The 115,343-nt window shown below is 59.8% G+C and carries 99 protein-coding genes, 2 tRNA genes, 1 pseudogene and 1 riboswitch (2 of these 103 cut by a window edge); of the genes and pseudogenes, 63 read left to right on the forward strand and 39 right to left on the reverse strand.

Going from position 1 to position 115,343, the window contains the following annotated elements:
* The 3 genes in view from DJ564_RS03425 to DJ564_RS03435 are tightly spaced (each overlapping or abutting the next) and all read left to right on the forward strand, a layout consistent with a single transcriptional unit that may run on beyond the window.
* Positions 1–753 carry the 3' portion of a DUF6625 family protein gene (locus DJ564_RS03425; protein WP_109627665.1) on the forward strand. Its footprint begins 132 nt before the window's first position, so only the last 753 of its 885 coding nucleotides appear in the window; its start codon lies beyond the left edge, outside the window; its stop codon occupies positions 751–753.
* Positions 750–1,904 (forward strand): glycosyltransferase family 4 protein, encoded by a 1,155-nt coding sequence (locus DJ564_RS03430; protein WP_109627666.1) that lies wholly within the window; start codon positions 750–752, stop codon positions 1,902–1,904. The genes DJ564_RS03425 and DJ564_RS03430 overlap by 4 nt, the downstream gene beginning before the upstream one ends.
* Positions 1,901–2,785 carry a glycosyltransferase gene (locus DJ564_RS03435; protein WP_109627667.1) on the forward strand — a complete coding sequence of 295 codons (885 nt, stop codon included), beginning with the start codon at positions 1,901–1,903 and terminating at the stop codon, positions 2,783–2,785. The genes DJ564_RS03430 and DJ564_RS03435 overlap by 4 nt, the downstream gene beginning before the upstream one ends.
* 66 nt (positions 2,786–2,851) lie before the next feature.
* Here the strand turns inward: DJ564_RS03435 and DJ564_RS03440 are convergent, their stop codons facing one another.
* Both DJ564_RS03440 and DJ564_RS03445 read right to left on the reverse strand, forming a co-directional pair.
* Entirely contained in the window at positions 2,852–4,069 is a 1,218-nt protein-coding gene (locus tag DJ564_RS03440) for an acyltransferase (RefSeq protein ID WP_109627668.1), read from the reverse strand.
* Complete coding sequence (locus tag DJ564_RS03445; RefSeq protein ID WP_109627669.1) at positions 4,069–5,931, reverse strand: bifunctional O-antigen ligase/aminoglycoside phosphotransferase family protein; 1,863 nt, start codon at positions 5,929–5,931, stop codon at positions 4,069–4,071. The genes DJ564_RS03440 and DJ564_RS03445 overlap by 1 nt, the downstream gene beginning before the upstream one ends.
* Positions 5,932–6,087: 156 nt before the next feature.
* Here DJ564_RS03445 and msbA point away from each other — a divergent pair, with 156 nt between their 5' ends.
* Both msbA and hldE read left to right on the forward strand, forming a co-directional pair.
* The gene (gene msbA, locus DJ564_RS03450; RefSeq protein ID WP_109627670.1) at positions 6,088–7,890 is read left to right on the forward strand and encodes a lipid A export permease/ATP-binding protein MsbA; all 1,803 of its coding nucleotides are present in this window, start codon (positions 6,088–6,090) and stop codon (positions 7,888–7,890) included.
* A gap of 173 nt (positions 7,891–8,063) precedes the next feature.
* On the forward strand, positions 8,064–9,485 hold the full coding sequence (hldE, locus tag DJ564_RS03455) for a bifunctional D-glycero-beta-D-manno-heptose-7-phosphate kinase/D-glycero-beta-D-manno-heptose 1-phosphate adenylyltransferase HldE (protein ID WP_010464267.1): 1,422 nt from the start codon (positions 8,064–8,066) through the stop codon (positions 9,483–9,485).
* Between the two features lie 160 nt (positions 9,486–9,645).
* Here the strand turns inward: hldE and DJ564_RS03460 are convergent, their stop codons facing one another.
* The 4 genes from DJ564_RS03460 to DJ564_RS03475 form a co-directional block, all read right to left on the reverse strand.
* On the reverse strand, positions 9,646–10,611 hold the full coding sequence (locus DJ564_RS03460; RefSeq protein ID WP_109627671.1) for a metal ABC transporter ATPase: 966 nt from the start codon (positions 10,609–10,611) through the stop codon (positions 9,646–9,648).
* A 32-nt stretch (positions 10,612–10,643) separates the two neighbouring features.
* Entirely contained in the window at positions 10,644–11,456 is an 813-nt protein-coding gene (locus DJ564_RS03465) for an aldo/keto reductase (RefSeq protein WP_109627672.1), read from the reverse strand.
* A complete protein-coding gene (locus DJ564_RS03470; protein ID WP_109627673.1) occupies positions 11,453–12,628 on the reverse strand; it encodes an FAD-binding oxidoreductase in 1,176 nt (391 codons plus the stop codon). The genes DJ564_RS03465 and DJ564_RS03470 overlap by 4 nt, the downstream gene beginning before the upstream one ends.
* A gap of 242 nt (positions 12,629–12,870) precedes the next feature.
* Entirely contained in the window at positions 12,871–13,203 is a 333-nt protein-coding gene (locus DJ564_RS03475) for a multidrug efflux SMR transporter (RefSeq protein ID WP_008027887.1), read from the reverse strand.
* A gap of 103 nt (positions 13,204–13,306) precedes the next feature.
* Between DJ564_RS03475 and DJ564_RS03480 the strand changes: the two genes are divergently transcribed.
* Positions 13,307–14,227 (forward strand): LysR family transcriptional regulator, encoded by a 921-nt coding sequence (locus DJ564_RS03480; protein ID WP_109627674.1) that lies wholly within the window; start codon positions 13,307–13,309, stop codon positions 14,225–14,227.
* Positions 14,220–15,494, forward strand: coding sequence for a lipid IV(A) 3-deoxy-D-manno-octulosonic acid transferase (gene waaA / locus DJ564_RS03485; RefSeq protein WP_109627675.1), 1,275 nt, complete (start codon positions 14,220–14,222; stop codon positions 15,492–15,494). Before DJ564_RS03480 ends, waaA begins: the two co-directional genes overlap by 8 nt.
* A 48-nt stretch (positions 15,495–15,542) precedes the next feature.
* On the opposite strand, the gene DJ564_RS03490 is transcribed toward waaA, so the two are convergent.
* Entirely contained in the window at positions 15,543–16,982 is a 1,440-nt protein-coding gene (locus DJ564_RS03490; protein ID WP_109627676.1) for a TolC family outer membrane protein, read from the reverse strand.
* A gap of 191 nt (positions 16,983–17,173) precedes the next feature.
* Positions 17,174–17,279, forward strand: a riboswitch (TPP riboswitch).
* Between the two features lie 168 nt (positions 17,280–17,447).
* Here DJ564_RS03490 and thiC point away from each other — a divergent pair.
* Positions 17,448–19,337: a phosphomethylpyrimidine synthase ThiC gene (gene thiC, locus DJ564_RS03495; RefSeq protein ID WP_054053301.1), complete on the forward strand. Its 1,890-nt coding sequence runs from the start codon at positions 17,448–17,450 to the stop codon at positions 19,335–19,337.
* A 151-nt stretch (positions 19,338–19,488) separates the two neighbouring features.
* Positions 19,489–20,781, forward strand: a complete 1,293-nt coding sequence (gene cytX, locus DJ564_RS03500) for a putative hydroxymethylpyrimidine transporter CytX (RefSeq protein ID WP_109627677.1) — start codon at positions 19,489–19,491, stop codon at positions 20,779–20,781.
* Here cytX and DJ564_RS03505 read toward each other — a convergent pair.
* Positions 20,750–21,496 (reverse strand): RsiV family protein, encoded by a 747-nt coding sequence (locus DJ564_RS03505; protein WP_109627678.1) that lies wholly within the window; start codon positions 21,494–21,496, stop codon positions 20,750–20,752. The two genes, cytX and DJ564_RS03505, sit on opposite strands and share 32 nt — an antisense overlap.
* 229 nt (positions 21,497–21,725) lie before the next feature.
* Here DJ564_RS03505 and DJ564_RS03510 point away from each other — a divergent pair, with 229 nt between their 5' ends.
* The 11 genes and pseudogenes from DJ564_RS03510 to DJ564_RS03565 all read left to right on the forward strand — a co-directional run bounded on the left by DJ564_RS03510 (position 21,726) and on the right by DJ564_RS03565 (position 33,647).
* A complete protein-coding gene (locus DJ564_RS03510; RefSeq protein WP_010464243.1) occupies positions 21,726–22,343 on the forward strand; it encodes an NUDIX domain-containing protein in 618 nt (205 codons plus the stop codon).
* Entirely contained in the window at positions 22,334–22,786 is a 453-nt protein-coding gene (locus tag DJ564_RS03515) for a DUF1249 domain-containing protein (protein WP_008153350.1), read from the forward strand. Before DJ564_RS03510 ends, DJ564_RS03515 begins: the two co-directional genes overlap by 10 nt.
* Positions 22,787–22,950: 164 nt before the next feature.
* Positions 22,951–24,213: an FAD-dependent oxidoreductase gene (locus DJ564_RS03520; protein ID WP_109627679.1), complete on the forward strand. Its 1,263-nt coding sequence runs from the start codon at positions 22,951–22,953 to the stop codon at positions 24,211–24,213.
* A gap of 119 nt (positions 24,214–24,332) precedes the next feature.
* Positions 24,333–25,139: a 3',5'-cyclic-AMP phosphodiesterase gene (gene cpdA / locus DJ564_RS03525; RefSeq protein ID WP_109627680.1), complete on the forward strand. Its 807-nt coding sequence runs from the start codon at positions 24,333–24,335 to the stop codon at positions 25,137–25,139.
* 840 nt (positions 25,140–25,979) lie between these two features.
* A pseudogene (locus DJ564_RS03535) lies at positions 25,980–26,198 on the forward strand (DUF6124 family protein); the annotation flags it as partial.
* A gap of 206 nt (positions 26,199–26,404) precedes the next feature.
* A complete protein-coding gene (locus DJ564_RS03540) occupies positions 26,405–27,013 on the forward strand; it encodes a YqiA/YcfP family alpha/beta fold hydrolase (RefSeq protein WP_109627681.1) in 609 nt (202 codons plus the stop codon).
* Between the two features lie 54 nt (positions 27,014–27,067).
* Positions 27,068–28,972, forward strand: coding sequence for a DNA topoisomerase IV subunit B (parE, locus tag DJ564_RS03545; protein WP_109627682.1), 1,905 nt, complete (start codon positions 27,068–27,070; stop codon positions 28,970–28,972).
* Complete coding sequence (locus DJ564_RS03550) at positions 28,972–29,961, forward strand: esterase-like activity of phytase family protein (protein WP_109627683.1); 990 nt, start codon at positions 28,972–28,974, stop codon at positions 29,959–29,961. The genes parE and DJ564_RS03550 overlap by 1 nt, the downstream gene beginning before the upstream one ends.
* Complete coding sequence (locus tag DJ564_RS03555) at positions 29,958–30,482, forward strand: TIGR02281 family clan AA aspartic protease (RefSeq protein ID WP_109627684.1); 525 nt, start codon at positions 29,958–29,960, stop codon at positions 30,480–30,482. The genes DJ564_RS03550 and DJ564_RS03555 overlap by 4 nt, the downstream gene beginning before the upstream one ends.
* Positions 30,483–30,489: 7 nt before the next feature.
* On the forward strand, positions 30,490–32,757 hold the full coding sequence (parC, locus tag DJ564_RS03560; protein ID WP_109627685.1) for a DNA topoisomerase IV subunit A: 2,268 nt from the start codon (positions 30,490–30,492) through the stop codon (positions 32,755–32,757).
* Positions 32,758–32,933: 176 nt separating this feature from the next.
* Positions 32,934–33,647, forward strand: coding sequence for a membrane integrity-associated transporter subunit PqiC (locus DJ564_RS03565; protein WP_109627686.1), 714 nt, complete (start codon positions 32,934–32,936; stop codon positions 33,645–33,647).
* Between the two features lie 183 nt (positions 33,648–33,830).
* On the opposite strand, the gene DJ564_RS03570 is transcribed toward DJ564_RS03565, so the two are convergent.
* Positions 33,831–35,363, reverse strand: coding sequence for an AhpA/YtjB family protein (locus DJ564_RS03570; protein ID WP_109627687.1), 1,533 nt, complete (start codon positions 35,361–35,363; stop codon positions 33,831–33,833).
* Between the two features lie 135 nt (positions 35,364–35,498).
* Between DJ564_RS03570 and serB the strand changes: the two genes are divergently transcribed.
* Complete coding sequence (gene serB / locus DJ564_RS03575) at positions 35,499–36,713, forward strand: phosphoserine phosphatase SerB (protein ID WP_054053330.1); 1,215 nt, start codon at positions 35,499–35,501, stop codon at positions 36,711–36,713.
* A 125-nt stretch (positions 36,714–36,838) separates the two neighbouring features.
* Here the strand turns inward: serB and DJ564_RS03580 are convergent, their stop codons facing one another.
* Entirely contained in the window at positions 36,839–38,614 is a 1,776-nt protein-coding gene (locus tag DJ564_RS03580) for a molecular chaperone (RefSeq protein ID WP_109627688.1), read from the reverse strand.
* A 197-nt stretch (positions 38,615–38,811) separates the two neighbouring features.
* Here DJ564_RS03580 and DJ564_RS03585 point away from each other — a divergent pair, with 197 nt between their 5' ends.
* Positions 38,812–39,213 carry a lectin OAA gene (locus tag DJ564_RS03585; RefSeq protein ID WP_094469425.1) on the forward strand — a complete coding sequence of 134 codons (402 nt, stop codon included), beginning with the start codon at positions 38,812–38,814 and terminating at the stop codon, positions 39,211–39,213.
* A gap of 56 nt (positions 39,214–39,269) precedes the next feature.
* Here the strand turns inward: DJ564_RS03585 and asd are convergent, their stop codons facing one another.
* The 3 genes from asd to DJ564_RS03600 are packed head-to-tail and all read right to left on the reverse strand — an operon-like array spanning position 39,270 to position 42,545.
* On the reverse strand, positions 39,270–40,130 hold the full coding sequence (asd, locus tag DJ564_RS03590) for an archaetidylserine decarboxylase (protein ID WP_109627689.1): 861 nt from the start codon (positions 40,128–40,130) through the stop codon (positions 39,270–39,272).
* Positions 40,131–40,148: 18 nt separating this feature from the next.
* The gene (locus DJ564_RS03595; protein WP_109627690.1) at positions 40,149–40,964 is read right to left on the reverse strand and encodes a rhodanese-like domain-containing protein; all 816 of its coding nucleotides are present in this window, start codon (positions 40,962–40,964) and stop codon (positions 40,149–40,151) included.
* 42 nt (positions 40,965–41,006) lie between these two features.
* Positions 41,007–42,545, reverse strand: coding sequence for an HDOD domain-containing protein (locus DJ564_RS03600; protein ID WP_109627691.1), 1,539 nt, complete (start codon positions 42,543–42,545; stop codon positions 41,007–41,009).
* A gap of 166 nt (positions 42,546–42,711) precedes the next feature.
* Here DJ564_RS03600 and motA point away from each other — a divergent pair, with 166 nt between their 5' ends.
* The 3 genes from motA to DJ564_RS03615 all read left to right on the forward strand — a co-directional run bounded on the left by motA (position 42,712) and on the right by DJ564_RS03615 (position 45,659).
* Complete coding sequence (motA, locus tag DJ564_RS03605) at positions 42,712–43,563, forward strand: flagellar motor stator protein MotA (protein ID WP_109627692.1); 852 nt, start codon at positions 42,712–42,714, stop codon at positions 43,561–43,563.
* Between the two features lie 3 nt (positions 43,564–43,566).
* Positions 43,567–44,595, forward strand: a complete 1,029-nt coding sequence (motB, locus tag DJ564_RS03610) for a flagellar motor protein MotB (RefSeq protein WP_109627693.1) — start codon at positions 43,567–43,569, stop codon at positions 44,593–44,595.
* A 794-nt stretch (positions 44,596–45,389) separates the two neighbouring features.
* Positions 45,390–45,659 carry a hypothetical protein gene (locus DJ564_RS03615; protein WP_109627694.1) on the forward strand — a complete coding sequence of 90 codons (270 nt, stop codon included), beginning with the start codon at positions 45,390–45,392 and terminating at the stop codon, positions 45,657–45,659.
* Between the two features lie 42 nt (positions 45,660–45,701).
* On the opposite strand, the gene DJ564_RS03620 is transcribed toward DJ564_RS03615, so the two are convergent.
* The 4 genes from DJ564_RS03620 to rsgA form a co-directional block, all read right to left on the reverse strand.
* Positions 45,702–46,187 (reverse strand): toll/interleukin-1 receptor domain-containing protein, encoded by a 486-nt coding sequence (locus DJ564_RS03620; protein WP_109627695.1) that lies wholly within the window; start codon positions 46,185–46,187, stop codon positions 45,702–45,704.
* Entirely contained in the window at positions 46,187–47,146 is a 960-nt protein-coding gene (locus tag DJ564_RS03625; protein WP_010464207.1) for a caspase family protein, read from the reverse strand. The genes DJ564_RS03620 and DJ564_RS03625 overlap by 1 nt, the downstream gene beginning before the upstream one ends.
* A gap of 3 nt (positions 47,147–47,149) precedes the next feature.
* Positions 47,150–47,557 carry a TIR domain-containing protein gene (locus DJ564_RS03630; RefSeq protein WP_109627696.1) on the reverse strand — a complete coding sequence of 136 codons (408 nt, stop codon included), beginning with the start codon at positions 47,555–47,557 and terminating at the stop codon, positions 47,150–47,152.
* Between the two features lie 211 nt (positions 47,558–47,768).
* Positions 47,769–48,800, reverse strand: a complete 1,032-nt coding sequence (gene rsgA / locus DJ564_RS03635; RefSeq protein ID WP_010464204.1) for a small ribosomal subunit biogenesis GTPase RsgA — start codon at positions 48,798–48,800, stop codon at positions 47,769–47,771.
* 107 nt (positions 48,801–48,907) lie between these two features.
* Between rsgA and orn the strand changes: the two genes are divergently transcribed.
* A complete protein-coding gene (gene orn / locus DJ564_RS03640) occupies positions 48,908–49,450 on the forward strand; it encodes an oligoribonuclease (RefSeq protein ID WP_056746367.1) in 543 nt (180 codons plus the stop codon).
* 219 nt (positions 49,451–49,669) lie between these two features.
* The gene (locus tag DJ564_RS03645) at positions 49,670–50,281 is read left to right on the forward strand and encodes a trimeric intracellular cation channel family protein (RefSeq protein ID WP_007945604.1); all 612 of its coding nucleotides are present in this window, start codon (positions 49,670–49,672) and stop codon (positions 50,279–50,281) included.
* Here DJ564_RS03645 and queG read toward each other — a convergent pair.
* Positions 50,263–51,342, reverse strand: a complete 1,080-nt coding sequence (gene queG / locus DJ564_RS03650; protein ID WP_109627697.1) for a tRNA epoxyqueuosine(34) reductase QueG — start codon at positions 51,340–51,342, stop codon at positions 50,263–50,265. The two genes, DJ564_RS03645 and queG, sit on opposite strands and share 19 nt — an antisense overlap.
* 63 nt (positions 51,343–51,405) lie before the next feature.
* On the opposite strand from queG, the gene DJ564_RS03655 reads away from it, so the two are divergent.
* The 12 genes from DJ564_RS03655 (at position 51,406) to DJ564_RS03710 (ending at position 66,411) form a co-directional block, all read left to right on the forward strand.
* Complete coding sequence (locus DJ564_RS03655; protein ID WP_109627698.1) at positions 51,406–52,905, forward strand: NAD(P)H-hydrate dehydratase; 1,500 nt, start codon at positions 51,406–51,408, stop codon at positions 52,903–52,905.
* Positions 52,893–53,363 carry a tRNA (adenosine(37)-N6)-threonylcarbamoyltransferase complex ATPase subunit type 1 TsaE gene (gene tsaE / locus DJ564_RS03660; RefSeq protein ID WP_109627699.1) on the forward strand — a complete coding sequence of 157 codons (471 nt, stop codon included), beginning with the start codon at positions 52,893–52,895 and terminating at the stop codon, positions 53,361–53,363. Before DJ564_RS03655 ends, tsaE begins: the two co-directional genes overlap by 13 nt.
* A 48-nt stretch (positions 53,364–53,411) precedes the next feature.
* Entirely contained in the window at positions 53,412–54,791 is a 1,380-nt protein-coding gene (locus DJ564_RS03665) for an N-acetylmuramoyl-L-alanine amidase (RefSeq protein ID WP_371922072.1), read from the forward strand.
* Positions 54,788–56,698: a DNA mismatch repair endonuclease MutL gene (gene mutL, locus DJ564_RS03670; RefSeq protein ID WP_109627701.1), complete on the forward strand. Its 1,911-nt coding sequence runs from the start codon at positions 54,788–54,790 to the stop codon at positions 56,696–56,698. The genes DJ564_RS03665 and mutL overlap by 4 nt, the downstream gene beginning before the upstream one ends.
* The gene (gene miaA, locus DJ564_RS03675; protein ID WP_010464198.1) at positions 56,698–57,669 is read left to right on the forward strand and encodes a tRNA (adenosine(37)-N6)-dimethylallyltransferase MiaA; all 972 of its coding nucleotides are present in this window, start codon (positions 56,698–56,700) and stop codon (positions 57,667–57,669) included. The genes mutL and miaA overlap by 1 nt, the downstream gene beginning before the upstream one ends.
* 94 nt (positions 57,670–57,763) lie before the next feature.
* Positions 57,764–58,024 carry an RNA chaperone Hfq gene (gene hfq / locus DJ564_RS03680; protein WP_007902656.1) on the forward strand — a complete coding sequence of 87 codons (261 nt, stop codon included), beginning with the start codon at positions 57,764–57,766 and terminating at the stop codon, positions 58,022–58,024.
* A 12-nt stretch (positions 58,025–58,036) separates the two neighbouring features.
* Entirely contained in the window at positions 58,037–59,338 is a 1,302-nt protein-coding gene (gene hflX / locus DJ564_RS03685) for a ribosome rescue GTPase HflX (RefSeq protein WP_033055543.1), read from the forward strand.
* Between the two features lie 96 nt (positions 59,339–59,434).
* Complete coding sequence (hflK, locus tag DJ564_RS03690; RefSeq protein WP_109627702.1) at positions 59,435–60,607, forward strand: FtsH protease activity modulator HflK; 1,173 nt, start codon at positions 59,435–59,437, stop codon at positions 60,605–60,607.
* A complete protein-coding gene (gene hflC, locus DJ564_RS03695; RefSeq protein WP_109627703.1) occupies positions 60,607–61,476 on the forward strand; it encodes a protease modulator HflC in 870 nt (289 codons plus the stop codon). The genes hflK and hflC overlap by 1 nt, the downstream gene beginning before the upstream one ends.
* Positions 61,477–61,791: 315 nt before the next feature.
* Entirely contained in the window at positions 61,792–62,979 is a 1,188-nt protein-coding gene (locus DJ564_RS03700) for an ATP phosphoribosyltransferase regulatory subunit (RefSeq protein WP_109627704.1), read from the forward strand.
* 54 nt (positions 62,980–63,033) lie between these two features.
* Positions 63,034–64,326, forward strand: coding sequence for an adenylosuccinate synthase (locus DJ564_RS03705; RefSeq protein WP_010464193.1), 1,293 nt, complete (start codon positions 63,034–63,036; stop codon positions 64,324–64,326).
* A 150-nt stretch (positions 64,327–64,476) separates the two neighbouring features.
* Positions 64,477–66,411, forward strand: a complete 1,935-nt coding sequence (locus DJ564_RS03710) for a methyl-accepting chemotaxis protein (RefSeq protein WP_109627705.1) — start codon at positions 64,477–64,479, stop codon at positions 66,409–66,411.
* A gap of 124 nt (positions 66,412–66,535) precedes the next feature.
* Here DJ564_RS03710 and DJ564_RS03715 read toward each other — a convergent pair whose 3' ends face one another.
* The 4 genes from DJ564_RS03715 to DJ564_RS03730 all read right to left on the reverse strand — a co-directional run bounded on the left by DJ564_RS03715 (position 66,536) and on the right by DJ564_RS03730 (position 69,771).
* Positions 66,536–68,101 (reverse strand): iron ABC transporter permease, encoded by a 1,566-nt coding sequence (locus DJ564_RS03715; RefSeq protein ID WP_109627706.1) that lies wholly within the window; start codon positions 68,099–68,101, stop codon positions 66,536–66,538.
* Positions 68,101–69,111, reverse strand: a complete 1,011-nt coding sequence (locus tag DJ564_RS03720) for an extracellular solute-binding protein (RefSeq protein ID WP_109627707.1) — start codon at positions 69,109–69,111, stop codon at positions 68,101–68,103. The genes DJ564_RS03715 and DJ564_RS03720 overlap by 1 nt, the downstream gene beginning before the upstream one ends.
* A gap of 320 nt (positions 69,112–69,431) precedes the next feature.
* Positions 69,432–69,518 (reverse strand) — tRNA-Leu (locus tag DJ564_RS03725).
* Positions 69,519–69,684: 166 nt separating this feature from the next.
* Positions 69,685–69,771 (reverse strand) — tRNA-Leu (locus DJ564_RS03730).
* Positions 69,772–69,997: 226 nt separating this feature from the next.
* Here DJ564_RS03730 and rnr point away from each other — a divergent pair.
* The 11 genes from rnr (at position 69,998) to DJ564_RS03785 (ending at position 87,008) form a co-directional block, all read left to right on the forward strand.
* The gene (gene rnr, locus DJ564_RS03735; protein ID WP_109627708.1) at positions 69,998–72,643 is read left to right on the forward strand and encodes a ribonuclease R; all 2,646 of its coding nucleotides are present in this window, start codon (positions 69,998–70,000) and stop codon (positions 72,641–72,643) included.
* Entirely contained in the window at positions 72,640–73,407 is a 768-nt protein-coding gene (gene rlmB, locus DJ564_RS03740) for a 23S rRNA (guanosine(2251)-2'-O)-methyltransferase RlmB (protein WP_109627709.1), read from the forward strand. Before rnr ends, rlmB begins: the two co-directional genes overlap by 4 nt.
* Before the next feature lie 314 nt (positions 73,408–73,721).
* Positions 73,722–74,144 (forward strand): 30S ribosomal protein S6, encoded by a 423-nt coding sequence (gene rpsF, locus DJ564_RS03745; RefSeq protein WP_003217491.1) that lies wholly within the window; start codon positions 73,722–73,724, stop codon positions 74,142–74,144.
* Positions 74,145–74,172: 28 nt separating this feature from the next.
* Positions 74,173–74,403: a 30S ribosomal protein S18 gene (gene rpsR, locus DJ564_RS03750; protein ID WP_002551829.1), complete on the forward strand. Its 231-nt coding sequence runs from the start codon at positions 74,173–74,175 to the stop codon at positions 74,401–74,403.
* Between the two features lie 36 nt (positions 74,404–74,439).
* Positions 74,440–75,333, forward strand: coding sequence for a hypothetical protein (locus DJ564_RS03755; protein ID WP_109627710.1), 894 nt, complete (start codon positions 74,440–74,442; stop codon positions 75,331–75,333).
* 19 nt (positions 75,334–75,352) lie between these two features.
* Positions 75,353–75,799 carry a 50S ribosomal protein L9 gene (gene rplI / locus DJ564_RS03760; protein ID WP_003197251.1) on the forward strand — a complete coding sequence of 149 codons (447 nt, stop codon included), beginning with the start codon at positions 75,353–75,355 and terminating at the stop codon, positions 75,797–75,799.
* Positions 75,800–75,919: 120 nt separating this feature from the next.
* Positions 75,920–77,314, forward strand: a complete 1,395-nt coding sequence (dnaB, locus tag DJ564_RS03765) for a replicative DNA helicase (protein WP_109627711.1) — start codon at positions 75,920–75,922, stop codon at positions 77,312–77,314.
* 251 nt (positions 77,315–77,565) lie between these two features.
* Positions 77,566–79,869: a YgiQ family radical SAM protein gene (locus DJ564_RS03770; protein ID WP_109627712.1), complete on the forward strand. Its 2,304-nt coding sequence runs from the start codon at positions 77,566–77,568 to the stop codon at positions 79,867–79,869.
* A 398-nt stretch (positions 79,870–80,267) separates the two neighbouring features.
* On the forward strand, positions 80,268–83,543 hold the full coding sequence (locus tag DJ564_RS03775; protein WP_109627713.1) for a DUF2126 domain-containing protein: 3,276 nt from the start codon (positions 80,268–80,270) through the stop codon (positions 83,541–83,543).
* A gap of 88 nt (positions 83,544–83,631) precedes the next feature.
* Positions 83,632–86,118, forward strand: coding sequence for a circularly permuted type 2 ATP-grasp protein (locus tag DJ564_RS03780; protein ID WP_109627714.1), 2,487 nt, complete (start codon positions 83,632–83,634; stop codon positions 86,116–86,118).
* Positions 86,118–87,008: a transglutaminase family protein gene (locus tag DJ564_RS03785; protein WP_109627715.1), complete on the forward strand. Its 891-nt coding sequence runs from the start codon at positions 86,118–86,120 to the stop codon at positions 87,006–87,008. The genes DJ564_RS03780 and DJ564_RS03785 overlap by 1 nt, the downstream gene beginning before the upstream one ends.
* A gap of 224 nt (positions 87,009–87,232) precedes the next feature.
* Here DJ564_RS03785 and DJ564_RS03790 read toward each other — a convergent pair whose 3' ends face one another.
* Positions 87,233–87,421, reverse strand: coding sequence for a hypothetical protein (locus DJ564_RS03790; protein ID WP_007947526.1), 189 nt, complete (start codon positions 87,419–87,421; stop codon positions 87,233–87,235).
* 68 nt (positions 87,422–87,489) lie between these two features.
* Positions 87,490–88,077, reverse strand: a complete 588-nt coding sequence (locus DJ564_RS03795; protein ID WP_109627716.1) for a TIGR00730 family Rossman fold protein — start codon at positions 88,075–88,077, stop codon at positions 87,490–87,492.
* 343 nt (positions 88,078–88,420) lie between these two features.
* Here DJ564_RS03795 and azu point away from each other — a divergent pair, with 343 nt between their 5' ends.
* Entirely contained in the window at positions 88,421–88,867 is a 447-nt protein-coding gene (gene azu, locus DJ564_RS03800; protein ID WP_109627717.1) for an azurin, read from the forward strand.
* A gap of 192 nt (positions 88,868–89,059) precedes the next feature.
* Here the strand turns inward: azu and nadE are convergent, their stop codons facing one another.
* The 5 genes from nadE to DJ564_RS03820 all read right to left on the reverse strand — a co-directional run bounded on the left by nadE (position 89,060) and on the right by DJ564_RS03820 (position 93,296).
* Entirely contained in the window at positions 89,060–89,887 is an 828-nt protein-coding gene (gene nadE, locus DJ564_RS03805; protein WP_109627718.1) for an ammonia-dependent NAD(+) synthetase, read from the reverse strand.
* A 4-nt stretch (positions 89,888–89,891) separates the two neighbouring features.
* Positions 89,892–91,127: a nicotinate phosphoribosyltransferase gene (pncB, locus tag DJ564_RS03810; RefSeq protein WP_109627719.1), complete on the reverse strand. Its 1,236-nt coding sequence runs from the start codon at positions 91,125–91,127 to the stop codon at positions 89,892–89,894.
* Between the two features lie 159 nt (positions 91,128–91,286).
* Positions 91,287–91,448 (reverse strand): hypothetical protein, encoded by a 162-nt coding sequence (locus tag DJ564_RS31925; protein ID WP_162556165.1) that lies wholly within the window; start codon positions 91,446–91,448, stop codon positions 91,287–91,289.
* Positions 91,449–91,454: 6 nt separating this feature from the next.
* The gene (locus DJ564_RS03815; RefSeq protein ID WP_109627720.1) at positions 91,455–91,709 is read right to left on the reverse strand and encodes a hypothetical protein; all 255 of its coding nucleotides are present in this window, start codon (positions 91,707–91,709) and stop codon (positions 91,455–91,457) included.
* Positions 91,710–91,838: 129 nt separating this feature from the next.
* On the reverse strand, positions 91,839–93,296 hold the full coding sequence (locus tag DJ564_RS03820) for a sodium:alanine symporter family protein (RefSeq protein ID WP_109627721.1): 1,458 nt from the start codon (positions 93,294–93,296) through the stop codon (positions 91,839–91,841).
* Positions 93,297–93,471: 175 nt separating this feature from the next.
* Here DJ564_RS03820 and DJ564_RS03825 point away from each other — a divergent pair, with 175 nt between their 5' ends.
* The gene (locus DJ564_RS03825; protein ID WP_109627722.1) at positions 93,472–94,281 is read left to right on the forward strand and encodes a helix-turn-helix transcriptional regulator; all 810 of its coding nucleotides are present in this window, start codon (positions 93,472–93,474) and stop codon (positions 94,279–94,281) included.
* A 48-nt stretch (positions 94,282–94,329) separates the two neighbouring features.
* Here the strand turns inward: DJ564_RS03825 and DJ564_RS03830 are convergent, their stop codons facing one another.
* Positions 94,330–95,241, reverse strand: coding sequence for a LysR family transcriptional regulator (locus DJ564_RS03830; RefSeq protein ID WP_109627723.1), 912 nt, complete (start codon positions 95,239–95,241; stop codon positions 94,330–94,332).
* Positions 95,242–95,416: 175 nt separating this feature from the next.
* On the opposite strand from DJ564_RS03830, the gene DJ564_RS03835 reads away from it, so the two are divergent.
* The 9 genes from DJ564_RS03835 to DJ564_RS03875 all read left to right on the forward strand — a co-directional run bounded on the left by DJ564_RS03835 (position 95,417) and on the right by DJ564_RS03875 (position 105,372).
* Entirely contained in the window at positions 95,417–96,907 is a 1,491-nt protein-coding gene (locus DJ564_RS03835) for an aldehyde dehydrogenase family protein (RefSeq protein WP_109627724.1), read from the forward strand.
* Positions 96,908–97,023: 116 nt separating this feature from the next.
* Positions 97,024–98,307 (forward strand): FAD-binding oxidoreductase, encoded by a 1,284-nt coding sequence (locus DJ564_RS03840; RefSeq protein ID WP_109627725.1) that lies wholly within the window; start codon positions 97,024–97,026, stop codon positions 98,305–98,307.
* A 365-nt stretch (positions 98,308–98,672) separates the two neighbouring features.
* Entirely contained in the window at positions 98,673–99,806 is a 1,134-nt protein-coding gene (locus DJ564_RS03845) for an ABC transporter substrate-binding protein (protein ID WP_010464151.1), read from the forward strand.
* Positions 99,807–99,977: 171 nt separating this feature from the next.
* Positions 99,978–100,892: a branched-chain amino acid ABC transporter permease gene (locus DJ564_RS03850; RefSeq protein WP_010464150.1), complete on the forward strand. Its 915-nt coding sequence runs from the start codon at positions 99,978–99,980 to the stop codon at positions 100,890–100,892.
* Between the two features lie 3 nt (positions 100,893–100,895).
* Complete coding sequence (gene livM / locus DJ564_RS03855; RefSeq protein ID WP_109627726.1) at positions 100,896–102,179, forward strand: high-affinity branched-chain amino acid ABC transporter permease LivM; 1,284 nt, start codon at positions 100,896–100,898, stop codon at positions 102,177–102,179.
* On the forward strand, positions 102,176–103,051 hold the full coding sequence (locus DJ564_RS03860) for an ABC transporter ATP-binding protein (RefSeq protein WP_109627727.1): 876 nt from the start codon (positions 102,176–102,178) through the stop codon (positions 103,049–103,051). The genes livM and DJ564_RS03860 overlap by 4 nt, the downstream gene beginning before the upstream one ends.
* Entirely contained in the window at positions 103,048–103,764 is a 717-nt protein-coding gene (locus DJ564_RS03865) for an ABC transporter ATP-binding protein (RefSeq protein ID WP_109627728.1), read from the forward strand. The genes DJ564_RS03860 and DJ564_RS03865 overlap by 4 nt, the downstream gene beginning before the upstream one ends.
* 328 nt (positions 103,765–104,092) lie before the next feature.
* Positions 104,093–104,494 (forward strand): hypothetical protein, encoded by a 402-nt coding sequence (locus DJ564_RS32310; protein ID WP_256597468.1) that lies wholly within the window; start codon positions 104,093–104,095, stop codon positions 104,492–104,494.
* Positions 104,495–104,604: 110 nt separating this feature from the next.
* On the forward strand, positions 104,605–105,372 hold the full coding sequence (locus DJ564_RS03875; RefSeq protein ID WP_109627729.1) for an SDR family oxidoreductase: 768 nt from the start codon (positions 104,605–104,607) through the stop codon (positions 105,370–105,372).
* 152 nt (positions 105,373–105,524) lie between these two features.
* On the opposite strand, the gene DJ564_RS03880 is transcribed toward DJ564_RS03875, so the two are convergent.
* The 7 genes from DJ564_RS03880 to DJ564_RS03910 form a co-directional block, all read right to left on the reverse strand.
* A complete protein-coding gene (locus tag DJ564_RS03880; RefSeq protein WP_109627730.1) occupies positions 105,525–106,652 on the reverse strand; it encodes an AGE family epimerase/isomerase in 1,128 nt (375 codons plus the stop codon).
* Between the two features lie 193 nt (positions 106,653–106,845).
* Positions 106,846–107,418, reverse strand: coding sequence for a HupE/UreJ family protein (locus tag DJ564_RS03885; RefSeq protein WP_109627731.1), 573 nt, complete (start codon positions 107,416–107,418; stop codon positions 106,846–106,848).
* A gap of 29 nt (positions 107,419–107,447) precedes the next feature.
* Positions 107,448–108,062 carry an urease accessory protein UreG gene (gene ureG / locus DJ564_RS03890; RefSeq protein WP_109627732.1) on the reverse strand — a complete coding sequence of 205 codons (615 nt, stop codon included), beginning with the start codon at positions 108,060–108,062 and terminating at the stop codon, positions 107,448–107,450.
* A gap of 23 nt (positions 108,063–108,085) precedes the next feature.
* Complete coding sequence (locus DJ564_RS03895; RefSeq protein ID WP_109627733.1) at positions 108,086–108,760, reverse strand: urease accessory protein UreF; 675 nt, start codon at positions 108,758–108,760, stop codon at positions 108,086–108,088.
* Positions 108,757–109,257 (reverse strand): urease accessory protein UreE, encoded by a 501-nt coding sequence (gene ureE / locus DJ564_RS03900; RefSeq protein WP_109627734.1) that lies wholly within the window; start codon positions 109,255–109,257, stop codon positions 108,757–108,759. Before ureE ends, DJ564_RS03895 begins: the two co-directional genes overlap by 4 nt.
* A 269-nt stretch (positions 109,258–109,526) precedes the next feature.
* Positions 109,527–110,159: a TetR family transcriptional regulator gene (locus DJ564_RS03905; protein WP_010464134.1), complete on the reverse strand. Its 633-nt coding sequence runs from the start codon at positions 110,157–110,159 to the stop codon at positions 109,527–109,529.
* Between the two features lie 173 nt (positions 110,160–110,332).
* Positions 110,333–110,719 carry a hypothetical protein gene (locus tag DJ564_RS03910; protein WP_109627735.1) on the reverse strand — a complete coding sequence of 129 codons (387 nt, stop codon included), beginning with the start codon at positions 110,717–110,719 and terminating at the stop codon, positions 110,333–110,335.
* A gap of 386 nt (positions 110,720–111,105) precedes the next feature.
* Here DJ564_RS03910 and DJ564_RS03915 point away from each other — a divergent pair, with 386 nt between their 5' ends.
* Positions 111,106–113,181: an AsmA family protein gene (locus tag DJ564_RS03915; protein ID WP_109627736.1), complete on the forward strand. Its 2,076-nt coding sequence runs from the start codon at positions 111,106–111,108 to the stop codon at positions 113,179–113,181.
* Positions 113,182–113,311: 130 nt separating this feature from the next.
* On the opposite strand, the gene DJ564_RS03920 is transcribed toward DJ564_RS03915, so the two are convergent.
* Positions 113,312–113,842, reverse strand: a complete 531-nt coding sequence (locus DJ564_RS03920; protein ID WP_010464129.1) for a bacterioferritin — start codon at positions 113,840–113,842, stop codon at positions 113,312–113,314.
* 127 nt (positions 113,843–113,969) lie between these two features.
* On the reverse strand, positions 113,970–114,884 hold the full coding sequence (locus tag DJ564_RS03925; RefSeq protein ID WP_162556167.1) for a LysR substrate-binding domain-containing protein: 915 nt from the start codon (positions 114,882–114,884) through the stop codon (positions 113,970–113,972).
* 104 nt (positions 114,885–114,988) lie between these two features.
* Between DJ564_RS03925 and DJ564_RS03930 the strand changes: the two genes are divergently transcribed.
* Positions 114,989–115,343, forward strand: the 5' portion of a protein-coding gene (locus DJ564_RS03930) for an FMN-dependent NADH-azoreductase (protein WP_109627738.1). It continues 284 nt past the right edge of the window; only the first 355 of its 639 coding nucleotides appear in the window; it begins with the start codon at positions 114,989–114,991; its stop codon lies off the right edge, out of view.

Below are 115,343 nucleotides of genomic sequence, written 5' to 3' on the forward strand. Positions count from 1 at the left end.
ACGCCCGAGAATCTGCCCCCCAACGTCACGGTCGAGTGCATGACGTTCAAAGATTACTGCGGGTTGGTCTCACAACGGCTGGATATCGACTTTGCGCCGGATGCGGCTTACAAGCTCTGCGACATCAAGCCGGCGCTGGGGCATATTCATGCCGACCGCTTGCAAGGCTATGATTTCTGGGGGTTCGGCGATATTGATCTGGTGTATGGTGACCTGCGAAGTTATTTCACCCCTGATCGGCTGGCCGGTTATGACCTGTTCTCGACTCACGAGCGACGAGTAGCAGGGCATCTCTGCCTGATGCGCAACAACGCCCGCAAGCGTGAGTTGTTCATGCAGATGAAGAATTGGCGAAAGCGCTTCACCGATCAGGAGCATCATGCGCTGGACGAGGGCGCATTCAGCCGGATCTTCCTCTGGCGCAAGAATTTCCCCGAGCCGTTGTTCACCTTGGTGGGCAAGCTCAATCCGTGGCGTCGGCGCAGCGAGTTCACCGAGGCGTTCAGCACGCCGGGTGGCTGCATCAAGTGGCACGACGGCACGGATGATTTTCCGCATCACTGGTATTGGCGTAATGGCTGTTTGAGTAATGATCGCGATGGCGATCGCCGGTTTCCGTACTTCCACTTCGTTTGCTGGAAACGCAACGAGTGGTCACGGTTGCCTCCACCCGATCCAGCCGAGGTCAGGCGTATCGCCGCCGAACCGGCCTGGGTCATCGATGCGACAGGTTTTCACCGAGGAGCGTTATGAGTCAACGGTCAAAGGTTCTGCAATTGCAGCCTGACTACAATGTCAAAGCCCATGATTTTGCCGACCTCGCGGAGCAGATCGTCAAGGCGCTGCCAAATGATCGCTACGAAGTCACTGCAGCGTTCCTGCGGGGCAAGCCCGGGCCGGGCGAGGCTGTGAGCCAGGCCGACCGTTCGGTGTATTTCGAGTTTTCCGACAAGTCCCTCAAGGGCATGCGCCTGCGCGCGATGTGGACGTTGTACAAGTTTTGCCGTGCGGAAAAGTTCGATGTGGTGATTTGTAATCGCTTCAAGCCAGTGAACATGATGCTGACGCTCAACCGCTGGTTGAAGGTGCCGCTGTGCATCGGCATTTCCCACGGTTTTGGCGAATACGACCGGTTTTACCGGCGCCGCCAGACCCAGCGGCTGATCGATCGTCACTGGCGCTTCGTCGGTGTGTCGCCGGCGGTCAAACAGTACCTGCTGGACTGCGACTGCGGTTTCACTGACCAGAATACCTACGCCATTACCAATGCTATCGACATCGAGCAGGCAGAAGGCTTGCAGCACAGCCGCGAGCGCGCCCGCGAATTGTTGGGCATCGATCCGTCGGTGCGCTTGATCGGGGCGCTGGGTCGCCTGGTGCCGGTCAAGGGTCACACCTATCTGTTGCAGGCGTTTGCCGCCCTCAAGGACAAGTACCCGAACACCCAGTTGGCGATCATTGGTGCCGGCCGCGAAGAGTCGCGCCTGAAAGCCGAAATCGAAAGCCTGGGGCTAACCGGTCGCGCGCACCTGCTGGGCTTCAAGGAAATTGCCTTGCAGTACATTCGCGCGTTCGACGTCTGGACCATGCCGTCCCTGGCTGAAGGTCTGGGGCTGGCATTGCTCGAAGGCATGAGCGGGCACCTGCCGGTGATCGCCTCGAACGTACCGGCCATGCTGCCGCTGATCGAAGGTGCGGGCGGGCTGGCGATTACGCCGAAGGATGTGCCGAGCCTGGTCGCGGCGCTGGATAATTACCTCGGGCTGTCAGATGACGAGCTCAAGGCCAAGGGCGAGCAGTCCTTCCGTTATCTCCAGAAAGAACATGACATCGAGGTGTTCCGTCAGGAATACCTGAATCTGATCGACTCCGGCCTGGAACAGGCCCGCAAGGAACAACCATGAGCGACGCGCAACCTCTCGTCACTGTCATCATCGCGTCGTATAACCACGCACCCTACATTGAGGAAAGCATTCTCAGCGTCCTCGACCAGACCTATCCGAACATCGAGTTGCTGGTGGTCGATGATGGTTCAAAGGACGACAGCGTTGAGCGCATCAAGGCATTGCAGGAGAAGCACGGTTTTGATTTCCGGGTTCAACAGAACCAGGGGCTGACCAATACTCTCAATGCTGCCATTGCCCGTTCAAAGGGCAGCCTGATCGCTCCATTCGGTTCTGACGACATCATGCTGCCGGAGCGCATTGCGACGCAGGTGGCGTACATGGATGGCAAACCCGAGGTCGGTATCTGCGCCGGCAACATCGAGCTGATCGACGCCGACGGCAATCTGTATCCCGAGAAGCGTCAGCGCCGTGAGGTGCCGTTCCGTCGTCTGGATTTCGATGACATGTTCCTGGAGCGCAAACCCTATCCACCCGCGCCAACCCTGATGATCCGCCGGGAAGCGCTGGACAAGGTGGGCGGCTTCGATCCGAACATTCGCCTGGAAGACTTGCTGATCGAGCTGAAGGTGACGCGTGCCGGTTACTTTATCGATGGCCTGAATGTGCTGATGGCGCGCTATCGCAAGCACGCCACCAACTCTTACAAGAACCACCGTTTCATGGTCGATAACATCCTGCGCTCCTACGCGCTGTTCAGCGATCATCCGATGTACGACGAGGTGCGTTACAAGTTCCTCAGTTCGATGTTTCTCAAGACCGCCAATCGTGACCGCAAGCTGGCCCGCGAGCTGCTGGCGCAGATCCCGTTCAAGGCCTGGAACAAAAAGACCTGGCGTGGTCTGGGGCGACTGTACTTCTCGCCGCTGGAAAAAGACTAAGGCCTAACGCGATCGGTGTAGCAGCTGGCGCAGCCAGCTGCTACATAGGGCGTTATCAGCTTCAGTTCAGCGAGCGATCTTCTCCGCCAGGCCCTTGTCGGCCTTTTTGCCTTGGCGCAGCCACTGCAAGACTTTCTGGCCCGCTGCCATGCCCGGCTTCTCTACGTACAAGAACGTCAGGCTGCTGATGACAATCAGCAGGCACGTGCACACGGCAATCAGCGACAGATAGGTCCAGGTGTCACGAGCATCCAGGTGCAGCACCAGCGGCAGGCGTTGCACCATCACCCAAAGCACGAAACCGTGCAGTAAATAGGTGCTGTAGCTGATTTCCCCAAGCCAGCGGATGCTGCGCGGTTTGAGTGCGCCGAACAGGGTGTTTCCGGAGGCCACGATGACAAAAAACAAGGAAAGCAGCAGCAGTGGCAACAGGTTGAACGCGCGGTTGAATGCCGTAAATGCAATCGTCACCGCCAGCAACGCGATAATCCCCGCCAGTCGCGTCTGACCCCAGGTCTTCAAGTGTGGCCGGCGTATCCAGTACGCCGCACCAATGCCGCCCAGGAAGCTCGCCAGAAAGTGCTTCTTCAGCGAGTGTTCCCAGCCGACCAATTGGTACAGAGCGTAAATGCCGATCAGGCACAGCACCACTTGCAGCCAGCTGCCGCGATAGATGAAGACCATGCCGGCCAATGGCAACGCCAGATAGAAAAACACCTCGTAGCCCAATGTCCAGGTGACGTTGGAGATCAGCATGCCGGTCTGGTGGTACTGGTTGACGTCCGGCCGGTCGAAGGTCAGCCATGCCAGAATCTGCCCGGCCAGGCGGATGCCGGGCTCCTTGAGTTCCCAGTCCTGCAGATAGAACACCGTGACAAATACAATCAGCATCAACGGCAAGTACAAAGGATAGAGGCGGAATACCCGGGAAACGGCGAAGGCCAGCCAGTCGTGTTGACGTCCCTGGGTGAGCAATCGGTTCCAGAACAGGAAGCCGGTGATCATGAAAAACAGCGCGACGCTGCCTTGGCCAAGCTGCGAATAGAAGTTGCTCGGCGGAAATTCGATAACGCCGGTGCGCAGGAAGATCCAGGTAATGACCGAATGGTGCACAAACACACCAAACGCCAGATAACCGCGTAATCCATCAATGCTGGCATAGCGGCTTTCGCCGGAATGCTCCAGGTGCCGGGCGATTTTCGGAACGGCGCGCAACAACAGGGCGGCGGTCACGATGGCCAGCAGGTAGGCTGCCAGCGCAATGAACGGGTTGGTTTCAGTCATCAATGAGCCCGTGCCGGGGAACTCCCGGCCAGTACTTGCCTGTGCAGGTTATCGACAGCGGATTTCGACGCCGTCATGGCGTATCCCTGGAGCAGCGCTTCGAAATGGTCTTCGAACAACCAGCGCTTATCCACCGTGTAGCGCTGCATATGGCGCAGATTACGTTTACGCAGGGACAGACTCAGCGAGGAAGGATAGATGCGCAAGTCGGCCACATCGATCAGGCCGAACTCGCCATCCTCCAACACCAGCACGTTACCCAGATGCAGCGAGCGGAAATAGACACCTTGCTCATGCAGTTGAGCCATGAACTTGCCGAAACGCTCCACCAGCGCCTGACGCACTGCTGGCGCGGTAATGCCTTGCAGCACCTGGCGCAGCGTGTTGCCTGGCAGTGGGGAATAGTGCACGGCGCTGCTGCCATCGTCGAGCCGGTACAGGTCAAGAATCTGCGGCGTTGGAATACCCAGGTCGCGCAGTTGAATGCTGTTAGTGGCGAAACGCTCGGAATACGGATTGAAGCTGCCCGAGGTGTACCAGCGACGGCGGCGGAACAGCTTGAGGAAGCTGCCATCGACCAGACGCAGCACTTTGGGGCCCAGGCCATCCTCTTCAATCACCTGCGCATTGGCAGTCATCGTGTGCATGACGGTCGAGTTCAGTGACTTGACCGGCATCGCCAATAAACGTTTGGCACGCTGGTTAATGCTTAGCGCGGCGATCAGCGCCAGCGGAATCCACAGCAGGAACCAGTGTTCCTTCGGTCGGGAAATGATCCCGCCACCTTCAGTCAAACCTGCGCCGATGCCGAATATCAGCCAGGTGGACGCAATGATGAACAGCGGTTGCACGCGATTGCGCCAGCTGCTCAATAATCCCCAAGCCTGGAAAAACAACCACGGCAACAAACCGAAAATACCGACGTAATAGAGCACGCCCAAGGCAAAACTGTGCGGCTCCTGCAAAGAGTAGCCAATGCCGGGGTCGAGGGTCAGATCGGCGTTGTAGCCATGTCCGATCCATGGGTGGTCGGCAATTTTTTGCAGGGCCAACTGCCAGATTTCGATGCGATAGGAATCGCCGCGTTCGATGATCATATGTGAAAACAGTACCGCCACGGCCGCACTGCTGACGATCAGGGCGCCCAACAACACAACGGAGCGGCGGTTCCAGCAGATGAAACCCAGCCATAGCGCAGCCAGTGTCAGGGCAACCAGAGGGGTTCTGGAGCCGGTGGCGATCACGGCAGCGAACATGATGGCCATTGCGGGGATGCTCAGCCAGAGCATCTGCCGGCGCTTGCAGATCATGCTCAGACTCAGCCAGTAAGCACAGAAAAAGCCGTACATGTGGGAGGCAAGCAGCGGGTTATCGAACGCACCGCCGCCGATGAGCCGCAAGTTTGGCTCGTAAATGCGGGCGTACATGAACAGGTTAACGACCGTACCGATCAGCCCGACCATCGCTGCGCTGAACAGCAAAGGCTGGACGATTTCGCTGCGATAACGCACCAGCAAGTAACAGCCGGCGAACAGCAACAGCGTATGAAGCGGTGGTTTGAACTGGGCGGCAATGCGGTCGCTGCCAGGCCCCCAGCACAAACTGAGCAGCGCCCAGGCGGCAAACAGTAGCACCGCAATGAAGATCGGCTCTCGGAGCAACTCCTTGAGCTCGCGAGGGCGCAGGCAAAGTGCAATCAGCGACGGAATGCTGAACAGGCCATAAAAAAGCTTGTGATGCAGACTTCGACCCGGCAGGAAAAACAACGCGCACAGGAGCAAGAGATAGCCGAGTGGAAGAATCCAGAGGCAAATGAAATCGAAGACTCGATTGGACACGCTATTGAAACCGCTGAGTTGCATGCTGAGAGATTCAATCCTGAAGTTGGTCGGCCATTTTGGGGTGATGGCTATTTGATGCTTAATCTGACGCGTAACAATAACAGCCTTTATGCGATTGCCAGAACCCTGAGGAAGCTGTGCTAAAGTCAGCGTCCTTTTTATCGACATTCGCGTGATATGACCGACTCCAGTCTCTCCGCAAGCCCTTCGAGCTTGAAAATCTACTTCCGCCTGCTCGGCTATGTCCGGCCCTACATCAGTCTGTTTCTGATCAGCATCGTCGGATTTCTGATTTTCGCTTCGACGCAGCCAATGCTCGGCTACATCCTCAAGTACTTCGTCGACGGCTTGTCCAACCCCGAGGCGGTGCTGTTTCCAACCGTGCCTTACCTGCGTGACCTGCAACTGCTGCAGGCGGTGCCGCTGCTGATCATCCTGATCGCCGCGTGGCAGGGGCTGGGATCTTATCTGGGCAACTACTTTCTGGCCAAGGTTTCCCTCGGGCTGGTGCATGATTTGCGTGTGCAGTTGTTCAACAACCTGCTGGTTTTGCCCAATCGGTATTTCGACAAGCATAACTCGGGTCATCTGATTTCGCGTATCACCTTCAACGTGACGATGGTCACCGGGGCGGCCACAGATGCGATCAAGGTCGTAATCCGTGAAGGCATGACGGTGATCTTCCTGTTCGCCTCGCTGCTGTTCATGAACTGGAAGCTGACTCTGGTGATGGTTGCGATCCTGCCGTTGATCGCTGTGATGGTGCGTACCGCCAGCAAGAAATTCCGCAAGCAGAGCAAGAAAATCCAGCTGGCCATGGGCGATGTGACGCATGTGGCGTCGGAAACCATCCAGGGTTATCGCGTTGTGCGCAGCTTCGGCGGCGAAGTCTACGAAGAAAAACGCTTCTACGATGCCAGTCAGGGCAACACTGACAAGCAACTGCGCATGACCCGTACCGGCGCCATCTACACGCCGTTGCTGCAACTGGTGATCTACAGCGCCATGGCGGTGCTGATGTTCCTGGTGCTGTACCTGCGCGGCGATGCGTCGGCCGGTGACATGGTCGCCTACATCACCCTGGCCGGTCTGCTGCCCAAGCCAATCCGTCAATTGTCCGAAGTCAGCTCGACCATCCAGAAAGGTGTGGCGGGTGCCGAGAGCATCTTCGAGCAACTGGACGTCGCGCCTGAAATCGATACGGGCACCGTCGAGCGCGATGCCGTCAGTGGTCGTCTGGACGTGCGCAACTTGAGCTTCACTTACCCTGATACCGATCGCCAGGTGCTCGATGACATCAGTTTCTCGGTCGAGCCGGGGCAAATGGTCGCGCTGGTCGGGCGTTCGGGCAGCGGCAAGTCGACGCTGGCCAACCTGATTCCGCGCTTCTATCACCACGATAAGGGCGAGATCCTGATCGATGGCGTTGAAGTGGAGCAGTACAAACTGCTGAACCTGCGCAAGCACATCGCCCAGGTGACCCAGCACGTGACCCTGTTCAGCGACACCGTGGCCAACAACATCGCCTACGGCGACCTGGCTGGCGCACCCCGTGAAGACATCGAAAAAGCGGCGAGAGACGCTTATGCGATGGACTTCATCGAGCAGTTGCCCGAAGGCCTGGACACCCAAGTCGGCGAGAACGGGGTGTTGCTGTCCGGCGGTCAGCGCCAGCGTCTGGCGATTGCACGGGCCCTGTTGAAGAACGCTCCGTTGCTGATTCTCGACGAGGCCACTTCAGCCCTCGATACCGAGTCCGAGCGGCATATTCAGGCCGCACTGGACCAGGTCATGAAAGGCCGGACCACCCTGGTGATCGCTCACCGGTTGTCGACCATCGAGAAGGCGGACCTGATTCTGGTCATGGACCAGGGGCGGATCGTCGAGCGCGGCACCCATGCCGAACTCCTGGCGCACAACGGTTACTACGCCCGGCTGAATGCCATGGGCCTGGACGCCCCGGCGGAAGACATCGCCTGACCTTTGTTCACCGGGCGTGCAATGCGCCCGGTGATGTGTATCGACTATCGGCGTTTCTGCTCAATAAATGACCAGTTTTCATGGCCGAATCATCCCGTTGCAGCCGTCGCACAAGCCAGCGCCAACCCTGTGGTAATATCGCGCCCCTGTTCATTTTGTATGTGGGTTGCTCCATGAAGTTGTCCATGCCGCGATTCGATCAAGCCCCTGTCTTGGTGGTCGGCGATGTCATGCTCGACCGTTACTGGCATGGTGGTACCTCACGGATTTCCCCTGAGGCGCCGGTACCGGTAGTCAAGGTCGAGCAAATCGAGGACCGCCCGGGCGGTGCCGCCAACGTTGCGTTGAACATTGCCGCTCTCGGCGCACCAGCTTCGCTGGTCGGCGTGACGGGCGACGATGAAGCTGCCGACAGCCTGGCCAATAGCCTTAAGGGCGCTGGCGTACGGGCGTTGTTCCAGCGCATCGCGCACCAGCCGACCATCGTCAAGCTGCGGGTCATGAGTCGTCACCAGCAACTGCTGCGTATCGACTTCGAAGAACCCTTTGCCACCGACGCCCTCGCGCTTGGCGAGCAAGTCGACGAACTGCTCGAAGGCATCAAGGTGCTGGTGCTGTCCGACTACGGCAAAGGCGCGCTGAAAAACCATCAGGTGCTGATCCAGGCCGCCCGTGCCCGTGGCATTCCGGTGCTGGCCGATCCAAAAGGCAAGGATTTCTCGATTTATCGTGGTGCAAGCCTGATCACGCCGAACCTCAGCGAGTTCGAAACCATCGTCGGCGGCTGCGCCGATGAGCACGAACTGGTGAGCAAGGGCGCGCAGTTGATGCACGACCTCGACCTCGGCGCGTTGCTGGTGACCCGTGGCGAACACGGCATGACTTTGCTGCGCCCGGATCATCCGGCGCTGCACCTGCCTGCCCGTGCACGTGAAGTGTTCGACGTGACCGGTGCTGGCGACACGGTGATTTCCACCTTGGCGGCGGCGATTGCCGCAGGCGAAGAACTGCCCCACGCGGTAGCCCTGGCGAACCTGGCGGCAGGCATCGTGGTCGGCAAACTCGGTACGGCGGCGATCAGCGCGCCGGAACTGCGTCGTGCCATCCAGCGTGAAGAAGGCTCCGAGCGCGGTGTACTGGGTCTTGAGCAGTTGTTGCTGGCGGTCGACGATGCGCGTGCGCATAAAGAGAAGATCGTGTTCACCAACGGCTGCTTCGACATCCTGCACGCCGGCCATGTGACCTACCTCGAGCAGGCGCGCGCCCAAGGAGATCGATTGATTGTCGCGGTCAACGACGATGCGTCGGTCAGCCGCCTGAAAGGGCCGGGTCGTCCGATCAACAGCGTCGACCGTCGCATGGCTGTATTGGCGGGTCTGGGTGCTGTGGATTGGGTCATCAGCTTCCCTGAAGGCACGCCGGAAAACCTGCTGCGCGAGGTCAAGCCGGACGTGCTGGTCAAGGGCGGGGATTACGGGATAGACCAAGTGGTCGGCGCGGACATCGTCACCGCTTATGGCGGGACCGTGAAAGTGCTGGGGCTGGTGGCAAACAGCTCGACCACCGCAATAGTCGAGAAAATCCGTAATAACTGAAAACGGCGCGGTCACTGTGGCGAGGGAGCTTGCTCCCGCTGGGCTGCGAAGCGGCCCTAAAACCATACACCGCATGATTCTGGGAGCACTCGTTAGCTGGTTGCGGCTACTGCGTAGCCGAGCGGGAGCAAGCTCCCTCGCCACACAAGCCCTCTTGTTCCTATCGCACTGCCTTACGCGGCACAATTTTCTTCAGCAATTGCTTCGCCTTCCCGCGCAACCGCGCTAAACCGGAATCCTTCCCCGGCGGGCTCAACCCCTGCTGCCGCACCCAATCCTTCCAGCGAATCCGTTCATCGCGCACCAGCCAGCCTTCCTGCTGGGAAAAGCTCTCCGCCAGATACAACCCGCGTGTGCTCGCCGGGTACAGCTGATCCTTTTTCAAGGTGTACAACTCGGCCATCGGCTGGCCGTCCTGCAGTGGCATCAAATACAGATCGGGGCGTTTGCGATCGAGCCGGGCCACCAGTTGATCGCCTTCCAGCCGCTCATCGACATGAAACAAGCTCAGGGACTTGGCTTCCTTGGGCACGTCCAGGCGCAAGTCATAGATCAATTGCAGTGACGCCGTTGGCAAATGCACGTAAGCCCGCGGACGTTCGATCAACTGCATCTTGGCGCAACGCACCGGCCGCGCTGAGCCAGACAGCGGCGTCAGGCGAAAGGGCAGCGCCTCGCGATAATGCAGCGCGGACGAGTAGGGCGCCGGCAGCCAAGTGTCATTGAAACGTCCGCCGAGCCAGCCTTCCGGGGTTTCCAGCAGGCACTCTTCGGCAATTTCCTGGATCGCCGTGTGCAGCGGCAGGTTCAGCTCGTGGGCCGGCACGTAACCGGAGATCAGCTTGAGCACCACATCGCCGCGGTCTTGGCGGCGCTGACGCACCAACACCCAGTAATCGCGATTCTGCCAATGCAGGGTCAGGCGCACCGAGACCCCGAGGTTGGCCAGTTCCAGGGCGAAGCGCTCAGTGTCGGGCACCGTCACCGGGCGGCGACGTTGCAGGGTCTGGGAGAAATTGAGCGGCATCCCGACGCTCTGGTAACTCAAGCCTTCGGGAGTCGCTTCGACGTACAACGGCAGGGTCTTGAAGTTGCTCGGGTTCTTTCTTATGAGCGTACGCGGCATGTCGGCTCCTGCTTAAGGCCGCGTGGGCGGCATCAGTTTCTACGTAGGACCTGGGCAACGGTCGCGACGTTATGGGCGAGGTGCAGCGGATTGATGGTCCCGACAATAGCACTGGCAACGCCCGGATGTTCAAACAACAACTCGAAGCTGGCGCGCACCGGGTCCACACCCGGACTCAGGCAGACGTGACCGCTGGCGAGGGCTTTCTTGACCAGAATGGCTTTACCGTGAGCAGCAGCATAGTCAATGACCGGCTTCTCGCTCTGTTCGTTCAGATTGTAGGTGACCATGGCGCAATCACCTTGTTCTAGAGCCTTCAAACCGCCTTCGACGGTTTTCCCGGAAAAACCGAAGCCGCGGATCTTGCCTTCGGCCTTGAGCGCGGCGAGGGTCGCGTAGATATCGCTGTCATTGAGGATCGCCAGGTCGTTGCCGTCGGAGTGCGCCAGCACCAGGTCGATAACATCCGTTTCCAGGCGTTGCAGGCTGCGCTCCACTGAACGTCGGGTGTGGGCGGCGCTGAAATCGTGGCTCGACTGGCCGTCGGCAAATTCTTCGCCGACCTTGCTGACGATCACCCACTCCTGACGCTGCCCTCGCAGCAATGGGCCGAGGCGCTCTTCGCTGCGGCCATAAGCCGGGGCGGTGTCGATCAGGTTGATGCCCATGTCACGTGCGAGTTTGAGCAGCATGCGTGCTTCGTCGTCGCCGGGAATCTGGAAGCCGTTGGGGTATTTCACCCCTTGATCGCGGCCCAGTTTTACCGTGCCCAGGCCCAGAGGCGAAACCAGCAGGCCAGTGCTACCCAGGGGGCGATGCAGGTCGTGCAGGGTCTTTACGCTCATGGCAGCAGTTGCTCCCAGGCTGGAACGCAAATCGGTGGTTTTGGCAGCTCGGGTAACGGCGCCGGATGGCTTGGCTGGATGCCGTCGCGCTGCAAGGACGTGATGACCCGGTCGGCGAAGTCCGGGGCCAGCGCCAGTTTGGTTGGCCAGCCCACCAGCAGCCGGCCTTCTTCGGCAAGGAATGCATTGTCAGGACGGGTCAGTCCCGATTGCAGCGGTTCGGCGCGATCCACGCGCAAAGTCGCCCATTGCGCGGTGCTCAGGTCGATCCATGGCAGCAACTGGCCGAGTTCTTTCTGCGCGGTGGCGATTTGCTCGGCCGGTTCGCGGGCAACCCCTTCGGCTTCGGCGATATCGCCGCCCATGTACCAGACCCATTGGCCATCGGCAGCCGGATGGGTGGTCACGGTCAGACGCGGTTTGGTACCGCCGCCCAGGCAGTGCGCGTACAGCGGTTTGAGACTTGGGCCTTTGGCGATGATCATGTGCAATGGCCGGCGCTGCATGGCCGGCTGGCTCAGCCCCAGTGCGTCGAGCAGCGCCGCCGTGCCGGCACCGGCGCTGAGCACGATGCGCTGGGCGCGGATCTCGCGCTCGTCGACCTTCAGGCCCACCAGCACGCCGCCTTCCAGCAACGGTTCGATCGTCTGACCGGCGAGCAGGCCATCACCGGCCAGATCGGCCAGGCGCTGAATCAGGCTCGGCACGTCGATCACCAATTCTGCCAATCGGTAAACCTTGCCCTTGAAGCGCTTGTCTTGCAGGGCCGGCGGCAGTTGGTCGCCCTTGACCTGATCGACACGGCCGCGCACCGCTTTGCTGGCGAAGAAGCTGGTGAGGTTGCCGGCGATCGTGCCCGGGGACCAGAGGTAATGCGCTTCGGACAGCAGGCGCACGCCGGACAAATCCAGCTCGCCGTCGCCAGCCAACGCTTCACGCCAGCGACGCGGCATGTCGGCGATGGCTTCCGAGGCGCCGGTCAGGGCGCCATGCAGCGCGTACTTGGCGCCGCCGTGGATGATGCCCTGGGACTTCACACTCTGCCCGCCGCCGAGGCTGGCGCTTTCCACCAGCACGGTCGAAAAACCCTGGCGGCGCAGGCGCGCATTCAGCCAGAGGCCGGCGACACCAGCGCCGACAATCAGAACGTCGGTGGAAATAACGGATGGCATGCAGCGACCTCAGTGTTCAAGACGAGGGCGCAGTATACAGACTCGAAGATTGGAGGTTTTATTGCTGATCAACAGAGGCTATACGCAGGACCTGTGGCGAGGGAGCTTGCTCCCGTTGGGTCGCGAAGCGGCCCCAAAATCTAACGATGCGGTTATTCAGATAAACCGCATCAGGCTATTTACGACTGCTTCGCAGCCGAGCGGGAGCAAGCTCCCTCGCCACAGGGGATTGGTGGTGCCAGTTAGTGGCCCGCGGTTTTGGAGAAGAGCTGGATGACGACGACACCCAGCACGATGAGCGCCATTCCGAGCATCGCAGGCACATCCAGTTTCTGCCCATAGATAAACAGCGCCGCGACGCTGACCATCACAATCCCCATGCCCGCCCATACCGCGTAGGCCACGCCCACCGGGACGCTGCGCACCACCAGGGTCAGCATCCAGAAGGCAATCCCGTAACCGACAATCACCAGAATCAGCGGCAGCGGGGTGCTGAAGCCTTTGACGGCTTTCATCGAAACGGTCGCGATCACTTCGGCGCAGATGGCAATGGCCAGGTAGTAGTAAGCGGTCATAGGTGCATCCTCATGTGAAGTGTTGCTCTCTGAGGTCGGCATTTTAGAGATTCTCCAGATGCGGTAAAGTCATTACCTATCTGTTTTGAAGATGGGTTGTCTCATGAGTACGCAATGGAATCTGGAACAGCTGCGCTTGTTTGTCAGCGTAGCGGAGCAGCGTTCGTTTTCTGCCGTGGCGCGGGGTCAACGCAAGGCGCAGTCGGCGGTCAGCAGTTCGATTGCCCTTCTGGAAGAAGACCTCGGTGTCAGCCTGTTCGATCGCAGCAGCGGTCGTCAGCCGAAACTCACCGAGGCCGGCAATGCCTTGCTGGAAGAAGCACGCGAGGTCTTGCGCCAGTGCGAACGCCTGAATGGTCGGGCGCTGGCGATGATGCGCGGGCAGGAAGCGCGTTTGCGCGTGGCTCAGGATGAGGCGATGCCCTATCAGCCGATCATCGAAAGCTTCGAGGCCCTGGCAGAGAAATTTCCCAGCCTCGAAGTGCAGCTGACCAGCGCCGCCCAAGGTGATGTGGCGCGCAAACTGGTGGAGCGTCGGGCTGATCTGGGATTGCTGTTTTACCACGACCAGATTCCCGAAGCGCTTGAGCGCCGGGTGCTGGGCAGCGTCGAGATGGTCACTGTGTGCGGCGTCGGTCATCCGCTGGCGAAACAGGCACAGGTTGATTGTCAGCAACTGGCGCAGCATCGCCAGTTGCTGATGTCCACGCAATCCAGTGTCTACCCCGGCAGCGAGCCGGCCAGCCCGCAGGTCTGGCGGGCCGACAGTTTCTACGTGATGGCTGAATGGCTGGTGCGCGGCCTCGGTTGGGCCTGGCTGCCGCGCCACGTGGTGCAATACCCGGCGTATCAGGATTTGATGATCGAACTGGACAGCGAGTGGACCCCGCCGGCGCTGGTCGTGGAACTGGTCTGGCGCCGCGACGAACCCCTTGGCCCGGCGGCTCGCTGGTTGGCTGAACGTTTTGCCGTGCATTTGCAGGCGATCGGTGAAAAAACCGATAAACTCCGCCGCCATGAATAGAACTCTCTACACCGCGCTGTTTTACCTGGGGCTGCCATTGGTAGCGATTCGGCTGTGGCTGCGTTCGCGCAAGGCGCCGGCGTATGCCAAACGCATTGGCGAACGTTTTTCCCTTGGCTTGCCGGCGATGAAACCGGGCGGCATTTGGGTGCACGCGGTGTCCGTGGGCGAGAGCATTGCCGCGGCGCCGATGATTCGCGCCTTGCTGCAACGTTATCCACAGCTGCCGATTACCGTGACCTGCATGACCCCGACCGGTTCGGAGCGCATCCACGCACTGTTTGCCAACGAGCCGCGCATCCAGCACTGCTATTTGCCTTACGACTTGCCGTGTGCGGCGGCGCGGTTCCTTGATCGGGTCCAGCCGAAACTGGCGGTGATCATGGAGACCGAACTGTGGCCGAACCACATCCATCAGTGCGCCAAACGCGGGATTCCGGTGGCGTTGGCCAATGCACGACTGTCCGAGCGCTCGGCCAAGGGCTATGGCCGCTTCTGCAAACTCACCCAGCCGATGCTGGCCGAGATGAGCCTGTTCGCAGTGCAGACCGAAGCCGAGGCCCAGCGCTTCCGTGACTTGGGTGCGCGTACGGACACTGTCGAAGTGACTGGCTCGATCAAGTTCGACCTGACCATCGACCCTGCATTGCTTCAGCGCGCCACCGAGTTGCGTGTTCAATGGCAGGCGCAGGAACGTCCGGTGTGGATCGCCGCGAGCACTCACGAAGGCGAAGACGAAGTGGTGCTGGCGGCTCATCGTCAGTTGCTGGCCAATCATCCTGATGCCTTGCTGATTCTGGTGCCGCGTCATCCGGAGCGTTTCAACTCGGTATTCGCGTTGTGCCAGCAGCAGGGTTTCGCCACGGTGCGTCGTTCTTCCGGCGAGCCGGTCACGGCAAATACTTCGGTGCTGCTGGGCGACACCATGGGCGAGTTGCTGTTTCTTTACGCCCTGGCGGACAGCGCATTTGTCGGCGGCAGCCTGGTGCCGAACGGCGGGCATAACCTGCTGGAACCGGCGGCGCTGGCCAAACCGGTACTGAGCGGCCCGCACCTGTTCAACTTCCTCGAAATCGCCGCGCAATTGCGCAGCGCCGGGGCGTTGCAGGAAGTGGAAGATGCCGAAGGCCTGGCGCTAGCGGTGCAGCGGCTGTTCGAATTGCCGCGCGATGCGCAGCGGATGGCGGAAGCAGGGTTGAAAGTGATGCGCACCAATCAGGGCGCGTTGCAGCGGTTGCTGGATGGGTTGGGGCGGTTGATCAACTGACTGACTCCTGTGGCGAGGGAGCAAGCTCCCTCGCCACAGAACTGCTGTCTATTGCGTTGGATTAGCCTTCAACTGCGCCGCCGCAGCCTTGGCCAGATCCGGCGGCAGGAAGTCCTTGTCCGGGTTGTAGTCGGCCTTGAGATAACGCGCCAGGTCCTGCAAATCCCCCGGGTTCAACGTGCCGGCGGCCTGCTTCAGGCGCAGGTTGTCGAGGATGTAGTCGTAGCGCGTGTTGTTGTAGTTGCGCACTGAGGTGTACAGCTGGCGCTGGGCGTCCAGCACATCGACGATGTTTCGTGTGCCCACCTGATAACCGATTTCGGTCGCTTCCACCGCGCTCTGGTTGGAGATGATCGACTGCTTGCGCGCCTGCACCTGTTCAACGTCAGTGTTCACCGCGCGATGCAGGTTACGGGTGTTTTCCACCACCTGGCGACGCAGGGATTCACGCTGCTGCTCGGACTGATCCAGCTGTGCATACGATTGGCGCACCTGGGAGTTGATCAGGCCACCGCTGTAGATCGGGATGTTCAGTTGCAGGCCCACCGTCGTTTGCTCGACGTTGCCACCATAAGGTTGGCCAAAGGCATTCGGGTTGCTGAAGCCCAAGGCGTCGTTATCACCTTTCTCGTACTTGGCCACGGCGTCGACGGTGGGCGCGTGTCCAGCCTTGCGCTGCTTGAGCGTTTCCTCGGCAGCACTGACGGCGTAGTTGCTGGCCAGCAGGTTGAGGTTCTGTCTCGCCGCTGTGTCGACCCAGGACTTGGCGTCGTTCGGTGCCGGCGGCAGGATCGGCAGGGTGTGGACGATGCCCTGGATCGAGTTGTACTGACGGTTGGTCAGGGTGATCAGCGCTTCGAACGCGTCATCCACCTGGCGCTGGGCGACGATCCGGTTGGCCCGTGCAGTGTCGTAGCTGGCTTGCGATTGCAGCACATCGGTCTTGTCCGACAAGCCGACATCGAAGCGTTCGTTGGACTGATCGAGCTGGCGTTTGAACGCGGCTTCTTCGGCCTTGGTCGAGGCCAGGTTGTCCTGGCTGCGCAGCACGTTGAAGTAGCTTTCGGCGGTTTGCAGGATCAGGTTCTGTTCAGTTGCCGAGAGTTGCAACGCGGCCTGTTCGTTGACGTCCTTCGCGGCCTGGAACTGGAACCAGCGGTCGGCACGGAACAGCGGTTGAGCCAACGTCGCTTGATAGGAATGAGCGTTACGGTTGGCGGTGGCCGAAGGCTGATCGATCGAGGTGCGCACGTTGGCGAGTTCGGCACCGCCCGAGAGATTGGGCAGCAGCCCGGCGCGGGCCTGGGGCACCACTTCTTTCTGGGCGCCGTATTGGGCGCGGGCGGCAGCCAGGTCGGCGTTGTTGTCCACCGCTTCCTGGTAGACGCTGACCAGATCAGTCTTGGTCGATAAGGGCGCTTCTGCTGCCCAGGCCATTCCATTGGACGCACAAGACACGGCAAGGGCCAGTGAGAGTTTGCGCAGCATGAGGCCATCCCTAAAAATTACGCTGATAATTTGAGCGCCAAGGCTACGGCGCGGCCCATACAGCGTCAAGGCGCAGCATGGCTTGGCGAGTGTAGTTGTCGCCACGCACGGCAACAATCCTGTAATTGCGCCATTCATCATGGTGTTTGCCGCGGTGTTGGCGTTCTTTGCCAGTTGTGTCTAGACTGGCCGGGTTCTTGTCGGGGTGCCTTGCTATGAGGCTGAGATCGAATAATTTCGGATCCCGTTGAACCTGATCAGGTTAGCGCCTGCGTAGGGAACAAGATTTCTCGTCACCCGGCGAGTCCTCTTGTGCTTCGTCCGGGATGTTGTTCGACAATCGAACACCCCTCGAGCACTGAGCACAGCACCAACGGCTTCGTTATGGCTGATTGGTCGCGTCCATTCGTTACAGGTTCGCTCCGACAAAATTCCACTGCCTGGATGCTGTCTGGAGAGCCCGTGATGACGATAAAACTAAAAAACACTACGAACCTGAGTGACTCGGCCCAAGTCGATCAACAATCGGTTCAACCGTTTACCCGCTCGCAAAAAATCTATGTCCAGGGTTCTCGCCCGGACATCCTCGTGCCGATGCGCGAAATCAGCCTCGACGTGACCCCGACCGACTTCGGCGGCGAGATCAACGCGCCTGTCGTCGTGTACGACACCTCGGGCCCGTACACCGACCCCAACGTCATCATCGATGTGCGCAAAGGCTTGGCCGATGTGCGTTCGCCGTGGATCGAATCCCGTGGCGACACCGAGCGCCTGCCCGGCCTGAGCTCGAACTTCGGCCAGGAACGTCTTGCCGATGCCGAGCTGACCAAGCTGCGTTTCGCCCACGTCAACAACCCGCGCCGTGCCAAGGCCGGGGCCAACGTCAGCCAGATGCACTACGCCCGCAAAGGCATCATCACCGCCGAGATGGAATACGTCGCCATCCGCGAAAACATGAAGCTCGAAGTGGCTCGCGCTGCCGGGCTGCTGGACCAGCAACACGCCGGTCACAGCTTCGGTGCCAGCGTGCCGAAAATCATCACCCCTGAATTTGTCCGTGACGAGATCGCTCGTGGTCGCGCGATCATTCCGGCCAACATCAACCACACCGAACTGGAACCGATGATCATCGGCCGTAACTTCCTGGTGAAGATCAACGGCAACATCGGCAACAGCGCTTTGGGTTCGTCCATCGAAGAAGAAGTGGCGAAACTGACCTGGGGCATTCGCTGGGGTTCGGACACGGTCATGGACTTGTCCACCGGCAAGCACATCCACGAAACCCGCGAGTGGATCATCCGCAACTCGCCGGTACCGATCGGTACGGTGCCGATTTATCAGGCCTTGGAAAAAGTCGGCGGCGCGGCCGAAGACCTGACCTGGGAGCTGTTCCGCGACACGCTGATCGAACAGGCCGAGCAGGGCGTCGACTACTTCACCATCCACGCCGGTGTGTTGCTGCGCTACGTGCCGCTGACTGCCAAACGCGTGACCGGCATCGTGTCTCGTGGCGGTTCGATCATGGCCAAGTGGTGCCTGGCGCATCACAAGGAAAACTTCCTCTACACCCATTTCGAAGACATCTGCGAAATCATGAAGGCCTACGACGTCAGCTTCTCGCTGGGCGATGGCCTGCGTCCGGGCTCGATTGCCGATGCCAACGACGCCGCACAATTCGGCGAGCTGGAAACCCTCGGCGAGCTGACCAAGATCGCCTGGAAGCACGATGTGCAATGCATGATCGAAGGCCCGGGCCACGTGCCGATGCAGTTGATCAAAGAGAACATGGACAAGCAGCTCGAGTGCTGTGACGAGGCGCCGTTCTACACCCTCGGTCCGCTGACCACCGACATCGCGCCAGGCTACGATCACATCACTTCGGGTATCGGTGCGGCGATGATCGGCTGGTTCGGTTGCGCCATGCTTTGCTACGTGACGCCGAAGGAACACTTGGGCCTGCCGAACAAGGATGACGTGAAGACCGGGATCATCACCTACAAGATCGCTGCGCATGCCGCCGATCTGGCCAAGGGGCATCCGGGCGCGCAGATTCGCGATAATGCCTTGAGCAAGGCGCGTTTCGAATTCCGTTGGGAAGACCAGTTCAACCTGGGCCTTGATCCGGACACCGCGCGTTCGTATCACGATGAAACCCTGCCAAAAGATTCGGCCAAGGTCGCGCACTTCTGCTCCATGTGCGGGCCGAAATTCTGCTCGATGAAAATCACCCAGGAAGTCCGTGAATACGCGGCCAACCAGCGCATCGAGACCGTCGACGCCGAAGTCGCCCAGGGATTGGCGGACCAGGCCGAGCGGTTCAAGCAGGAAGGCAGTCAGCTGTACAAGAAGGTTTGATCTGATCTGAAAAGGTGGGGCCTGCACAGGCCCCATCGCCAGCAGGCTGGCTCCCACAGGGGACTTGTGAACACCACAAGTCCAATGTGGGAGCCAGCCTGCTGGCGATAGAGATCCAAAAAACAACAAATGTCCCTCTGAGATAACACCCTTGAGCATTCAACCCAGCACTTATTCCCCTGACATTGCGGTGCCGACCGACAAACGTGTCTTCGGCGGTCGCGATCTGTTTTCCCTGTGGTTCTCCCTCGGCATCGGCCTGATGGTGCTGCAGACCGGTGCCTTGCTCGCGCCAGGTCTGGGCCTGTCCGGTTCGTTGCTGGCGATTTTCCTCGGCACGCTGGTCGGCGTTCTGCTGTTGGCCGCTGTCGGCGTGATCGGCAGCGACACCGGCCTGTCGTCGATGGCCGCACTCAAACTCAGCCTCGGCAAACGTGGCGCGAGCCTGCCGGCCGTGCTGAACCTGCTGCAACTGATCGGTTGGGGTTCGTTCGAAATCATCGTGATGCGCGACGCGGCCAGCCTGCTCGGCGCGCGGGCGTTCAGCGAAGGCAGCCTGCTGTCGAATCCGCTGCTCTGGACTGTGTTCTTCGGTGGTTTGGCGACCTTGCTAGCCGTCAGCGGTCCGCTGACATTCGTCCGCCAGATTCTGCGCAAGTGGGGCATCTGGCTGCTGCTGGCCGCGTGCATCTGGCTGACCTGGAACCTGTTCGCCAAAGCCGATCTCGCCGCATTGTGGGCGCAGGCCGGTGACGGTTCGATGCCGTTCGCCGTGGGCTTCGACATTGCCATCGCCATGCCGCTGTCGTGGCTGCCGCTGATTGCCGACTACTCGCGTTTCGGCAAGCGTGCGAAAAACGTCTTCGGCGGTACGGCGATTGGTTTCTTTATCGGTAACTTCTGGCTGATGAGCCTTGGCGTGGCTTACACCTTGGCGTTCGCGCCGAGCGGTGAAGTGAATGCCTTGCTGTTGGCATTGGCCGGTGCCGGCCTGGGGATTCCGCTGCTGCTGATTCTGCTGGACGAGTCGGAAAACGCCTTCGCCGATATTCATTCGGCGGCGGTTTCCAGCGGGATTCTGTTGCGCTTGAAAGTCGAGCATCTGGCATTGGCGATTGGTGTGATCTGCACTCTGATCGCTTGCCTGGCGCCGTTGGCCCAGTACCAGAACTTTCTGCTGTTGATCGGTTCGGTGTTCGCGCCGCTGTTCGGCGTGGTGCTGGTGGATCACTTCATCCTGCGCAAACGCAGTGCTCAGGTGGCGTCAGCCGCATTGCGCTGGCCGGCGCTGCTCGCCTGGTTGGGCGGGGTGAGCACTTATCACTTGCTGGCGAATCTGTATCCGGACATCGGCGCAACCCTGCCGTCGTTGATTCTGGCAGGGTTGCTCCAGCTGGTGCTGGGCCGGGCCTTCAGTTGCGGCCGGGAAACAGCTCGGGCTTGAGAATGCCATTCAGGCGTGGGTAGGGGATCTTCAGTTCGACGTGGCCCAGCGCGTAAGGCGCGATGGTGCTGGTTTCGTACTTGAGGATCACCCCGCCGTAGGTCAGCGCCACGTTCTGGGTTTTCTGGAAATGCCATTCCTTCAGGAACTCCGGTTCCTGATCGAGCTTGGTGCTGATCAGCCAGCTGTTGTGCGCCACTTGCGCGGCTTTCCAGAACGCCTCTTCCTGCCCCGGCACCAACATGTCGGACAAGGTCAGCACTTTATGCTGCTGGCGCGAATAGTTGATGAAACTGCGGCCCGGTGTGCCATGCGCGCCGCCGGTGTCCAGGTAGCTGGAAAATTCGACGATCACCAAGCCGTCATGCTGCTCACGTACCTTGGCTTGCAGGTAGCTGCTGTTGCGTGGGCCGGCGGTACGCAAAAACTCATCGCGATAGGCCGCCAGCGTCGGTGCCGCAGGGGCGTCGGGCGAGGTGCGGGTCATTTGCAGCAGGCGTTTTTCGATAATGCCGTCCAGCTGAGGCTCGTCCGGGAAGCGTAGTGTATCGATATTCACCAGTGGGCATTCAGGTGTCGTGCAACCCGGTTTCAGTGTTTCGGTGGCGTCGCGGGTGGTTTCCAGCGGCGCCCGGTAGTTGGGTTGGAACAAGCTCTGGCAGGCGCCCAGGGTCAGGGCGATTGCGGCCACGGAGGCGATTTTAAAAAGCGACATGGGCGTCCTTCATAAAACAGGGAAAGGCAAAAAGTTATCCGCTTCGACTCTCAACGAAGCAGTCAGTTCGCCACTAAGCTAATTAGAGTTGGTTTCGCCCTCACCGTCTATCTCGCTGACGGAAAGGGGCTGCATCAAACGGCGCGAGCGCGTTAGGATGGCGCGAAGTCGAGGTTGCAAGTGACCCAAAGGAACCTCGTCCACGGATTTGCAGTAAACGAGGATTGTCATGACTGATTTTGCCAACGCCATTCCGACCGCCGTTGATATCGTTCGGCGCGAAAAGTGCTACGAGGGCTTCTACAAGCTCGATCGTGTGCACTTGCGCCACGAGTTGTTTGCCGGTGGCATGAGTCGCGAGATCAATCGTGAAGTGTTTGTTCGCCATGATGCGGTGTGCGTGCTGCCGTACGATCCGCAGCGCGATGAAGTGGTGCTGATCGAGCAGTTTCGCGTCGGCGCCATGGGCAAGACCGACAACCCGTGGCTGATCGAGCTGGTCGCCGGTCTGATCGACAAGGATGAAGTACCGGAAGAAGTTGCTCACCGCGAAGCGCAGGAGGAAGCTGGGCTTGTGTTCGGGGCGCTCTGGCCGATGACCAAATACTTTCCATCGCCGGGCGGCAGCAACGAATTTGTGCACTTGTACCTGGGGCGTTGCGACAGCACCGGAGTCGGCGGCCTGCATGGGCTGGAGGAAGAAGCTGAAGATATCCGCGTCACGGTCTGGGCGTTCGAAGATGCCCTGCAGGCCGTACGCGACGGACGAATTGCCAACGCGCCAAGCATCATTGCCTTGCAATGGTTGGCCTTGAACCGCGCTGAAGTGAGGGGGCTATGGTCGTAAACAAGTTGCGCGATCGGTACAGGGTGGACCTTGTGGGGCTGCAAGCCTCTTGCGAGGCCAACTACGCGCGCCTGATGCGACTGCTGCCGGACATGCGCAACGAACCGGAGGCTCGGCGCATTGCCGTGACCCACGGTGACCAGATGCTTGGCGTACTAGCCCTCGAAGTACTGCAAGTCTGCCCGTACACCACGACCTTGCAAGTGCGCCAGGAACACAGCCTGCCGTGGTTGCCGGTGCCGCAACTGGAAGTGCAGGTCTACCACGATGCGTGCATGGCCGAAGTGGTCAGCGCCGAACATGCACGACGCTTTCGCGGCATCTATCCTTACCCGAATGCCTCAATGCATCAGCCGGATGAAAAGGCCCAGTTGAACATGTTCCTGGGCGAATGGCTGAGCCATTGTCTGGCGTGTGGGCATGAGTACGCCGTCGTCCGTTAACCGTTCATGCCTGACAGTCTTGTTTTTGACTTCTGTAGGAGTATTCCGCATGCATTGTGGGAATGGTCTCCGAGTTTTGTAGCACCTGTAATTAACCCCTGACTCTTTCCTCTAGCGGCTACGTCCATCGCACATCGCGAGGCGCTAGTCAGGGGAATGGGTGTATGAAAATCGGGATTGTCGGGGCTGGCTGGAACGGTTCCCACTGTGCACTGGAATTGATGAGCGCGGGCCATCAAGTCGTATTGCTGGAGAAGCACCCGGACATTTTTCAGGGCGTTTCCGGCGACTTCGGGATCCGCTTGCACAAGGGGCCACATTACCCTCGCTCGAAGACCACAAGGGACAGTTGCCTGGAGGCGTTTGATCGTTTCTGTGCGGCGTATCCCGAGTTGGTGGTCGCTCACGAGTCTGCGATCTATGCGCAAGGCACGACGGATGCGCTGGGTTTTCGCTCCAAGGTGAGCAACGACACCTTTGCCAAGGTGTGCCATGAATCCCCCGAGTGTAGCGAAGTGGACATGAGTGCCAATGGCTTGGAGGCACTGGAAGCCGCGTTCAATCTCGATGAGCCGAGCGTGGTATTGGGCGATCGACTTCGCCGCTTTTTCCGCGACAAACTGGCGGCGGCGGGCGTTCAGGTGCAGACCGGTTTCATTGTCGAGAAAATCATTCGCAGCGCAGGCCAGAGCCTCGTATACAGGGATGACGGGAGTTGCCTGGCGTTTGATCTGGTGATCAACACGACGGGGTTCCAATCGTTGCTTCCTGCCTTCTTTGAACGGGATTTCCCGTTTGATGTGGAGGTGGTTTACCAGCCTTGCCTCGCGCTGTGCTACGAAGACCGACAGCCGAGTGAAAAACCGCTTTCATTTATCGTGATGGACGGATGGTTTCCGTGCCTGATGCCCGCCGTCACGACCCATGAACCTTATCCCGCCGACTACATTCTTACGCATGGCAGCTACACCATCATGGGCTCGTTCTCCACGGCCAGGGAGGCGGATGCGCTGCTTGAAGAACTGACCGACGACTTCATTGAGTCGACGGTCAAGGCATTGACCGAGGCTCAGATGTGTCGATTCTGGCCCGGTTTTCTCCAGCGCTTCCACTACGCCGGCTGGAAGGGGGCAGTGCTGGCGAAACTGAAAACCCGGTCCGAGTTCCGCAGCGCCATTACGTTTGAACAGGAAGGTGTGATTTACGTTTTTCCGGGCAAGGTCAGCAACGTATTCAATGCCGCTGACGAGGTGCTGGCCCTGATTGCCAATCAACGGTGTATCGATCAGAACGGATTCAGGTATGTGGAGGAGGGCGTTCTGGACATCGCGCGTCGGGAAATCCAGCACAAACCCGGAGCCGGCGAGGAGAGCACCTGTAACTTGCAAACGTACTCACTGTTGCGTGGACAGAAAGACGCGTGTTGATGACAGACGGCAAAAAATAAAGTGTCATATGTGTGAACTCTCCCGCGTCTCCGGTTTGCCGATACGCTGGCCTGCCACCATAATCCACCTACTTTTATCTGACGAACATTGTGCCGAGCATGCCTGATCTTCCCGCTGATGCCCCGGTTTTGCTGGTGCAGCTCTCTGACAGCCATCTGTTTGCCGAAGCGGACGGGATGTTGCTGGGCATGAATACCCGGGACAGTCTGCAAAAGGTCATTGAGCTGGTACGCGTTCAGCAGCCGCAGATTGATTTGATCGTTGCCAGCGGGGATCTGTCTCAGGACGGGACGCTGGAGTCTTATCAGTTGTTTCGCGACCTGACCCGACAGCTCGATGCGCCGGCGCGCTGGATTCCCGGTAATCACGATGAGCCGCGGATCATGGCCGAGGCGGCGGTGCAAAGCGCGTTGCTGGAGCCGGTGGTGGATGTCGGTAACTGGCGGGTCACTTTGCTGGATTCGGCGGTGCCGGGGTCGGTGCCGGGGTTTTTGCTGGATGAGCAGTTGCAGTTGCTGGCGCGTTCGTTGAGTGAGGCGCCGGAGCGGCATCATCTGGTGTGTTTTCATCATCATCCGGTGTCGATCGGCTGCTTGTGGATGGAGCCGATCGGGTTGCGTAATCCTGAGGCCTTGTTTGCGGTGCTGGATCGCTTTCCGCAGGTGCGTGCTGTTTTGTGGGGGCATGTGCATCAGGAGGTTGATCGGGATCGCAACGGGGTGCGGTTGATTGCTTCGCCTTCGACTTGTATTCAGTTTGAGCCTGGGAGTGATGATTTCAAGGTTGGGGAGCAGGCGCCCGGCTACCGCTGGCTGCGGCTTTTGCCTGATGGGCGGTTGGAGACTGGCGTGGAGCGTGTTGTCGGGTTCGATTTTCAGGTTGATTACGGCTCCAACGGGTATTGATGGTTGTGGTTGATAGGGTACATATCCATTTCTGCGGTAACGGCCACTTAGGGTTTCGCCCTTACGGCGACTCACTTTTTTTACAAGCGCCTAAAAAAAGTAAGCAAAAAAACGCTCGCCCCGAGCGTCCGGCCCCTCGCCTAGGCTCGGCGTTCCTTCGTTCCGGTATCCATCCGGGGACACTGCCCTCCGGTCTGCTTCGCGACGACCTACATGCAGCGTGTTCGACTGCGTCGAACGGCGCTGCGCGCCACTCCCCGGATGAACACCTCCACTCAGCCTCCCGATGGGGCGGGTGGATCAAGATCAAAAGCTGCAGGCGAGCTAACGCTCGGCCTGATGAGTGGTGAAAAGCGTACGGTGTACACCAACCCCCTGTGGGAGCTGGCTTGCCTGCGATGGCGGCCTGACAGCCGACCAATATCTTGCTGATGTACAAGATTCCCTGTGGGAGCGAGCCTGCTCGCGAAGACGGCCTCACTGACGACGCTGTTTAATGGTCAGCAAAAATTTCAGAACCTTCCCACGAAGTTTTCAGGTTGCCCGTCAGACGTGGCTTCACTAGCCTTTTCCCTGTCGCTGACACATTCAGCGATCGGGCTTCGCGGCCCGTTTTCTCAGGCATAATCGCCCCCGCCTAACGACAGCGCTTTCGGCTGACTGTCGTTTCGTGTCATGGCGGCTGTGCGCGGGATACCTTCGGGTATGCCGAGTTGCCAGAGGATCGGTCCGCGAACCTGCGTACAGCTGCCACCCAAATTGCTTCGCGGTAATTTGCAAGTGGCTCCACTCTTCCTCTGGAGTACTACCATGTTCAAACCAACCCCCAATCCCCCCGCCCGCAAACCCAGCACGATGTACATGATCGTCCCCGACATGGACACGGAAAGCCTATTGGCCCATTCCTGTGAGTCACTGGCTTCGGCGAGTGTCATGGCCAGCGATTTTGCGGCGCGCCTGCTTGGGCCTGACCGGCATGCGGCGATGGCGATTCAGCAGTTGGTCATGCTGGCCGAACTGGCGGTGAATCGGGCGCTGGATAATGTCGATCCGGCGTAATTTTTTCAGATAGACCGCGTTATCGTTCATCGCGAGCAAGCTCGCTCCCACATTGGGCCGCGTCCGTCTGGACAACTCGTTTACCCTGTGGGAGCGAGCTTGCTCGCGATGGCGCTCGTTCGGGCAACCTGATTCCTGCCTATATCCCCGATCCCCCCGACTCCCTGTAAACTCCGCCTTCTTTACCCGACGCACAGGGAGTTCAAATGTCCGGTTCGATCCTTTATATCCACGGTTTTAACAGCGCGCCGGCGTCTAAAAAGGCCACGCAGTTGATGCAAGTGATGGAGCGGCTGGGCTTGAGCGATCAATTGCGTGTCCCGGCCCTGCATCACCATCCGCGCGAGGCCATCGGTCAGCTGGACAAGGCGATTGAGGAGCTGGGGCGGCCACTGCTGGTCGGCAGCTCACTCGGCGGCTACTATGCGACTCACTTGGCCGAGCGCCATGGCCTCAAGGCCCTGTTGATCAACCCTGCCGTCAGTCCGCACCGGATGTTCGACGGGTATCTGGGGACGCAGAAAAACCTGTATACCGATGAGGCCTGGGAATTGACCCACGACCATGTGACGGCCCTGGCCGAGCTGGAAGTGCCGGCGCCCCGGGATCCGCAGCGGTATCAGGTGTGGTTGCAGACCGGCGATGAAACGCTGGACTATCGCCTCGCCCAGCAGTATTACCGCGCCTGTGCCTTGCGTATCCAGGCCGGCGGCGACCATAGTTTCCAGGGTTTTGCCGCACAACTGCCGGCAATGCTGAGTTTTGCCGGTATCGGCGCAGATTTGTACCAGGCGATCGATTTCACAGCACTGTGAATGCTCGCCTCTTTTTCACAGAACACTTTTTATACAGGCGGACGACGAGACCCCATGGCCACTCCCAGCGCTAGCTCTTATAACGCAGACGCCATCGAAGTCCTCTCGGGCCTCGACCCGGTGCGTAAACGCCCCGGCATGTACACCGACACCAGTCGGCCGAACCACCTCGCCCAGGAAGTCATCGACAACAGCGTCGACGAAGCCTTGGCCGGGCACGCGACGTCGGTGCAGGTCATCCTGCACGCCGATCACTCCTTGGAAGTCAGCGATGACGGCCGTGGCATGCCGGTGGACATTCACCCGGAAGAGGGTGTGTCGGGCGTCGAGCTGATCCTCACCAAGCTTCATGCGGGTGGCAAGTTTTCCAACAAGAACTACCAGTTCTCCGGCGGTCTGCACGGGGTGGGTATTTCGGTGGTCAACGCCTTGTCGACCGAAGTCCGGGTGCGCGTAAAGCGTGACGGCAACGAATACCAGATGACGTTCGGTGACGGTTACAAGAAAACCGACCTGGAAGTGATCGGCACAGTTGGCAAGCGCAACACCGGCACCAGCGTGTTCTTCGCGCCGGACCCGAAATACTTCGATTCGCCGAAATTCTCCATCAGCCGCCTCAAGCACGTGCTCAAGGCCAAGGCCGTTCTGTGCCCGGGGCTGCTGGTCAGTTTTGAAGACAAGGCCACCGGCGAGAAAGTCGAATGGCATTACGAAGATGGCCTGCGCTCCTACCTGGTGGACGCGGTCAGCGAATTCGAACGCCTGCCGGACGAGCCGTTCTGCGGCAGCCTGGCCGGTAACAAGGAAGCGGTCGACTGGGCGCTGCTGTGGTTGCCGGAAGGTGGTGACAGCGTGCAGGAAAGCTACGTCAACCTGATCCCGACGGCCCAGGGCGGTACTCACGTCAACGGCTTGCGCCAGGGCTTGCTCGACGCCATGCGCGAATTCTGCGAATTCCGCAGCCTGCTGCCTCGCGGCGTGAAGCTGGCGCCGGAAGACGTCTGGGAACGCATCGCCTTTGTCCTGTCGATGAAAATGCAGGAGCCGCAGTTCTCCGGCCAGACCAAAGAGCGTCTGTCGTCCCGCGAAGCAGCGGCCTTCGTGTCCGGCGTGGTCAAGGACGCGTTCAGCCTGTGGCTCAACGCTCACCCGGAAACCGGCATGCTGCTGGCGGAACTGGCGATCAACAACGCCGGTCGTCGCCTGAAGGCCAGCAAGAAGGTCGAGCGCAAACGCATCACCGCCGGGCCGGCATTGCCGGGCAAACTCGCCGACTGCGCCGGGCAAGACCCGATGCGTTCCGAGCTGTTCCTGGTGGAAGGTGATTCCGCCGGCGGTTCTGCCAAACAAGCACGGGACAAAGAATTCCAGGCAATCCTGCCGTTGCGCGGCAAGATCCTGAACACCTGGGAAGTCGACGGCAGCGAAGTGCTGGCCAGCCAGGAAGTGCACAACATCGCCGTGGCCATCGGTGTCGATCCGGGCGCGGCGGACATGAGCCAGCTGCGCTACGGAAAAATCTGCATCCTCGCCGACGCCGACTCCGACGGTCTGCACATCGCCACCTTGCTCTGCGCTTTGTTCGTCCAGCATTTCCGTCCGCTGGTGGATGCCGGTCACGTCTACGTCGCGATGCCGCCGCTGTACCGCATCGACCTGGGCAAAGAGATTTACTACGCCCTGGACGAAGCCGAGCGCGATGGCATTCTCGATCGCCTGGTGGCCGAGAAGAAACGCGGTAAGCCGCAGGTCACCCGATTCAAAGGCCTGGGTGAAATGAACCCGCCGCAGCTGCGCGAAACCACCATGGACCCGAACACTCGGCGTCTGGTGCAGTTGACGCTGGACGATTTCGAAGCAACCTCGGAAATGATGGACATGCTGCTGGCGAAGAAACGCGCCGGTGACCGCAAATCCTGGCTGGAATCCAAAGGCAACCTCGCCGAGGTCCTTGGCTGATGCGGGTTGGCTTTGCCCTGGCGTGTGCGTTACTCCTGACCTCCGTTTCGGCGCTTGCCGAACCGGCACCGGAGTTGCGCCTGTTGTCCGAGCATCCCGTCGACGGCATGCGCGGCGGCAACCTGTCGGGGCTGGCCCAGTGCGGCAAGGACCTGTGGACGATCTCCGATCGCGATGATGATCAGATCTACCGCCTCGATACCCGCGACACGGTCTGGCAGGCCGAAACCGTGGGCATCGGCGTTCCTCCGGTGCCGGACAGCGGTTTGCCCTGGGGCTTGCGCTCCCGGGCCTGGGTCGCGGCGTTTGTACGGGGCGGCGACCTGGACTTTGAAGGCATCACCTGCGACAGCGCCGGTAATCGCTACATCGTCAGCGAGTCCCATGCAGCGGTCCTGCAAGTGCCGCCTGTTGGGCCTTCGTCCTGGCTGAAAATCTCGCCCATGCTGGTTCGCGAAGCGCGGGCCAGCGGCATGCTGTTGCAATTCAATGGACTCTTTGAGGGCCTGGCAATCAATCCGGCGGGCGATCAAATGTGGCTCGCCGCCGAGCGCCAAAGCCGTGGCTTGCTGCTGATCAAGCGCAAACAGACGGTGTGGGATTGCGACGGTGGCTGCGTGCTGCTGAGCGAGGCGGGGAAAGAAATGCAGCCGGCACAGTTTCCACGGGCCAAAGCCGTTACTCGGGACTTCGCCGATGTATCGCTGTTCAACGGCAAGCTGTTTACCCTTGAGCGCAACGCTTACCAGATCTGCCGCCGCGACCCGGTGACGGCCAAGGTCGAGCGCTGCTGGTCGTTTGCCGATGAAGCCTTGCAGGAACACCGGCGCTATCAAAATCCGTTTGGCCTGACTGAAGCGTTGATTGTCGATGCCGAGGGTGCCTGGGTCGGCACCGACAACAACAACGATGCACGCGCCGATGGCGAGGTTCGCCCGGTGGTCTGGCGCTTCGCCGCGCCTGAAGGTGGCTGGAGTGCCAAGCCGTGAGCCAGCAAACGCCGGGAAAGCGCGCCGGACGGGTGTTCATGGTGCTGGCCTGGTGCGCGGCGCTGTTTCTGGCGACACGGTTTTTCGGGCAGTGGGAAGATCGGCAGCAAAATCCCAATGTGGTCGTCAGCTCGGAACAGGGCGACGGTTTTATTGAAGTGAAACTGGCCAGCAACACCCAGGGGCACTTCGTCGCCAGCGGCCAGATCAACGGCCAGCCGGTGGATTTCATGCTCGATACCGGGGCAACCGATGTGGCCATCCCGGCGGACATGGCCGAACGGCTGAAACTGGAAAAAGGCTTCGGGGTGACCCTGAGCACCGCCAACGGTCGCACCGAGGGTTATCGAACCCGCGTCGACCGGCTGCAACTGGGCGACATTGTGCTGCGTGATGTGCGCGCCATCGTCGTGCCAGGCCTGGATGGCAAGCAAGTGCTGCTCGGTATGAGCGCGCTGAACAAACTTGAATTTACCCAGCGCGGTGGCACCATGCTGCTGCGCCAGACAACGAACCGATGAGGCCCGCATGAGCGACTCCCTTGATCTCAGCCTGGACGGTGTAGAACGCCGGTCATTGGCTGACTTCACCGAAAATGCCTACCTCAACTACTCCATGTACGTGATCATGGACCGTGCCTTGCCGCATATCGGCGACGGCCTGAAACCGGTACAGCGGCGCATCATCTATGCGATGAGCGAGTTGGGGCTGGACGCCGATTCCAAGCACAAGAAATCGGCGCGTACCGTCGGTGACGTGCTCGGTAAGTTCCACCCGCACGGCGACTCGGCGTGCTACGAAGCCATGGTCCTGATGGCCCAGCCGTTCAGCTACCGCTACACGCTGGTCGACGGCCAGGGTAACTGGGGTGCGCCGGACGATCCCAAGTCCTTCGCCGCCATGCGTTACACCGAAGCGCGGCTGTCGCGTTATTCCGAGGTGCTGCTCAGCGAACTGGGGCAGGGCACCGCGGACTGGGGCCCGAACTTCGACGGCACCCTCGACGAACCGCTCGTGTTACCTGCACGTTTGCCGAACATCCTGCTCAACGGCACCACCGGCATCGCCGTGGGCATGGCTACCGACGTACCGCCGCACAACCTGCGCGAAGTCGCGACGGCGTGTGTGCGTTTGCTGGATGAACCGAAAGCCACGGTCGAACAGCTCTGCGAACACATCCAGGGCCCGGATTACCCGACCGAAGCGGAAATCATCACCCCCCGCGCCGATCTGCTGAAAATGTACGAAACCGGCAAGGGTTCGGTGCGCATGCGTGCCGTGTACCACATCGAAGACGGCGACATCATCGTCACCGCGCTGCCGCATCAGGTGTCCGGTGCCAAGGTGCTGGAACAGATCGCCGCGATGATGCAGGCCAAACCGTCCAAGGCTCCGCAGATCGCTGACCTGCGCGACGAGTCCGACCACGAGAACCCGTGCAGGATCGTGATCATTCCGGGCGCGCGGAAGAACTTCGACCACGATGCGCTGATGCAGCACCTGTTCGCCAGCACCGAGCTGGAGTCGAGCTACCGGGTCAACATCAACATCATTGGTCTTGACGGCAAGCCCCAGCTGAAAAACCTGCGTGCGCTGCTGGTCGAGTGGCTGGAATTCCGGGTTCAGACCGTACGTCGTCGTCTGCAATTTCGCCTCGACAAGGTCGAGCGTCGCTTGCACCTGTTGGACGGTTTGTTGATTGCCTACCTCAACCTGGATGAAGTGATCCACATCATCCGCACCGAGGAGCACCCGAAAGCCGCGCTGATCGAGCGTTTCGCCCTGAGCGAAATCCAGGCCGACTACATCCTCGACACCCGTTTGCGTCAGTTGGCGCGACTGGAAGAAATGAAGCTGCGCACCGAGCAGGATGAACTGCTCAAGGAACAAGCCAAGCTGCAAGCCCTGCTGGGCAGCGAAGCCAAGCTGAAAAAACTGGTGCGCACCGAGCTGATCAAGGACGCCGAGACCTATGGCGACGACCGTCGCTCGCCAATCGTCGAGCGCACCGAAGCCAAGGCCTTGACCGAGCACGATCTGCTGCCGAACGAGAAAGTCACCGTCGTGCTGTCGGAAAAAGGTTGGGTCCGTTCCGCCAAAGGCCACGAGATCGACGCCACCGGGCTTTCCTACAAGGCCGGGGACGGATTCAAGGCGCTGGCGCCGGGTCGTTCAAACCAGTTTGCGGTGTTTATCGACTCCACCGGTCGCAGTTATTCGGTGGCCGCGCACACGTTGCCATCGGCCCGTGGCCAGGGCGAGCCGTTGACCGGCCGTCTTACGCCGCCGCCAGGGGCGACTTTTGAATGCGTGCTGATGCCGGAAGACGATTCGCTGTACGTGATCGCCTCCGACGCCGGTTACGGCTTCGTGGTCAAGGGTGAAGACCTGCAAGCCAAGAACAAGGCCGGCAAGGCGCTGTTGAGCTTGCCGAACAACTCGAAGGTCATCCTTCCGCGTCCGGTAACGGATCGCGAGAATAACTGGCTGGCCTCGGTGACCACCGAAGGTCGCCTGCTGATCTTCAAGATCAGTGATCTGCCACAATTAGGTAAGGGCAAAGGCAACAAGATCATCGGGATCAACGGTGAGCGTGTGGCCAGTCGCGAAGAATATGTCACGGACATCGCCGTACTGCCGGATGGCGCCACCTTGGTGCTTCAGGCCGGAAAACGTACGTTGTCGCTGAAAGCGGACGACCTCGAACACTACAAAGGTGAGCGTGGGCGTCGTGGTAACAAACTGCCACGCGGCTTCCAGCGGGTCGATGCGCTGCTCGTCGAAAACCTCAATTAAGCGTCCTAGAGCGCTCGATCTACGATTTAACGCGTAGATCGACGCTTTGGCGCTGGAGTCGGAACGCATATTCACGGATGATATGGCCTTTCAAGCGCCGGCGTGGCCGAGCGTTCTTCATATTTATTGAGTATTTTCACTGTGGTGAGCCTTGTGGCAACCACCTGGATGGGACGATGACTGCTCTGCGCCTTCCTTTTATTTTGATGCTCGCCGGCGTTCTTGGCCTGGCGGGTTGCAGCGTTCACCAACCGGTGTCGCTGTATCAGCTGGACAGCGGAAGTCCGGCTCAGCCTGCGCAAAGTGCGGGTATGGCGGTTTTGCTGGGCCCGGTAACGGTTGCGGATTACCTGCAGCGCGAAACCCTGTTGCAGCGCCAGCCCGATGGCAGCCTTCAAGCATCGACGGACGGTCGTTGGGCGGGGAGCCTGTCTTCCGACATCGATCAGCTGTTGCTGCGTCAGGTAGCGGGCCATCTGGACAGCCAGCGCGTGGTGCTGGCACCGGCAACATTGGGCTTCACACCGGATGTTCAGGTGCTGCTGACGATTACTCGCCTGGACTCGGGCGAATCGCAGCCGGCGATCCTCGATGCGCAATGGCGTCTGATCGATCGTCGTGGTCAAGTTCGCGATAACCGCATCATTCACCTGCAGGAACAGCATGCAGGCGGCACGGCCGCACAGGTTCAGGCTCAGGGCGTTTTGCTCCAGCGTCTGGCCGAGCAGTTGTCGGTGGCGCTCAAGCCGCTGGCTAATCAGCCGCCGATTGCAGAAGCGCCGAAGAAGCCTGCTCCGAAGCCTGTTGCACCCGCGGCCGAGCAAGAGAAGCAGCCGAAAATCCCGATGGCTTCGCCGATCCGGACCGATATGGAAGTGTTCAGGTTCTAAGCCTGGATTGATTCAACACAAAGCCCGCCGTGATGCGGGTTTTGTTGTTTCTGGAGGTTGGAGATCTCTGGTGCTGCTGATGGCCTCTTCGCGGGCTTGCCCGCGAAGAGGCCGGAACAGCAACAAAAAAGCCCGCAGACGAGTGATCATCTGCGGGCTTCTCTTTACATCAAGGGCTAAGGCTTACGCCCGACGCTCATGCATCCGCGCCAGTTGCCGCTCCAGCATCGACGGATAAGGCTCCATCAACCGCTCCACACAACACGCGCCCTCAGGACTCGCAATCGGGCGAATCCGTGCACGCTGACGGATCAGCGCGTCGTCACTGATCTTGCGCTCCACCAGCAGCAGGTTGCGGCTGTGTTGCGAAAGGGCTAAGGCATCCTGAGCGGCTTCGGTCAGCAGCAGGTCGATCTGGCTCAGACCGAACAACTCGTCGCCCAGCGTCAGGCCCAGCTGCAATTGCAGAGTGATGCCGCTGTCCGCGACTTCGATCTGCAACTGATGGCCCAAGGCTCGCAGCAACTCACCGCAGCAGATCGCGTTAGTCAGGTAATCGTCGCCGCTGTCTTCGGTGTGGAACAGCATCAGCGTGCTGCCATCGTTCAGGGTGTGCAGTTCGCTCTGATAGAGCGAAGCCGCCTGATCGAGGCAATCGCGATAGCGTTTCAGCAATTCTTCCAGGCGGGTGCGAGGCAGGCGACGCAGCTGATCCTGAGCGCCCAGTTGCACGGCCAGGACGGCGCTGTGTTGTGGCACGCTCGAGATCACCGGTTTTGCGACCGGTTTAGGCGCAACGTCGGCCGATTCATCGCGCAAGTCGGCAAACGCATCATCGTCATCGTCGTCTTCAACGGTGCTGACACTGCGCCGCGGTGCAGGCTTGAGGCCGGCCACTGGCTTGCTTTCATCGAAACTCGGATCCCGCAGGTTGCGCACTTCGAAGGTCGGCTCGTTGTCGTCGGCGTCTTCGTAGTCGCTTTCGTCGTATTCCGGCTCCGGCACAGGTTCCGGTTCGGCCGGCTCCGGCGCGAAGTTGGCGTGCAGCTGACGGGCCAGGTCGCCGATCTCGTCCTGGCGCTCGGTGGCCGGGGTGTATTCGTCGATATTGCGCAGCCACACCCGCAGTTGCAGCAGCGGCGTGGAGATGTGCCGACCCAGGCGCAGGCTCAAGGCCAGGGACAGGGCTAGCAGGATTGCACTCAAAATGCCCATGCTTTGCAGGCTGATGGTCATCGGCTGCTGGAACTGATCCATGTCCAGACTGATGCGCAGTTGCCCGGCGGTCACGTCCTGGAAGGTGATCTTGCTCTGGTACATGCCCTCGGCTTCGCCCAACAGACTGTGCTTGGGGCGTTGACCGGCTTCGGCGAGGATGCGGTTATCCACGCTGTAGATGGCGGCATGGGCCACCAGCTTGTTTTTGGTCAGGTTGTTGAGCAACACGTTGAGGCTGAGGATGTCGTTGGACACCAACAGCTCCGTGGCGGAGGTGGCGGTCTGCGTGGTCAGGCTTTCGCCCAGCGCATCGGCCTGCTCGTGCATGGCCTGCTTGAACTGCAAACCCATCACACAGGCGTAGATCACCAGGGCCAGAGCGACCAGGATCACGTTATGGCTGGCGATGCGCAATGCAATCGGTACACGGCGGTGGCGCAGTGCACGGAAGATCAGCAGAAAGAAGTTATCGGTTTTTACTGGCGTGGGCCGGTTCACTTGAGCTCGGCTCTTTTGTCCGTGAAGTTGACGCGCAGTATAGCGACAGGCCCTAGACCGGCAAAGCGCTCACGGTGCCCGATGGTCACTGAAAGTGGGTAGAATGCGGTTTTTTTCCACTTGCGGGGGTGCGCCTTGCGCGAAATCGTCCTGATAAACATCACGGGAGTCGACCGACCGGGTCTGACTGCGGCCATTACCGGCGTTCTGGCCCAGGGTGGTGTGAACATTCTCGACATCGGTCAGGCGGTGATCCACGACACCTTGTCGTTCGGCATCCTGGTTGAAATTCCTGATACCGAGCAAGGCAAGTCGGTGCTCAAGGACATCCTGTTCAAGGGTTACGAGCTCGATCAACAAGTGCGGTTCACCCCGGTTTCCGAAGAGGATTACCAGCAGTGGGTGGGCAACCAAGGCAAAAAGCGCCACATCGTGACGCTATTGACCCGCAAAGTGACCGCCGGGCAATTGCAGGCCGTGAGCTCCATTACCGCAAAATATGGCCTGAACATCGATCACATCGATCGTTTGTCCGGGCGCATGCCATTGGACACCCCGGCCGACAAGGGCAAGGGCTGCATCGAGTTTTCCGTGCGCGGCGAAGCGGCTGATCCGCAAGCGTTGCGGGCCGAATTCCTCAGCGTCGCCCAGGAACTGAACGTCGACATCGCCTTCCAGGAAGATTCGCTGTTCCGCCGTAACCGTCGCTTGGCGGTATTCGACATGGACTCGACGCTGATCGAAGCCGAAGTGATCGACGAACTGGCCAAGGCGGCCGGCGTGGGCGATCAGGTGTCGGAAATCACCGAGCGAGCAATGGCTGGGGAACTGGATTTTCGCGCGAGCTTCAAGGAACGCCTGGCCTTGCTCAAGGGGCTGGACGTCAGCGTGCTGGACTCGATCGGTGCTTCGTTGCGTCTGACTGAGGGCGCTGAAACCCTGTTCGCCGAGCTCAAGCGCCTGGGCTACAAGACCGCGATCCTGTCGGGCGGCTTCACCTACTTCGCCAAGCAATTGCAGGCCAAACTGGGTATCGATTACGTGTTTGCCAACGAACTGGAAGTGGTCGACGGCAAGGTCACTGGCGTGGCGGTCGAGCCGATTGTCGATGCGCAACGCAAGGCGGATCTGCTGAAGGAATTGGCGCACAAGGAAGGTTTGCGCCTGGAGCAGACCATTGCGGTCGGTGACGGTGCCAACGATTTGCCGATGCTGGCGATTGCCGGGTTGGGCGTGGCGTTCCGGGCCAAACCGTTGGTGAAGCAATCGGCGAAGCAGGCGATTTCCACCCTCGGGCTGGATGGCGTGCTGTATCTGCTGGGCTTTCGGGATCGTGACGGGCAGCTCTGAAGCCTGACTGGGCCCTTGTGGCGAGGGAGCTTGCTCCCGCTGGGCTGCGAAGCGGCCCCAAAAAAAGGACTGCTACGCAGTCCATACGGGAGCAAGCTCCCTCGCCACAGTTATTGGATTCATCCTCAAAGCGACTTCCACAACGAATCAAAATCCTCCTCAACGCCGCTTCCCGCGGTGTTGTCGTTTCTGCTCTCCAGCGAGCGATAAGCAAATTGATTGAAACTGTTGGTGCTCGCCACCCGCCGATCCAGCCCGGCGCGGCGTTCCTGGCCGTTGGTGTTGATCAGCACTTTGTTGCCTTCCTGAAAGGGCAGGCGCGGGGCGAGCAACGTAGCGGGCAGGTCGATGGCGCTGATTTCCGGCAGCAACAGGCCGCGCAAATACTGACTGTGGTCGTCCCGCGTTCGCACCAGTTGCAGCCCGCAAGGCTCCGCGTACGGCGCGACCTGTTCGATACCCATTTGCGTACCGCCGCCTCTTACCTGACGAATCCAGCGCACCACCGCAATACTCCAGCCCAGATTGACAGAATCCTGGATGCCGACCATCTCGCCCGCCTGCAACTCGGCGGGCACCGTGTTGGGCCACGCCAGGCAATAACCGCCGGGGCTGTGATTGATGACCGGCAACGCGTACGTCGGAAAATGCCGATTGCTATCAGCCGCCTCTTGGCTGTCGTCGTTCTGAAGGTGCGGGTATTCAATTTCTTCGTAGGGCAGCAAGGCATCGGCCGTGCCGTGAGGCGCCGCGTCGAATGCCTGACTCCATTGATCGCTTGCCCGTCCCGCCGGGGACGAGGAGGAGAACTTCGCGAGCCGGGTGCCAGGGTTTTTCAGAATATCGCTGAACGAACGTTCCCCACCCAAATAGAAGTGCAGCGCGCTCATGCCCACGCACAGGGTCAAGGTGCCGTGGCCGACGGTGCGTTGAAAACTGCGCTCGGCCGCCTGGCCCCAGGCGGCATGCAGGTGTTGCAGCGTATCCAGGCTGAGCCCGGACGGCACGGGCAGCGGGGGTGTGCCGACAGTGCCTTGCAAATGCGCTTCGATGGCGGCGACCAGTGGCTGCGGATCAATCCCCAGCAAACAGTCCTGCTGCTCGGCCCTGAACTTCGAACGATAGCGCGGACCGGTATCGAGGTCCGGCGCGACGGCAAACAATCCATCTGCGGGTTGGCCGGGTTGCAACTTGATCCATCGGCTCCAGGGTTCCAGTACCTCGGCGAGCCGGGCGATCTGGTTCTGGCGCAATTGATTGCAGCGGGCGGCGCCCAGCAGCAGGGCGGTCACGTACGTCTGTTCGATGCTGAGGGTTTGCGTCTGGTTGGCCAGTTCATCGCGCAGGCTCAAGTGCTGGAGTTTGTGCGCGCAGGCGATCCGATACAGCTGATGCAGCTCCAGCCACAGGCCTTCCGGCACCGGGCAATACAGCTGGGTCGAGCGAATCAGCGGGCCGTTGAGGCAATGGATCGCCCGCTGCAGCGCTAGAGCCAGCAGCGATGCTCGATCCTTGCTGAAGCGCGGGGTGATGCGTACGACGATCTGTTTGTAGCCAATCGCCAAGTGACTTTGCAGGGCCTGGCAGAGGTTGGCGATCTTGCGCGAACGCTCGTCGAGCACAATCGCCTGATGCAGGAAATGCCGTTCCAGGTGTTTGCAGACGTAATACACCTCGGGTCGCAGCAGTTCGAGCAGTTGCAGGCGATTGTCGCTGGGGGTGAGCAGTTGGTTGAGTTCGCTCAAGCCCTGGTAGAGCAGGCGGGCGGTTTCGCCGATGTTGGCTTTGGGCAGGTTGGCGATCCAGCGCTTGAGGTCGCGTGGCGTCGGCTCACAGAATGTCAGGCGCAGCTGCGTCGGGATCGGCGCACGTAGCAGCAGGTGAGGACTGGTCTCATTCATGCCGTGGAAAACTCCAGCCGGGAAATGGGCAGTGAATGACCTGACTGTAGCACCTACGGATGTCGACCGTTTGTCTGTCAGCCTCGTCCCGCTCGTGCGTACTACTAATCTGACACACGTGCGACTGGATACGCACGGTCGTACGGCCTGCTGCCTGTGCAGGGCAGGTCTCTTGTAACTTCAAGGAGATGAGGTTCATGTCTAGATACGTAGTGGCAAATCAATGGGGCGGTAGTTCGGCACCCTGGCATCCGGGCGGAGACTGGACGTTAGGTGCGCGGGACAACCAGAACGTGGTCGCGATCGAGATCAAATCGGGCGATGGCGGGAAGAGCTTCACCGGCACCATGACTTACGCGGGTGAAGGTCCCATTGGCTTCAAGGCTCAGCGCACGGGCCAGAACCAGTACAACGTGGAAAATCAGTGGGGCGGCAACGACGCTCCATGGCATCCGGGTGGCAAGTGGGTCATCGGCGGCCGTGATAATCAGAACGTTGTCGCGTTGAGCGTCACCTCCAATGATGGAGGGAAAAACCTCAGTGGCACCAATACCTACGCCAACGAAGGGCCGATCGGCTTTCGTGGGCAGATAGAGTAACGGCGCTACCGAAATGTCCGCCCCACGAAGACGTTCGACGGGGCGGATTAGCCAGATCAGGCGTTTGGCAGGCCCAGCGCCTGGCCCATTTGCACCGGCGACAGTGCACCGAGGCCTTCAGCCCATTTCACCTGGTCCGGCCCGAACAGCACGACAGCGGTCGAACCCAGCTTGAAGCGACCCAGTTCCGCACCTTTTTCCAGATGGATCGGCGCGCGGGCGGCTTCGTCGTAACGGAAGGTTTTCAGCTCGCGTTTCGGCGGCGTCACCAGCCCGGCCCACACGGTTTCGATCGACGCCACGATCATCGCGCCCACCAGCACCACGGCCATCGGCCCGCGCTCGGTGTCGAAAATGCACGCCACACGCTCGTTGCGAGCGAACAGTTCCGGCACGTTTTCGGCGGTGGTCTGGTTGACCGAGAAAATCCGGCCCGGGATGTAGACCATCTCGCGCAGGGTGCCGGCCAGCGGCATGTGTACGCGGTGGTAGTCTTTCGGCGACAGGTAAATCGTCGCGAAGTCGCCGCCCATGAACGGTGCGGCGTTGGCCGCGTCACCGCCCAGCAATTCCAGGACGCTGAAGCTGTGGCCCTTGGCCTGGAACACGCGACCGTGTTCGATCGGGCCGAGCTGGCTGACTGCGCCGTCGGCCGGGCTGAGGATCGCGCCCGGGGTTTCATCGAGCGGGCGAGCGCCTTCTTTCAATGCGCGGGTGAAGAACGCGTTGAAGTGCTCGTAAGCCGTCAGGTCTTCGACCAGCGCCTGGGACATGTCCACCTGATAGCGCTTGGCGAACCAGGCGGTAAAGGCGTTCTTGAACCAGCGCACGCGGCATTCGGCAATGCAGCCGGCCAGTCGCGAGAGCAAGTGATGAGGCAGCAGGTATTGGCTGAGGATAAACAGACGCTTATTCATTAACTGTCCTTAAAAACCTTAAATCTCTACGGGCGTGTCGGGGTGGTTGCCCCATTCGCCCCAGGAACCGGCGTAGCCTTTGACCCGCGGATAACCGAGGGATTTGGCCACCAGATAAGTGAAGCCAGAGCGATGGTGAGTCTGGCAGTGGGTAATGATTTCTTTGTCTTGGGTGATACCGAGTTGTTCGAGGATCTGCGGCATGTCCGTGCGGATGCGCAGGTTGCGCGCCTGATCCATGCCGGCCGTCCATTCGAAATTCACCGCGCCGGGAATGTGCCCGGCCTTGGCTGCCAGGACTTTCTCACCGGAGTATTCCAGCGGGCCACGCGCGTCCCAGATCGCCAGGTCAGCGGCGCCGAGACGGCTTTGCAGGTATTCGCGGGTGGCGGTCGGTTCGTCGTGCAGGGTCAACGCAACCGGGCCGCCAACGGGCGCCGGGATCTGGATCGACATGGGCATGCCTTCAGCCAGCCAGGACGTCAGGCCACCGTCGATGTAGTGGTATTTTTTATGGCCGATGACATCCAGCAGCCAGATGAAACGCCCGGCCCAGCCGCCGCCTTCGTCGTCATACACCACATAGACCGCATCGGGGTTGTGGCCCAACTCGCCGAACAACGTTTCGAGTGCCGCTTGCGGCGGCATCAGCCCTGGCGCAGGCGCCTGACCGAGTTGCGTACGCTTGGGGTCGACAAAGCGTGCACCGGGAATATGCCCTTCGGCATAGCGGGCGCTGCTGGTCAGGTCCACCAGAATCAGTTCGCGGGACTCAAGGCGAGGGAGCAAGTCGCTCGGCTCGATGACCAGCGCCAAGCCAGAGAAGTCAGACATGTGAGGTCTCCAGAGCACAAAGGGGAGGATTGTAGCGCAGCCTTATTGGCCGCGCTGGCTAAAGCTGTGGAGTGCCTTTTCAATGCACTGCGCGGTTTTGCCAAAGGCTTGCACGGTAATTTCCGAAAAGGGCCCGCCGCCCTGATCCGCTACAACAACCATGATCACCCGACCATTATTGACCAGTGAGCGCAGCAGCAAGTGTTCACCACGAAACTGCGCGCGCAGGCTGGCAGGTAACAAGGCCGAGAACTGGGCGTTGTTGGCCGGGGTCAGTCGCACCTGGGCCTGTTGCGAGAGCAACCGTTGCAGCACAGTGCTTTGACTGACCACCAGGTTCAACCCCGCCGCTTCCTTCGCCAGTCCGGCGGTTTGATGCGCTCGCAAATTGGCGTGGGTGCGGTCGGCCATCAAAATCATCACTCGCCGCATGCCGCAGGCGACCAGCGCGTCCCGGGCCGAGGTGGTCAAGTGCATCGCATTGGTGAAGCGGCTCGGCTCGACCAGCAGTTCGGCACATTGTTTGCGCCACGCTGTCAGGTCTTCGGTGGTTGGCGCCGGAGCGGGCAGCAACCCGGCGTGAATGCGGTTCATGCCCGATGGCCAGATCAGCGAGACGGCGGGGTGCCAGATGTCCGGCATTGCATGTTGGCGTGCGCTGTTGGCAGCCTGTTGGTGCAATTGCTGCTGCACGTCACTCATCGGCATTTGCAGGTAAAGGCTGGTCAGGTATTGCCAGCGCTCACTGTGCGGACTGTCCCAGGCCTGTTGCGCCGACAGTGCCAGCCCGTTGGCCAGCAGCACGGTATTGGCGGGCTGATTGAGCCAGCGACGCAGGGTCGGATCGTCATCGAGGCGGTTTTGCTGGCGCAGAGGGTGCTCGCTGTCGCGGGCAATGCGCAGGACTTTCACCAGTTCGCGCTGCTCGTTGAGCAGCAGTCGATAACCTTGCTGCACCCAGATCGGCAGGCGCCAGACATCCACCAGCGCCTGGCAGATGTCCAGCAGGCGAACGCCGAACAGATCCTTTTCGACTTTGCGCGCTGACTCGCCTTTATGAATGACCCGCAGCTCCCACTCTTCGAGCAATTGCGGATGAGTCAACGCCATCGGCCACAGCGGCGAGAGAAACAACAGGCTGCCCCAATGGATGTCCTGCCAGAGCCGCGCCAGGCGACCGGCGAAAAAGCCGTTGGCCTGTTGGGTTGCATGCTGGCTGATCAGCTGCAGCTGACGCAGCGCCACGGGTATCTGTGATTGGGGTTCGGCAGGCAGCCGGGCGAGCAATTCTTCGGTGCGTTTCAACCCGAGGCGATTGATCGCCACCTCAAGGTTTTCCGCCGGTTCGGTCATGCTGCCATGGGTATGGCGGTTGGCTTCGCGAATCACACTCAAGGCCAGGGCCGGGCTGTCCTGCAACAATTCGGCGATGTTGCGAAGCGAGCTGCGGTTATCGGCGAGGGCCTTGCAGACACGGTCATGACTGTCTTGCGGAACCGGCAGGCGCACGCCATCGAGAAGCTTTACCCAGCCTTCAAGCGTGGTCGGTTTTGGGGTTGTGAGGTTCGTTTCGTTAGCCATGGTTGGACGTGATCATCGTCTGCATTACCTATGCCCAGAGAGGGCTAAATTAGCTTTTCGCTTGAACTGGCTATAGTCTGGCGCAGTTTTGCCGATAAGTAGAAGAAGAGATTTTTTAACTTCCGAATATGACCTTGAACCCGACTCAGTAAGTGCTCTCCTACCTATGGCTAAAATAATCGGCATCATCGTCGTATTCGCGAGCGTGCTCGGCGGATACGTGCTCTCCCACGGCAAGATTGCCGCCCTGATTCAACCTTTCGAGGTGATGATTATCGGTGGTGCGGCCCTCGGTGCATTCCTGCAGGCCAACCCAGGTCACATGTTCAAACTCGTTCTCAAGAAAGCCCTGGGAATGTTCAGTTCGCGGTTCAACCACACGTTCTATCTGGAAGTGCTGGGCCTGATCTACGAGATCCTCAACAAGAGCCGCCGCGAAGGCATGATGGCGATCGAAGGCGACATCGAAGACGCCGCCGCGAGCCCGATCTTCGCCAAGTACCCGGCGGTCCTGAAAGATGAGCGCATGACCGCGTACATCTGCGATTACCTGCGCATCATGTCCTCCGGCAACATGGCTCCCCACGAGCTCGAAGGCCTGTTCGACATGGAGCTGACCAGCCTCAAGGAAGATCTGGATCATCCTTCCCATGCGGTAAACGGCATCGCCGACGCCATGCCCGGTTTCGGTATCGTCGCGGCCGTATTGGGTATCGTGGTGACCATGGCCTCCCTGGGTGAAAGCGACCAGAAAATGATCGGCCTGCACGTGGGTGCCGCACTGGTGGGTACCTTCTTCGGTATTCTCGCCGCCTACGGTTTCTTTGGCCCGCTGGCCCATGCCCTGGCCCACGATGCCAAGGAAGAGCTGAACGTCTACGAAGCCATCAAGGCCTCGCTGGTGGCTTCGGCTTCCGGCATGCCGCCATCGCTGGCGGTGGAATTCGGCCGCAAGGTTCTGTACCCGGCGCACCGTCCTAGCTTCGCTGAGCTGGAACAAGCGGTTCGCGGTCGCTAAGTCATGGAAAATAACCAGCCGATAATCATCAAGCGCGTAAAAAAATACGCGGCCGGGCATCACGGGGGCTCCTGGAAAATCGCCTTCGCTGACTTCGCGACGGCGATGATGGCGTTCTTCCTGGTGCTGTGGCTGCTGTCCACCGCCACGCCGGAACAGAAGATTGCCATCGCCGGTTATTTCAAGGACCCGGTCGGCTTCACCGAAAGTGGCACACCGTACATCATCGATCTGGGTGGTTCCCCGACCCTGGCGCCGGAGAGCACCCTCAACCCAGAGGTGAAGTCTCAGCCGCAGCCCGACCGTGTCACCGTCGACACCGAGCAGGTCGAAGGCATGGCCGAACAGGTCGAGAAAGAACGCCTGGAACTGTTGCTGCAAGAGTTGCAGAACAAGGTCGATGAAAACCCGCAGCTGCAGAAATTCAAGGACCAGATCCTGTTCGAGATCACTCAGGACGGCTTGCGCATCCAGATCATGGACGCGGAAAACCGGCCGATGTTCGATTCCGGCAGTGCACGCCTGAAACCGTATTTCGAAGATATCCTGCTGGCCATGGCCGACACCATCAAAGCGGTGCCGAACAAGATCAGCATCAGCGGCCATACCGATGCCAAACCGTACTCGGGCACCGGCGATTTCGGCAACTGGGAACTCTCGGCCAACCGTGCCAACGCCGCCCGCCGCGCGCTGGTCGCCGGCAGCTATCCGGATCAGCAAGTGGCGCGGGTGGTCGGTTACGCCTCGTCGGCGCTGTTCGACCGCGATAACCCGTTCAACCCGGTCAACCGCCGGATCGACATCGTGGTGCTGACCAAAAAAGCCCAGCGCGCCATCGAAGGTTCGCAAGGCGCTGAACCGGCACCTGCGCCAACGCAAGGGCAGGGCGGTCCGGGCGAAGTGCCGGCCACGCCGGTTGATCCGAATGCATTGCCGGCGGATAAACAACCGCTGCCGGCCCATGAGCTTCGCGAGCGATTGAACATCTTCGAAGACCCGGCACCGAAACCGGTGGAACCGGCGAAGCAGTGACCTACGACAATTAAGCCGACAGAGATGTCGGCTTTTTTGTGCGGCTTTCACAGGTTTGGACGTCACTGCATTTTTAGCGTGGGCATGGTCCCTGTGGGAGCGAGCCTGCTCGCGAAGGCTTTGTGTCAGGCGACGGGGGGAAGGCGGTGTACATATCCATTTCTGCGGTAACGGCCGCCTATGGTTTCGCTCTTACAGCGAGTCACTTGGAAAAGCCCCAAGTAACCAAGGGCTCTTGCCCCTGACGTTCGGTGCCTCGCTATGGCTCGGCATGCCCTCGCTCCGGTCCTGCTCCGTGGGCCCGCCGCCATCGGCCATCCATGGCCGGGGGCGGCTAACCCGGCATCCATGCCGGGTTGCCCACTGCGCAGAACCTCCACTCGGCCTCTCGAGGGGGCGTGCAACGCAACAGCATCCCGAGGCGGCCTAATAGCCGACCTGACTGTCTGGGGGTGTTCCCCTGTCGGAACCGGTTTGCTGGTGAGATTAGAAGTTGTAGGAACGGTCTGAAATTTTGTGGCGGGGTTCTCAGACTTGCAGGCATCTGCCTATAGTTTCGCTGTCGCCGACAAATCGGTGATCGACTTTAGCCGGTCGTATCAGATGATGCACAAGCGCCCGTATAATCGCGGCGTTTTTGCTGCCTGGCATCTATGTCTATGGTGGCTGTGCGTGGGACACCTCAGGGTGTGCCGGGTTCATCTGTCCGGTCGGCTAACCCGCGCACAGCTACCGCCCCAATTCGTTTAGCCGCGAAAGGGTGGGAGTTTCACCTATCAGATGAGATTCAAGTCATGTCCAAATATCACCCGCTCCAAGGCAATTTCAGCGTCGGCCCGACGCTGTTCATCGACACCGAAGCCAAAGTTTCCGACCTTCTTGAAACCGCTACTCACCGAATCAAAGCCGCCCGTAACCTGCTCAACAGCGTCGTGTGCCTGTGTATAAAAGACGCCGAAGGTCACGACCTGGAGCATTTCGCCAATGCTGCGCACATGTTGATTCAAGACGGCTGTGACGCCTTGGATGCCTTAGGCTGTAAGCTGGAAAAAGCCGTACTCTGAAGAACAGAAAGCCGCGAGATGATCGCGGCTTTTTTGTGCCTGTCAGAAGCCGCGACGAATGCGGTTCTTGAGCTGGTCGTGAAATAGGTCGGCATCACTCTTGTAGGTGCCGCGAACGGATTCGCTGAAGGACTCCATTCCTATTGAACGTTTGGACATGGACTCTTTGCGGTAGGCATCGATGAAAAAGTTGAGGTCGACATCGTTGCTCAGTTTCGGCCATTTATCGAGGTACAGCGGCAGCGCGCTGGCCCCGATCTTGTAGGAGCAGATCCGTCGATCACTGATGGTCGCTTCACCGATTTCGAACGGCACCCACCAGGACATGGCAGTCTCCTGCGAGACCACCGCCAGCAAGTGCGTGCATTCGGTAATGTTGCGGGTGATGACGGCGGTAATGTCGTCGGTCTGCTGGGATTCTGTGTCCAGCACATCGAGATAGGTCTTGATATTCGCCAGTTTCAGGCGCGCATTGATGGCCATCGCCTGGACGCGGTCGGTGTGGCGGTAACTAATAAATACAGGCATCAGAAATGTCCCTTGATCGCGAGTTCGCGGTAATAGGCGCCGAGGGCCGTGAGGCGGCAGCCGGTGGAATGGATGGCGGCGTAGTACATGTGCTCGGCGTCCACCGGTTCGATCAGGCTGTGGCGATTGCACTTTTGCAGCTGGGCGAAGACTTCGCCGTGGTCCGGGTCGAACGATGTTTCGGTGGGTTCGTAGCTGGGGTCGAGCGCAAAGACATGGCTGGGCTCCGGGAACCAGTCCTTGAGTTTGCGCAGGGTCTCTTCGGCGATCAGGGGCGTGACCTCGCGCAAGGGGACAAATTGCGAGACGTTGGTCTTGAACACCGGCCGTTGTTCCCAAGCGCCCAACGCATTGTCGACGAACGAATACACGCTGCCGGGGGTGACCTTGCCTAATACGTTGGCGGCCCCGCCATGCAGCGCTTGCAGCAGCAGATCGGTAAACACGCCGTGGCCGCGACCTTCGAGTGCAACCTGATCTTTTTTGCAGGCGGTGAGAATGGTCATGCCTTCGCCGATCACGCTGCTGCCGCCGCGTAACCCGCGCATCGCGGCGGCTGCGCCGGCCTGGCAGCAGTCGAGGATGATGATTTTGTTCTTGATGTGTGGGGCGTTGTCCGCCCAACTCAATATGTCGCTGATGCGAATGCCGTCGCCACCCGGTGCAAAGTCCTGAGGGATCAGCAGCCCCTCGTCGATGCTGGTATCGAACTGGCCGTGGCCGGCGAAATACAGCAGCGCCACGTCACAATCGCCGGAAAACAGGCTTTGGATGTGCTGCTTCATCGCCGTCAGCGAAAGGTCATCTTCGGCTGAGGTCAGCACCTTGCTGCTGAAGTTCGGCCGCCCGTTGGCGTGACGCTCCAGCACCGAGGCCATGGCCATCGCGTCGTTGTTGCATCCGCTCAATGGGGAAACGTGGGCGTAATGGTTGATCCCGATGAACAATCCCTTGCGCATGGTTCAACCCGCCGCGTGAGTGCGAATGGCACTGATGATGCTGTTGGTGTTCCACGCACATTCGGCGTGCGCCGCATTACGCACCACCGTGGAAATCCGCTCTGCCCCAAACGGTTTGACCGCAATGATCACCTTGTTCATCCGTTTGGCGATCTCGATTTCCTTGTTGATCCACTTGCTGTAGGTGGAATACATCCCCGCCATGATCAGCACCGCCGAGCAGGGGCGGATCTTGTTTTCGATGGCTTCTTCCAGTTGTTTGTCGGTCTGGGCGCCGATGATCGGGTTATGCGGCGGTACGGAGAAATTCTTGAAGGTGAACGTTGGGTGCGCTGTCAGTAGCTTTACCAGATTGTCGTGGGCATCGGAGTAGTTCCACGAATGGCTGATGAACAAATGATAGGTTTGCATGGATATCCCTCGGTATCGCCGGAGTGCGAAGAGGGCTTGAATGTATGCACTTGGATGGCCGCAACAAGGGCTGCGCGGTTAAAGAGACGGGTCCTTCAAACAGGCGCGAAAATGCCCTACAGATCAGTCTGACGTTTAATCGGCGGGGGATTTGCAGGAAGCAACGAACAACCCGCCGCCCCGTCTGCATCGGAGCGGCTGGAGTGTCTGTTTAGTAGCTGGTTTCGGGCAGGCTGGCGATGATCGAGCGGTAGCTGTTCATCCGTTGCTGCTGCACGCGGCCCTCTTCCAGCGCCTTGAGCAATGCACAACCCGGTTCGCGGTCGTGTTTACAGTCGCGGAAGCGGCAGGTGCCAATCAGGTCGTTGAACTCGATGAAACCGGCTTCGACGTCGGCGCGGCTGACGTGGCCAAGGCCGAATTCGCGGATACCCGGGGAGTCGATCAACTCACCGCCACCGGGGAAGTGGAACAACCGCGCGGTCGTGGTGGTGTGGGTGCCCTGGCCGGACAGCTCGGACAACGGACCGACCCGCGCTTCGACTTCCGGCAGCAGGCTGTTGACCAGCGAGGACTTGCCGACGCCGGACTGGCCGACAAAGACGCTGATGCGTCCGTCCAATTGTTTTTGAAGTTGCTCCATGCCGTTGCCGTGGTGCGCCGAGACTTCCAGCACCGGGTAACCCAGCGTGCGGTAAACCGCCAGCAAGGCATTCAGGGCGGGGGCGTTCTGCTCGTCGATCAGGTCGAACTTGTTGAGCAGCAGCAGTGGACGAATCCCTGCGTGCTCGGCGGCGACCAGATAACGGTCGATCAGGTTCGCGTGAGGCTCGGGCAGCGGGGCGAAGACGATGACAATCATGTCGACGTTGGCCGCGACAGGCTTGAGCTGGCCACGGCTGTCCGGACGGCAGAGTTCGGTTTTACGCGGCAGTTGCGCCACGATCACACCGATGCCCTGGTTGCCGGCACGCCAGACGACCTGATCGCCGGTCACCAGCGCAGGCAGGTTGGCGCGCAAGTGACAACGGAACACTTCGCCGGCCAGCTCGCCTTCAAGGGCTTCGACTTCGACCTGCACACCGAAGTGCGCGATCACCAGGCCGGTCTGTTCCGGACCCAGGTCGCCGCCCTCAAGTGCCTCGACAGCCGAGGACTCGCGTTTGGCGGCGCGGGCAGCGCGTTCGCCTTGGATCTTTTCGATGCGCCAGTTTTGACGACGATTGAGTTGGCGTTTGGCCATGGGTGTTCCGTATCAAGAATGCAGCGATTAGGTAAAACGGCCGCGAGTTTAGCACGCCCGGGCGCCGCCCTAGGCTAAACTGCGCAGCATTGCCTAGGAGCCGACACATGCAAAACCCGCAGAATCTGATCTGGATCGACCTGGAAATGACCGGTCTGAACCCGGATACCGACGTCATCATCGAGATGGCCACTATCGTCACCGACAGTGACCTGAACACTTTGGCCGAAGGGCCGGTGATCGCCATTCACCACAGCGACGAGATCCTCGCCGGCATGGACGAGTGGAACACCCGTCAACACGGCGGCTCGGGCCTGACCCAGCGAGTTCGCGACAGCCGTATCAGCATGGCTGAAGCGGAAGCCGAGACCATCGCCTTCCTGGAACAATGGGTGCCGAAGGGCAAGTCGCCGATCTGTGGCAACAGCATCTGCCAGGACCGTCGCTTCCTTTATACCCACATGAAATCCCTGGAGAGCTTCTTCCACTACCGCAACCTCGACGTGTCGACGCTCAAAGAGCTGGCCGCACGCTGGGCGCCGGACGTGCGCGACAGCTTCAAAAAAGGCAGCACCCACTTGGCGCTGGACGACATCCGCGAATCCATCGCCGAGCTGCAGCACTACCGCAAGCATTTCATCAAGTTCTGATGGGGCCAGGCCTTTGTGGCGAGGGAGCTTGCTCCCGCTCGGCTGCGAAGCAGTCGTAAAACCTGCAAATGCGGTGTGACTGGAAGAATGCCGGGGAGCGCTTCGCGCTCCAACGGGAGCAAGCTCCCTCGCCACAGGTTGCGTGTAATGCGTTCTTGCCCTCTTTTGGTGCCGCACCGAAATGGCTAGACTGCGCGCCTTCCTGCAAGGACCGCCACCATGTTGCTGATGCTTTACCTGATCGCCATCACCGCCGAAGCCATGACCGGTGCCCTGTCCGCCGGACGTCGCGGCATGGACTGGTTTGGCGTGGTGCTGATCGCGTGCATCACGGCGCTCGGCGGCGGTTCGGTGCGTGACGTGTTGCTCGGTCACTACCCGCTGACTTGGGTCAAACACCCGGAATACCTGGTGCTGACCTCGATAGCGGCGATGTTCACCGTCTTCGCTGCACGTTGGATGCGCCACCTGCGGTCACTGTTTCTGGTGCTCGACGCCGTGGGTCTGGTGGCGTTTACCCTGATCGGTTGCATGACCGCCCTGGAAATGGGCCACGGCATGTTGGTGGCGTCGGTCAGCGGCGTGATCACCGGGGTGTTCGGCGGCATCCTGCGCGACATCTTCTGCAACGACATCCCGCTGATCTTCCGCCGCGAGCTCTACGCCAGCGTCTCGTTCGCTGCGGCGTGGTGCTACATGCTTTGCATTTATCTGCAATTACCCGGCGAACAGGCGATTCTGATCACCTTGTTTGGCGGTTTCCTGCTGCGGTTACTGGCGATTCGTTTTCACTGGGAAATGCCGAAGTTCGTTTACAACGACGAGGCCTGACGTTCGGCGTGTTGCTTCAACGCCCACTCGACGTGCTCACGCACCAGCTCTGACGGATAGTCGCGGCGCGCCTTCAACGCTTCCAGCACCGGAATGCTCGACGGCGCATTCCCCAATCCCACCGCCAGATTGCGCAACCACCGCTCGTAACCGGCGCGGCGCAGCGGTGAACCTTCGGTGCTGCTGAGGAATTTATCCTCGTCCCACATGAACAGTTCGGCCAACTCGGCGTTGTCCAGGTTATGCCGTGGCTTGAAGTCGCTTTCGCCGGACGGGCGGGCGAAGCGGTTCCATGGGCAGACGATCTGGCAGTCGTCGCAGCCGAACACCCTATTACCGATCAGCGGCCGCAAGTCTTCGGGGATCGCGCTTTTCAGTTCGATGGTCAGGTAAGAGATGCAGCGCCGGGCGTCCAGCACGTACGGGCCGACGAAGGCGTTTGTCGGGCAAATGTCCAGGCACGCTGTGCAGCGGCCGCAATGTTCGGTGCTGTGCGGCGGATCGACAGGCAGCGGCAGATCAACAAAGAGCTCGCTGAGAAAGAAGTAACTGCCGGCCTTGCGATTCAAGACCAGGGTGTTTTTGCCGATCCAGCCCAGGCCGGCCTTTTCCGCAATGGCCTTTTCCAGCACCGGCGCGCTGTCGACGAAGGCGCGGTAACCGAACGGCCCGATGACCGCCTGAATTTTTTCTGCCAGTTGTTGCACACGTTTACGGATCAATTTGTGGTAATCGCGGCCCAAGGCATAACGCGATACGTAGGCTTTTTCCGGTTGGGCCAGCAATTGCGCCATTTGGGTGTCGCCGGGCAGGTAGTCCATGCGCAGGGAAACCACGCGCAGCGTGCCGGGGACAAGCTCTTCGGGATGCGAGCGTTTGCTGCCGTGGGCGCCCATGTACTCCATTTCGCCGTGGTAGCCGGCCGCCAGCCAGCGCTCCAGGTGCTGTTCATGCTCAGCCAGGTCGAGGCCGCTGATGCCGACTTGCTGAAAGCCCAGCTCGCGGCCCCAGTCCTTGATGGATTGGGCGAGGGCGGGCAGGTCTGTGGTAATAGCGGGCATGAGGCGAGAGAAACCGGAGCTGAGGTGCGTATAATTCTGCCAGACATCGGAGCCCGAAGACGCATGCCGCACACTAAAGATGATTTACCCGACGCGCTGTACAGCGCCGCGCACGTGCGAGCCCTCGATGCGAACCTGATCGCGGCCGGCACGCCGGGCTTCGAATTGATGCAGCGCGCAGCGCGGGCGACCTGGCGCGCGTTGGTCCGTCAGTGGCCGTCGGCGAATGAATTGACGGTGGTCGCCGGTCATGGCAACAACGCCGGAGACGGCTATCTGGTGGCGGTATTGGCCCGGCGAGCCGGATGGCATGTGCGGGTGTTGGCGGCGGGTGATCCCCAACATTTGCAGGGCGATGCGGCATTGGCCCATGCCAAGGCCCTTTCTGAAGGCGTTGCCGTTCAGGGTTGGAGCGCGCAGTCCGAGTTGCGTGGAATTGTTCTGGACGCCTTACTGGGCACCGGTTTGACAGGCGAAGTGCGAGAACCTTACGCGAGCGTGATCAAAGCGATCAATGCCAGTGGCCTTCCGGTGGCGGCGGTGGATATCCCGTCGGGTTTGTCTGCCGATACAGGCCGCGTGCTTGGTTCGTCAGTTCGGGCTGATCTGACCGTGACCTTCATTGGTCTGAAGTTGGGTCTGTTCACGGGCGATGCGGCGGATGTGGTCGGCGAGCTGGTGTTCAACGATCTGCAAGCCTCCCCCGAGTCCTTTAACGGGGTCGACATTGATGCTCTCCGTCTGACGGCCGGTAACCTGCCGCGTCTGGCAGGCCGCGCGCCAACGTCTCATAAAGGTAAATTCGGCCACGTCTTGCTGATCGGCGGTGACCGTGGCTTCGGCGGCGCCATTCTGCTGAGTGCACAAAGTGCCCTGCGCAGCGGTGCGGGCATGGTGTCCGTGGCAACCCGCAGTGAACATGTGCCTGCGGCACTGGCGAGAATCCCCGAAGCCATGGTGCTGGGCACTTCCTCGGCCAATCAGTTGATGGAACTGCTGCAAAAGGTTTCCGTACTGGTGGTCGGCCCGGGCCTCGGGCAGGCTGCCTGGGGGCGCAGTCTTTTGTCGGCGGCGGCCAATGCGCCGTTGCCGCAAGTCTGGGACGCCGATGCATTGAATTTGCTGGCTTCCAAGCACGTGAACTTGCCCAGGGACTGCGTGATTACGCCGCATCCGGGGGAAGCGGCGCGGTTGCTGGGGATAAGCACTGCCGAGGTTCAGGCTGATCGCCCGGCGGCCGCTCACGCTTTGAGCAAAAAATATACAGCTGTGGTGATTCTCAAAGGCGCCGGCAGTTTGATCGCAAGCCCCGATGGGCGGTTGTCGTTGTGTCATCAGGGCCATCCGGCCATGGCCACCGCCGGTTTGGGTGATGTGCTGGCCGGTCTGGTCGGCGCATTACTGGCCCAGGGCATGGACGCGTTCGACGCCGCCTGCCTGGCGGTCTGGTTGCACGCCAATGCCGGCGCGCAAGAAGGTAAATCGGGCCGCGGGCTGGCGGCCAGTGATCTGATCCCTGCCATTCGTCAGTTGTTGGAGGAGCAAACACCGTGTCTGAAGTAACCCTGTACCTGGCCGATGAAGAGGCGATGACTGCATTTGGCGCACGCATCGCACAAACCACCCAAGGGCACGGTCTGATTTTTCTGGAAGGTGATCTGGGGGCAGGGAAAACCACGCTGTCGCGGGGCATCATCCGTGGCTTGGGGCATGTCGGGGCAGTGAAAAGTCCGACGTTCACCCTGGTCGAGCCCTACGAGATCGGCGACATCCGGGCCTTCCATTTCGACCTCTATCGACTGGTCGATCCGGAGGAGCTGGAGTTCCTCGGCATCCGCGATTACTTCGAAGACGACGCGTTGTGCCTGATCGAATGGCCCCAGAAGGGTGCAGGCTTTTTGCCAAAGCCCGACCTGACCATTACCATTAGCCCGCAAGACAGCGGGCGTTCGCTGAAAATTTTGTCCCAAGGCTCGCGCGGCGAGTCCTGGTGTGCCGCTTTGGCATTGGAAACCAATTAAATGATGGGGTCAGGTATGCGCTTTCGCGCGATGGTAGCTGCCGTAGGGATGTTGTTTTTGGCGGTGACCGTCGACGCTGTGGCCGAGACTAAGGTCAACAGCGTTCGCCTGTGGCGGGCGCCGGACAACACACGGTTGGTGTTCGACTTGACCGGGCCGGTGCAACACAGTGTTTTCACCCTGACCTCCCCGGATCGGCTGGTGATCGACATCAATGGCGCCACCCTTGGCGCGCCGCTGAACGTCAACAGCGCCAATACCCCGATCACCGCCATGCGCTCGGCTCAACGCACGCCGACCGACCTGCGGGTGGTCATCGACCTGAAAAAAGCCGTCACGCCAAAAAGTTTTACCCTGGCGCCAAACGCCCAATATGGCAATCGCCTGGTGGTCGACTTGTTCGATAACGCCGCCGATGCCGCGCCGATACCGCCGCCGACCAACGTCGCGACGGTGGCCCCGGTGCCGGTGACTCCGGTCGAACCCGCCGTTAAGCTGCCGCCTGCGCCTGCCGGCAAGCGCGACATCATCGTGGTGATCGACGCCGGCCACGGCGGCGAAGACCCGGGTGCCTCCGGCTCTCGCGGTCAGCGTGAAAAAGACGTGGTGCTGGCCATCGCCCGCGAACTGCAACGCCAGGTCAACGGCATGAAAGGCTTCCGCGCCGAACTGACCCGCACCGGCGACTACTTTATTCCGTTGCGCGGCCGTACCGAAATCGCCCGCAAGAAGGGCGCCGACCTGTTCGTCTCGATCCACGCCGATGCCGCGCCTTCGGCGGCTGCGTTCGGTGCGTCGGTGTTTGCCCTGTCTGATCGCGGCGCTACATCGGAGACGGCGCGTTGGCTGGCCGATAGCGAAAACCGCTCCGACTTGATCGGCGGTGCCGGCAATGTCAGCCTCGACGACAAGGACCGCATGCTCGCGGGCGTGCTCCTCGACTTGTCGATGACTGCGTCCCTCACGTCCAGCCTGAACGTTGGCCAGAAAGTCTTGAGCAACATCGGTCGCGTCACGCCGCTGCACAAACAGCGCGTAGAGCAGGCCGGGTTCATGGTGCTGAAGTCGCCGGACATCCCGTCGATCCTGGTGGAAACCGGGTTCATCTCCAACGCCAACGAAGCCTCCAAACTGGCCGCAGCGAACCACCAGCAAGCGCTGGCGCGTTCGATCAGCAGCGGCGTGCGCCAGTTCTTCCAGCAGAACCCGCCACCGGGCACCTACATTGCCTGGCTGCGTGATTCCGGCAAGATCGCCCAGGGTCCACGTGACCATCGGGTGAATCCGGGCGAGACGCTGGCGATGATTGCCGTGCGTTATCAAGTGTCTCCGGCCACCTTGCGCAGCGCCAATAACCTGAAAAGTGACGAGCTGAAGATCGGTCAGACCCTGACCATTCCCGGCACAGAACTGGCGTCCAAAGAATGAACCAGGTGGTGACCCATACGGCTCGCATCGAGCTGCTCAGCCCGCGACTGGCGAACCAGATTGCCGCCGGTGAGGTGGTTGAGCGTCCGGCTTCGGTGATCAAGGAATTGTTGGAGAACAGCCTCGACTCGGGCGCCAAGCGTATTGATGTCGATGTGGAGCAGGGCGGCGTCAAGCTGCTGCGGGTGCGCGATGACGGCAGCGGCATTTCTGCCGATGACCTGCCGCTGGCCCTGGCGCGACACGCTACCAGCAAGATCCGCAACCTCGAAGACCTTGAACAGGTGATGAGCCTCGGGTTTCGTGGTGAAGCCCTCGCCTCGATCAGCTCCGTGGCGCGTCTGACCCTGACGTCCCGCACCAAGGATGCGGATCAGGCCTGGCAGGTCGAGACCGAAGGCCGGGACATGGCGCCTCGCGTCCAGCCCGCGGCCCATCCGGTCGGCACCTCGGTAGAAGTGCGCGACCTGTTCTTCAACACCCCGGCGCGGCGCAAATTCCTCAAGACCGAAAAAACCGAATTCGATCACCTGCAAGAAGTGATCAAGCGTCTGGCGCTGGCACGTTTCGACGTGGCGTTCCATTTGCGCCACAACGGCAAGACCATCCTCAGCCTGCACGAAGCCCATGACGACGCGGCCCGCGCCCGGCGAGTGGCGGCCATCTGCGGTTCGGGTTTCCTCGAGCAGGCCATGCCGATCGAAATCGAGCGCAATGGCCTGCACTTGTGGGGATGGGTCGGGTTGCCGACGTTTAACCGTAGCCAGGCGGACTTGCAGTATTTCTTTGTGAACGGCCGTGCCGTGCGCGACAAACTGGTGGCCCACGCGGTGCGCCAGGCGTATCGCGACGTGCTGTTCAATGGTCGGCACCCGACGTTCGTGCTGTTTTTCGAAGTCGATCCGGCCGGTGTCGACGTCAACGTGCACCCGACCAAGCACGAAGTGCGCTTCCGTGACGGGCGCATGGTTCACGACTTCCTCTACGGCACCTTGCACCGCGCATTGGGCGACGTGCGTCCGGATGATCACCTGGCTGCACCGGTGGCGACGGCGATCGTTCGACCGAGCGGTATCGATGCGGGCGAGTTCGGTCCGCAAGGTGAAATGCGTCTGGCGGCCAACGCGTTGCTGGAGCAGCCGCAGGCGCAACCTTCGTTCAATACGCCGGCAGGCTCAGGCGCCGGCGCCGGTTATCAGTATCAATACACGCCGCGTCCTCAGTCCGGCGTACCGGCGGCTGAGGCTCAGGCTGCGTACAAGGAGTTTTTTGCGCCGCTGCCAGAAGCCAGCGCTGCTGCACTTCCAGCCGGGCAGGACGATATTCCACCACTGGGCTACGCCTTGGCGCAGCTCAAAGGCATCTACATTCTCTCGGAAAACGCCCAAGGGCTGGTGCTGGTGGACATGCACGCCGCTCACGAGCGGATCATGTACGAGCGGCTGAAAGTCGCCATGGCCAGCGAAGGCCTGAGCGGCCAACCGCTGTTGGTGCCGGAATCGTTGGCGGTGAGCGAGCGCGAAGGCGATTGCGCGGAGGAAAACGTCGCGTGGTTCCAGCGTCTGGGCTTTGAGCTGCAGCGACTCGGCCCGGAAACCCTGGCGATCCGGCAGATCCCGGCCTTGCTCAAGCAGGCCGAAGCCAATCGATTGGTGAGTGATGTGCTGGCGGACCTGATGGAATACGGCACCAGTGACCGCATCCAGGCGCACCTGAACGAATTGCTCGGCACCATGGCCTGCCACGGCGCGATTCGGGCGAACCGGCGTCTGGCGCTGCCGGAAATGAACGGTCTGCTGCGTGACATGGAAAACACCGAGCGCAGCGGTCAATGCAACCATGGCCGACCGACCTGGACCCAACTGGGCCTGGACGATCTGGACAAACTGTTCCTGCGCGGTCGTTGATGAGCCAGCTTCCACCTGCGATTTTCCTGATGGGCCCGACCGCAGCGGGCAAGACTGATCTGGCGATCGAGCTGACCAAGGTCCTGCCGTGCGAGCTGATCAGTGTCGATTCGGCACTGGTCTATCGCGGCATGGACATCGGCACCGCCAAGCCTTCGAAAGAGATCCTGGCCGAGTTTCCGCACCGGTTGATCGATATTCTCGACCCGGCGGAGAGCTATTCGGCGGCGGATTTTCGTCGTGATGCACTTGAGGCGATGGCCGAGATCACTTCTCGGGGCAAAATTCCGCTGCTTGTAGGCGGCACGATGCTCTACTACAAGGCTTTGGTCGAAGGACTGGCGGAAATGCCGGCGGCCGATCCCGAGGTTCGCGCGCAGATCGAAGAAGAGGCTGCACGCCTTGGCTGGCAAGCCCTGCACGAACAATTGGCGCTCGTTGATCCAGTATCGGCGGCGCGAATTCATCCGAACGATCCCCAGCGACTCAGTCGAGCACTGGAAGTTTATCGCGTCAGCGGTCAGAGCATGACCGAGCTGCGACTGAGACAAAGTGCGCAAAGTACTGAAGCAGCCGCTTCGGGACTGCAACAATTGCCCTATACTGTCGCGAACTTGGCCATTGCTCCGGCAAATCGCCAAGTACTGCACGAGCGAATTAAACAAAGATTCACAGTTATGTTGGAACAGGGATTCATTGACGAGGTCGTAGCCCTGCGTAAGCGAAGTGACCTGCACTCAGGGTTGCCGTCGATACGTGCGGTAGGCTACCGACAAGTCTGGGACTACCTGGATGGCAAGCTGACACAAGCCGAGATGCAGGAGCGTGGAATCATTGCCACGCGCCAATTGGCAAAGCGTCAGTTCACCTGGCTGCGCAGTTGGGCTGATTTACACTGGCTGGACAGCCTGGATTGCGACAATCTGCCGCGCGCCTTGAAATACCTGGGGACCATCTCCATATTGAGCTGAGTCCTTGCAATTGCCGTCTATCCTTGGGGGTGTGACGGCCACAAGCCATCTGTTTACCTATTTTTTATATTGAATCCTTAAAGGAGTGCGGCACATGTCAAAAGGGCATTCGCTACAAGACCCTTACTTGAATACTTTACGTAAAGAGAAAGTTGGGGTGTCCATCTACCTGGTCAACGGGATCAAACTGCAAGGCACGATCGAGTCTTTCGACCAGTTCGTTATCCTGCTGAAAAACACCGTCAGCCAGATGGTTTACAAACACGCTATCTCTACAGTGGTGCCGGTTCGTCCAATTCGTCTGCCTAGCGCAACCGAATCCGAAGCAGGTGACGCTGAGCCAGGTAACGCCTGATAGGAGTCTCCTTTGTTCTTTGAGCGCCACGGTGGTGGTGAGCGAGTGATCCTCGTTCACTTGGATGGACAGGACCCTGAGGCGCGCGAAGATCCGCAGGAGTTTCAGGAATTGGCTAATTCGGCCGGCGCCGAGACCGTTGCGTTTTTTAACGTGCCGCGTCATCGGCCAACCGCCAAATTCCTGATCGGTAGCGGCAAGGTCGAGGAACTGCGCGACCTGGTCCATGCCGAAAAGGCCGATCTGGTGATCTTCAATCACATCCTCACGCCCAGTCAGGAACGTAACCTCGAACGTGTTTTCGAGTGTCGCGTGATCGACCGCACCGGTCTGATTCTCGATATTTTCGCCCAGCGCGCCCGTACCCATGAAGGCAAGCTCCAGGTCGAACTGGCCCAGCTTGACCACATGAGCACCCGGCTGGTTCGTGGCTGGACTCACCTTGAGCGTCAAGGTGGCGGTATCGGCATGCGTGGCCCGGGTGAAACCCAGCTGGAAACCGACCGCCGCTTGCTGCGGGTTCGCCTGCGACAGATCAAAGGCCGGCTGGAAAAAGTGCGCAGCCAGCGCGAACAGTCGCGACGTGGCCGTATGCGTGCGGATATCCCTACCGTGTCTTTGGTGGGGTATACCAACGCCGGTAAATCCACGCTCTTCAATAACGTGACGAAATCCGACGTTTACGCGGCTGACCAGCTATTTGCCACGCTCGACCCGACCTTGCGCCGTCTGGAACTGGACGACCTGGGGCCGATTGTCCTGGCGGACACGGTGGGCTTCATTCGCCACTTGCCCCACAAGCTGGTCGAGGCATTTCGGTCTACCCTCGAAGAGTCGAGCAACTCCGATCTGTTGTTGCATGTGATTGATGCGGCCGAACCAGATCGGATGTTGCAGATCGAGCAGGTGATGGTGGTGCTGGGCGAGATTGGTGCCCAGGACTTGCCGATCCTCGAGGTCTATAACAAACTCGATTTGCTTGAAGGCGTTGAGCCACAAATCCAGCGCGACGAAAACGGCAAGCCTCAACGGGTCTGGCTGTCGGCGCGTGATGGCAGTGGTCTGGAATTGCTTGAGCAAGCCATTGCCGAGTTGCTGGGCAGTGAGTTGTTTATCGGTACCTTGCGCTTGCCTCAGCGTTTTGCGCGACTGCGTGCACAGTTTTTCGAGCTGGGCGCGGTTCAGAAAGAAGAACACGACGAAGAAGGTGTCAGCTTGCTGGCCGTTAGATTGCCTCGCTCAGAGCTCAATCGACTGGTCAGCCGTGAAGGCGTTGTGCCGACGGAGTTTATCGAGCAACACACTTTGCAATAAAAGCCTGAGAAAGCGGTTGTGCCGCGGTGACAGGCATTCTGTAGCATTGGTCGGCGCGCCGTGGGTGCGTCTTTGCTTTATCAGATGGAGAGCGCTATGGCTTGGAATGAGCCGGGTGGCAACTCGAATAATCAGGATCCTTGGGGTGGCAAGCGCCGCAATAACGGCGACCGCAAGGGACCACCGGATCTCGACGAGGCCTTCCGAAAGCTGCAGGAAAGCCTGAATGGGTTGTTCGGTGGTGGTAAGAAACGTGGTGATGACGGTGGTGGATCGGGCAAGAGTGGCGGCTTCGGCGGCCTGCTCGGCATCGGCCTGGTCGTGTTGGCGGCCGTGTGGCTGTACAGCGCGGTCTATGTAGTCGACGAGCAGGAGCAAGCTGTGGTGCTGCGCTTCGGCAAGTACTACGAAACCGTCGGCCCGGGCCTGAACATCTATTTCCCGCCGATCGATCGAAAGTACCTGGAAAACGTCACGCGTGAGCGTGCGTACACCAAGCAGGGTCAAATGCTCACTGAGGACGAGAACATCGTCGAAGTGCCGCTGACCGTGCAGTACAAGATCAGCAACCTGCAGGACTTCGTGCTGAGCGTCGATCAGCCGGAAATCAGCCTGCAACACGCGACTGAAAGTGCCTTGCGCCATGTGGTGGGTTCCACCGCGATGGACCAGGTGCTGACCGAAGGTCGTGAATTGATGGCCAGCGAAATCAAGGAGCGTCTGCAACGCTTCATGGATACGTATCGCACCGGCATCACCGTCACTCAGGTCAACGTACAGAACGCAGCTGCGCCGCGCGAAGTTCAGGAAGCCTTCGATGACGTGATTCGTGCCCGTGAAGACGAGCAGCGTTCGCGCAACCAGGCTGAAACCTACGCCAACGGTGTCGTGCCGGAAGCCCGTGGCCAGGCCCAGCGTATCCTTGAAGATGCCAATGGTTACCGCGACGAAACGGTATCGCGCGCCAAGGGTGAGGCCGATCGTTTCACCAAGTTGGTGAGCGAGTATCGCAAGGCACCTGAAGTCACCCGCGAGCGTCTGTATCTGGACACGATGCAGGAAGTTTTCAGCAATACCAGCAAGGTGCTCGTGACCGGCAACAAGAATGGCCAGAGCAATCTGCTGTACTTGCCGCTGGACAAGATGGTCGAAAGTGGTCGCAGCACCAGCGCTCCGGTGACCGGTGCGGCAGCCACCAGCAATGAAGCGAATGCGCGTGCGGCAGCTGATCTGCAGCAACAGCCATCTCGTACCAGGGAGAGTCGCTGATGAGCAATAAATCGCTGATCGCCCTTATTGTCGGCGTCGTCGTGGCCATCGCTGCCTGGAACTGCTTCTACATCGTGGCTCAGACCGAGCGTGCGGTGTTGCTGCAGTTCGGTCGCGTGGTTCAGGCCGATGTTCAGCCGGGCCTGCATGTGAAAGTGCCTTACGTTAACCAGGTGCGCAAGTTCGACGCCCGCCTGATGACACTGGATGCGCCAACACAGCGCTTCCTGACGCTGGAAAAGAAGGCCGTCATGGTCGATGCCTACGCCAAGTGGCGCGTGAAAGATGCCGAGCGCTTCTACACCGCGACTTCCGGTCTGAAGCAGATTGCCGATGAGCGTCTTTCCCGTCGTCTGGAATCGGGTCTACGTGACCAATTCGGTAAGCGCACGCTGCACGAGGTGGTTTCTGGTGAACGTGACGCGTTGATGTCCGATATCACTGCTTCGTTAAACTCGATGGCGGAAAAAGAGCTGGGCATCGAAGTTGTCGATGTCCGGGTCAAGGCCATCGATCTGCCGAAGGAAGTGAACCGCAGTGTGTTCGAGCGTATGAGCTCCGAGCGTGAGCGTGAAGCTCGCGAGCACCGCGCCAAGGGTAACGAGCTGGCGGAAGGCATCCGTGCCGACGCCGATCGTCAACGCCGCGTGCTGCTGGCTGAAGCCTATCGTGAATCTGAAGAGGTTCGCGGTGACGGTGATGCCCAGGCTGCTGCGATCTACTCCAAGGCCTACGGCCAGGACCAGGAGTTCTACGGTTTCTACCGTAGCCTGCGTGCCTACCGAGAAAGCTTCGCGAACAAATCCGACGTCATGGTCCTGGACCCAAGCAGCGACTTCTTCCGTTACCTGGAAAAAGCCAAGCCTTGATACTGCGTTGACCTGAATCATCCCCCGCCTGGCGGCTAAAGCCTCGGGCGGGGTGATCCTTTGGGAAAACGTGTGTATGATGCGGCAGCCGGGAAATTCCCGGCTTTTTTGCGTCTGCACGTTTGATTGCTGTTTTTAAGCGGGCGCCCGAGTTGAATGACTCGACAGGTTTTTCGAGGAAAGTGGTTGGCGAAGCCGGTTTCAGGCTTTTCGCCTCGTTGTTTATGCGCGTGGTTTGCACATGAGCCGATCATTTTCTGCTTCACTCAAGGCTCGCCCAACGGCTGGCCGCCCGGATCATAGGGGAATGGCGTAATGGCAACGGTAGACCGCTGGCTGCTGCCAGATGGCATCGAAGAAGTACTGCCACCAGAGGCGGCGCGCATTGAAGTCGCGCGTCGTCAGGTGTTGGATCTGTTCCAGAGCTGGGGTTACGAGTTTGTCGTGACTCCCCATATCGAGTACCTGGAATCCCTGCTGACCGGCGCGGGCTCGGACCTCGATCTGCGTACCTTCAAGGTCATCGACCCGCAATCGGGCCGGCAGATGGGTTTCCGTGCTGACATCACGCCGCAAGTGGCGCGCATTGACGCGCACACCCTGCGTCGCGAAGGCCCGAGCCGCCTGTGCTATGCCGGCAGCGTGCTGCATGCCCAGCCACGTGCCTTGTCGTCCTCGCGCAGCCCGATCCAGTTGGGCGCCGAGTTGTACGGCGATGCCAGCCCGAGCAGCGACGTGGAAGTCATCAGTCTGATGCTGGCCATGCTGCAACTGGCCGATGTGCCGGATGTGCACATGGATCTCGGTCATGTCGGCATCTACCGTGGCCTGGCCCGTGCGGCCGGTTTGTCCGGTGAGGTTGAACAACAGTTGTTCGATGCGTTGCAACGCAAGGCAATCGACGAGGTCATTACCTTGACCGAAGGCTTGCCTGCCGATCTGTCGGGCATGCTGCGAGCGTTGGTCGATTTGTGTGGCGGTCGTGAAGTATTGAGCGCTGCCCGCGAGCGTCTGGCGAATGCGCCGGCGCCGGTTCTGGCGGCGCTGGACGATTTGCTGGCGATTGCCGAGCGTCTGTCAACGCGTTTCCCGGAATTACCGCTTTACTTCGACCTGGGCGAGTTGCGCGGCTACCACTACCACACCGGTGTAGTGTTCGCGGTGTTCGTGCCGGGTGTTGGCCAGTCCATTGCCCAGGGCGGTCGTTACGACGACATCGGCGCCGACTTCGGTCGCGCTCGTCCGGCAACCGGCTTCTCCACCGATTTGAAAACCCTGGTGACCCTGGGGCGTGCTGAGATCGAGCTACCGTCTGGCGGTATCTGGATGCCTGACAGTACGGATGCGGCACTCTGGCAGCAGGTTTGCCAGTTGCGCAGTGAGGGTCAGCGTGTTGTTCAGGCGTTGCCTGGACAACCTTTGGCCGCCGCCCGTGAAGCGGACTGCGACCGGCAATTGATCCAGCAGAACGGGCTTTGGCAAGTATCGCCACTGGCTTCTTGAGTTTTCCTGCCGGCCGCGGCCGGCACCAAGTTTGCGCGAATGAGGACAAGTGTTATGGGTAAGAATGTCGTAGTCCTGGGCACCCAATGGGGTGATGAGGGCAAAGGCAAGATCGTTGATCTGCTGACCGAACATGCTGCCGCCGTAGTGCGCTACCAGGGTGGCCACAACGCTGGTCACACCCTGGTGATCGATGGCGAAAAAACCGTTTTGCACCTGATCCCGTCGGGCGTGCTGCGCGAAGGCGTGCAGTGCCTGATCGGCAACGGCGTGGTGGTTGCACCCGACGCTCTGCTGCGGGAAATCATCAAGCTGGAAGAGAAAGGCGTACCGGTGCGCGAGCGCCTGCGTATCAGCCCGTCCTGCCCGCTGATCCTGTCCTACCACGTAGCGCTGGACCAGGCCCGTGAAAAGGCCCGTGGCGAGCTGAAGATCGGTACCACCGGTCGCGGCATCGGCCCGGCGTACGAAGACAAGGTTGCACGTCGTGGCCTGCGCATCGGTGACCTGTTCCACCGTGAGCGTTTCGCCGCCAAGCTGGGCGAGTTGCTGGACTACCACAACTTCGTCCTGGTCAATTACTACAAAGAACCTGCGATCGACTTCCAGAAGACTCTCGACGAGTGCATGGAATACGCCGAGCTGCTCAAGCCGATGATGCTCGACGTCACCGCCGAGCTGCACGAGCTGCGTCGCGCTGGCAAAGACATCATGTTCGAAGGCGCCCAGGGCTCCCTGCTGGACATCGATCACGGGACCTACCCGTACGTCACCAGCTCCAACACCACCGCGGGCGGCATTGCCACCGGTTCGGGTTTCGGTCCGATGTACCTGGATTACATCCTGGGTATCACCAAGGCCTACACCACTCGCGTCGGTTCGGGTCCGTTCCCGACTGAGCTGTTCGACGACGTTGGTGCATTCCTGGCCAAGCGTGGCCACGAGTTCGGCGCTACCACCGGCCGCGCCCGTCGTTGCGGCTGGTTCGATGCCGTCATCCTGCGTCGCGCTATTGACGTCAACAGCATCTCGGGCCTGTGCCTGACCAAGCTGGACGTGCTGGACGGTCTGGAAACCATCAACATCTGCGTTGGCTACAAGAACCAGGATGGTGCAGTGATTGACGCACCGACTGACGCCGACAGCTACATCGGCCTGGAGCCGGTGTACGAAGAGATGCCAGGCTGGACCGAATCCACCGTCGGCGCCAAGACGCTGGAAGAGCTGCCGCAAGCTGCTCGCAACTACATCAAGCGCGTTGAAGAGTTGGTCGGTGCGCCGATTGACATTATTTCGACGGGCCCGGATCGCAACGAAACCATCGTTTTGCGTCATCCGTTCGCTTAATAAGTCGTTGATGTAAAAAGCAAAGGGTCCTTGATTGGACCCTTTGTCGTTTCTGTCTGCCGGACGGCATGACCTTTGCTGTGATGTTGAATAAAAGCATCGCTTCCAGTGCGCCATCAATTTAATGGCGCCAAAGCAGAGGGATTCCAAGTGTCGGCCGTTCTCTCATTGTTACAAAGCCGTTTGTTGCGGCCTGTGTTCGTTACCCTTGGTATCGCCCTTTTGGTGCAGGTGCTGGTGGCTGTTGCCCTGACTCGGAGCACGGTGACTGCGCTTGAAGCCGATTTGGCTGCTCGCCTGGGTGCTGACAGTCAAAAGCTGTCTGGCGAACTTGAGCAGGCAGGGCGTGAAGTCACGTCAAGCCTGGACAATCTGTCCACCAGTACCCGCCAGCGACTCACTGCTGGCCTGTCTACCCGATTGAAAGACGAGCAGATGCAATTGCGTGCGACGTTGGAGAAGGATCTCAAGGATTCGGCCAACGACATGGCGCAACTGCTGGCGTCGGTCGCCCCGCGTGCCATGTGGGACAGCGACGTTCCAACCCTGTCCGAATTCGCCCGTCGGGCCCAGCGCAATCCCAACGTGTTGTTCGTGGTGTATGACGACGCGACGGGTCAGCACCTGACTCGCTACCTCAATCGCGAAAACCCGATCAACAAGGCGCTCCTCGAGAAAGGCCAGGGCGAGCGTGCGCTGGACAAAGTGCTGGATGCGGCGAAGAACGATCCGTCGGTCTACTACCTCGAAGCCTCGATCAACCCAAACGGCGTGGAAATTGGCAAAGTCTTGATGGGCGTCTCGACCGCCTCGGTGGAAACCGATCTCGCCGCCCTGGATAAACGGTTTGCGGCGCTGATCGCCAGCGGTGATCAGCTAGTCGGCGACAGCCTCAAAGGCGCGGCTGCCGACAGTGCCACCGCAATGCGTGCTCGTCTGACGTCCGCGCAGGCCACGGCTTCTGAAATGAAAGCCAATACCACAAGCACCGTGCAGGAAGCGGCATCGACGTTGCGCTGGCGCATCGGGATGTTCCTGGCGCTGGTTGGTTGCGGTGTGCTGCTGTTGCTCGCTGTTGTGCTGGGCCGTCGAGTGGTCAATCGCTTGAAGATGCTCATCGCTGCAATGGATGATCTGGCTGCGGGCGAGGGCGACCTGACCAAGCGTGTGCAGATCAACAGCAAGGACGAAATCGGCGACATGGCCGCGGCGGTCAATCGCTTTGTGGATAAGTTGCAGCCGATCGTGCGCGAAGCGGGCGATGTGGCCCAGCGCACTGGCGTGGAAATCGGCGCCATGACCCTGCGCAATGCCGGTGCCGACGCGGCGGCGGGCATGCAGCGCGATGAAGTGGCCGAGAGCCTGCGCGCGTTGTCGCAGATGGCGGATGAAGCGCAGTCAGAAAGCCACGCCATGCAGGCGGCCTTGCAGCAGGTGGTGGACATTCGTTCGGCCACCGATGAGAACACCCGGACCTCTGCGAAAGTCGGCAGCCTGATCGAGGCGTTGGCCGGGCAGGTCGATACCGGGTCGAAAGTCATCGAGCGGTTGGCGCAGCAGAGTGAACAGATTGAAGTGGTGCTGACGGTGATTCACGGGATCGCCGAACAAACCAACCTGCTGGCACTGAACGCCGCCATCGAAGCGGCGCGTGCCGGTGAGACCGGTCGCGGCTTTGCCGTGGTGGCGGACGAAGTCCGGGCGTTGGCGAGCAAGACCCAGAGTTCTACCGGCGACATCCAGGCGCACATCGTGGCCCTGCAGCAAGGCGCGCGTGAGGCGGTGGCCGCGATCGGTCAGGCCGGGCGCCAGGCCAATGAAGGGTTGCTGGTGTTGCGCGACAGTGCGCGGTTGCAGCAATCGGTGCAGGCGTCGGTCGAGCAGGTGCATGCGGCGATTGGGCTGGCGACGCAGGCAGCGGCGCATCAGGCGCAAGGCGCGCAGGCGGTGCGCGGTCGGGTTGAGACCATTCATGCGCAGGCCGAGAAAGCGGCTCAGGCGGTGGTAGAGACCACGGCCAGCGGCAAGGTGCTGGATGGGTTGGCAGCGCAGTTGAAGGCGAGCCTGGGGCAGTTCAGGGCTTAGGATTTGTATTGTTCTGGCTGGCCTCTTCGCGAGCAAGCTCGCTCCCACAGTGATTGTTGGTGGACACAAAATGTGTGAACACCTTGGAACTAATGTGGGAGCGGGCTTGCTCGCGCAGGCCATCTCAACGGCTCAAATACATCCGGGTCGTTAGCAGATAAACCGGCAACCCCGACACCAGAATCAACAACGCCGCATATGGCGCCGCCGCCGCAAACTCCACATTCGCGGTATGCGCCCAAACCTCCGTCGCCAACGTATTGAGTCCGGTCGGACTCAACAACAGCGTCGCCGTCAGTTCCTTCATCGCATCCAGAAACACCAGCGCAAACGCTGCACCCAGCGCCGGAAAGATGATCGGTAGCGTCACCCGACAAAACGCACTGAGCGACGACGCCCCCAGCGTGCGTGCAGCCTCTTCCAGTTGCGGTGCCGCCTTGTTCAGTGCCGTGCGAATCGGCGCCTGGGCCAACGGCAAAAACAGCAACGCATAAGCGATCAACAGCAACGCCGAAGTCTGGTAAAGCGCAGGCACGTAGTGCAGGGCGAAATACACCAGCGTCAGCGCAATCACCAGGCCTGGCAGCGCGTGCAGCAGATACGGCAAGCGCTCGGCCCAGATCGCCAGTCGGCCTTTATGGCGCACCACCAGCAAACCCACCGGCACCGCCAAAACCAGGCATAGCGCAGCGCCGCCCAGGGACAACGCCAAGGAAGACAGCAGTGCTTCGCTGATCGCCGCCATCGGAAATGCCGCCGAAGAACCTACCGCCAGCCAGTACGCCAACATCCCCAGCGGAATGCCGCTGCCGATGATCGCCAGTGCCAGACAGTAAACCTGTCCGGCGACCGTCCAGGGCCCCAGTCGAACCTGCTCCGCACGCCGCGCGGCACCCTGGCCGGTGCGCACATGCCGACCTTTGCCGCGTACTCGCAGCTCAAGCCACAACAACACCAGGCACAGCGCCAGAAGCACCGCCGACAGCATCGCCGCATTGGCGTTGCTGAATTCCAGTTCGAATTGCTGATAGATCGCGGTGGTGAAGGTTTGCAAGCCGATGATCGACAGGGCACCGAATTCAACCAGCATGTGCAGGGCGATCAGCAGCGAGCCGGCCAACAATGAAGGCCAGAGCAGTGGCAGGGTGACTCTGAAAAATACACCCCAGCGATTCTGCCCAAGGGTCCGTGCGGACTCCTCTAGGGATGGATCAAGATTGCGCAGGGTTGCCGCGACCGGCAGGAATATCAGTGGATACTTGGACAGGGTCATCACCAGGATCGCCCCACCCAAGCCTTCGAAATGCGCGCTCAGGGACACCCAGGTAAAACTGCTGACGAATGCGGGCACGGCGAACGGCAAACACAGAATTACGCCCCACAAACGCCGGCCCGGCAGATTGCTGCGTTCCAGCAACCAGGCCAGGGATAGGCCGATCACGCCGCACGCAACGGTCACGCCGATCATCAGCGCCAACGTATTGCGCAGCAGCCCGAACACATAAGGCCGCCAAAGCAGATGCAGCGCCTCGGCCCAGCCGGCTTGCCAGGTCTTGAGCGCGACATACGCCAGCGGCAAAAGGCTGAGCACCACCAGCAGCAACACCGGCAGCAGCAGCCAGATAGACGGGCGCTTTCGCCGTGGTACGTAACCCCCGCGCGAGGCGGGGGCGGATAACGATGCGCTCATCAGTTCAAGCCAACGTCACGTTCCAGGTCCAGGGCTTCTTCGGCATTGCCGAGGTCGGCCGGGGTGACTTTCGGCGCTTGCAGTTCGCTGAACGGCTTGAGGCCGCGATCCGATTCCATGCCTTTGTGCAGCGGGTATTCGGCGGTGGTCTGAGTGATCACGCGCTGGCCTTCTTCGCTGGCCATGTAAGCGAGGAATTGCTGGGCTTCTTTTGGATGTTTGCTGGATTTCAGCACGGCGGCGCTGGAAACAGTGATCAGCCCGCCGACGTCGCCGCCGGTGAAGTAATGCAGTTTCGAATCGAGCTGGCCTTTTTCCCGCTGCAAGGCGAACCAGTAGTAGTTGTTCACCAAGACAGTGGCGACTTCGCCATTTTCCACTGCTTTCAGCGCAACCATGTTGTTGCTGTAAGTCTTGCCGAATGCGCGCAGGCCAGTCAGCCATTCTTCAGCCGCGTCCATGCCATGCACTTTGATGATTGCCACGGCCTGTTCCTGGAACGCGCCGCTGGTAGGCACAAAGCCGACCTTTCCTTGCCATTTCGGGTCGGAGAATTCCATCACCGATTTCGGCAGATCTTTTTCATCGATCAGTTTCGGGTTGAACGCGACCACGCGAACCCGGGCGGTGATGCCGATCCAGGTGCCATTGCCGGCAACGTAGTCTTTCGGCAGGACGGCGAGGGTGGCGGCGTCGGTCTGGGCCAGCAGGCCTTGTTCGCCGAGTTTGTTGAGAGGTGGCGATTCTTCGGTGTAGATCACATCGGCAGGGGAGCGATCGCCTTCTTCGACGACCTGGCTGGCGAGCTGGTTGCTGCTGCCTTTGCGCACATTGACGTGAATGCCGGTCTTGGCTTCGAAGGCTTTGGCGACGGCGTCGCCGACTTCCTTGTGTTGGCCGTTGTAGAGGGTCAGGGAAACTGGATCAGCAGCCTGGGTGAGGGGAGTGGCGAGTGCCAGGCCGAGCAGGGTGAAGGTCAGGCCTCGGCGCAGGGTATTTCGAAACATCATTCGCAGGGTTCCTCACTGTCGCATTGCAAAAACTTGAAACAATGATAAACGATATTGTTTCTCAAGTGCGCCTTGCGGGGTGCTGAGGGTTTTGCTAGAGGTTTGTGATCTCTGTGGCGAGGGGATTTATCCCCGTTGGGCTGCGCAGCAGCCCTGAAACGTTTACGACTGCTGCGCAGTCGAGCGGGGATAAATCCCCTCGCCACAAAAGCCCTTTGACTAGGTAACGGGTGTTGGCTTGTTTTTCAGGAGGCCAGAAACGCAAAAACCCGCTTTCGCGGGTTTTTGTGAAATTCAAGATCGTGACCTTGAATTTGAATTGGTGCCCAGAAGAAGACTCGAACTTCCACGACCTTGCGGTCACCAGCACCTGAAGCTGGCGTGTCTACCAATTTCACCATCTGGGCATAATCTTCAGCGTCTCCGCTGTTGATGTGGCGCACTATACGGAGAGCGTTTTGATCTGTAAACCCCTGATTTAGATTTAATAAATCAGATGTTTAGAATGCAAAAAACCCGCTTTCGCGGGTTTTTGTGTGAGCCTTGAAATTGATCTAATCTCAAGCTCGAAATTGGTGCCCAGAAGAAGACTCGAACTTCCACGACCTTGCGGTCACCAGCACCTGAAGCTGGCGTGTCTACCAATTTCACCATCTGGGCAGTATCGGCAACGCTAGTGCGTCGTCGATGGCGCGCACTATACGGAGCGTCTTTTTAACTGTAAACCCCTGGCATCAAAAAAACCTGGAAAATTTTACCGGCGGCATTTAAATCAGCTTTGTGCTGTCGATATAAGGCTTTAGATAGGCTGTCACAGCCTGAAATTTCCCGTTTCATTACGCCTATGCCAAACTAACCCGCATATAGACAAGGTGAAAACTCTCTAATGGCCGATTGGCAGTCCCTCGATCCCGAGGCCGCTCGTGAAGCGGAAAAATATGAAAACCCTATTCCTAGCCGCGAACTGATCCTTCAGCATCTTGCTGATCGGGGTTCGCCTGCTAACCGCGAGCAGTTGGTGGAAGAGTTTGGTCTGACCACAGAAGACCAGATCGAAGCCCTGCGTCGCCGCCTGCGCGCCATGGAGCGCGATGCCCAGCTTATTTACACGCGTCGCGGCACGTATGCGCCGGTGGACAAGCTCGACCTGATCCTCGGCCGCATCAGCGGTCACCGTGACGGCTTCGGCTTCCTGGTCCCGGACGACGGCAGCGACGACCTGTTCATGAGCCCGGCGCAAATGCGTCTGGTGTTCGATGGCGACCGTGCGCTGGCCCGTGTTTCCGGTCTCGACCGTCGCGGTCGCCGCGAAGGCATGATCGTCGAAGTGGTGTCCCGTGCCCACGAGACCATCGTCGGTCGCTACTTCGAAGAGGGCGGTATCGGCTTCGTGGTAGCAGACAATCCGAAGATCCAGCAAGAAGTGCTGGTCACTCCGGGTCGTAATGCCAACGCGCAGATCGGTCAATTCGTCGAAGTGAAGATCACTCACTGGCCGACGCCACGCTTCCAGCCGCAAGGCGACGTGGTCGAAGTCGTGGGCAACTACATGGCGCCGGGCATGGAAATCGATGTCGCCCTCCGCGCGTACGATATCCCGCACGTCTGGCCTGAAGCGGTCTTGAAAGAAGCCGCCAAGCTCAAGCCTGAAGTCGAAGAGAAAGACAAAGAGAAGCGCATCGACCTGCGTCATCTGCCGTTCGTGACCATCGACGGCGAAGACGCGCGCGATTTCGATGACGCTGTTTACTGTGAAGCCAAGCCGGGCAAGCTGCGCCTGTTCTCCGGCGGCTGGAAGTTGTACGTGGCGATCGCCGACGTTTCCAGCTACGTGAAGATTGGTTCGGCCCTGGACAACGAATCCCAGGTTCGCGGCAACTCGGTGTACTTCCCCGAGCGCGTCGTGCCGATGCTGCCTGAGCAACTGTCCAACGGCCTGTGCTCGCTGAACCCGCACGTCGATCGCCTGGCCATGGTTTGCGAGATGACCATCTCCAAATCCGGCGAGATGACCGACTACTGCTTTTACGAAGCGGTGATTCATTCCCACGCCCGCCTGACCTACAACAAAGTCAGCGCGATGCTGGAAACGCCGAAACTCACCGAGGCGCGTCAGCTTCGCGGCGAGTACAACGATGTTCTGCCGCACCTGAAGCAGCTTTACGCTCTGTACAAAGTGCTGCTCGGCGCTCGTCACGTGCGTGGCGCGATCGATTTCGAAACGCAGGAAACCCGGATCATCTTCGGTACCGAGCGCAAGATTGCCGAAATCCGTCCGACCGTTCGTAACGATGCGCACAAGCTGATCGAGGAATGCATGCTGGCGGCCAACGTGGCCACCGCCGAATTCCTGAAAAAGCACGAAATCCCTGCGCTGTATCGCGTCCACAACGGCCCGCCGCCGGAGCGTCTGGAAAAACTGCGCGCCTTCCTCGGCGAGCTCGGCCTGTCACTGCACAAAGGCAAGGACGGCCCGTCGCCGAAGGATTACCAGGCGTTGCTGGCCAGCATCAAGGATCGTCCGGATTTCCACCTGATCCAGACCGTCATGCTGCGTTCGTTGAGCCAGGCTGTGTACAGCGCCGATAACCAGGGCCACTTCGGCCTGAATTACGAAGCCTATACCCACTTCACCTCGCCGATCCGCCGTTACCCGGACTTGCTCACGCACCGGGCGATCCGCAGCGTGATCCATTCGAAACAGGACACCCCGCACGTTCGCCGTGCTGGCGCGATGACCATTCCGAAAGCGCGCATTTATCCGTACGACGAAGCAGCACTGGAGCAGCTCGGCGAGCAATGCTCGATGAGCGAACGCCGTGCCGACGAAGCCACCCGCGACGTCGTGAACTGGCTCAAGTGCGAGTTCATGAAAGACCGCGTGGGCGAATCGTTCCCGGGTGTGATCACCGCCGTGACCGGTTTTGGCCTGTTCGTCGAATTGACCGACATCTACGTCGAAGGCTTGGTGCACGTCACCGCGCTGCCGGGCGATTACTATCACTTCGATCCTGTGCACCACCGTCTCGCCGGTGAGCGCACCGGTCGCAGCTTCCGCCTTGGCGACACCGTCGAAGTGCGCGTCATGCGCGTGGACCTCGACGAACGCAAGATCGACTTCGAGATGGCTGAAAAAACCATCAGCGCGCCGATCGGTCGCAAGAAGCGCGGGACTGAAAAAACTGAACCAGCCGCCAAGACGACGGCTGCTAAAACCTCGGCTAAAACCGCTGTAGAACCCGCTCCGGCGAAAACCGGTCGTCGTCCTGCCAAGGAAAAGGCTGTCGAGGCCTATCGCCCAAGCGATGCGGCGGCGAAAAATGCCGAGCTGCGTAAGAGCCGTGAATTGAAGCAGGCGTTGCTGTCTGAAGCGAAAAGCGGCGGTAAAGCGGCGTCTGGGGGAAAGACCGGACGGTCGGCGCCTGACAAGGCTCCCGGCAGCAAGCCAAGCAAACACCGTAAAGGCCCGCCAAAAGCGGGTTCGGCCCCAGCCAAAAGCGGCGGGGCGCGTAAACCTAAGGCCAAGCCATGAGTCAGTTGGAAAAGATCTACGGCGTGCATGCTGTAGAAGCGTTGCTGCGTCACCACCCGAAACGCGTCAAGCAGATCTGGCTGGCTGAAGGCCGCAGCGATCCGCGGGTTCAGACGCTCATCGAACTGGCTGCGGAAAATCGCGTAGCCGTCGGCAACGCCGAGCGCCGTGAGCTGGATGCCTGGGTTGAGGGCGTACACCAGGGCGTAGTGGCGGACGTGAGTCCGAGCCAGGTCTGGGGCGAGGCGATGCTCGACGAACTGCTCGATCGCACCGAAGGCGCACCGCTGTTGCTGGTGCTCGACGGCGTGACCGATCCGCACAACCTCGGTGCTTGCCTGCGTTCTGCCGATGCGGCGGGCGCGCTGGCAGTGATCGTGCCGAAGGACAAGTCAGCCACCTTGACCCCGACGGTACGGAAGGTTGCTTGTGGCGCGGCGGAAGTGATTCCGTTGGTTGCCGTGACCAACCTGGCGCGTACTCTGGAAAAACTCAAGCAGCGTGGCTTGTGGGTCGTCGGTACGGCGGGCGAGGCTGAGCAGAGTCTGTATCAGCATGACATGACCGGCCCGACCATCCTGATCATGGGGGCGGAAGGCAGTGGCATGCGTCGCCTCACCCGTGATCTGTGCGACTACCTGGTGCACTTGCCGATGGCCGGTAGCGTCAGCAGTCTCAACGTGTCCGTGGCGACTGGCGTTTGCCTGTTTGAAGCCTTGCGCCAGCGCGGCGTCAAAGCCGCCGGAACCGGCAAAAAGTCCTGAGTCAGTTGTAATCCCTGTGGGAGCGAGCTTGCTCGCGATAGCGGAGTAACATTCAGCATCAATGTCGAATGTTACGCCCTCATCGCGAGCAAGCTCGCTCCCACAGTGGTTTGTGGTGGGGCAAAAAATAGTGAGTGAACGAACTGTTCAAATAATCACCAATTGCCTTGCACCTCTCACGCCCCTTCTCTACAATTGCGCCCCTTGCTGTGACGGCAGGCACGCATGTGTCTATCGCAAGCAAGTCCATAAGTGTCATTCACTCCTTGTCTGACCGCTTTTTAGCGGCAGGCTACAACCCGTAAGGAGCATTCATGCGTCATTACGAAATCATCTTTTTGGTCCACCCGGATCAAAGCGAGCAAGTCGGCGGCATGGTTGAGCGTTACACCAAGCTGATCGAAGAAGACGGCGGCAAAATCCACCGTCTGGAAGATTGGGGCCGTCGTCAACTGGCCTACGCAATCAACAATGTTCACAAGGCTCACTACGTGATGCTGAACGTTGAGTGCACTGGCAAGGCCCTGGCCGAGCTGGAAGACAACTTCCGCTACAACGATGCAGTGATCCGTAACCTGGTCATCCGTCGCGAAGAAGCCGTTACCGGCCAATCCGAGATGCTCAAGGCTGAAGAAAACCGCAGTGAGCGCCGTGAGCGTCGCGACCGTCCTGAGCACGAAGGCGCTGAAAGCGCTGATAGTGATGACAGCGACAACAGCGATAACGCTGACGAGTAATCCACGGACCTTTTAAGGAGCCTATCAAATGGCACGTTTCTTCCGTCGTCGTAAATTCTGCCGCTTCACCGCTGAAGACGTGAAAGAGATCGATTACAAAGATCTCAACACTCTGAAAGCCTACGTATCCGAGACCGGCAAAATCGTTCCAAGCCGCATCACCGGTACCAAAGCTCGTTATCAGCGTCAGCTGGCCACCGCTATCAAGCGCGCCCGCTTCCTGGCCCTGCTGGCCTACACCGACAGCCACGGCCGCTGAGACCGGGCAGTCGACACGTAGCAAAGGATTGAATGCATGCGCGCCTTAGCTGAGTTCATCATGCGCGGCCGTATGCAGGCCACTCTGGTAGTGGCTGGATGCGCAATATTGCCGTTGTTGTATTGGTTGGGTGCTGCCGCTGGATGCCTTGTGCTCCTGCGGCGCGGATTGAAGGACGCCCTTGGCGTACTTGCTCTGGGACTGCTGCCGGCGTTGATCTGGTGGCTTTACTCCGATGACCCACGGGCACTTCTGGTGCTGCTGGGGTCTTCGAGCCTTGCGTTGGTTTTGCGCGCAAGCGAGTCCTGGAACCGCGTGCTGCTGGTCAGCATAGCGATGGGGGTGGTGTTTGCAGTGGTGCTGGGGACAGTTTTTGCTCCCCAAATCGAGATGCTGGCGCAGGCTTTGATAAAAGTCATGCCGTCGCTACTCGGTGATGTCTACCAGAAGTTGTCGGTAGACGAGCAAGCGCATTTTGCGTCCCTGATTGCACCGGTCCTGACCGGCCTGATTGCGGCCTTGTTGCAAATCGTCAGTGTGCTGAGCCTGATTGTCGGGCGCTACTGGCAGGCGTTGTTGTACAACCCGGGTGGTTTTGGTCGCGAGTTTCGCGCCATCCGATTCCCGCTTTTACCAGCGATGTTGCTGCTGGCGTTCATGCTTCTGGGGCCGAATATCGGTCCTCAGATGGCCATGTTGACGCCGTTGTGCAGCGTACCGCTGGTGTTCGCCGGGCTGGCCCTGATTCACGGGCTGGTGGCGCAAAAGCGACTGGGCAGATTCTGGCTGGTGGGGTTGTACGTCACGCTGTTGCTGTTCATGCAGCTGATCTATCCGTTGCTGGTGGTCTTGGCCATCGTCGACAGCCTGATTGATTTTCGCGGTCGTTCGACGCCGAAAGACGTCGATAGCGCGAACGGTGAAGGTTAAAAGTTAAGAGGATTTTCACATGCAACTGATCCTTCTGGAAAAAGTCACCAACCTGGGCAACCTGGGTGACAAAGTAAACGTCAAGGCTGGTTACGGTCGTAACTACCTGCTGCCTTACGGCAAAGCTACCGCTGCGACCGCTGCCAACCTGGCTGCGTTCGAAGAGCGTCGCGCTGAGCTGGAAAAAGCCGCAGCAGACCGTAAGACTTCGGCTGAAAGCCGTGCCGCCCAACTGGCTGAGCTGGAAGTGACTATCACTGCCACCGCTGGTGACGAAGGCAAGCTGTTCGGTTCGATCGGTACTCACGACATCGCTGATGCACTGACCGCCTCTGGCGTTGAAGTGGCAAAAAGCGAAGTTCGTCTGCCGAACGGCACCATCCGCAACGTAGGCGAATTCGACGTAGCCGTGCACCTGCACGCCGAAGTTGAAGCCACCGTACGCGTTGTCGTGGTAGCAGCTTAAGCAGCACTTGTCGGCTGGCACCCTCGGGTGCTTGCCGGTAACATCGGGCACGATCCTGTTTACAGGTCGTGCCCTTTGTCTTTCTGAAACCCCTGCTTTTCATAAAATAACCAAGTGGCCATGAACGATATCTCCGCTCCCGAGCAATACGATCTGCAAACCGCTGCCCTGAAGGTGCCGCCGCATTCCATCGAGGCCGAACAGGCTGTGCTCGGTGGTTTGATGCTGGACAACAACGCCTGGGAACGCGTGCTGGATCAAGTCTCCGACGGCGATTTCTATCGACATGACCACCGTTTGATCTTCCGTGCGATCGCCAAGCTCGCCGACCAGAACTCCCCCATCGACGTCGTGACCCTTGCCGAGCAATTGGACAAGGAAGGTCAGACCTCGCAAGTGGGCGGCCTCGGTTACCTCGGTGAGCTGGCGAAAAACACCCCGTCCGTCGCCAACATCAAGGCGTATGCGCAGATCGTCCGCGCGCGGGCGACCTTGCGACAGTTGATCGGCATCGCCACCGAAATTGCCGACAGCGCTTTCAACCCGGAAGGCCGCACGGCTGAAGAGATTCTCGACGAAGCCGAACGGCAGATCTTCCAGATCGCCGAGGCCCGGCCAAAAACCGGCGGCCCGGTGAGCGTGAACGATCTGTTGACCAAGGCCATCGACCGCATCGACACCTTGTTCAACACCGATAACGCCATCACCGGCCTGTCCACCGGCTACACCGACCTCGACGAGAAGACCAGCGGCTTGCAGCCCTCTGACTTGATCATCGTCGCCGGCCGTCCATCCATGGGTAAAACCACCTTTGCGATGAACCTGGTGGAAAACGCCGTGTTGCGCAGCGACAAGTGCGTTCTGGTCTACTCGCTGGAGATGCCAGGTGAATCGCTGATCATGCGTATGTTGTCGTCCCTTGGCCGTATCGACCAGACCAAGGTCCGTGCCGGTCGCCTGGACGACGACGATTGGCCGCGCCTGACCTCGGCGGTCAACCTGCTCAACGATCGCAAGCTGTTCATCGACGATACGGCCGGTATCAGCCCGTCGGAAATGCGTGCTCGGACCCGGCGTCTGGTGCGTGAACACGGCGATGTCGCTTTGATCATGATCGACTACCTGCAATTGATGCAGATCCCGGGTTCTGGCGGCGACAACCGGACCAACGAGATTTCCGAGATCTCCCGTTCCTTGAAAGCCCTGGCCAAGGAATTCAACTGCCCGGTGGTGGCGTTGTCCCAGCTCAACCGCTCCCTGGAGCAACGACCGAACAAACGCCCGATCAACTCCGACCTCCGGGAATCCGGAGCGATCGAGCAGGATGCTGACGTGATCATGTTCGTGTACCGGGATGAGGTGTATCACCCGGAAACCGAGCACAAAGGCATCGCCGAGATCATCATCGGCAAGCAGCGGAACGGCCCGATCGGTACGTCGCGACTGGCGTTCATCGGTAAGTACACCCGCTTCGAAAACCTCGCACCGGGCAGTTACAACTTCGACGACGAGTAACCCAGAAGAAACCTGTGGCGAGGGAGCTTTTGTGGCGAGGGAGCTTGCTCCCGCTTGAGTGCGCAGCGCTCACAAAATTTTGGGGCTGCTTCGCAACCCAGCGGGAGCAAGCTCCCTCGCCACAAGGGTGATGGTTCCTCCAGGTTTTCAAACAGGCGGTGTCGCAATTTCCGACCATAACCGTCGGAATTGGTTGTTTTTTGTGCTATATTCCGCGCCCGCGATTTTTCATCTCAACACCGGTCATCGTCATGCAAACAGCCAAGCCGTTATTTGACTATCCCAAGTACTGGGCCGAATGTTTCGGTCCGGCGCCATTCCTGCCGATGAGCAGGGAGGAGATGGATCAGCTTGGCTGGGATTCCTGCGACATCATCATCGTCACCGGTGATGCTTACGTTGATCACCCGTCTTTCGGCATGGCAATCATTGGCCGGCTGCTGGAGTCCCAAGGCTTCCGCGTCGGGATCATTGCCCAGCCAAACTGGCAGTCCAAAGACGACTTCATGAAGCTCGGCGAGCCGAACCTGTTCTTCGGCGTCGCGGCCGGCAACATGGATTCGATGATCAATCGCTACACCGCCGACAAGAAAATCCGTTCCGATGACGCCTACACCCCCGGTGGCCTGGCGGGCAAACGTCCGGACCGCGCAAGCCTGGTTTACAGCCAGCGCTGCAAGGAAGCCTACAATCACGTGCCAATCGTTCTCGGTGGCATCGAAGCTTCCCTGCGCCGCATCGCCCACTACGATTACTGGCAGGACCGGGTGCGCAACTCGATCCTGATCGACGCCTGCGCCGACATCCTGCTCTACGGCAACGCCGAGCGCGCGATCGTCGAAGTCGCCCAGCGTCTGTCCTACGGTCACAAGATTGAAGACATCACCGACGTGCGTGGCACCGCGTTCATCCGTCGTGATACGCCGAAAGACTGGTACGAAGTCGATTCCACGCGCATCGACCGTCCGGGCAAGGTCGACAAGATCATCAACCCGTACGTCAATACCCAGGACACCCAGGCCTGCGCCATCGAGCAGGAAAAGGGTCCGCTTGAAGATCCGGAAGAAGCCAAGGTCGTGCAGATCCTGGCCAGCCCGAAGATGACCCGCGACAAGACTGTGATCCGTCTGCCGTCGGTTGAAAAAGTCCGTGGCGACGCCGTTCTTTACGCTCACGCCAACCGCGTGCTGCACCTGGAAACCAACCCGGGCAACGCCCGTGCACTGGTTCAGAAGCACGGCGAAGTCGACGTCTGGTTCAACCCGCCGCCGATTCCGATGACCACCGAAGAAATGGACTACGTGTTCGGCATGCCTTACGCGCGCATTCCGCACCCGGCGTACGGCAAGGAAAAAATCCCGGCCTACGACATGATCCGCTTCTCGGTGAACATCATGCGTGGCTGCTTCGGTGGCTGCACGTTCTGCTCGATCACCGAGCACGAAGGCCGGATCATCCAGAACCGTTCCGAAGAGTCGATCATTCGCGAGATCGAAGAGATTCGCGACAAGGTCCCGGGCTTCACCGGCGTCATTTCCGACCTCGGCGGCCCGACCGCGAACATGTACCGCATCGCCTGCAAGAGCCCGGAAATCGAATCCGCGTGCCGCAAGCCGTCGTGCGTGTTCCCCGGCATCTGCCCGAATTTGAATACCGACCACTCGTCGCTGATCCAGCTCTATCGCAGCGCCCGTGCCTTGCCGGGTGTGAAGAAGATCCTGATCGCTTCCGGCCTGCGCTACGACCTCGCGGTCGAGTCGCCGGAATACGTCAAGGAACTGGTCACCCACCACGTCGGTGGTTACCTGAAGATCGCCCCGGAACACACCGAGGAAGGTCCGCTCAACCAGATGATGAAACCGGGCATCGGCAGCTATGACAAGTTCAAGCGCATGTTCGAGAAGTACTCCAAGGAAGCCGGGAAAGAGCAGTACCTGATTCCGTACTTCATCGCCGCCCACCCGGGCACCACCGATGAAGACATGATGAACCTGGCCTTGTGGCTCAAGGGCAACGGCTTCCGTGCCGACCAGGTGCAGGCGTTCTACCCGTCGCCGATGGCCACCGCCACCGCCATGTACCATTCGGGCAAGAACCCGTTGCGTAAGGTCACTTACAAGAGCGACGCCGTGACCATCGTCAAGAGCGAAGAGCAGCGTCGTCTGCACAAGGCGTTCTTGCGTTATCACGACCCGAAAGGCTGGCCGATGCTGCGCGAAGCGCTGACCCGCATGGGCCGCGCCGATCTGATCGGACCGGGCAAGAACCAGTTGATTCCGCTGCACCAGCCGGCGACCGACAGCTACCAGAGCGCCCGTCGCAAGAACTCGACGCCGGCCGGCAGCCACAAGGTTGCAGGGGAAAAGACCACCAAGATCCTGACCCAGCACACCGGCCTGCCACCGCGTGCCAGCGATGGCGGTAATCCGTGGGACAAGCGTGAACAGGCCAAGGCAGCGGCGTTCGCCCGCAACCAGCAGGCGGCCAAGGAGCGCAAGGACGCGGCCAAAGGCAAAGGGCCCAAGCCTGCGCGCAAGCCGGTTGTGCCGCGTTAAACATCGCTTGAACTGAACAGAACGCCAACCTTCGGGTTGGCGTTTTGCGTTTCTGGGCTACGAAAAACAGGGCGCTGGGCAGTAGCTGTATGGGGGCAACTGGCCTCTTCGCGAGCAAGCCCGCTCCCACAGTACTTCGTGGTGTGCCCAAATTCAGTGTTCGCAGCAGAACCCTGTGGGAGCGGGCTTGCCCGCGAAGAGGCCGGCACATCGACAGCAAATTCCGGGCGATGGCCCCCGGTCGCAACATTTGCGTGCAACTCCCTCGAACCAATTTCCCGCATCGCCCGATTTTGGTGCTGTACTGCCTCAAGCAACCAAAGAAAGCGCCGTTGCCGCTGGATGGCATAAGTCTTGCGCGCTTTCCCGATACGCTTAAGGCTCGCAGGAGGCACGCCGTGTCGATTCATGTCGCATTGCACCACGTCACGCATTACCGCTACGACCGCGCCGTCGAGCTCGGTCCGCAGATCGTTCGCCTGCGCCCGGCTGCCCACAGTCGCACGCGGATACTCTCCTATGCGCTGAAAGTCTCTCCCGAGCAGCATTTCATCAACTGGCAGCAGGACCCTCAGGGCAATTACCTGGCGCGGTTGGTGTTCCCGGAGAAAACCAATGAGCTGCGGATCGAGGTCGATCTGCTCGCGGAGATGGCGGTCTTCAACCCGTTCGACTTTTTCCTCGAGCCCTACGCCGAAAAGATCCCGTTCACCTACGCCCCGGACGAGCGCAAGGAACTGGCGCCGTACCTGGAAACCTTGCCCCTGACGCCGAAGTTCAAGGCCTATCTGGATGGCATCGACCGCACACCGCTGCCGAGTGTGGATTTCCTCGTGGCGCTCAATCAGCGCCTGAGCGAAGACATCGGCTACCTGATCCGTATGGAGCCCGGCGTACAAACCCCCGAGCACACCCTCGAACACGCCTCCGGTTCCTGCCGCGACTCGGCATGGTTGCTGGTGCAACTGCTGCGTAACCTCGGACTGGCGGCGCGTTTCGTCTCCGGCTACCTGATTCAACTCACCGCCGACGTCAAAAGCCTCGACGGCCCCTCGGGCACGGAAGTGGATTTCACCGACCTGCACGCCTGGTGCGAGGTCTATTTGCCCGGTGCCGGCTGGATTGGCCTGGACGCGACGTCAGGGCTGTTTGCCGGTGAAGGACATATTCCGTTGGCGTGCAGTCCCGATCCGGGCTCAGCGGCACCGATCAGTGGCCTGGTGGAACCGTGCGAGTGCGAGTTCAGCCACGAAATGTCCGTGGAGCGGATTTGGGAAGCGCCGCGGGTCACCAAGCCTTACACCGAAGACCAGTGGCTGGCGATCCAGGCGCTGGGCCGGCAGATCGATGCCGACCTGCTGGAAGGCGACGTGCGCCTGACCATGGGCGGCGAGCCGACCTTCGTGTCCATTGATGACCCGGACGGCGCCGAATGGAACACCGCCGCGCTCGGGCCGGACAAACGTCGCCTGTCCGCCGAACTGTTTCAGCGCATGCGCAAACACTACGCGCCCAAAGGCCTGGTGCATTTCGGTCAGGGCAAGTGGTACCCCGGCGAGCAACTGCCGCGCTGGTCGCTGAACTGCTACTGGCGCCGCGATGGCGTGCCGATCTGGCACAACAGCGCGCTGATTGCCGATGAACAGGAAGACTACGGCGCCGATGGCGAACTGGCCGGGCGTTTTCTCTCGAGTGTTGCCGAACGCCTGAAAATTCCGACACGCTTTGTGTTCCCGGCCTACGAAGACAATTTCTATTACCTCTGGCGCGAAGGTACGTTGCCGCTGAACGTCAGCGCCGAAGACTCGCGGCTTGAAGAACCGCTGGAACGGGCGCGCCTGCGTAAAGTCTTCAGTCAGGGGCTGGACAAGGTGATCGGCCAGGTCCTGCCGCTGGCGCGCACCGCCAAGGAGGATCAATGGCAAAGCGGCCGCTGGTACCTGCGTGATGAACATTGTCGATTGGTGCCGGGGGACTCACCGCTGGGTTATCGCTTGCCGCTGGCTTCGCAGCCTTGGGTTAAAGCGGCCGAGTATCCGTTTATCTACCCGAACGACCCGAACCAGGAATTCCCCGCGCTTCCGGACACTCAGCAGTTGAACAGCCCGGGTGCAGCGGCCGAAGCGGTCGAGCGGAACCTGGAGGTCGATGAGTCCGCCGATTGGCTGACCCGCACCGCGTTCTGCGCCGAGGCTCGGGAAGGCCGGTTGTACCTGTTCATGCCGCCGCTGGAACGGGTCGAGGATTATCTGGAACTGGTCACCGCAATCGAGGCCACGGCCCAGGAACTGCATTGCCCGGTGTTGCTGGAAGGTTACGAGCCGCCGAGCGATCCGCGCCTGAGCAACTTCCGCATCACCCCGGATCCGGGCGTGATCGAGGTCAACGTGCAGCCGTCCGCCACCTGGGATGAGCTGGTGGAGCGCACCGAGTTTCTCTACGAAGAAGCACGCCAGACCCGACTGACCACCGAGAAATTCATGATCGACGGCCGGCACACCGGCACCGGCGGCGGCAACCATTTCGTCCTGGGTGGCGCGACACCGGCTGACTCACCATTCCTGCGCCGTCCCGACCTGCTGCGCAGCCTGATCAGTTACTGGCATAACCACCCGTCCTTGTCCTACCTGTTTTCCGGATTGTTCATCGGCCCGACGTCCCAGGCGCCGCGCGTCGATGAAGCGCGCAACGATGCGTTGTACGAACTGGAAATCGCTTTTGCGCAGATGCCCGAGCCGGGCGAGGAGTGCGCGCCATGGCTGGTCGATCGATTGCTGCGCAACTTGCTGATCGACGTGACCGGCAACACGCACCGCTCTGAGTTCTGCATCGACAAGCTCTATTCGCCGGATGGCGCCACAGGCCGCCTTGGATTGCTCGAGTTGCGTGCCTTTGAAATGCCACCGCATGCGCGGATGAGCCTGGCGCAACAGCTGTTGCTGCGGGCACTGGTCGCACGGTTCTGGCGCGAGCCTTATGCGCCGCCGAAACTGGCGCGCTGGGGCACTGAGCTGCATGACCGATTCCTGTTGCCACACTTTATCGAGCAGGATTTCGCGGATGTGATCGTCGATCTCAATGCCGCCGGTTATCCCGTGCGGGCGGAGTGGTTTGCCGCGCACCTGGAATTTCGCTTTCCCAAGGTCGGCGATTACGCCGTCAGCGGCATCGAGCTGGAAGTGCGGCAGGCGCTGGAGCCTTGGCATGTTTTGGGTGAAGAGGGCGCTGTCGGCGGCACGGTGCGCTACGTGGATTCATCGCTGGAACGCTTGCAGGTCAAACTCACCGGCCTCGCGCCGCAGCGTTATTTGCTGACGTGCAACGGCGTTCCGGTGCCCTTGCAGCCGACTGGGCGAGTCGGCGAGTTCGTCGCTGGCGTGCGTTTCCGTGCCTGGCAACCGGCGAACTGCCTGCAACCGACCATTCCGGTCCACGCGCCGTTGGTGTTCGACCTGCTCGACACCTGGATGCAGCGCTCGCTGGGAGGCTGTCAGTACCACGTCGCCCATCCCGGCGGGCGCAACTACGACAGCCTGCCGGTGAACGCCAATGAGGCCGAAAGCCGTCGAATGGCGCGTTTCTTCCGCATCGGACACAGCCCGGGGAAACTTCCTGTACCGATCCTGGAAATTAACGACGAGCTACCGATGACGCTCGATTTACGACGTTTCTAAACCGTACGCGACGCTCGGATTTTTCGTCTATCCGGGCGTCATGAGCCTGCGTTAGTCTGACCGTTCTTTGCTGTCTGCCGAGCTTTCCATGCCTGACCTGCTTGACCGCTACCCGCTGACGGCGGGCACTTATCACGAACTGCTCGACGACAGCGGCGCGGTGCGCCCGCACTGGCGCCGGTTGTTCGACCAATTGCAACGCAGCACGCCAGCGCAATTGGTGCAGCGTCAGGCACTGTTGACCCGGCAGATCCAGGAAAACGGCGTGACCTACAACGTCTACGCCGACCCCAAGGGCGCCGATCGGCCGTGGGAACTGGACTTGCTGCCGCATGTGATTGCTGCGGATGAGTGGCAACAGTTATCGGCCGGAATAGCTCAGCGGGCGCGGCTGTTGAACGCCGTGTTGGCTGATCTGTATGGCCCGCAACGTTTGATTGCCGAAGGGCTGCTGCCGGCTGAACTGGTGTTTGGTCACAACAATTTCCTCTGGCCCTGTCAGGGCATTACGCCGCCGGACGGGGCCTTTCTGCATTTGTACGCCGTCGATCTGGCGCGTACGCCGGACGGCCGTTGGTGGGTGACGGCAGATCGGACTCAAGCACCCTCCGGTGCCGGTTATGCGCTGGAAAACCGCACCATCGTGTCCCGGGCCTTTCCCGAGTTGTACCGCGACCTGAAGGTGCAGCACTTGGCCGGATTCTTCCGCACGCTGCAGGAAACCCTTGCCCGTCAGGCACCAAGCGATGACGACGCGCCGCTGATCGTGCTGTTGACGCCGGGGCGTTTCAACGAAAGCTATTTCGAACATCTCTATCTGGCGCGCCAGCTCGGTTATCCACTGGTGGAAGGCGGCGACCTCACGGTGCGTGATGCCACGGTCTACCTGAAAACCCTCAGTGGCCTGCGCCGGGTCCACGCGATCATGCGGCGGCTCGACGATGACTTCTGCGATCCGCTGGAGCTGCGTACCGATTCCGCCCTTGGCGTGCCGGGCTTGCTCGAAGCCGTGCGGCAGGGGCGGGTGCTAGTCGCCAATGCTCTCGGCAGCGGTGTGCTGGAGTCGCCGGGGCTGCTGGGATTCTTGCCGAAGATCAATCAATTCCTGTTCGGCGAAGAGCTGATCCTGCCGTCCATTGCGACGTGGTGGTGCGGCGAAGCTCCGGTGCTGGCACAGGCGTTGGAGAAACTGCCGGAACTGCTGATCAAACCGGCTTTTCCATCACAGAGCTTCGCACCTGTGTTTGGCCGTGATCTGAGTGAAAAACAGCGTCAGGCCTTGGCCGAGCGCATGCAGGCACGGCCTTACGCCTATGTCGCGCAAGAATTGGCGCAATTGTCCCAGGCGCCGATCTGGCAGGCCGAGGACGGTCAGCTGCAACCGCGCGCTATCGGAATGAGGATGTATGCGGTGGCCAGTCGCGACGGCTATCGAGTTCTGCCCGGCGGTTTGACTCGAGTTGCCGCTGAAGCAGACGCCGAAGTGGTGTCGATGCAGCGCGGCGGTGCGAGCAAGGACACCTGGGTGTTGGGGGATCGTCCGCCCAGCGGCGAGCAATGGAAAACCCAACGCACAATCGGCGTGCATGACTTGGTTCGACGCGATCCGTACCTGCCGTCGCGGGTGGTGGAGAACCTGTTCTGGTTTGGCCGCTATTGCGAGCGTTGTGATGACAGCGCGCGACTGCTTCGGATCATGCTGGCGCGCTACGTTGATGGCGATGATCCGCAAGCCCTGGAAGCGGCGGTCGATCTGGGCGAGCGCCTCAATCTGTTGCCGGATGAAGGCGAGTTGCCCGAGCGGTTGTTGGCGGCGCTACTTGGCGATGATTGGCCCTTCAGCCTGCGTTCCAACCTGCAGCGCTTGCAGTGGGCCGCCTCGCAAGTACGCGGCAAGCTCTCGCGGGAAAACTGGCAGGCGCTGGTGGAATTGCAGCGCGAAGCCATGGAGCTGGAAACCGAAGAGCCGGATTTCGGCGAGTTGCTGGATTTCCTCAACCGTCTGGTGATGTCACTGGCGGCGCTGTCCGGTTTCGCTCTGGACGACATGACCCGGGATGAAGGCTGGCGTTTCCTGATGATTGGCCGGCGGATCGAGCGCCTGCAATTTCTCAGTGCCAGCCTGGCGGCGTTTCTGCGCGGTGCCGGTGCTTTTGATCAGGCCGGGCTGGAATGGCTGCTGGAACTGGGTAACAGCAGCATCACTTACCGCTCGCGGTATCTGGCGGTAGCGCAGTTGATTCCGGTGCTGGACCTTTTGCTGCTCGACGAGCAAAACCCGCATGCGGTGCTGTTCCAGTTGAAACTGGTGACCCGCACGTTGAAACGCTTGAACGATGATTTTGGTGCACCTCGGGAAGCGGGTCTGCCGCAATTGGTGGAGCGCCTGGCGCGTTTCGATCTGGGCTGCCTGGAGAATTCGCTGTTCGGCGAAGCCAGCGTACGCGCGGCCATCGAGGGGCTGGCCGATTTGCTGCAAGAGATCGCCGATGCCAGCGGGCAAGTGTCGGATCGTCTGGCCCTGCGCCATTTCGCCCATGTCGATGATGTCAGCCAGCGCACGGTGTCCGTCTGATGAGCGCCCATTACCAGATTCTCCACGACACCCATTATCACTACGACAGTCCGGTGTCCCTGGCCCAGCAACTCGCGCACCTGTGGCCGCGGGCCTGTGCCTGGCAGCGCTGTACCGAGCAGCACTTGCAGATCAGCCCCGACCCGACCTCGCGCCGGGATGAGCTGGATGTGTTTGGCAATCCGCTCACCCGGTTGGCGTTTGAGCGGCCGCACGACGAATTGCTGGTCAACGCCCGGCTCACCGTCGAAGTGCTGGCCCGGCCAGCGCTGGATTTCAATCAATCCACCGCATGGGAAGAAACTCGCAACGCGCTGACCTATAGCAGTCAGCCACTTTCACCCGAGTTGCTGGAAGCCTGCCGTTACCGCTTCGAATCGCCCTACGTGCATTTGAAACGCAACTTTGTCGATTTTTCGGAAAGTTGTTTCCCCGCAGGGCGGCCTTTGTTGCTGGGCGTCCAGGCGTTGATGGAGAAGATTTTCAGCGAATTCACCTTCGACGCCGAAGCAACCCAAGTGGCGACGCCGCTGGTGGAGGTGCTGGAGCGGCGGCGCGGAGTTTGTCAGGATTTCGCTCACCTGATGCTCGCTTGCGTGCGTTCACGTGGACTGGCAGCGCGTTACGTCAGTGGCTACCTGCTGACCCAACCGCCGCCCGGCCAACCGCGACTGATCGGCGCCGATGCGTCTCATGCCTGGGTTTCAGTGTTTTGCCCGGCGCTGGGCTGGGTGGATTTTGATCCGACCAACAATGTGCAACCCGCGCTCGAACACATCACTTTGGCCTGGGGGAGGGATTTCTCCGATGTTTCGCCGTTGCGTGGGGTGATTCTGGGGGGCGGCAGTCATGATCCCGAGGTGCGCGTCACCGTGATGCCATTGGATTGACGAAAATCCCCTGTGGGAGCGAGCCTGCTCGCGATTACGGTGTGTCAGTCGATATTAATGTTGAAGACACACCGCAATCGCGAGCAGGCTCGCTCCCACAGGGGGCTGTGCAAAGTCAGTTCGGGATGGGGTATTTCAGAGGGGACTGTGAGGGCCAGCAACATCGCTGCTGACCCTGGACACAGATCCGGTGGGCCTGATCAGATCATCGGGCCCTGAGGGTCTCAGGCGTCGGGCGCCTGATCTTTCGGTGCTTCAGTTTCGTCTGTAGCCACTTCGCCTTCGGCATCCGGGTTCAGTGCTGCTGCTTCTTCTTCAGCTGTAGCTTTCTTGCGCTGAAGCTTTTCCTCTTTCTTCTGCTCCTTGGCCAAGTCTCTCTGACGTTTGGCGAAGGAATAATTAGGTTTAGCCATGGGCGATCCTCTGGGGTCGAAGGTGAGGTTGAGCGGCGCATATTCTGCCCTGTATCGGTACCGAGCCGTTAGCTGGGTTTTTGCTCTGTCCATTTGGGCACCACTGTCGGCTGCCAGGCGTCCAGAGCATCGAGCAGGGTTTGCGGCGATTCGCTCACTTGCAGCATGTCACGGTGCGCTTCGCGAACGAAGCCTTCGCCGACGATATGATCAAGAAAACCGGTCAATTTGCTGTAGAAACCGTTCACTTCCAGCAATCCGAGCGGTTTGCCGTGATAACCGAGCTGGCCCCAGGTCCAGACTTCGAACAGTTCTTCCAGAGTGCCCAGGCCTCCGGGCAGCGCGATGAAGGCGTCGCTGAGCTCTGCCATCCGCGCCTTGCGCGCATGCATGCCGTCGACCACTTCCAGGCGAGTCAGGCCGCTGTGGCCGATTTCCTTGTCTTTCAGGCTTTGCGGGATGATCCCGATCACTTCACCGCCGGCCGCCAGTGCCGCATCGGCGACGATGCCCATCAGCCCGACGGCGCCACCGCCATAGACCAGGGTCAGCTTGCGCTCGGCCAGTGCTCGCCCGAGGGCGACAGCCGCTTCACGATAAGCCGGGTTGGTGCCGGTGCTGGCACCGCAAAATACACAAACGGACGTTAAAGACATGCCTTACTCCATGGTCAGGATGGCCACAGAGTAAAGGCAGGCGCGCGGCGCTCCAAGGTCTAAACTTCGCGTTCAGGTGCTTCGTAGCTGCCGCTGGCGCCACAGGCATAAGCGGCGAGCAAGCTGCACAAAAAGCTGTTGATGGACATGACAGGCGCTCCAGATGAGGGTTGACGCCCTGATGATAGGGCCGGGCCAGACGTCTGGCTGGTAGATTGTTTCGATAGGTGTCATAGCCCGAAAGTTGTATACAATTTTTGATTCAGGTCATAGGAACTTGCGTAGTTTTCAGGCAGTCTTCTGTCCATTCGCACTTTTGTTAACCCTGCCTTGGAGATTCACCATGTTTGCCAAACTTGTTGCGGTATCCCTGCTGACACTGGCCAGCAGCCAACTGATGGCTGCCGAATGCAAGGTCACTGTCGACTCCACCGATCAGATGTCCTTCAACACCAAGGCCATCGAAATCGACAAAAGCTGCAAGACGTTCACCGTCGAGCTGACTCACTCCGGCAGCTTGCCGAAAAACGTCATGGGCCATAACTGGGTGCTGAGTAAAGAAGCTGACATGCAGCCGATCGCCACCGATGGCCTGGCTGCCGGCATCGACAAGAACTACCTGAAAGAAGGTGATGCACGCGTCATCGCCCACACCAAAATCATCGGTGCCAAGGAAACCGACTCGGTGACCTTCGACGTGTCGAAGCTCGATGCCAACGAGAAGTACGGTTTCTTCTGCTCGTTCCCGGGCCACATCTCGATGATGAAAGGTACGGTTACGCTGAAGTAATTAAATCGCGCTCATAAAAAAGCGTCCTGCGAGGGACGCTTTTTTTGTGCCTGACATTTGACCGAGTCATCGTTCATCGCGGGCAAGCCACGCTCCCACAGGTATTGTGCCGGTTGCCGGTAATGGGTCCGACCACAATACCTGTGGGAGCGTGGCTTGCCCGCGAAGGCGTCGGTACAGGCGCAGACGTCCTTATGGCGCGAACGGCATCACGCGCTTGTGATGAGTCTTTTTGTACGTATCGCAAATGATCTTGAACGCTTCCTCACGCACCGACTGGCCGTGCAGGAATGCGTCGATCTCGGCATAGGTCACGCCGTGGGACGCTTCGTCCGGTTTACCCGGCGACAGGTCTTCAAGGTCGGCCGTAGGGATTTTTTCCACCAGCGATTCCGGCGCGCCGAAACTGCGGGCGATGTCTCGAACCTGGTTTTTCACCAAGCCACTCAGTGGTGCCAGATCGCAGGCGCCATCACCGAACTTGGTGAAGAAACCCATCACCGCTTCCGCCGCGTGGTCGGTACCGATCACCAGACCCTGCGCCGCACCGGCGATGGTGTACTGGGCGACCATGCGCATCCGCGCCTTGGTGTTGCCGAGCACGAAATCCACCGAGACCGCGTGCTTGCCTTCGAAGGCGGCCACTTCGTTGGCCAGGGATTTCACTGCCGGGCCGATGTTCACGGTGTGGCGTTCGTCCGGGGCGATGAAATCCACTGAGGCTTGGGCGTCGTGTTCATCGAACTGGGTTTCGTATGGCAGGCGCACGGCGATGAACTTGTAGCTTTTGTCGCTGGTTTGCTCGCGCAGCTCACGCATGGCGCGTTGGGCCAGCAGGCCGGCGGTCAGGGAATCGACGCCGCCGCTGATGCCGAGCACCAGGGTCTTGAGCCCGGAATTGACCAGGCACTCCTGAATGAAGCTGACCCGTCGGGCGACCTCGGCCTCGAGGGCGGCATGGTCGGCGAACGGCGGTTGAACGTTGAGCTGCTCAGCAATCTCACGCTGTACGGCTTGCATGAATTCACTCCTTGCTAGTGGTGCCAGATGGACTGGAAAGGGCGGCAGGTACTTTGAAAACATGTCGCAAATAGGCGACGAAATTCGGGTCTTTGCAGTGAGTCTTGCCAGGCTCATCGGAAATCTTTGCCACGGGCTGGCCGTTGCAGGCTGCCATTTTAAGCACGATGCTCATCGGTTCGACACCCGGAATATCGCACGTCAGGTTGGTGCCGATACCGAAACTGACATTGATCCGACCGCGTAACGCCCGGAATATTTCCAGGGATTTTGGCAGCGTCAGGCTGTCGGAGAACGTCAGGGTTTTGCTCATCGGATCGATGCCCAGCTTTTGATAGTGGGCGATCGCCTTTTCTGCCCATATCACCGGATCCCCGGAGTCATGGCGCAGGCCGTCGAAGAGCTTGGCAAAGAACAGGTCGAAGTCGTTGAGGAAGGCATCCATGGTGATGCAGTCGGTGAGGGCGATCCCCAGCAGGCCCCGGTATTCGCGCACCCAGCAATCGAGTGCGGCAATCTGGCTGTCGATCAGCCGTGGACCGAGTTGCTGGTGCGCCATGATCCATTCGTGGGCCATGGTGCCCAAAGGCTTCATGTCCAATTCCCGTGACAGATGCACGTTGCTTGTGCCGACGAAACGCCCGGGGAAATCGTGCTTGAGCACGTTCACCACTTCTTCCTGCACGCGGAACGAGAAGCGACGGCGTGTGCCGAAATCGGCTACCTGCAATTCGGACAGTTCGTCGCTGCTGGCGTTGGCGGTCAACCAGTCGAATTTGCGGTAGAGCTGCTCGCGAGCCTGTTCCAGAACGATTTCGCGGTAGCGATAGCGGTTGCGCACTTCGCTGACGATGGACAGCAGCGGCACTTCAAACAGGATCACATGCAACCACGGCCCGCGCAGGCGGATGAACAGTTCGCCGTTTTCAATGCCGGTGTGGACGTAGCGCAGGTTGAAGCGGAACAGCCCGAGAAAACGCAGGAAATCCGGCTTCATGAAGCTGATGCGTTCCATGAAGCTCAACTGGTCGGCACTCAGACTCAACTCCGCCAGGCGTTCGATCTGGAAGCGGATTTCTGCCAGATAAGGGCGCAAATCCTCGCTGTTGCGGCAACGAAACTCCCATTCGACTTCCACGTTCGGGTAGTTGTGCAGCACCGCCTGCATCATCGTCAGTTTGTAGAAGTCGGTGTCGAGCAGGTTCTGCACGATGCGATCGCCAAACACGCTCTCGCTCATAACGGGGTTCTCCAGGCTTGACGCGGCCCGTGGTCGCGACGTTTCAGCTGTTCAATGAATGGGGCTAGTGGCGCATATCGGTGGTGGGGATTGCTAGTTTTTTTTACGTTCGAGATGGATTATTCCGATGCCTTCTTCAGCAATCGTCCAAGAGGCTCATCAGTTATCGGGTGTCGCCTCAAGCGCCGCTTGAATCACGAGCGCCAGGCTTTCCCAACTTTTTATATATCCATCAAGATGAGGGTGACGAGGTATGAGTCCTGTTTCAATTGCTTTTATCATTGCCGCTTTGAGCATTTCATAGGTCGCTGGTTTGGCCATGATTTACTATCCTTTCAAAGTTATTTGATCCAGTGCATCAACTCCGTCCTGCAGCAATAAATAGGCTGGAAGTATGAGGCGGAAAAAGTCTGCATCAACAGTATGTTTAACGGTGACGGATGTCAGCGCCTCTAGAAGGCTGGTGGCGGCGCGTATTCGGAAACAGGCGTCTTCAAATAACAGGTCGGGTGCGACATGCGAGTCAATATAGAAAGTTGGGGTGGTGGATGCGTTGGCTTTAAGAGGTTGGTAGCGATTCACAAATGAACTCCTTGGGAGTGTTGAGGCGTGAAAATGCGGCGACTTGTTGTCTAAAGCGGAGTGTGTCTATTGTTATGCCTGACTGCTGAGCCTTTGCTTATACGCAATGGCTCAGAGTTCATTAGATTTTTATGCGGGTTGGATGCTGGTTGGGTCCTGATCAGCGCCTACAGGACTCTTTGGAGATAGAGTATTTCTCATCGCGGGCCAGGCCGTTAAGTCGAGATCGAGATCGTTAAACTTGCTCGAATCAAAAACGGGAGTTTTGACTCCGGCACGACGTTGTCCATCATAGTCGCCCAGAATTCGCATACAGACTTTGAAAAGCAGTGTCATCACTACCAGGTTGACCAAGGCTAAAAACGTCATGGTGATGTCGGCAAACGCGAGAACAGTGGAGAGGTCTTCAACCGATCCCCAGAACACTAAAGCTAATACTGATGCGCGGTAGGCGATCAATGTTTTTCGAGGGGCGGCAACCATGAAGCGCAGACTGTTTTCTCCCAGATAGTAGTTGTAGAGCATTGCCGTGAATACAAACAGCGCAAGTACCACGCTGATGAACATCCGTCCCCAGTCGCCGACCACTTCGGCCAGTGAGTTTTGTGCCAAAGCGATACCGTCGCCCTCGAAGCCGGGTGAGTAAAAGCCTGAAAGTAGAATGAGCAATGCGGTGCAAGTGCAAATAACGAAGGTATCAATGAACACACTGAATGCCTGCACCACGCCTTGTGCTACCGGGTGGTCGATTTTTGCCACGGATGCGACATTAGGCGCACTGCCGAGTCCGGCTTCATTGGAGAACACCCCGCGCCTCACACCCATGATGATCGCGCTGCCGACCAGTCCGCCAAAAGCCTGATCCAGTCCGAACGCGCTGTTGAAAATACTCATCAGCACTTCTGGGACCTGTTCAAATTGCAACACGATGACATACAGCGTCACCCCGATATACGCAATAACCTTGAGAGGAACCAAGAGATCGGCGACCGCTGCGATCCGCTTTATACCGCCTACGAACACAATGCCGAGCATCAACGACAGCGCGAACCCTGACCATGATGTCGATAACCCGAATGCATTGTTGAGAGAGTGCGATACGGCATGGGACTCCAGTCCGTTGATGGCAAACCCGAAAGTCACCAAAAGTAGCAGCGCAGCAATCATTCCGAGCCAACGCTTGCCAAGGCCGTACTGGATGTACCAGGACGGGCCTCCTCGAAATTGTCCATTGGCATCACAGCGCTTGTAGAGTTGGCCAAGTGCGCATTCAAAGAAGCTGCTCGACATCCCCAAGAGTGCGGTCATCCACATCCAGAAAACTGCGCCGGGGCCACCCATGCTAACGGCAATGCCGACGCCAACAATATTGCCGGTCCCAACCCGTCCCGCAAGACTGAGCGTCAATGCCTGCAATGAGCTCAAGTGGAACTTGCCGGCAGGCGAACTGCCACTTAATACCGAAAACATGTGGGCGAAGTAACGAAGCTGTACAAATCGTGACCGGATGGTGAAATAGGTTCCAAGTCCAAGAACCAAAGGTATCAAAACCTTTCCAGAGAGAAAGTCATTGATGACGTCAAGCATTCAAAGCTCCTTGCTATTTTAAGAGTGCCGGCGAATTTAGGGTGTGTAAACCTGAAGCCCTTCAGGTCCCGTAATATCAGGTCATTCTTCATCGTGCGCAATTTCGCAAGTTGCTCAAATGTGATGCGAGTTGCTGCTATGGTTGAGTCTTCTAACGCTGCTTTGATGGTTGTGTATGCTTGATTTTCTTCCTGCTAACTTAAGGCTGCTGTGTAGTCACTACCGATCCGTCGCTGAAGTTTGTAGGAAACTTCGTATTAATCGTGGGCAATTTAATAAATACCTGTGTGGGAATAGTGTCCCTACTGCTTTTAACCTCAAGCGGATCTGTGATTTTTTTGGAGTGGAGGAGTTCGAGATTGGTTTGCCGACAGAGCAATTCGTCACGCTTATTGGTGTCAAGGCAAGGCGAGTAGGCCCTTCCCGCGAGGTTTCAGCACCGGAACGAATATTTGAACACCTTCGGCAACAGTCTTCGTCGAAACTGAAAGCCCACACGGGTTATTACTTTGAGTATTACCATGCGATGACGGATCCCGGCTCGATAATTTGTGCCTTGGTGCATATTTACCAAGAGGGGCAGAACTTTGTGTACGAGCGGGACGAACGTTTACAAATAGTCGGCATGGAAGGCGAGTACGAACGGTATCGGTATGTGGGCGTCGCTTATTACCTACAGGATCGCTTGTTTCTCATTGACTATGAGTCGCTGACGTCCAACGAGATCAGCCAAACCATTCTTATCCCTAGCTTCAAAAGCTGCATTACTCGACTTAATGGTTTGAAAATGGGTGTTTCCGCCGCGGACCATCGCAATCCCGCCTGTTCGCGAGTTGTTTGGGAGTACCTCGGTCAGGAGATCAATCGAATCAATGCGTATCGCAAAGTGCGGCTATATAGCATGGATGATCCCGTCATCGATGATGATCTGCGCGGACGCCTCGCTCAAACCAACGTTGTCGACGGTCTCTTTGTTATTGCTTAAGGCGGACATGAGCCGGGCAAGCCCTTGCAACAAGGGTTGCCCGTGGGCTTAGTGCTGCGATGCATCCGGGCTATCAATCTGCTCCAGCATCCACTTCACAAAGTCCCGTACCTTGGGCACTTCCGCCGAGTGCTCCGGATACGCCAGGTAATAGGCATCGGTGCTGGGCATCGCGTGCTGCCAGGGTATGACCAGTTTGCCGTCGGCCAATTCCTCTTCCACCAGAAAACGCGGCAGCAGTGCCACGCCGCAGCCGACCTGGGCGGCGCGGATGCACATATAGAACGTTTCGAAGCGCGGGCCGTGGTAACTGTGTTCGGTGTGGTAGCCCTGACTGTCGAACCAGTCATGCCAGGCCTGGGGCCGCGAGGCGTTTTGCAGCAGGACGAGGTCTGCGAGCTGCGTAGGGTCGGTGAACGGCGTGTCCGGCAGACTGCCCGGCGCACAGACGGGCACCAGCTCCTCGCCAAACAGCTTCAGGCATTCGGTGCCGGGCCGCGAGCCCTGACCGAAGTAGAACGCCAGGTCGCTGCGACCTTGCAGCAAATCGTCAGCTTCCTGCTCGCTGCACAGGTCCAGATGGATCGAGGGATGGCGCAGGCGCCAACCTTTCAGGCGTGGCACCAGCCAGCGCGCGCCGAAGGTCGGCGGCGTCGAAACCCGCAAGACTTCGGTCTCGCCGCCGTAGGAACGCAGGTAATGGGTCGACATCTCGACCTGCGTGAGGATTTTTCGTACTTCCACCAGGTACAAATCACCAGCCGGGGTCATTTGCAGGCGTCGGCGCACCCGGCGGAACAGCAGGTGCTGCAGCAACTCTTCAAGTTGCGCGACCTGTTTGCTGACGGCGCTCTGGGTCAGGTTCAGCTCTTCGGCGGCCCGGGTGAAGCTCAAATGCCGGGTGACGGCCTCGAAACACTGGAGGGCAGTGATCGACGGCAAGTAGCGTTTATTCAGCATGGACGGTCCTTTTTCTTGTTTCTTTTACTGCCAGCAATTCAAAGCATGAATAAACGGAATGATATCTCTCTTAAAGGTCGTTTGTTGGGTAACCTCCGGGGAGCTAAAACTACAGGTCTGATCAGCCGTGAATATCCGGCTGCACGTTTTCTGTTTTTTGCTTGAGGAGTGACCCATGGTTGCCGCATTGCTTGATCGTCTTGGTGTGAACCCGGCCCTGTACCAGAACGGCAAAGTGCCGGTGCATTCGCCGATCGATGGCAGCCAGATTGCCGCCGTGAACTGGGAAGGTGCCGCTGAAGTCGAACAGCACATCAGTCGTGCAGATCATGCGTTCGAATTGTGGCGCAAGGTCCCGGCCCCGCGCCGTGGCGAACTGGTGCGTCAACTGGGCGACATCCTGCGTGAATACAAGGCCGACCTCGGTGAGCTGGTCTCCTGGGAAGCCGGCAAGATCACTCAGGAAGGCCTGGGTGAAGTTCAGGAAATGATCGACATCTGCGATTTCGCCGTCGGCCTGTCCCGTCAGTTGTACGGCTTGACCATCGCTTCCGAGCGTCCTGGCCACCACATGCGCGAAACCTGGCACCCGCTGGGCGTCGTCGGTGTCATCAGCGCCTTCAACTTCCCGGTCGCTGTCTGGGCCTGGAACACCACGCTGGCGCTGGTCTGCGGTAACCCGGTGATCTGGAAACCTTCGGAAAAAACCCCGCTGACCGCACTGGCCTGCCAGGCGCTGTTCGACCGCGTACTGAAGAATTTCAGCGACGCACCTCCACACCTGAGCCAAGTGATTATCGGCGGCCGCGATGCCGGCGAAGCCCTGGTCGATGACCCGCGTGTAGCGCTGATCAGCGCCACCGGCAGCACCCGCATGGGCCGTGAAGTGGCGCCGAAAATCGCCGCACGTTTCGCCCGCAGCATTCTGGAACTGGGCGGCAACAACGCCATGATCCTCGCCCCGAGCGCCGACCTGGACATGGCCGTTCGCGCCATCCTGTTCAGTGCCGTCGGCACCGCCGGTCAGCGTTGCACCACGTTGCGTCGCCTGATTGCCCATGAGTCGGTGAAGGAAGAAATCGTCACCCGCCTCAAGGCTGCCTACTCCAAGGTTCGCATCGGCAATCCGCTCGAGGGCAACCTGATCGGTCCGCTGATCGACAAGCACAGTTTCGAAAACATGCAGGACGCGTTGGAACAGGCCTTGAGCGAAGGCGGCCGGGTGTTCGGCGGCAAACGTCAGCTGGAAGACAAATTCCCTAACGCTTATTACGTCTCGCCGGCCATCGTTGAAATGCCGGAGCAGAGCGATGTGGTCTGCAACGAAACCTTCGCGCCGATCCTGTATGTGGTTGGTTACAAGGACTTCGACGAAGCGCTGCGCCTGAACAACTCGGTGCCACAAGGCCTGTCCTCGTGCATCTTCACCACCGACGTGCGAGAAGCCGAGCAGTTCATGTCAGCGGTGGGCAGCGACTGCGGCATCGCCAACGTCAACATCGGCCCGAGCGGCGCGGAAATCGGTGGCGCGTTTGGTGGCGAGAAAGAAACCGGCGGTGGCCGTGAGTCGGGCTCCGATGCATGGCGCGGATACATGCGTCGCCAGACAAACACCGTGAACTATTCGCTGGAGTTGCCGTTGGCTCAGGGCATCACGTTCGACTGATAGGCCCCTTCGCGGGCAAGCCTCGCTCCTACAGGATCACTCAACACCTGTAGGAACGAGGCTTGCCCGCGAAGCTTTTGCTTTGTTGTTTGTTAGGTTTCTGTTGGAGTCTGGCAATGCCGTTACGCGAAGAGTGTCTGTGGGAAAAACTGACGCCGCAAAGGCCTGACAACGCGGCGCTCAAGGGCGAAGTGAAGGTCGACGTTTGCGTCATCGGCGCCGGTTTCACCGGTCTGTCGGCGGCGGTGCATCTGCTGGAACAAGGTAAAACGGTCTGCGTGCTCGAGGCCCATCGCGCTGGTCACGGCGGTTCGGGGCGCAACGTCGGGCTGGTCAATGCCGGGATGTGGATTCCACCGGACGAGATCGAAGCCGGGTTCGGCGAAGCGGTGGGCAGTCAGCTCAATCGCATGCTGGGTGCAGCGCCGTCACTGGTGTTCAGCCTGGTCGACAAATACAACATCGATTGCCAGTTACGCCGCGAAGGCACGCTGCACATGGCGCACAACGCCCGTGGCGAAGCCGATCTTCGCAGTCGTGAAGCACAATGGAAACGTCGCGGTGCGCCGGTCGAACTGCTGACCGGACAAGCCTGCGAACAAGCGACGGGCACCAAAAAAATCGCCGCCGCGTTGCTCGACAAGCGTGCCGGCACGATCAATCCGATGGCCTACACCGCGGGGCTGGCCAAAGCGGCCATCAGCCTCGGCGGTCAGTTGTTCGATCATTCGCCGGTTACCCGACTCGAACGGCAGGGCCAACGCTGGTCGGTGCAAACCGCTCAGGGTTCGGTGCTCGCCGAGCAAGTGGTCATCGCCTCCAACGCCTACACCGAAGGCGACTGGACGGAGCTGCGGCGCAATTTCTTCCCCGGCTATTACTATCAAGTGGCTTCGGTTCCTCTGACCGAAGACGCCGCGCAGCAAATCCTGCCCGGTGGCCAGGGTTCCTGGGACACGCGCCAGGTACTGAGCAGTATTCGTCGTGACAAGGACGGTCGCCTGTTGCTCGGCAGCCTCGGCAATGGAAATCAGAAACCGACCTGGTTCCTCAAGGCATGGGCCGATCGGGTGCAGCAGCACTATTTCCCTTACCTCAAACCTGTGGAATGGGAATGCACATGGACCGGTTGCATTGCGTTTACCCCCGATCACTTGATGCGTTTATTCGAACCAGCGCCCGGTTTAGTGGCAGTCACCGGGTATAACGGCCGGGGCGTAACGACGGGAACGGTGGTCGGCAAAGCTTTTGCCGATTATCTGTGTAACGGAAATCCTCAGGCGCTACCGATTCCCTTCGCTCCCATGCAGCCACTGGCAGGGGTGGGTTTGCGCAGCTGTCTGTACGAGGCCGGTTTCTCGCTGTATCACGCAGGCCAGTGCTTGCGGATCGTTATTTGATTGTTGAAATTTGTTGCTGGGAGCGGCGCTTTTTCGCGCAGCGACTAGCCTGTAAAAGGTGCGGGTTGTAGCAGTACCGCACCAGCAGTGTGCACTTCGGTGACGCACGTTGTTACAGGCTGGTTGCACGTCGTTTGGCGCCGCGGTTGCAATGATGGCGCGTGCGGGTTGCGCCTTTAAAAATAAATGGTTTCACCTTCCGCGGTTTAGACGGTTGCACGCCCAATGAAAATGGGATCGAAACAGTCGAAATAACAATAAAGCAGCGACTTTTCTCAGAATAAAAAACCGATGGCACGGCCCTTGCTCTGAGCATTTAGAGAAGTCGCAGTGCCAACTAAAAAAAAACCTTGGAGCACCACCTCATGTCCCAGACGTTTTACAAGAAAGGCTTTCTGGCCCTCGCAGTGGCAACTGCGTTGGGTGTTTCTGCGTTTGCACAGGCTGATGTGAAAATCGGTGTGGCGGGTCCGATGACAGGTGCCAACGCGGCATTTGGCGAGCAGTACATGAAGGGTGCACAGGCTGCAGCCGACGCGGTCAACGCGGCGGGCGGCGTCAACGGGGAAAAAATCGTACTGGTGAAGGGCGATGACGCCTGCGAACCGAAACAGGCTGTGACGGTCGCCAAGGACCTGACCAACCAGAAAGTCGCCGGTGTGGTCGGTCACTTCTGCTCCTCGTCGACCATCCCGGCCTCCGAGATCTACGACGAAGCGGGCATCATTGCAATCACCCCTGGTTCCACCAACCCGGCAGTCACCGAACGCGGCCTGAGCGCCATGTTCCGTATGTGCGGGCGTGACGACCAGCAAGGCATCGTGGCCGGTGACTACATCGTCGACGTGCTCAAGGGCAAAAAAGTCGTCGTCCTGCACGACAAGGACACCTACGGTCAGGGTCTGGCGGACGCTACCAAGGCCCAGCTGGAAAAACGCGGCGTGAAGCCTGTGTTGTATGAAGGCCTGACCCGTGGCGAGAAAGACTTCAGCACCATCGTCACCAAAATCCGCGGCGCTGGCGCCGACGTCGTCTACTTCGGCGGTCTGCACCCGGAAGCCGGTCCTCTGGTTCGTCAACTGCGTGAGCAAGGTCTCAAAGACGTCAAGTTCATGTCCGATGACGGCATCGTGACCGACGAACTGGTGACCACCGCTGGCGGCCCGCAATTCGTTGACGGCGTGCTGATGACCTTCGGCGCCGACCCACGCCTGCTGCCAGACAGCAAGACCGTGGTGGACGAGTTCCGCAAAAAAGGCACCGAGCCTGAAGGCTACACCCTGTACGCCTACGCTTCGGTCCAGACCCTGGCTGCTGCTTTCAACGGCGCCAAGTCCAACAGTGGCGAGAAAGCCGCCGAGTGGCTGAAGAAAAACCCGGTCAAAACCGTGATGGGCGAGAAGACCTGGGACGCCAAGGGCGACCTGAAAGTCTCCGACTACGTGGTTTACGAGTGGGACAAGGACGGCAAATACCACCAACTGGAAAAGCAGAAGTGATATGAACTGCTGATTCGCCCGGTGCCTTGTGCACCGGGCAATCAAACAACATGTCCGTGCAGTACCTGTCTTTTCTCGTAGAGCTGCACACAACCGAGTTGCTTCGGCGGCTGAACCCCGGTCCGTTGCACCCGGCTTCTGTGCAGTCTCTCAAATGCGTGAGATTGCGTTATGGATGGTATTTTCCTGCAGCAACTGGTCAACGGCCTGACCCTCGGGTCGGTCTATGGCCTGATCGCCATCGGCTACACAATGGTCTATGGCATCATCGGCATGATCAACTTCGCCCACGGCGAGGTTTACATGATTTCCGCTTACCTCGCGGCAATCAGTCTGGCTCTGCTGGCATACTTCGGTATTGAATCCTTCCCGCTACTGATGCTCGGCACCTTGATCTTCACCATCGTGGTCACGGCGGTGTATGGCTGGGTCATCGAGCGCGTCGCCTACAAGCCCCTGCGTAACTCCACCCGGTTGGCACCGCTGATCAGCGCCATCGGGATTTCGCTGATCCTGCAGAACTATGCCCAGATCGCCCAAGGCGCCAAGCAACAAGGTGTTCCGACCTTGCTGACGGGAGCCTGGCGCGTCGAAATCGGCACCGGTTTCGTGCAGTTGACCTACACCAAGGTCTTCATCCTGATTGCTGCATTCGCCGGTATGGCGCTGCTGACCTACATCATCAAGTACACCAAGCTCGGCCGCATGTGCCGCGCCACCCAGCAAGACCGCAAGATGGCCTCGATCCTGGGGATCAACACCGACCGCGTGATTTCCTACGTGTTCATCATCGGTGCAGCGATGGCGGCCCTGGCCGGCGTGCTGATCACCATGAACTACGGCACGTTCGACTTCTATGCCGGCTTCATCATCGGCATCAAGGCGTTTACTGCGGCGGTACTCGGCGGCATCGGTTCGCTGCCTGGCGCGATGCTCGGCGGGATCATTCTCGGGATTTCCGAGTCGCTGTTCTCCGGTTTGGTCAACTCGGACTACAAAGACGTCTTCAGCTTCTCGCTGCTCGTTCTCGTTCTGGTCTTTCGGCCCCAAGGCCTGCTCGGCCGTCCTCTTGTGTCGAAGGTGTAAGCGATGTCTTCAACCACTAAAAAAACCATTGATCTCAAAAGAAGCCTGGTTGACGCGATTCTTGCCGGCCTTGTCGCCCTGATTGTGTTCGGCCCGATTGTCGGCGTGGTCCTCGACGGCTACGGCTTCAATATGGAAACGACCCGGGTGGCGTGGATTGTCGCCATCGTCATGGCTGGCCGCTTTGCCCTGAGCCTGTTCCTGCAAACGCCCAAGGGCCTGAAGATTCTTGAAGGCTTTGAAAGCACCGGCTCCGGGGTTCATGTACTGCCGCCTGATTACAAATCCCGGTTGCGCTGGATCATCCCGCTGGTGATCCTCGTTGCTGTGGTGTTCCCGTTTTTCTCCAACTCTTACCTGCTGGGCGTGGTGATCCTCGGGCTGATCTACGTATTGCTGGGCCTGGGCCTGAATATCGTGGTCGGCCTGGCCGGTCTGCTCGACCTGGGTTATGTGGCGTTCTACGCCATCGGTGCCTACGGCCTGGCGCTGGGTTATCAATACCTCGGGCTGGGTTTCTGGACGGTGCTGCCGCTGGCAGCGATCACCGCGGGCCTGGCCGGTTGCATCCTCGGGTTCCCGGTGTTGCGGCTGCACGGTGATTACCTGGCGATCGTGACCCTCGGTTTCGGTGAAATCATTCGCCTGGTGCTCAACAACTGGCTGTCCCTGACCGGCGGCCCGAATGGCATGGCGGCTCCGTTGCCGACGTTCTTCGGCCTCGAGTTCGGCAAGCGTGCGAAGGAGGGCGGTGTCCCGTTCCATGAGTTCTTCGGCATCGCCTATAACCCGGACGTGAAGTACTACTTCATCTACGCGGTGTTGTTCCTGGTGGTGCTGGCCGTGCTGTACATCAAGCATCGTCTGGTCAAGATGCCGGTCGGCCGCGCCTGGGAAGCCCTGCGTGAAGACGAAATTGCCTGCCGCTCCATGGGCCTGAACCACGTACTGGTCAAGCTCTCGGCGTTCACCATTGGTGCATCGACTGCCGGCCTGGCCGGAGTGTTCTTCGCCACCTATCAAGGCTTCGTCAACCCGACCTCGTTTACCTTCTTTGAATCGGCCTTGATCCTCGCCATCGTGGTACTCGGCGGCATGGGCTCGACCATCGGCGTGGTGATTGCAGCCTTCGTGCTGACGGTTGCCCCGGAACTGCTGCGCGGCTTTGCGGAATATCGCGTGCTGCTGTTCGGCGTGTTGATGGTGTTGATGATGATCTGGCGACCGCGCGGCCTGATTCGGATCAGCCGTACCGGTGTGACCCCGCGTAAAGGAGTAGCGCCATGAGCGAAGTCGTACTCTCGGTCGAGAAGCTGATGATGCACTTCGGCGGCATCAAGGCGTTGAGCGATGTCAGCCTCAAGGTGCATCGCAACTCGATCTTCGCCCTGATCGGCCCCAACGGCGCCGGCAAGACCACCGTGTTCAACTGCCTGACCGGGTTCTACAAGGCCTCCGGCGGCAAGATCGAACTCAATACCCGCGGCGAGCGCACCGATGTCATCCAGCTGCTGGGCGAATCGTTCAAAGCCACGGATTTCGTTTCGCCGAAAAGCTTTATTACCCGGATGCGCTACAAAATGTTCGGCGGCACCCACCTGGTGAACCGTGCCGGGCTGGCGCGGACGTTCCAGAACATTCGTCTGTTCAAGGAAATGTCGGTACTGGAAAACCTGCTGGTGGCCCAGCACATGTGGGTCAACCGCAACATGCTGGCCGGCATCCTCAATACCAAGGGCTACCGCAAAGCCGAAAGCGATGCGCTGGACCACGCCTTCTACTGGCTGGAAGTGGTGGATCTGGTGGACTGCGCCAACCGTCTGGCCGGTGAACTGTCCTACGGCCAACAGCGTCGTCTGGAAATCGCCCGGGCCATGTGCACCCGGCCGCAGATCATCTGCCTCGACGAACCGGCTGCCGGCCTCAACCCTCAGGAAACCGAAGCGCTGAGCGCGATGATCCGGCTGCTGCGCGACGAGCACGATCTGACCGTGGTACTGATCGAACACGACATGGGCATGGTTATGAGCATTTCCGACCACATCGTGGTGCTGGACCACGGCATCGTCATCGCCGAGGGCGGACCTGAAGCGATTCGCAACGACCCGAAAGTGATTGCGGCCTACCTGGGCGCTGATGAAGAGGAAGTGGTGCTATGAGCCAACCCATCCTCGAACTCAAGGATCTGGATGTGTTTTACGGGCCGATTCAGGCCCTGAAGAAAGTCTCGCTGCATATCGAAGAAGGTGAAACCGTCAGCCTGATCGGCTCCAACGGCGCCGGTAAATCGACCCTGCTGATGTCGATCTTCGGCCAGCCGCGGGCGGCTAACGGGCAGATCATTTATCAGGGCGTGGACATCACCCACAAGTCGTCGCACTACATCGCGTCCAACGGCATCGCTCAGTCGCCTGAAGGCCGGCGGGTGTTCCCCGACATGACCGTCGAGGAAAACCTGCTGATGGGCACCATTCCGATCGGTGACAAGTACGCTTCCGAGGACATGCAGCGCATGTTCGAGCTGTTTCCGCGGCTCAAGGAACGCCGTAACCAGCGCGCCATGACCATGTCCGGCGGCGAGCAACAGATGCTCGCCATCGCCCGTGCATTGATGAGCCGACCCAAGCTGCTGTTGCTTGATGAGCCGAGCCTGGGGCTGGCGCCGATCGTGGTGAAACAGATCTTCGCGACCCTGCGGGAACTGGCGAGTACCGGCATGACCATCTTCCTGGTCGAGCAAAACGCCAACCACGCGTTGAAACTGTCGGACCGGGCGTACGTGATGGTCAACGGTGAGATCCGCATCACCGGCACCGGCAAGGAGCTGCTGGTCAACGAGGAGGTGCGTAACGCTTATCTCGGCGGGCACTGAAACGCTGCCGGAATATCCACAGCCCCGACGAGCAATCGCCGGGGCTTTTTACATCCTCTATACACCTCAATTCCCATGTGGGAGCGGGCTTCTCGCGAAGGTGGCTTATCAGTCACATTGATGCCAGATGTGCCGCCGCTTTCGCGAGCAAGCCCGCTCCCACAGGTGTCCACGGTGTGCTTTCCGGAAATTGTGGAAAACAATATTCACAAGCTCTCAAAGCGCGACATAAAGCCGCTGCAAATAGTTGTTTTGTCACGGTTTTGACTTGTCCCCGTTTACTGTGGAACTGGCTGTGAATAACGTGGGAGTAGCTGCTTGAGAGCCTTTGAATCCGTGGCTTGCAGCGATGTGGTTGTTTTTTGATCAGGCGTTTTTGCTTGACCCGGAGCAGGCTTTGTCAACCTTTTTGTTGGTGACCAAAGTGGCCCGAAATGTGCTCAGCCTGCCTGTGGATAAGTCTGTGGTTAAACTCTGGAAAGACTCGGCTGAGGGCCGTAGTTACTGGCTTGGCGCCATCGTCGGTTTGATCGGCCCATCGTGCAAAATGCCATGGGCTACACCGCTGGCACCTGAGGGTCAAGCGAAAAACTTTGTAATCTACCCGCAAAGCCTTGTGGATAGCGGCTCCCAGCTTTTCCACTTGCCCCCCGAAATTGTGGACCTGCCTGTGGATAACGTGCGCGTACATAGCTGCAGGCCACGCCGGGCAAGGCGTTGCGATGATTGATTACTTTTCATACAAAAATACGATGGTTGCCCGTGAGAGCGGGGCCGGGCATGCTGCCAGCTGATTTTCTATTCCAATGGCTGACCGTCAGCCGAAGCAAGGAGAACACGATGTCCAACACCCTGTTTATTACCGGCGCGACCTCCGGTTTTGGTGAAGCCTGTGCCCGTCGTTTTGCCGATGCCGGCTGGAAACTGGTGCTGACTGGGCGTCGTGAAGAGCGTCTCAACGCCCTGTGCGCCGAGTTGTCGAAGCAGACCGAGGTGCATGGCCTTGTGCTCGACGTGCGTGATCGCAAGGCCATGGAGGAGGCGATCGCCAACCTGCCGCCGTCCTTCGCCAAGCTGCGCGGGCTGATCAACAACGCCGGCCTGGCACTGGGCGCTGACCCGGCGCCGAAGTGCGACCTCGACGATTGGGACACCATGGTCGACACCAACATCAAAGGCCTGATGTACGCCACTCGCCTGCTGTTGCCACGCCTGATTGCCCACGGTCGCGGTGCCGGTATCGTCAACCTCGGCTCCGTCGCCGGCAACTATCCGTATCCGGGCAGCCATGTTTATGGTGGGACCAAGGCATTCGTTGGACAGTTCTCGCTGAACCTGCGTTGCGACTTGCAAGGCACTGGTGTGCGCGTCAGCAATATTGAGCCGGGCCTGTGCGAGAGCGAGTTCTCGCTGGTGCGTTTCGCCGGTGACCAGGAGCGCTACAACGCGACCTACGCCGGTGCCGAGCCGATCCAGCCGCAGGACATCGCCGAGACTATTTTCTGGGTGCTCAATGCACCGGCGCACATCAACATCAACAGCCTGGAGTTGATGCCAGTGAGCCAGACGTGGGCCGGGTTTGCGATTGAGCGTAATAACAAGGCTTAATTGTGGCGAGGGGGCTTGCCCCCGTTGGGCTGCGCAGCAGCCCTAAAACCTATTGGCCGCATGCTTTCCGGCAGATTTTGATGGCTGAATTGCGGCTGCTTCGCAGCCGAACGGGGCGATGCGGCGTTCCGACAAGCCCCCTCGCCACAGGGTCAGCCGAGATAATCGACCAGCCCGCTGTAGCAAGTAGCCAAGTGATAAGGCGTGGTCGACGGCATGTCCTTGCGGCTGACTTCGCCCTGCTCATCACGACACTCATACCAGCCGCCCACATGCAGAAAGCGCTGTTGCAACGCCTGCAATTGGCGTTGCACGGAGGCTTCGCTGTCCGGTCGCAAAGTCAGCGCACGCAGGTATTCAGCCTGGGCCCAGATGCGTTGGGTGGCATCCTTCGCCGAGCCATTCAGATCGAGCATCGCTGCCACTGCACCCGTTTGCGGATCGACGCCCGATTGTTCGGTCAGCACAAACGCACGCTCCAGCGAAGCATGCAGTTTTGAGCCGCGCAGCAACGACGAAGACTCCAGCAGGAAATACCACTCGAACTGATGCCCCGGCTCAAACCAGTTATCCACAGCACCCAGCGGTTTCTCCATTAACACGCTGTGTTGCGGGTCGATAAAACGCTTTTGCATGGCTGTGCATAACTCGACCAGCGCCCGTTGCACGGCGGTGTCTTCGCGCACCGACAGGGTTGCGAGGAACGCTTCCGCCAGATGCATCAAGGGATTTTGCAGGGGGCCGGAGTCGAGCGAGGACCAGTCACGGTCGAGGCAGGCTTCATACAGGCCGTCGCCCGTGGCGAAGCGCTGCGCCAGCACTTCCAGCGTGGCATTGAGCACCGATTCCACCAGCGGCTCGCGAACCTTTTCCCAGTAATGGGCGCACGCGAACAGGATGAAGGCATGGGTGTAGAGGTCTTTGCGCTGATCCAGCGGCGCACCTTGCGGGTCGATGCTGTAGAACCAGCCGCCATGCTCGGGGTCGTGGAAATGCTGTTGCAAGGAACGGAACAGCGCCGCGGCGCGCTCCTCGGCGGCCGGCACCTGGCCGATCAGGCTGGAAAACAGATACAGCTGCCGCGCGCACGCCATGGCCCGGTAACGCTGAGGGGGCAGCGGCTGGTGCCCGGCGTCCAGCGCTTCATAAGGCAGCGCCATGTCGGCATTCCAGCCGGGGCCTTGCCAGAGCGGCACGATCACGTCCTGGAAATGCTGTTGCACCGAGGCGAACAGGGCGGTCAATTCAGGCTGGGAGGCGGAGCGGGAAACAGGCGGCATTGGCTGGCGTCGTCACGGCAGGGTTGATTGCGCGACATGTTAGCAGGCCTGAGAGAGGCGGTGTCTGTTCGGACGATATCGCGGGCAAGCCCGCTCCCACAAGGATCATCGGTATTCACACGAGCTGTGCTGGCGGCGAATATCCTGTGGGAGCGGGCTTGCCCGCGATGAGGCCGGTTCAAGCCTTAGAGAATCAGCCCGCCAACAACCACACACCAGTCGCCGCCGAAGCCGCCCCCGCCAATCGAACCAACAGCGCCGCCGCTTGCGGCAACACGCGCACCACGCCATAACCCGCCGCATGCAACGCCGCCGTCGCCGCCACAAAACCTGTGGCATACGCCCAAGGGCTCGACATATCAGGCAGCTCCAGCCCATGGGCCACGCCATGGAACAGCGCAAACAAAGCCGTCGCACCGACTGCCACGCTCAACGGCGGACGCACCGCCAAGGCCACCGCCAAGCCCAGCGCCAGCACCGACGCCGCGATGCCGCTTTCCAGCGCTGGCAGGTTAAGTCCTTCAAAACCCAGCAACCCGCCAATCAGCATAGTGCCTACGAACGTGCACGGCAGCGCCCAGCGCGCGGCGCCTTTCTGCTGCGCCGCCCACAAACCCACCGCCACCATCGCGAGCAAGTGATCGAGGCCGCCAATCGGGTGGCTGATGCCGGCGAGCAAACCGTTATCGCCATGGCCTGGGTGAGCGAAGGCGATGGCCGGGGTCAGCAGCAGCGCCATGGCGCCCAGGATGCGTTTCAGTGTCATGGATAAGCTTCCTTGTTGATAAGTCGTCATCAGGCTGCGGTCAGCAGGCCTTGGCGTTCGATGAAGGCGATGATTGCTTCCAGGCCCAAACCGGTTTTTTGGTTGCTGAAGACAAACGGCTTGCCGTTGCGCATGCGTTGAGTGTCGCTGTCCATCATCTCCAGCGACGCGCCCACTAGCGGTGCGAGGTCGACTTTGTTGATCACCAGCAGGTCGGATTTGCAGATCCCCGGCCCACCCTTGCGCGGCAGTTTGTCGCCGGCCGAGACGTCGATCACGTAGATAGTCAGGTCGGACAGTTCCGGGCTGAAGGTCGCCGAGAGGTTATCGCCGCCGGACTCCACCAGAATCAGATCCAGGCCCGGAAAACGGCGGTTCAGTTGATCCACCGCTTCGAGGTTGATCGAGGCGTCTTCGCGGATCGCCGTGTGCGGGCAGCCACCGGTTTCCACGCCGATGATGCGTTCCGGCGCCAGGGCTTCATTGCGCACCAGGAAATCGGCGTCTTCGCGGGTGTAGATGTCGTTGGTGACGACGGCCAGGTTGTAGCGGTCGCGCAGGGCCAGGCAAAGCGCCAGCGTCAGGGCGGTTTTACCGGAACCGACCGGGCCGCCAATGCCGACGCGCAGGGGTTGAGTGTTCATGTGATTCTCCAAATTTAAAGGCCCTAGGAACGGAACAGACGGCTGTATTGGCGCTCATGGGCCATGCACGCCAGGGACAGGCCGAACGCAGCGCTGCCGTAGTGTTCGGGATTGATTCGGGTGGCGTCTTGCTGGGCTTGTTGCAGCAGCGGCAGCAATTCGCTGGTCAGGCGCTGCGCGGCTTGCTGGCCGAGCGGCAGGGTTTTCATCAACACTGCCAGCTGGTTTTCCAGCCAGCTCCAGAGCCACGCGGCCAGCGCATCTTGCGGACTGATCTGCCAGGCGCGAGCGGCCAGTGCCCAGCCGAGGGCCAGGTGCGGTTCGGGGCGCTGTTCGAGAAAGGCGCGGGCTGGAGCATCGAGTTCCGGCAAGCCGTTGAGCAGTTGTTGCAACGAATAGCCCATCTGCCGGCTCTCCTGATGCAACTCGCGGGTTTCCCGGCTGGCGCGGTGTTCTTCGCAGCGTTGCAGCAACTCAGCCCAGTTCTCATCAAAGGCGGCGGTGCAATGGGCGAGCAGCAGCGGCGCTTCGAAACGTGCCAGGTTGAGCAACAGCTGATCACTGATCCAGCGTCGCGCGCTGTCTGCATCGTTCACCCGGCCGTTATCCACAGCCATTTCCAGGCCTTGCGAGTAGCTGTAGCCGCCAATCGGCAGTTGTGGGCTGGCCAGGCGCAGCAGCGCCCAGGCCGGGTTCATAAACGGACGCCGAACTGGTGCAGTTTCGGCGGGTAGTTGAAGTCCTCGTCGCCGTGGCGGGAATGGTGATGGCCGCCGCCATAGGCGCCGTGTTCCGGCTGGAACGGGGCCTCGATGTGTTCGACCCTGGCTTCCAGCTGTTCGAGCATGGCCTTGAGCACGTAATCGTCGAGCAGGCGCAACCAGCCATCACCGACTTGCAGGGCGACGTGGCGATTACCCAGGTGATAGGCGGCGCGCGTCAGTTCGAACGCGTTGGCGCAGGTGACGTGCAGCAGTTGTTCGGGCCGCGCGCAGACACGGACGATACGCCCGTCTTCGGCTTGCAGGCATTCGCCGTCATACAGCGGCGGCTGGCCGCGCTCCAGAAACAAACCGACGTCCTCGCCTTCGGCACTGAAACAGCGCAAACGGCTTTTGCTCCGGGCTTCGAAGGTCAGGTGCAACTCGGCGGCCCAGACGGGTTGAGGGTCGATTCTGCGATGAATCACCAGCATCGGAAGGCTTCCAGCAATGGACAATGCTCAGGCTAGAGCAAGGGGCTTGCCAATCGGGCGATACGTAGGAAATACCTGTCGGAGCGTAGTGGATGTTTCAGAATGTTGCAGGATTTTGAACTGGAATGGTGCGGGGATTTTTCTGTGGCACCAAATTGATGCTTTGCCTTGTTTTGTGTGGGAGCGGGCTTGCTCGCGAAGGCGTCGTGTCAGTCAACAGATGCGTTGAATGTATCGACTTCTTCGCGAGCAAGCCCGCTCCCACATTTTTATTCGGTGCTGCCGAGGCCTTGCCAGTGCTTGAGGCCGATGAAGATAAAGCGCAGTTGCTGAGTGATTTTCGCCTGGGGCGTGAGGTGCTCGGGCAGAGCCTCGGCCGGCGGATCGATAATGTCCGGCAAGGTCGCAAACACGCTTTTGACGATCAGATCCGCCATCACGCTCAAACCGGCGATGTCCAGATGCTGCAGTTTTGGCATCAGGGACAAGTCAGCTGCGAGGTCCGAGCTGATGTCTTCGCGCAGACGCCCGATAGCCTGGCGCACGGGGAGAGATCCGCCGTACTGCTCGCGGGCCAGGAACAGAAACTGTGAGCGATTGGCTGAGACGACGTCGAGAAAGATCCGTACCGAAGCGTCGATGATGCCGCCCATGACGAACTCGTTATGGCGCACCAAGCGAATGGTTTCGCGAAAAGTCTGGCCGACTTCGCTCACCAGCACCAGGCCCAGTTCATCCATATCGGCAAAATGCCGGTAGAAACCGGTGGGCACGATCCCGGCGGTTTTCGCGACTTCGCGCAGGCTCAGGCTGCCGAATCCTCGGCCGCATTCCATCAGGTGACGGGCAGCGTCCATCAGGGCGTTGCGGGTTTGTTGTTTCTGTTCGGCGCGGGGCAGCATCGCAAGGGTGTTTTCTGGACAGGGACAGCGGCGCACTCTAGCAAATCGGCTTCGCTGGCGTCGAACGACTATCGGGGGATCAAGCGGGGATGTGCTGCTTCTTACAAGGCAAAACCCTATAAAGTCAAAAGCCCAATCCGGGGATTGGGCTTTTTTTCAGGGCCACCATGGGCTCAGCTCACAGCGCTGTTGCGTTCGATTACACGGTCACCACCACCTTCGGCAAGTGTTTGACCTTGTGGAGTGCGCTCGGAACCACCTTCGGCAAGTGTTTGACCTTGTGGGGTGCGCTCGGAACCACCTTCGGCCAGGGTTTGACCTTGTGGGGTACGATCCGAGCCGTCTTCAGCGATCAGGCCTTTTTCTTTCAGGCGATCGTTACCGCCTTCAGCCAGGGTCTGGCCTTGTGGAGTGCGGTCGGAACCATCGGCAGCGACGGTTTGGCTGAACACCGAGCGGCTGTCTTTGACTTGTGGAGTGGCCTGGTCAGCAGCAGGCAGAGCGAAAGCGGTGCTGGCCAGCATTGAGAGGGTAAGGCTAAGCAGTAATTGGCGTTTCATGATGGGTTGCTCCTTGGGAGGGCGATAAAGTGGGTACGAGGGCAATGCTACTCTCGATAAGTCGATATAAAAGTTCATAAACGCAATGGTAATAATCAACGGAATTGATTGTTCTGCCGAAGCGCTCTAGAACGGGCGTTTCCGGCGAACGTTTTTGCCCTGTGGTGGGTATTTTCGACCCACTTGTGCCGCACAAAAGTGCGGGGCCGGTAACGCCGGATTCGGGGGCAGTCTCTCCCCGGTCGATTATTTGAGGATTAATCGGCGTTTCGGTTAAACCTGCGGACGGTTTTTCAGTCGTAGATTCCATGGCAGGCCGGTTCTGGCCTAACGTTTCACACGTGCGTCGCAGTCAGGGCGCTCAGTCGTATCAGGAGCCCTGTGCAATGACGCGCACTCGTAAAATTGTTACCTGGACCTTCGCCAGCCTGATTGTCTTGCTGGCGGTATTGGTTCTGATCATCGTGTTCTTCGATTGGAACCGGATCAAACCGCCCCTTAACGCCAAAGTCTCCGAAGAGCTGCATCGCCCGTTCGCCATCAATGGCAACCTTGCGGTGGTCTGGCAGCGCGAGCCCGACGAGGGCGGTTGGCGGGCCTGGGTGCCGTGGCCGCACGTGGTGGCCGAAGACTTGAGTCTGGGCAACCCGGACTGGTCTAAGAAGCCGCAGATGGTCACCCTCAAGCGCGTCGAACTGCGCATTTCGCCTTTGGCTCTGCTGGCGCAGCGGGTGGTCATCCCGCGTATCGACCTGACTGAGCCAAATGCAGACCTGCAACGCCTCGCCGATGGCCGCGCGAACTGGACGTTCAAATTCGATCCGAAAGACCCGGAAGCCGAACCTTCCAGCTGGGTGGTGGACATCGGTGCCATCGGCTTCGACAAGGGCCACGTCACTCTTGACGACCAGAACCTCAAGACGCAGCTCGATGTGTTGATCGATCCGCTGGGCAAACCGATTCCGTTCAGCGATATCGTCGGTGACAAAGCCGCAAAAACTGCGCAGGAAAAAGGCGCAGCCCCGCAGGATTACGCGTTCGCGCTAAAGGTCAAAGGCCAGTACCACGATCAGAAACTCGCGGGCGAAGGCAAGATCGGCGGGTTGCTGGCGTTGCAGGATGCGGCCAGGCCGTTCCCGCTTCAGGCGCAAGTGAAGATCGCCGATACCAGCGTCGAACTGGCCGGCACACTGACCGATCCGCTGAACCTCGGTGCCCTGGACTTGCGCCTGAAACTGGCGGGCACCAGCTTGGCCAATCTCTATCCGCTGACCGGTGTGACGCTGCCGGATACGCCGCCGTACGCGACCGATGGGCATTTGATCGCCAAGCTGCATGAGCCCGGTGGTGCGGTGTTCCGCTATGAAGAATTCAACGGCAAGATCGGCGAGAGCGACATCCATGGCAGCCTGGCCTATGTCGCCAGCCAGCCACGACCGAAACTCAGTGGCTCGCTGGTTTCCAATCAACTGCTGTTCGCCGACTTGGCACCGCTGATCGGCGCCGACTCCAATGCCAAGCAAAAGGCCCGTGGTGGCGAAAGCAAGCAGCCGACGGACAAGGTGTTGCCGGTCGAGGAGTTCAAGACCGAGCGCTGGCGCGACATGGACGCCGATGTCGAATTCACCGGCAAGCGCATCGTCCACAGCGAAAAACTGCCGTTCAAGGACCTCTACACGCACCTGGTGCTGACCGACGGTGTTCTGAGCCTCGAACCCCTGCGATTCGGCGTGGCGGGCGGCACCCTGGATGCACAGATTCGCCTCAATGGCCGCACGGAACCGTTGGAAGGCCGGGCCAAGCTGACCGCGCGCAAGTTCAAGCTCAAGCAACTGTTCCCGACCTTTGAGCCAATGAAAACCAGTTTCGGCGAGCTCAATGGCGATGCCGACATCACCGGCCGTGGCAACTCGGTGGCCAAGCTGTTGGGCAGTGCCGATGGAAATCTGAAAATGCTGATCAACGATGGCGCCATCAGTCGCGAGTTGATGGAACTGGCGGGGCTGAACGTCGGCAACTACGTGGTGGGCAAAATCTTTGGCGACAAGGAAGTGAAGATTAATTGCGCGGCGGCTGACTTCGACATCAAGACCGGTTTGGCCACCACTCGCCTGTTTGTCTTCGATACCGAGAACGCGATCATCTATATCGATGGCACCGCGAACATGGCGACGGAGCAACTGGACCTGACCATTACTCCGGAATCCAAAGGCTGGCGGCTAATTTCGTTGCGGTCGCCGCTGTATGTGCGAGGCAAGTTCATCAAGCCGGATGCGGGTGTGAAGGCGGTGCCACTGATTCTGCGTGGCGCGGGGATGGTTGCGCTGGGTGTGATTGCCGCGCCGGCGGCGGGGTTGCTGGCGTTGGTGGCACCGAGTGGCGGTGAGCCTAATCAGTGCGCGCCGCTGCTGGAGCAGATGAAGGCGGGTAAGGCGCCGGTGACCGTCAAGCCTACAAAATAGTGGGTGTCTGTGCGGGCCGTCTTCGCGAACAAGCCCGCTCCCACAGGGTATTGGGGTTGATCACAGATATTGTGTGCAACACCAAGACCCTGTGGGAGCGGGCTTGCTCGCGAAGACGGCCTTCTAAACGCTACAGATCTTTCAGAATGTCAGCCATGTCATCCGCATGCTCTTCTTCCTGAGCCAGGATGTCTTCGAAGATACGCCGGGTCGTCGGGTCTTTTTCGCCGATGTACTGAATGATCTCGCGGTAGCTGTCGATGGCGATCCGCTCGGCGACCAGGTCTTCGTAGACCATCTCTTTGAGTGAATTGCCGGCCACGTACTGTGCATGGGAGTTTTTGGATAGCAGGTCGGGGTTGAACTCCGGCTCACCGCCCAGTTGCACGATACGCTCCGCCAGGCGGTCGGCGTGCTCGGCTTCCTGGGTCGCGTGCTCGAGGAATTCATCGGCGGCGACGTTGGCTTTCAAGCCGCTGGCCATGAAGTAGTGGCGCTTGTAGCGCAACACACAGACCAGTTCAGTGGCCAGCGATTCGTTGAGCAGGCGCAGCACTTCTTCACGGTCGGCGCTGTAGCTTTCGGTCACCGCGCCGTTCTCGACGTTCTTGCGGGCCCGTTCTCGAAGGGTGGTTACATCAGACAAATGCATGTCACTCATCTCGTTCTCCTGGAGACTAATTCGGTTTGCGTCACCTTCTAGGGAAGTGATCGGTACTTAAGGTGTGAGTGACGGGCGTTGCGAAAAGTTTTATGTAATTTGCCAATCGCTAAAAGTGTCAAAACGATCACGCCAGCACATGTCCGGACAGCAACGCCTCCTCGCGCAACCACGCAAAAAACGCCCGCACCGGCGGATGTCGTTCACGTCCCGGCACGCAGAGCGCGCTGTAGCCGGCGCCATCCACCTGAATGTCGCCCCGGTAAGGCACCAGCAAACCGCTGGCCACGCTTTCCGACACCAGAATGTTGCTCGCCAGCACCAGGCCTTGCCCGGCGATCGCCGCTTGCAGGGCGTAATGCTCTTCGTCGTATTCACGGACCGCCGGTTGACCCGTTAGCCAGGTCTCGCCGGACTGCGCGCACCAGGCTTCCCAGCCATGGGCGTACAGTTTGGAGTTGTGCCAGCGCACGCTGATCAGCGTGGGCACCCGGTCAGCCGCCAGGGCAACCTGCTCGGGCGACCCGTAGACGCCGAACGATTCGTCGAACAGGCACAGCCCATAAAGGTTCGGGTAGTCATCAAGGCTGTAGCGCACCACCAGATCGACACTGGCGTCCTGATGCAAATCGATGACTTCGCAATGGGTATCCAGGCGCAGGCTGATGTTCGGATGACGGGCGTAGAACCGACCCAGGCGCGGCACCAGCCATAGCGCGGCGAAGGCGGCCGTGGTGGAAATCGTCAGGCTCGCGCCGCTGCGTTGCGGGCGCAGGGTGTCGACGCTTTGGGCCACTTCCAGCAAGGCGCCGTGCAAGCTGCGGAACAGACGTTCGCCGCAGTCGGTCAGGCGTACTTGCCGCGGCAGGCGCTCGAACAGCGGCACGCCGAGCCAGCTCTCCAGCGAGCGGATCTGATGGGACACCGCCGTCGGCGTCACCGAAAGCTCTTCGGCGGCCGCCTTGAAACTCAACAAACGCGAGGCGGATTCGAAAGCGCGCAGGGCGGTCAGCGGCAACGAGGCAAACATTGGAAACTCCATGGATGAAATGGATTCATCCAGACTGATTTCTGCTCATTTGAAGAGTGGCGCTTGCAGGCTTCAATCTGCAGGCCACAAGCAGTTTAGCCCTTAAGGAGATTCAGATGAGTAAGATTCTTTCTATCCACGCCAGCCCGCGCGGCGAGCGTTCTCACTCCCGGCGTCTGGCCGAGGTGTTTCTTTCAGCCTGGCAGGCGCGTAACCCTCAGTCGCAGCTGACCCGTCGCGAAATCGGGCGGGCGCTGATTCCGCCGGTCAACGAAGCCTTCGTCGCCGCTGCGTTTTACCCCGAGCCCCATGCCCGCCCGTTATCGATGCAGGCCGACCTGGCGTTCAGCGATGAACTGGTCGGCGAGTTGCTCGACCACGATATGCTGGTGATTTCCACGCCGATGCACAACTTCAGTGTCCCCAGCGGCCTCAAGGCCTGGATTGATCAGATTGTGCGGCTCGGGCTGA

The organism is Pseudomonas sp. 31-12, assembly GCF_003151075.1.
Lineage (GTDB): Bacteria > Pseudomonadota > Gammaproteobacteria > Pseudomonadales > Pseudomonadaceae > Aquipseudomonas.

Excerpts from the sequence above, each read along its gene's own strand:
- DJ564_RS03910 (WP_109627735.1), bottom strand. The coding sequence starts at position 110,719 with ATGAAACGCCAATTACTGCTTAGCCTTACCCTCTCAATGCTGGCCAGC.
- DJ564_RS03840 (WP_109627725.1), top strand. The coding sequence starts at position 97,024 with ATGCCGTTACGCGAAGAGTGTCTGTGGGAAAAACTGACGCCGCAAAGG.
- DJ564_RS03705 (WP_010464193.1), top strand. The coding sequence starts at position 63,034 with ATGGGTAAGAATGTCGTAGTCCTGGGCACCCAATGGGGTGATGAGGGC.
- DJ564_RS03905 (WP_010464134.1), bottom strand. The coding sequence starts at position 110,159 with ATGCTGCCCCGCGCCGAACAGAAACAACAAACCCGCAACGCCCTGATG.
- rpsF (WP_003217491.1), top strand. The coding sequence starts at position 73,722 with ATGCGTCATTACGAAATCATCTTTTTGGTCCACCCGGATCAAAGCGAG.
- DJ564_RS03565 (WP_109627686.1), top strand. The coding sequence starts at position 32,934 with ATGACTGCTCTGCGCCTTCCTTTTATTTTGATGCTCGCCGGCGTTCTT.
- DJ564_RS03430 (WP_109627666.1), top strand. The coding sequence starts at position 750 with ATGAGTCAACGGTCAAAGGTTCTGCAATTGCAGCCTGACTACAATGTC.
- DJ564_RS03480 (WP_109627674.1), top strand. The coding sequence starts at position 13,307 with ATGAGTACGCAATGGAATCTGGAACAGCTGCGCTTGTTTGTCAGCGTA.
- queG (WP_109627697.1), bottom strand. The coding sequence starts at position 51,342 with ATGCCCGCTATTACCACAGACCTGCCCGCCCTCGCCCAATCCATCAAG.
- hflK (WP_109627702.1), top strand. The coding sequence starts at position 59,435 with ATGGCTTGGAATGAGCCGGGTGGCAACTCGAATAATCAGGATCCTTGG.
- DJ564_RS03655 (WP_109627698.1), top strand. The coding sequence starts at position 51,406 with ATGCCGCACACTAAAGATGATTTACCCGACGCGCTGTACAGCGCCGCG.
- rsgA (WP_010464204.1), bottom strand. The coding sequence starts at position 48,800 with ATGGCCAAACGCCAACTCAATCGTCGTCAAAACTGGCGCATCGAAAAG.
- orn (WP_056746367.1), top strand. The coding sequence starts at position 48,908 with ATGCAAAACCCGCAGAATCTGATCTGGATCGACCTGGAAATGACCGGT.
- DJ564_RS03920 (WP_010464129.1), bottom strand. The coding sequence starts at position 113,842 with ATGAGTGACATGCATTTGTCTGATGTAACCACCCTTCGAGAACGGGCC.
- DJ564_RS03795 (WP_109627716.1), bottom strand. The coding sequence starts at position 88,077 with ATGTCTTTAACGTCCGTTTGTGTATTTTGCGGTGCCAGCACCGGCACC.
- DJ564_RS03755 (WP_109627710.1), top strand. The coding sequence starts at position 74,440 with ATGCGCGCCTTAGCTGAGTTCATCATGCGCGGCCGTATGCAGGCCACT.
- DJ564_RS03770 (WP_109627712.1), top strand. The coding sequence starts at position 77,566 with ATGCAAACAGCCAAGCCGTTATTTGACTATCCCAAGTACTGGGCCGAA.
- DJ564_RS03445 (WP_109627669.1), bottom strand. The coding sequence starts at position 5,931 with ATGCAACTCAGCGGTTTCAATAGCGTGTCCAATCGAGTCTTCGATTTC.
- miaA (WP_010464198.1), top strand. The coding sequence starts at position 56,698 with ATGAGCCAGCTTCCACCTGCGATTTTCCTGATGGGCCCGACCGCAGCG.
- DJ564_RS03825 (WP_109627722.1), top strand. The coding sequence starts at position 93,472 with ATGCTTGATTTTCTTCCTGCTAACTTAAGGCTGCTGTGTAGTCACTAC.
- rplI (WP_003197251.1), top strand. The coding sequence starts at position 75,353 with ATGCAACTGATCCTTCTGGAAAAAGTCACCAACCTGGGCAACCTGGGT.
- DJ564_RS03875 (WP_109627729.1), top strand. The coding sequence starts at position 104,605 with ATGTCCAACACCCTGTTTATTACCGGCGCGACCTCCGGTTTTGGTGAA.
- DJ564_RS03700 (WP_109627704.1), top strand. The coding sequence starts at position 61,792 with ATGGCAACGGTAGACCGCTGGCTGCTGCCAGATGGCATCGAAGAAGTA.
- DJ564_RS03490 (WP_109627676.1), bottom strand. The coding sequence starts at position 16,982 with ATGCTGCGCAAACTCTCACTGGCCCTTGCCGTGTCTTGTGCGTCCAAT.
- DJ564_RS31925 (WP_162556165.1), bottom strand. The coding sequence starts at position 91,448 with ATGGCCAAACCAGCGACCTATGAAATGCTCAAAGCGGCAATGATAAAA.
- azu (WP_109627717.1), top strand. The coding sequence starts at position 88,421 with ATGTTTGCCAAACTTGTTGCGGTATCCCTGCTGACACTGGCCAGCAGC.
- DJ564_RS03440 (WP_109627668.1), bottom strand. The coding sequence starts at position 4,069 with ATGACTGAAACCAACCCGTTCATTGCGCTGGCAGCCTACCTGCTGGCC.
- asd (WP_109627689.1), bottom strand. The coding sequence starts at position 40,130 with ATGAATAAGCGTCTGTTTATCCTCAGCCAATACCTGCTGCCTCATCAC.
- DJ564_RS03615 (WP_109627694.1), top strand. The coding sequence starts at position 45,390 with ATGTCCAAATATCACCCGCTCCAAGGCAATTTCAGCGTCGGCCCGACG.
- DJ564_RS03865 (WP_109627728.1), top strand. The coding sequence starts at position 103,048 with ATGAGCCAACCCATCCTCGAACTCAAGGATCTGGATGTGTTTTACGGG.
- motB (WP_109627693.1), top strand. The coding sequence starts at position 43,567 with ATGGAAAATAACCAGCCGATAATCATCAAGCGCGTAAAAAAATACGCG.
- DJ564_RS03895 (WP_109627733.1), bottom strand. The coding sequence starts at position 108,760 with ATGAACCCGGCCTGGGCGCTGCTGCGCCTGGCCAGCCCACAACTGCCG.
- DJ564_RS03720 (WP_109627707.1), bottom strand. The coding sequence starts at position 69,111 with ATGATGTTTCGAAATACCCTGCGCCGAGGCCTGACCTTCACCCTGCTC.
- hflC (WP_109627703.1), top strand. The coding sequence starts at position 60,607 with ATGAGCAATAAATCGCTGATCGCCCTTATTGTCGGCGTCGTCGTGGCC.
- DJ564_RS03835 (WP_109627724.1), top strand. The coding sequence starts at position 95,417 with ATGGTTGCCGCATTGCTTGATCGTCTTGGTGTGAACCCGGCCCTGTAC.
- DJ564_RS03475 (WP_008027887.1), bottom strand. The coding sequence starts at position 13,203 with ATGACCGCTTACTACTACCTGGCCATTGCCATCTGCGCCGAAGTGATC.
- DJ564_RS03580 (WP_109627688.1), bottom strand. The coding sequence starts at position 38,614 with ATGAATGAGACCAGTCCTCACCTGCTGCTACGTGCGCCGATCCCGACG.
- DJ564_RS03595 (WP_109627690.1), bottom strand. The coding sequence starts at position 40,964 with ATGTCTGACTTCTCTGGCTTGGCGCTGGTCATCGAGCCGAGCGACTTG.
- DJ564_RS03885 (WP_109627731.1), bottom strand. The coding sequence starts at position 107,418 with ATGACACTGAAACGCATCCTGGGCGCCATGGCGCTGCTGCTGACCCCG.
- DJ564_RS03820 (WP_109627721.1), bottom strand. The coding sequence starts at position 93,296 with ATGCTTGACGTCATCAATGACTTTCTCTCTGGAAAGGTTTTGATACCT.
- DJ564_RS03435 (WP_109627667.1), top strand. The coding sequence starts at position 1,901 with ATGAGCGACGCGCAACCTCTCGTCACTGTCATCATCGCGTCGTATAAC.
- DJ564_RS03465 (WP_109627672.1), bottom strand. The coding sequence starts at position 11,456 with ATGAGCGTAAAGACCCTGCACGACCTGCATCGCCCCCTGGGTAGCACT.
- DJ564_RS03845 (WP_010464151.1), top strand. The coding sequence starts at position 98,673 with ATGTCCCAGACGTTTTACAAGAAAGGCTTTCTGGCCCTCGCAGTGGCA.
- rnr (WP_109627708.1), top strand. The coding sequence starts at position 69,998 with ATGGCCGATTGGCAGTCCCTCGATCCCGAGGCCGCTCGTGAAGCGGAA.
- DJ564_RS03925 (WP_162556167.1), bottom strand. The coding sequence starts at position 114,884 with ATGGAGTTTCCAATGTTTGCCTCGTTGCCGCTGACCGCCCTGCGCGCT.
- thiC (WP_054053301.1), top strand. The coding sequence starts at position 17,448 with ATGACGATAAAACTAAAAAACACTACGAACCTGAGTGACTCGGCCCAA.
- motA (WP_109627692.1), top strand. The coding sequence starts at position 42,712 with ATGGCTAAAATAATCGGCATCATCGTCGTATTCGCGAGCGTGCTCGGC.
- DJ564_RS03585 (WP_094469425.1), top strand. The coding sequence starts at position 38,812 with ATGTCTAGATACGTAGTGGCAAATCAATGGGGCGGTAGTTCGGCACCC.
- DJ564_RS03790 (WP_007947526.1), bottom strand. The coding sequence starts at position 87,421 with ATGGCTAAACCTAATTATTCCTTCGCCAAACGTCAGAGAGACTTGGCC.
- DJ564_RS03625 (WP_010464207.1), bottom strand. The coding sequence starts at position 47,146 with ATGCGCAAGGGATTGTTCATCGGGATCAACCATTACGCCCACGTTTCC.
- DJ564_RS03620 (WP_109627695.1), bottom strand. The coding sequence starts at position 46,187 with ATGCCTGTATTTATTAGTTACCGCCACACCGACCGCGTCCAGGCGATG.
- DJ564_RS03715 (WP_109627706.1), bottom strand. The coding sequence starts at position 68,101 with ATGAGCGCATCGTTATCCGCCCCCGCCTCGCGCGGGGGTTACGTACCA.
- DJ564_RS03785 (WP_109627715.1), top strand. The coding sequence starts at position 86,118 with ATGAGCGCCCATTACCAGATTCTCCACGACACCCATTATCACTACGAC.
- ureE (WP_109627734.1), bottom strand. The coding sequence starts at position 109,257 with ATGCTGGTGATTCATCGCAGAATCGACCCTCAACCCGTCTGGGCCGCC.
- DJ564_RS03515 (WP_008153350.1), top strand. The coding sequence starts at position 22,334 with ATGGTCGTAAACAAGTTGCGCGATCGGTACAGGGTGGACCTTGTGGGG.
- DJ564_RS03665 (WP_371922072.1), top strand. The coding sequence starts at position 53,412 with ATGTTGTTTTTGGCGGTGACCGTCGACGCTGTGGCCGAGACTAAGGTC.
- DJ564_RS03630 (WP_109627696.1), bottom strand. The coding sequence starts at position 47,557 with ATGCAAACCTATCATTTGTTCATCAGCCATTCGTGGAACTACTCCGAT.
- DJ564_RS03470 (WP_109627673.1), bottom strand. The coding sequence starts at position 12,628 with ATGCCATCCGTTATTTCCACCGACGTTCTGATTGTCGGCGCTGGTGTC.
- cpdA (WP_109627680.1), top strand. The coding sequence starts at position 24,333 with ATGCCTGATCTTCCCGCTGATGCCCCGGTTTTGCTGGTGCAGCTCTCT.
- msbA (WP_109627670.1), top strand. The coding sequence starts at position 6,088 with ATGACCGACTCCAGTCTCTCCGCAAGCCCTTCGAGCTTGAAAATCTAC.
- rlmB (WP_109627709.1), top strand. The coding sequence starts at position 72,640 with ATGAGTCAGTTGGAAAAGATCTACGGCGTGCATGCTGTAGAAGCGTTG.
- DJ564_RS03645 (WP_007945604.1), top strand. The coding sequence starts at position 49,670 with ATGTTGCTGATGCTTTACCTGATCGCCATCACCGCCGAAGCCATGACC.
- DJ564_RS03520 (WP_109627679.1), top strand. The coding sequence starts at position 22,951 with ATGAAAATCGGGATTGTCGGGGCTGGCTGGAACGGTTCCCACTGTGCA.
- DJ564_RS03860 (WP_109627727.1), top strand. The coding sequence starts at position 102,176 with ATGAGCGAAGTCGTACTCTCGGTCGAGAAGCTGATGATGCACTTCGGC.
- DJ564_RS03880 (WP_109627730.1), bottom strand. The coding sequence starts at position 106,652 with ATGCCGCCTGTTTCCCGCTCCGCCTCCCAGCCTGAATTGACCGCCCTG.
- DJ564_RS03850 (WP_010464150.1), top strand. The coding sequence starts at position 99,978 with ATGGATGGTATTTTCCTGCAGCAACTGGTCAACGGCCTGACCCTCGGG.
- DJ564_RS03600 (WP_109627691.1), bottom strand. The coding sequence starts at position 42,545 with ATGGCTAACGAAACGAACCTCACAACCCCAAAACCGACCACGCTTGAA.
- nadE (WP_109627718.1), bottom strand. The coding sequence starts at position 89,887 with ATGCAAGCCGTACAGCGTGAGATTGCTGAGCAGCTCAACGTTCAACCG.
- dnaB (WP_109627711.1), top strand. The coding sequence starts at position 75,920 with ATGAACGATATCTCCGCTCCCGAGCAATACGATCTGCAAACCGCTGCC.
- DJ564_RS03550 (WP_109627683.1), top strand. The coding sequence starts at position 28,972 with ATGCGGGTTGGCTTTGCCCTGGCGTGTGCGTTACTCCTGACCTCCGTT.
- parE (WP_109627682.1), top strand. The coding sequence starts at position 27,068 with ATGGCCACTCCCAGCGCTAGCTCTTATAACGCAGACGCCATCGAAGTC.
- pncB (WP_109627719.1), bottom strand. The coding sequence starts at position 91,127 with ATGAGCGAGAGCGTGTTTGGCGATCGCATCGTGCAGAACCTGCTCGAC.
- DJ564_RS03510 (WP_010464243.1), top strand. The coding sequence starts at position 21,726 with ATGACTGATTTTGCCAACGCCATTCCGACCGCCGTTGATATCGTTCGG.
- DJ564_RS03460 (WP_109627671.1), bottom strand. The coding sequence starts at position 10,611 with ATGCCGCGTACGCTCATAAGAAAGAACCCGAGCAACTTCAAGACCCTG.
- DJ564_RS03780 (WP_109627714.1), top strand. The coding sequence starts at position 83,632 with ATGCCTGACCTGCTTGACCGCTACCCGCTGACGGCGGGCACTTATCAC.
- rpsR (WP_002551829.1), top strand. The coding sequence starts at position 74,173 with ATGGCACGTTTCTTCCGTCGTCGTAAATTCTGCCGCTTCACCGCTGAA.
- waaA (WP_109627675.1), top strand. The coding sequence starts at position 14,220 with ATGAATAGAACTCTCTACACCGCGCTGTTTTACCTGGGGCTGCCATTG.
- hfq (WP_007902656.1), top strand. The coding sequence starts at position 57,764 with ATGTCAAAAGGGCATTCGCTACAAGACCCTTACTTGAATACTTTACGT.
- DJ564_RS03830 (WP_109627723.1), bottom strand. The coding sequence starts at position 95,241 with ATGCTGAATAAACGCTACTTGCCGTCGATCACTGCCCTCCAGTGTTTC.
- parC (WP_109627685.1), top strand. The coding sequence starts at position 30,490 with ATGAGCGACTCCCTTGATCTCAGCCTGGACGGTGTAGAACGCCGGTCA.
- DJ564_RS03915 (WP_109627736.1), top strand. The coding sequence starts at position 111,106 with ATGACGCGCACTCGTAAAATTGTTACCTGGACCTTCGCCAGCCTGATT.
- hldE (WP_010464267.1), top strand. The coding sequence starts at position 8,064 with ATGAAGTTGTCCATGCCGCGATTCGATCAAGCCCCTGTCTTGGTGGTC.
- DJ564_RS03505 (WP_109627678.1), bottom strand. The coding sequence starts at position 21,496 with ATGTCGCTTTTTAAAATCGCCTCCGTGGCCGCAATCGCCCTGACCCTG.
- livM (WP_109627726.1), top strand. The coding sequence starts at position 100,896 with ATGTCTTCAACCACTAAAAAAACCATTGATCTCAAAAGAAGCCTGGTT.
- DJ564_RS03540 (WP_109627681.1), top strand. The coding sequence starts at position 26,405 with ATGTCCGGTTCGATCCTTTATATCCACGGTTTTAACAGCGCGCCGGCG.
- mutL (WP_109627701.1), top strand. The coding sequence starts at position 54,788 with ATGAACCAGGTGGTGACCCATACGGCTCGCATCGAGCTGCTCAGCCCG.
- ureG (WP_109627732.1), bottom strand. The coding sequence starts at position 108,062 with ATGAACACTCAACCCCTGCGCGTCGGCATTGGCGGCCCGGTCGGTTCC.